The 114,004-nt window shown below is 72.1% G+C and carries 99 protein-coding genes, 2 tRNA genes and 3 pseudogenes (2 of these 104 running past the window's edge); 41 read left to right on the top strand and 63 right to left on the bottom strand.

The genetic code is table 11. From position 1 onward, the window contains the following. Positions 1–933 carry the 3' portion of a metallophosphoesterase gene (locus tag ACN268_RS28290; protein ID WP_421486028.1) on the top strand. The gene continues 702 nt to the left of window position 1, outside the view, so the window shows 933 of its 1,635 coding nt (coding positions 703–1,635); the start codon falls outside the window, past its left edge; its stop codon occupies positions 931–933. Positions 934–944: 11 nt separating this feature from the next. Here the strand turns inward: ACN268_RS28290 and ACN268_RS28285 are convergent, their stop codons facing one another. The 6 genes from ACN268_RS28285 to ligA all read right to left on the bottom strand — a co-directional run bounded on the left by ACN268_RS28285 (position 945) and on the right by ligA (position 11,797). Next, complete coding sequence (locus ACN268_RS28285) at positions 945–3,302, bottom strand: transketolase-like TK C-terminal-containing protein (protein WP_421486026.1); 2,358 nt, start codon at positions 3,300–3,302, stop codon at positions 945–947. A 154-nt stretch (positions 3,303–3,456) separates the two neighbouring features. After that, complete coding sequence (gatB, locus tag ACN268_RS28280; RefSeq protein ID WP_421486024.1) at positions 3,457–4,956, bottom strand: Asp-tRNA(Asn)/Glu-tRNA(Gln) amidotransferase subunit GatB; 1,500 nt, start codon at positions 4,954–4,956, stop codon at positions 3,457–3,459. Between the two features lie 13 nt (positions 4,957–4,969). Further along, positions 4,970–6,445, bottom strand: a complete 1,476-nt coding sequence (gene gatA, locus ACN268_RS28275) for an Asp-tRNA(Asn)/Glu-tRNA(Gln) amidotransferase subunit GatA (protein ID WP_088641697.1) — start codon at positions 6,443–6,445, stop codon at positions 4,970–4,972. A gap of 94 nt (positions 6,446–6,539) precedes the next feature. Then, positions 6,540–6,845, bottom strand: a complete 306-nt coding sequence (gene gatC, locus ACN268_RS28270) for an Asp-tRNA(Asn)/Glu-tRNA(Gln) amidotransferase subunit GatC (RefSeq protein WP_088641698.1) — start codon at positions 6,843–6,845, stop codon at positions 6,540–6,542. Between the two features lie 187 nt (positions 6,846–7,032). Next, a complete protein-coding gene (locus ACN268_RS28265) occupies positions 7,033–9,471 on the bottom strand; it encodes a putative bifunctional diguanylate cyclase/phosphodiesterase (protein WP_421486022.1) in 2,439 nt (812 codons plus the stop codon). Positions 9,472–9,658: 187 nt separating this feature from the next. After that, complete coding sequence (ligA, locus tag ACN268_RS28260; RefSeq protein ID WP_421486021.1) at positions 9,659–11,797, bottom strand: NAD-dependent DNA ligase LigA; 2,139 nt, start codon at positions 11,795–11,797, stop codon at positions 9,659–9,661. A gap of 181 nt (positions 11,798–11,978) precedes the next feature. Here ligA and ACN268_RS28255 point away from each other — a divergent pair, with 181 nt between their 5' ends. Continuing rightward, the gene (locus tag ACN268_RS28255; RefSeq protein WP_421486019.1) at positions 11,979–12,491 is read left to right on the top strand and encodes a type II toxin-antitoxin system PemK/MazF family toxin; all 513 of its coding nucleotides are present in this window, start codon (positions 11,979–11,981) and stop codon (positions 12,489–12,491) included. Positions 12,492–12,594: 103 nt separating this feature from the next. On the opposite strand, the gene ACN268_RS28250 is transcribed toward ACN268_RS28255, so the two are convergent. From ACN268_RS28250 to ACN268_RS28220, 7 genes are all read right to left on the bottom strand, one after another. Beyond that, positions 12,595–13,608, bottom strand: coding sequence for an ADP-ribosylglycohydrolase family protein (locus tag ACN268_RS28250; RefSeq protein WP_421486017.1), 1,014 nt, complete (start codon positions 13,606–13,608; stop codon positions 12,595–12,597). A 107-nt stretch (positions 13,609–13,715) separates the two neighbouring features. Beyond that, positions 13,716–14,084 (bottom strand): VOC family protein, encoded by a 369-nt coding sequence (locus ACN268_RS28245; protein ID WP_421487017.1) that lies wholly within the window; start codon positions 14,082–14,084, stop codon positions 13,716–13,718. Positions 14,085–14,120: 36 nt separating this feature from the next. Next, the gene (locus ACN268_RS28240; RefSeq protein ID WP_421486016.1) at positions 14,121–15,128 is read right to left on the bottom strand and encodes a methionine synthase; all 1,008 of its coding nucleotides are present in this window, start codon (positions 15,126–15,128) and stop codon (positions 14,121–14,123) included. 44 nt (positions 15,129–15,172) lie between these two features. Next, positions 15,173–16,246 (bottom strand): tRNA 2-thiouridine(34) synthase MnmA, encoded by a 1,074-nt coding sequence (gene mnmA / locus ACN268_RS28235; protein ID WP_421486014.1) that lies wholly within the window; start codon positions 16,244–16,246, stop codon positions 15,173–15,175. Between the two features lie 432 nt (positions 16,247–16,678). Continuing rightward, a complete protein-coding gene (locus ACN268_RS28230) occupies positions 16,679–17,854 on the bottom strand; it encodes a cysteine desulfurase family protein (protein ID WP_421486013.1) in 1,176 nt (391 codons plus the stop codon). 105 nt (positions 17,855–17,959) lie between these two features. After that, positions 17,960–18,628 (bottom strand): class F sortase, encoded by a 669-nt coding sequence (locus tag ACN268_RS28225; protein WP_421486012.1) that lies wholly within the window; start codon positions 18,626–18,628, stop codon positions 17,960–17,962. Next, positions 18,625–19,455: a DUF4397 domain-containing protein gene (locus ACN268_RS28220; protein WP_421486010.1), complete on the bottom strand. Its 831-nt coding sequence runs from the start codon at positions 19,453–19,455 to the stop codon at positions 18,625–18,627. Before ACN268_RS28220 ends, ACN268_RS28225 begins: the two co-directional genes overlap by 4 nt. 250 nt (positions 19,456–19,705) lie before the next feature. On the opposite strand from ACN268_RS28220, the gene ACN268_RS28215 reads away from it, so the two are divergent. Together ACN268_RS28215 and ACN268_RS28210 are read left to right on the top strand one after the other, a co-directional pair. Next, on the top strand, positions 19,706–20,308 hold the full coding sequence (locus tag ACN268_RS28215; RefSeq protein ID WP_421486008.1) for an RNA polymerase sigma factor: 603 nt from the start codon (positions 19,706–19,708) through the stop codon (positions 20,306–20,308). Further along, positions 20,262–21,176 carry an anti-sigma factor gene (locus ACN268_RS28210; protein WP_421486007.1) on the top strand — a complete coding sequence of 305 codons (915 nt, stop codon included), beginning with the start codon at positions 20,262–20,264 and terminating at the stop codon, positions 21,174–21,176. The genes ACN268_RS28215 and ACN268_RS28210 overlap by 47 nt, the downstream gene beginning before the upstream one ends. A 156-nt stretch (positions 21,177–21,332) precedes the next feature. On the opposite strand, the gene ACN268_RS28205 is transcribed toward ACN268_RS28210, so the two are convergent. From ACN268_RS28205 to ACN268_RS28190, 4 genes are all read right to left on the bottom strand, one after another. Continuing rightward, entirely contained in the window at positions 21,333–22,292 is a 960-nt protein-coding gene (locus ACN268_RS28205; RefSeq protein ID WP_421486005.1) for an electron transfer flavoprotein subunit alpha/FixB family protein, read from the bottom strand. Positions 22,293–22,303: 11 nt separating this feature from the next. Continuing rightward, entirely contained in the window at positions 22,304–23,083 is a 780-nt protein-coding gene (locus tag ACN268_RS28200) for an electron transfer flavoprotein subunit beta/FixA family protein (RefSeq protein ID WP_421486003.1), read from the bottom strand. A gap of 224 nt (positions 23,084–23,307) precedes the next feature. Then, positions 23,308–23,730 (bottom strand): hypothetical protein, encoded by a 423-nt coding sequence (locus ACN268_RS28195; protein ID WP_421486001.1) that lies wholly within the window; start codon positions 23,728–23,730, stop codon positions 23,308–23,310. Continuing rightward, entirely contained in the window at positions 23,727–24,524 is a 798-nt protein-coding gene (locus tag ACN268_RS28190; protein ID WP_421485999.1) for a GNAT family N-acetyltransferase, read from the bottom strand. The genes ACN268_RS28195 and ACN268_RS28190 overlap by 4 nt, the downstream gene beginning before the upstream one ends. A gap of 11 nt (positions 24,525–24,535) precedes the next feature. On the opposite strand from ACN268_RS28190, the gene ACN268_RS28185 reads away from it, so the two are divergent. The 3 genes and pseudogenes from ACN268_RS28185 to ACN268_RS28175 form a co-directional block, all read left to right on the top strand. Beyond that, a complete protein-coding gene (locus ACN268_RS28185) occupies positions 24,536–24,958 on the top strand; it encodes a YidH family protein (protein WP_421485997.1) in 423 nt (140 codons plus the stop codon). Beyond that, on the top strand, positions 24,955–25,275 hold the full coding sequence (locus ACN268_RS28180; RefSeq protein ID WP_421485995.1) for a DUF202 domain-containing protein: 321 nt from the start codon (positions 24,955–24,957) through the stop codon (positions 25,273–25,275). The genes ACN268_RS28185 and ACN268_RS28180 overlap by 4 nt, the downstream gene beginning before the upstream one ends. Before the next feature lie 27 nt (positions 25,276–25,302). Next, a pseudogene (locus tag ACN268_RS28175) lies at positions 25,303–25,665 on the top strand (PLD nuclease N-terminal domain-containing protein); the annotation flags it as partial. Between the two features lie 138 nt (positions 25,666–25,803). Here ACN268_RS28175 and ACN268_RS28170 read toward each other — a convergent pair. From ACN268_RS28170 to ACN268_RS28155, 4 genes are all read right to left on the bottom strand, one after another. Then, entirely contained in the window at positions 25,804–26,622 is an 819-nt protein-coding gene (locus ACN268_RS28170) for an ABC transporter permease (protein ID WP_421485993.1), read from the bottom strand. After that, the gene (locus ACN268_RS28165) at positions 26,619–27,587 is read right to left on the bottom strand and encodes an ATP-binding cassette domain-containing protein (RefSeq protein ID WP_421485992.1); all 969 of its coding nucleotides are present in this window, start codon (positions 27,585–27,587) and stop codon (positions 26,619–26,621) included. The genes ACN268_RS28170 and ACN268_RS28165 overlap by 4 nt, the downstream gene beginning before the upstream one ends. Before the next feature lie 144 nt (positions 27,588–27,731). After that, positions 27,732–29,354, bottom strand: a complete 1,623-nt coding sequence (locus ACN268_RS28160; RefSeq protein ID WP_421485991.1) for an acetolactate synthase — start codon at positions 29,352–29,354, stop codon at positions 27,732–27,734. A 152-nt stretch (positions 29,355–29,506) separates the two neighbouring features. Next, positions 29,507–30,280: an enoyl-CoA hydratase-related protein gene (locus ACN268_RS28155; protein WP_421485990.1), complete on the bottom strand. Its 774-nt coding sequence runs from the start codon at positions 30,278–30,280 to the stop codon at positions 29,507–29,509. A 100-nt stretch (positions 30,281–30,380) separates the two neighbouring features. Between ACN268_RS28155 and ACN268_RS28150 the strand changes: the two genes are divergently transcribed. Together ACN268_RS28150 and ACN268_RS28145 are read left to right on the top strand one after the other, a co-directional pair. Beyond that, the gene (locus tag ACN268_RS28150) at positions 30,381–30,923 is read left to right on the top strand and encodes a DUF6232 family protein (protein WP_421485988.1); all 543 of its coding nucleotides are present in this window, start codon (positions 30,381–30,383) and stop codon (positions 30,921–30,923) included. A gap of 125 nt (positions 30,924–31,048) precedes the next feature. Next, entirely contained in the window at positions 31,049–31,531 is a 483-nt protein-coding gene (locus ACN268_RS28145; RefSeq protein ID WP_421485987.1) for a DUF6232 family protein, read from the top strand. A gap of 49 nt (positions 31,532–31,580) precedes the next feature. Here the strand turns inward: ACN268_RS28145 and ACN268_RS28140 are convergent, their stop codons facing one another. Beyond that, on the bottom strand, positions 31,581–33,140 hold the full coding sequence (locus ACN268_RS28140; protein ID WP_421485986.1) for an alpha/beta fold hydrolase: 1,560 nt from the start codon (positions 33,138–33,140) through the stop codon (positions 31,581–31,583). Positions 33,141–33,348: 208 nt separating this feature from the next. Here ACN268_RS28140 and ACN268_RS28135 point away from each other — a divergent pair, with 208 nt between their 5' ends. Further along, positions 33,349–34,077, top strand: a complete 729-nt coding sequence (locus ACN268_RS28135; protein WP_421485985.1) for a hypothetical protein — start codon at positions 33,349–33,351, stop codon at positions 34,075–34,077. Between the two features lie 8 nt (positions 34,078–34,085). Here the strand turns inward: ACN268_RS28135 and ACN268_RS28130 are convergent, their stop codons facing one another. Together ACN268_RS28130 and ACN268_RS28125 are read right to left on the bottom strand one after the other, a co-directional pair. Then, positions 34,086–34,991 (bottom strand): ribokinase, encoded by a 906-nt coding sequence (locus ACN268_RS28130; protein ID WP_421487016.1) that lies wholly within the window; start codon positions 34,989–34,991, stop codon positions 34,086–34,088. Positions 34,992–35,211: 220 nt separating this feature from the next. Continuing rightward, complete coding sequence (locus tag ACN268_RS28125; protein WP_421487015.1) at positions 35,212–36,099, bottom strand: ABC transporter ATP-binding protein; 888 nt, start codon at positions 36,097–36,099, stop codon at positions 35,212–35,214. Between the two features lie 75 nt (positions 36,100–36,174). Here ACN268_RS28125 and ACN268_RS28120 point away from each other — a divergent pair, with 75 nt between their 5' ends. After that, complete coding sequence (locus ACN268_RS28120; RefSeq protein ID WP_421485984.1) at positions 36,175–37,182, top strand: ABC transporter ATP-binding protein; 1,008 nt, start codon at positions 36,175–36,177, stop codon at positions 37,180–37,182. Then, positions 37,179–38,192 carry an ABC transporter permease gene (locus ACN268_RS28115; protein WP_421485982.1) on the top strand — a complete coding sequence of 338 codons (1,014 nt, stop codon included), beginning with the start codon at positions 37,179–37,181 and terminating at the stop codon, positions 38,190–38,192. The genes ACN268_RS28120 and ACN268_RS28115 overlap by 4 nt, the downstream gene beginning before the upstream one ends. Positions 38,193–38,292: 100 nt before the next feature. Here the strand turns inward: ACN268_RS28115 and ACN268_RS28110 are convergent, their stop codons facing one another. Further along, positions 38,293–39,468: an ROK family transcriptional regulator gene (locus tag ACN268_RS28110; protein WP_088641729.1), complete on the bottom strand. Its 1,176-nt coding sequence runs from the start codon at positions 39,466–39,468 to the stop codon at positions 38,293–38,295. A gap of 199 nt (positions 39,469–39,667) precedes the next feature. On the opposite strand from ACN268_RS28110, the gene ACN268_RS28105 reads away from it, so the two are divergent. After that, a complete protein-coding gene (locus ACN268_RS28105; protein ID WP_421485980.1) occupies positions 39,668–41,128 on the top strand; it encodes a glycoside hydrolase family 3 N-terminal domain-containing protein in 1,461 nt (486 codons plus the stop codon). Positions 41,129–41,178: 50 nt separating this feature from the next. On the opposite strand, the gene ACN268_RS28100 is transcribed toward ACN268_RS28105, so the two are convergent. Both ACN268_RS28100 and ACN268_RS28095 read right to left on the bottom strand, forming a co-directional pair. Continuing rightward, entirely contained in the window at positions 41,179–41,520 is a 342-nt protein-coding gene (locus tag ACN268_RS28100) for an STAS domain-containing protein (protein WP_421485978.1), read from the bottom strand. A gap of 353 nt (positions 41,521–41,873) precedes the next feature. Continuing rightward, positions 41,874–42,536, bottom strand: coding sequence for a GNAT family N-acetyltransferase (locus tag ACN268_RS28095; RefSeq protein ID WP_421485976.1), 663 nt, complete (start codon positions 42,534–42,536; stop codon positions 41,874–41,876). Positions 42,537–42,732: 196 nt separating this feature from the next. Between ACN268_RS28095 and ACN268_RS28090 the strand changes: the two genes are divergently transcribed. Continuing rightward, positions 42,733–42,933 (top strand): DNA repair protein, encoded by a 201-nt coding sequence (locus ACN268_RS28090; RefSeq protein ID WP_204923689.1) that lies wholly within the window; start codon positions 42,733–42,735, stop codon positions 42,931–42,933. Positions 42,934–43,164: 231 nt separating this feature from the next. Next, positions 43,165–43,683: a hypothetical protein gene (locus tag ACN268_RS28085; protein WP_421485974.1), complete on the top strand. Its 519-nt coding sequence runs from the start codon at positions 43,165–43,167 to the stop codon at positions 43,681–43,683. A gap of 107 nt (positions 43,684–43,790) precedes the next feature. Here the strand turns inward: ACN268_RS28085 and ACN268_RS28080 are convergent, their stop codons facing one another. Next, complete coding sequence (locus tag ACN268_RS28080; RefSeq protein ID WP_421485972.1) at positions 43,791–44,516, bottom strand: Clp protease N-terminal domain-containing protein; 726 nt, start codon at positions 44,514–44,516, stop codon at positions 43,791–43,793. A gap of 224 nt (positions 44,517–44,740) precedes the next feature. Here ACN268_RS28080 and ACN268_RS28075 point away from each other — a divergent pair, with 224 nt between their 5' ends. The 4 genes from ACN268_RS28075 to ACN268_RS28060 all read left to right on the top strand — a co-directional run bounded on the left by ACN268_RS28075 (position 44,741) and on the right by ACN268_RS28060 (position 49,453). Further along, complete coding sequence (locus ACN268_RS28075; protein ID WP_421487014.1) at positions 44,741–45,568, top strand: DUF72 domain-containing protein; 828 nt, start codon at positions 44,741–44,743, stop codon at positions 45,566–45,568. 317 nt (positions 45,569–45,885) lie between these two features. Beyond that, entirely contained in the window at positions 45,886–46,488 is a 603-nt protein-coding gene (locus ACN268_RS28070; protein WP_421485970.1) for a DUF4956 domain-containing protein, read from the top strand. Next, on the top strand, positions 46,485–47,321 hold the full coding sequence (locus ACN268_RS28065; RefSeq protein ID WP_421485968.1) for a polyphosphate polymerase domain-containing protein: 837 nt from the start codon (positions 46,485–46,487) through the stop codon (positions 47,319–47,321). The genes ACN268_RS28070 and ACN268_RS28065 overlap by 4 nt, the downstream gene beginning before the upstream one ends. Next, positions 47,312–49,453: a CotH kinase family protein gene (locus ACN268_RS28060; protein WP_421485967.1), complete on the top strand. Its 2,142-nt coding sequence runs from the start codon at positions 47,312–47,314 to the stop codon at positions 49,451–49,453. Before ACN268_RS28065 ends, ACN268_RS28060 begins: the two co-directional genes overlap by 10 nt. Positions 49,454–49,511: 58 nt before the next feature. Here the strand turns inward: ACN268_RS28060 and ACN268_RS28055 are convergent, their stop codons facing one another. After that, a complete protein-coding gene (locus ACN268_RS28055) occupies positions 49,512–51,932 on the bottom strand; it encodes an ATP-binding protein (RefSeq protein WP_421485965.1) in 2,421 nt (806 codons plus the stop codon). Between the two features lie 348 nt (positions 51,933–52,280). Between ACN268_RS28055 and ACN268_RS28050 the strand changes: the two genes are divergently transcribed. The 6 genes from ACN268_RS28050 to ACN268_RS28025 all read left to right on the top strand — a co-directional run bounded on the left by ACN268_RS28050 (position 52,281) and on the right by ACN268_RS28025 (position 61,643). Further along, positions 52,281–53,573 (top strand): hypothetical protein, encoded by a 1,293-nt coding sequence (locus tag ACN268_RS28050; protein ID WP_421485964.1) that lies wholly within the window; start codon positions 52,281–52,283, stop codon positions 53,571–53,573. Positions 53,574–54,075: 502 nt separating this feature from the next. Further along, positions 54,076–55,404 carry an MFS transporter gene (locus ACN268_RS28045; protein ID WP_421485963.1) on the top strand — a complete coding sequence of 443 codons (1,329 nt, stop codon included), beginning with the start codon at positions 54,076–54,078 and terminating at the stop codon, positions 55,402–55,404. Further along, positions 55,401–57,218, top strand: coding sequence for a prolyl oligopeptidase family serine peptidase (locus ACN268_RS28040; RefSeq protein ID WP_421485961.1), 1,818 nt, complete (start codon positions 55,401–55,403; stop codon positions 57,216–57,218). The genes ACN268_RS28045 and ACN268_RS28040 overlap by 4 nt, the downstream gene beginning before the upstream one ends. A gap of 246 nt (positions 57,219–57,464) precedes the next feature. Further along, positions 57,465–59,447 carry a RiPP maturation radical SAM C-methyltransferase gene (locus ACN268_RS28035; protein WP_421485960.1) on the top strand — a complete coding sequence of 661 codons (1,983 nt, stop codon included), beginning with the start codon at positions 57,465–57,467 and terminating at the stop codon, positions 59,445–59,447. Positions 59,448–59,458: 11 nt separating this feature from the next. Continuing rightward, positions 59,459–60,142: a DUF5825 family protein gene (locus ACN268_RS28030; RefSeq protein ID WP_421485959.1), complete on the top strand. Its 684-nt coding sequence runs from the start codon at positions 59,459–59,461 to the stop codon at positions 60,140–60,142. A gap of 469 nt (positions 60,143–60,611) precedes the next feature. Next, entirely contained in the window at positions 60,612–61,643 is a 1,032-nt protein-coding gene (locus tag ACN268_RS28025) for a glycoside hydrolase family 11 protein (protein ID WP_421485957.1), read from the top strand. 84 nt (positions 61,644–61,727) lie between these two features. On the opposite strand, the gene ACN268_RS28020 is transcribed toward ACN268_RS28025, so the two are convergent. From ACN268_RS28020 to ACN268_RS28000, 5 genes are all read right to left on the bottom strand, one after another. Beyond that, positions 61,728–64,178, bottom strand: coding sequence for a ricin-type beta-trefoil lectin domain protein (locus ACN268_RS28020; protein ID WP_421485956.1), 2,451 nt, complete (start codon positions 64,176–64,178; stop codon positions 61,728–61,730). A 326-nt stretch (positions 64,179–64,504) separates the two neighbouring features. Beyond that, complete coding sequence (locus ACN268_RS28015) at positions 64,505–65,740, bottom strand: RCC1 domain-containing protein (protein WP_421485954.1); 1,236 nt, start codon at positions 65,738–65,740, stop codon at positions 64,505–64,507. 176 nt (positions 65,741–65,916) lie between these two features. Further along, positions 65,917–67,299 carry a lectin gene (locus tag ACN268_RS28010; protein WP_421485953.1) on the bottom strand — a complete coding sequence of 461 codons (1,383 nt, stop codon included), beginning with the start codon at positions 67,297–67,299 and terminating at the stop codon, positions 65,917–65,919. Between the two features lie 431 nt (positions 67,300–67,730). Next, entirely contained in the window at positions 67,731–70,424 is a 2,694-nt protein-coding gene (locus tag ACN268_RS28005; protein WP_421485952.1) for an RICIN domain-containing protein, read from the bottom strand. Positions 70,425–70,798: 374 nt separating this feature from the next. Continuing rightward, positions 70,799–72,457 carry a glycoside hydrolase family 44 protein gene (locus tag ACN268_RS28000; protein ID WP_421485950.1) on the bottom strand — a complete coding sequence of 553 codons (1,659 nt, stop codon included), beginning with the start codon at positions 72,455–72,457 and terminating at the stop codon, positions 70,799–70,801. Between the two features lie 192 nt (positions 72,458–72,649). On the opposite strand from ACN268_RS28000, the gene ACN268_RS27995 reads away from it, so the two are divergent. Further along, entirely contained in the window at positions 72,650–73,540 is an 891-nt protein-coding gene (locus ACN268_RS27995; RefSeq protein ID WP_421485949.1) for a hypothetical protein, read from the top strand. Here ACN268_RS27995 and ACN268_RS27990 read toward each other — a convergent pair. From ACN268_RS27990 to ACN268_RS27980, 3 genes are read right to left on the bottom strand one after another with little or no spacing between them, the layout of a single operon-like run. Beyond that, a complete protein-coding gene (locus ACN268_RS27990; RefSeq protein WP_421485947.1) occupies positions 73,530–73,823 on the bottom strand; it encodes a DUF4326 domain-containing protein in 294 nt (97 codons plus the stop codon). The two genes, ACN268_RS27995 and ACN268_RS27990, sit on opposite strands and share 11 nt — an antisense overlap. A gap of 22 nt (positions 73,824–73,845) precedes the next feature. Further along, a complete protein-coding gene (locus tag ACN268_RS27985; RefSeq protein WP_421485946.1) occupies positions 73,846–75,108 on the bottom strand; it encodes a DUF6357 family protein in 1,263 nt (420 codons plus the stop codon). After that, positions 75,105–75,758, bottom strand: coding sequence for a hypothetical protein (locus ACN268_RS27980; protein WP_421485944.1), 654 nt, complete (start codon positions 75,756–75,758; stop codon positions 75,105–75,107). The genes ACN268_RS27985 and ACN268_RS27980 overlap by 4 nt, the downstream gene beginning before the upstream one ends. Positions 75,759–76,043: 285 nt before the next feature. On the opposite strand from ACN268_RS27980, the gene ACN268_RS27975 reads away from it, so the two are divergent. Beyond that, entirely contained in the window at positions 76,044–77,297 is a 1,254-nt protein-coding gene (locus ACN268_RS27975; protein ID WP_421485943.1) for an NYN domain-containing protein, read from the top strand. Positions 77,298–77,371: 74 nt separating this feature from the next. On the opposite strand, the gene ACN268_RS27970 is transcribed toward ACN268_RS27975, so the two are convergent. The 5 genes and pseudogenes from ACN268_RS27970 to ACN268_RS27950 all read right to left on the bottom strand — a co-directional run bounded on the left by ACN268_RS27970 (position 77,372) and on the right by ACN268_RS27950 (position 81,158). Further along, complete coding sequence (locus ACN268_RS27970) at positions 77,372–78,169, bottom strand: NAD(P)H-dependent oxidoreductase (protein ID WP_421485941.1); 798 nt, start codon at positions 78,167–78,169, stop codon at positions 77,372–77,374. Continuing rightward, positions 78,166–78,747 carry a TetR/AcrR family transcriptional regulator gene (locus ACN268_RS27965; protein ID WP_421487013.1) on the bottom strand — a complete coding sequence of 194 codons (582 nt, stop codon included), beginning with the start codon at positions 78,745–78,747 and terminating at the stop codon, positions 78,166–78,168. Before ACN268_RS27965 ends, ACN268_RS27970 begins: the two co-directional genes overlap by 4 nt. A 201-nt stretch (positions 78,748–78,948) precedes the next feature. Then, positions 78,949–79,221: pseudogene (locus tag ACN268_RS27960) on the bottom strand (hypothetical protein); the annotation flags it as partial. 702 nt (positions 79,222–79,923) lie between these two features. Then, entirely contained in the window at positions 79,924–80,850 is a 927-nt protein-coding gene (locus ACN268_RS27955; protein WP_421482457.1) for an IS3 family transposase, read from the bottom strand. Further along, on the bottom strand, positions 80,847–81,158 hold the full coding sequence (locus ACN268_RS27950; protein WP_067308719.1) for a transposase: 312 nt from the start codon (positions 81,156–81,158) through the stop codon (positions 80,847–80,849). Before ACN268_RS27950 ends, ACN268_RS27955 begins: the two co-directional genes overlap by 4 nt. Before the next feature lie 749 nt (positions 81,159–81,907). Between ACN268_RS27950 and ACN268_RS27945 the strand changes: the two are divergent. Further along, positions 81,908–82,411: pseudogene (locus tag ACN268_RS27945) on the top strand (DUF6596 domain-containing protein); the annotation flags it as partial. A gap of 673 nt (positions 82,412–83,084) precedes the next feature. Here the strand turns inward: ACN268_RS27945 and ACN268_RS27940 are convergent. The 4 genes from ACN268_RS27940 to ACN268_RS27925 form a co-directional block, all read right to left on the bottom strand. Further along, positions 83,085–84,554 carry a tyrosine-type recombinase/integrase gene (locus ACN268_RS27940; protein WP_421485940.1) on the bottom strand — a complete coding sequence of 490 codons (1,470 nt, stop codon included), beginning with the start codon at positions 84,552–84,554 and terminating at the stop codon, positions 83,085–83,087. Then, positions 84,551–84,949, bottom strand: a complete 399-nt coding sequence (locus ACN268_RS27935) for a hypothetical protein (protein WP_421485939.1) — start codon at positions 84,947–84,949, stop codon at positions 84,551–84,553. Before ACN268_RS27935 ends, ACN268_RS27940 begins: the two co-directional genes overlap by 4 nt. Further along, the gene (locus ACN268_RS27930) at positions 84,946–85,845 is read right to left on the bottom strand and encodes a DUF2637 domain-containing protein (RefSeq protein ID WP_421485938.1); all 900 of its coding nucleotides are present in this window, start codon (positions 85,843–85,845) and stop codon (positions 84,946–84,948) included. The genes ACN268_RS27935 and ACN268_RS27930 overlap by 4 nt, the downstream gene beginning before the upstream one ends. Positions 85,846–86,241: 396 nt before the next feature. Next, positions 86,242–87,129, bottom strand: coding sequence for a replication-relaxation family protein (locus ACN268_RS27925; protein WP_421485937.1), 888 nt, complete (start codon positions 87,127–87,129; stop codon positions 86,242–86,244). A 1,275-nt stretch (positions 87,130–88,404) separates the two neighbouring features. Here ACN268_RS27925 and ACN268_RS27920 point away from each other — a divergent pair. The 4 genes from ACN268_RS27920 (at position 88,405) to ACN268_RS27905 (ending at position 91,422) form a co-directional block, all read left to right on the top strand. Continuing rightward, positions 88,405–89,382, top strand: coding sequence for a hypothetical protein (locus tag ACN268_RS27920; protein WP_239484627.1), 978 nt, complete (start codon positions 88,405–88,407; stop codon positions 89,380–89,382). 128 nt (positions 89,383–89,510) lie between these two features. Beyond that, positions 89,511–89,840, top strand: coding sequence for a hypothetical protein (locus tag ACN268_RS27915; protein ID WP_204956675.1), 330 nt, complete (start codon positions 89,511–89,513; stop codon positions 89,838–89,840). Positions 89,841–89,928: 88 nt separating this feature from the next. Beyond that, on the top strand, positions 89,929–90,483 hold the full coding sequence (locus ACN268_RS27910; protein WP_372445874.1) for an HAD domain-containing protein: 555 nt from the start codon (positions 89,929–89,931) through the stop codon (positions 90,481–90,483). 441 nt (positions 90,484–90,924) lie between these two features. Further along, positions 90,925–91,422: an NUDIX hydrolase gene (locus ACN268_RS27905; RefSeq protein WP_307820954.1), complete on the top strand. Its 498-nt coding sequence runs from the start codon at positions 90,925–90,927 to the stop codon at positions 91,420–91,422. 217 nt (positions 91,423–91,639) lie between these two features. On the opposite strand, the gene ACN268_RS27900 is transcribed toward ACN268_RS27905, so the two are convergent. From ACN268_RS27900 to amcA (ACN268_RS27865), 8 genes are all read right to left on the bottom strand, one after another. Continuing rightward, positions 91,640–92,347, bottom strand: coding sequence for an SDR family oxidoreductase (locus ACN268_RS27900; RefSeq protein WP_421485936.1), 708 nt, complete (start codon positions 92,345–92,347; stop codon positions 91,640–91,642). A 2-nt stretch (positions 92,348–92,349) separates the two neighbouring features. Then, positions 92,350–93,705, bottom strand: coding sequence for a transcriptional regulator (locus tag ACN268_RS27895; protein ID WP_421485935.1), 1,356 nt, complete (start codon positions 93,703–93,705; stop codon positions 92,350–92,352). 205 nt (positions 93,706–93,910) lie between these two features. Beyond that, entirely contained in the window at positions 93,911–94,561 is a 651-nt protein-coding gene (locus tag ACN268_RS27890) for a helix-turn-helix domain-containing protein (protein ID WP_421485934.1), read from the bottom strand. Positions 94,562–94,587: 26 nt separating this feature from the next. Further along, positions 94,588–95,142: a hypothetical protein gene (locus ACN268_RS27885; protein WP_204956672.1), complete on the bottom strand. Its 555-nt coding sequence runs from the start codon at positions 95,140–95,142 to the stop codon at positions 94,588–94,590. A 150-nt stretch (positions 95,143–95,292) separates the two neighbouring features. Beyond that, on the bottom strand, positions 95,293–95,955 hold the full coding sequence (locus tag ACN268_RS27880) for a pentapeptide repeat-containing protein (protein ID WP_204956671.1): 663 nt from the start codon (positions 95,953–95,955) through the stop codon (positions 95,293–95,295). A 76-nt stretch (positions 95,956–96,031) separates the two neighbouring features. Then, positions 96,032–96,217: a multiple cyclophane-containing RiPP AmcA gene (gene amcA, locus ACN268_RS27875; protein ID WP_204956670.1), complete on the bottom strand. Its 186-nt coding sequence runs from the start codon at positions 96,215–96,217 to the stop codon at positions 96,032–96,034. Further along, positions 96,214–97,350, bottom strand: a complete 1,137-nt coding sequence (gene amcB, locus ACN268_RS27870) for a cyclophane-forming radical SAM peptide maturase AmcB (protein ID WP_204957285.1) — start codon at positions 97,348–97,350, stop codon at positions 96,214–96,216. Before amcB ends, amcA (ACN268_RS27875) begins: the two co-directional genes overlap by 4 nt. 346 nt (positions 97,351–97,696) lie before the next feature. Next, on the bottom strand, positions 97,697–97,858 hold the full coding sequence (gene amcA / locus ACN268_RS27865) for a multiple cyclophane-containing RiPP AmcA (protein WP_421485933.1): 162 nt from the start codon (positions 97,856–97,858) through the stop codon (positions 97,697–97,699). A 423-nt stretch (positions 97,859–98,281) separates the two neighbouring features. Here amcA (ACN268_RS27865) and ACN268_RS27860 point away from each other — a divergent pair, with 423 nt between their 5' ends. From ACN268_RS27860 to ACN268_RS27850, 3 genes are all read left to right on the top strand, one after another. Beyond that, positions 98,282–99,619 carry a hypothetical protein gene (locus ACN268_RS27860; protein ID WP_421485931.1) on the top strand — a complete coding sequence of 446 codons (1,338 nt, stop codon included), beginning with the start codon at positions 98,282–98,284 and terminating at the stop codon, positions 99,617–99,619. Further along, complete coding sequence (locus tag ACN268_RS27855; RefSeq protein WP_421485930.1) at positions 99,616–100,161, top strand: flavoprotein; 546 nt, start codon at positions 99,616–99,618, stop codon at positions 100,159–100,161. Before ACN268_RS27860 ends, ACN268_RS27855 begins: the two co-directional genes overlap by 4 nt. A 68-nt stretch (positions 100,162–100,229) precedes the next feature. Continuing rightward, positions 100,230–100,580, top strand: coding sequence for a hypothetical protein (locus ACN268_RS27850; RefSeq protein ID WP_421485929.1), 351 nt, complete (start codon positions 100,230–100,232; stop codon positions 100,578–100,580). 177 nt (positions 100,581–100,757) lie between these two features. Here ACN268_RS27850 and ACN268_RS27845 read toward each other — a convergent pair. Beyond that, positions 100,758–100,833, bottom strand: a tRNA-Lys gene (locus ACN268_RS27845). A gap of 187 nt (positions 100,834–101,020) precedes the next feature. Between ACN268_RS27845 and ACN268_RS27840 the strand changes: the two genes are divergently transcribed. Then, entirely contained in the window at positions 101,021–102,295 is a 1,275-nt protein-coding gene (locus ACN268_RS27840; protein WP_421485928.1) for an Ig-like domain-containing protein, read from the top strand. 172 nt (positions 102,296–102,467) lie between these two features. Next, positions 102,468–103,748, top strand: coding sequence for an Ig-like domain-containing protein (locus ACN268_RS27835; protein ID WP_421485927.1), 1,281 nt, complete (start codon positions 102,468–102,470; stop codon positions 103,746–103,748). Positions 103,749–103,916: 168 nt separating this feature from the next. On the opposite strand, the gene ACN268_RS27830 is transcribed toward ACN268_RS27835, so the two are convergent. Next, a tRNA-His gene (locus tag ACN268_RS27830) sits at positions 103,917–103,989 on the bottom strand. Between the two features lie 99 nt (positions 103,990–104,088). Further along, positions 104,089–104,679 (bottom strand): oligoribonuclease, encoded by a 591-nt coding sequence (gene orn, locus ACN268_RS27825; protein WP_421485925.1) that lies wholly within the window; start codon positions 104,677–104,679, stop codon positions 104,089–104,091. A gap of 73 nt (positions 104,680–104,752) precedes the next feature. Here orn and ACN268_RS27820 point away from each other — a divergent pair, with 73 nt between their 5' ends. Then, a complete protein-coding gene (locus ACN268_RS27820; protein WP_421485924.1) occupies positions 104,753–106,033 on the top strand; it encodes a glycosyltransferase family 87 protein in 1,281 nt (426 codons plus the stop codon). Between the two features lie 209 nt (positions 106,034–106,242). Here the strand turns inward: ACN268_RS27820 and ACN268_RS27815 are convergent, their stop codons facing one another. Both ACN268_RS27815 and ACN268_RS27810 read right to left on the bottom strand, forming a co-directional pair. Then, complete coding sequence (locus ACN268_RS27815; protein WP_421485923.1) at positions 106,243–106,977, bottom strand: YcnI family protein; 735 nt, start codon at positions 106,975–106,977, stop codon at positions 106,243–106,245. A gap of 17 nt (positions 106,978–106,994) precedes the next feature. Beyond that, a complete protein-coding gene (locus ACN268_RS27810; protein WP_421485921.1) occupies positions 106,995–108,650 on the bottom strand; it encodes a copper resistance CopC/CopD family protein in 1,656 nt (551 codons plus the stop codon). A gap of 352 nt (positions 108,651–109,002) precedes the next feature. Here ACN268_RS27810 and ACN268_RS27805 point away from each other — a divergent pair, with 352 nt between their 5' ends. The 3 genes from ACN268_RS27805 to ACN268_RS27795 are packed head-to-tail and all read left to right on the top strand — an operon-like array spanning position 109,003 to position 111,327. After that, positions 109,003–109,533 (top strand): MauE/DoxX family redox-associated membrane protein, encoded by a 531-nt coding sequence (locus tag ACN268_RS27805; protein WP_421485920.1) that lies wholly within the window; start codon positions 109,003–109,005, stop codon positions 109,531–109,533. Then, positions 109,520–110,236, top strand: coding sequence for a DsbA family protein (locus ACN268_RS27800; protein WP_421485919.1), 717 nt, complete (start codon positions 109,520–109,522; stop codon positions 110,234–110,236). Before ACN268_RS27805 ends, ACN268_RS27800 begins: the two co-directional genes overlap by 14 nt. Continuing rightward, positions 110,233–111,327 carry a hypothetical protein gene (locus tag ACN268_RS27795; protein WP_421485917.1) on the top strand — a complete coding sequence of 365 codons (1,095 nt, stop codon included), beginning with the start codon at positions 110,233–110,235 and terminating at the stop codon, positions 111,325–111,327. The genes ACN268_RS27800 and ACN268_RS27795 overlap by 4 nt, the downstream gene beginning before the upstream one ends. 36 nt (positions 111,328–111,363) lie before the next feature. Here the strand turns inward: ACN268_RS27795 and ACN268_RS27790 are convergent, their stop codons facing one another. The 4 genes in view from ACN268_RS27790 to ACN268_RS27775 are tightly spaced (at most 14 nt apart) and all read right to left on the bottom strand, a layout consistent with a single transcriptional unit that may run on beyond the window. After that, positions 111,364–112,128 (bottom strand): energy-coupling factor ABC transporter ATP-binding protein, encoded by a 765-nt coding sequence (locus tag ACN268_RS27790; protein WP_421485916.1) that lies wholly within the window; start codon positions 112,126–112,128, stop codon positions 111,364–111,366. Next, complete coding sequence (gene cbiQ, locus ACN268_RS27785) at positions 112,125–112,895, bottom strand: cobalt ECF transporter T component CbiQ (protein ID WP_421485914.1); 771 nt, start codon at positions 112,893–112,895, stop codon at positions 112,125–112,127. The genes ACN268_RS27790 and cbiQ overlap by 4 nt, the downstream gene beginning before the upstream one ends. Before the next feature lie 14 nt (positions 112,896–112,909). After that, positions 112,910–113,326, bottom strand: a complete 417-nt coding sequence (locus tag ACN268_RS27780; RefSeq protein WP_421485912.1) for a PDGLE domain-containing protein — start codon at positions 113,324–113,326, stop codon at positions 112,910–112,912. Then, positions 113,323–114,004: the 3' portion of an energy-coupling factor ABC transporter permease gene (locus ACN268_RS27775; protein ID WP_145918134.1), read on the bottom strand. Its footprint extends 38 nt past the window's final position; 682 of the gene's 720 nt are visible here — the last part of the coding sequence; its start codon lies off the right edge, out of view; its stop codon occupies positions 113,323–113,325. The genes ACN268_RS27780 and ACN268_RS27775 overlap by 4 nt, the downstream gene beginning before the upstream one ends.

The raw sequence follows: 114,004 nt of genomic DNA, 5'->3' as shown, positions 1-114,004 counted from the left end.
GTCGGTAACGTCAGCCAGCTCTACACCACCGTCTCGGCGCTGCCGGTGTACGAACCGGCGCCGGGGACCACCCGGGTGCTGCACGTGTCCGACATGCACCTCAACCCGACGGGCTGGCAGCTGATCCGCACCGTGGTCGAACAGTTCGGCATCGACGTGGTGATCGACACCGGTGACCTGACCGACTGGGGCAGCGAACCCGAGGCGTCGTACGTCGGCTCGATCGGGCTGCTCAAGAAGCCGTACGTCTACATCCGGGGCAACCACGACTCACCCCGGACGGCGGCGGCGGTGGCCCGACAGCCGAACGCGGTCGTGCTGAACAACTCGACCACCACCGTCGCCGGGCTGACCATCGCCGGCATCGGCGACCCCCGGTTCACCCCGGACAAGGAGACCTCCCCGGCCGGCAGCGGGCTCACCGCGCAGGTCGCCAACCAGGTGATCGGGGCCGGCGAGACGCTCGCCACCACGATCCGCCAGTCGCCGCGACCGGTGAACATCGCGCTGGTGCACGATCCGGCCTCGGCCGGTCCGCTCTCGGGCACCTGCCCGCTGGTGCTGGCCGGGCACACCCACGCCCGGCAGATCTCGAAGCTGCCGCAGGTGGACGGCCAGCAGCCCACCCAGCTGATGGTGGAGGGCTCGACCGGTGGCGCCGGGCTGCGCGGCCTGGAGGGTGAGAAGCCGACCCCGCTGTCGATGACGGTGCTCTACTTCGACCAGCAGAAGCTGCTCCAGGCCTACGACGACATCACCGTCGGCGGCACCGGGCAGGCCCAGGTGAACCTGGAACGGCACGTGATCCGCGACCCGGCCAAGGGCGCCGACGTCCCGGTCACCCCCACCCCGACCCGGGGCGGCTCGGAGTCCCCGTCCCCCTCCGGGACCGGCCCGACCCCCACCTCGCCGACCCCCAGCCCGACCAGCTGATCCGCCTGCGGTCAGCGCAGCGACAGGGCGGCCAGGGCGGCGTTGACGATGCTGCCGGGAAGCAGGTCGTGCAGCTCGTACAGCTCGCGGACGCTGCCGGACTGGCCGAACTCGTCCACCCCCAGCGGCACCGCCGGCACCCCGAGGGCCGAGCCGAGCCAGGCCATCGCGTGCGAGGCGGCGTCGTGCACGGTCACCAGCGGGGTACGGTCCCCGAAGGCCGCCCGCAACGCCCCCGGCACGCTCGGCACGGTCGCCGTACGCACGCCCTGGCGCAGGGTGCGCTGCCAGGCCCGGTAGAGCCGGTCCAGGCTGGTCACGTCGACCACGTGCGCGGCGACGCCCTCCTCGGCCAGCTCGGCGGCGGCGGCCAGCGTCTCCGGCAGCACCGCCCCGGAGGCGGCCAGGGTCACCACCGGCGCGTCGGCCAGCTGCGGGTGCGCCTGGTGCGCGTCGACCAGCCGGTACGCCCCGGCGACGACCTGCCGGCGCAGCACCGCGTCGCCGAGGCGGGCCCGGGCCGCCTCGAACGGCCTCTGGTCCAGCGGCCGGGTGCTCAGCCGGAAGTAGTACGCCCCGTCCTCGGCCGGTGCCGCGGTGGCGGCCGGTGCCGAACCCTGCGCGATCTGACCGAGCGCGTCGCAGAGCAGCCAGTCGAGGCTGGTGGCGTAGGCCGGTTCGCAGAGGGTGACGCCGGGCAGTTCCAGGCCGACGGAGGCGGTGATGGTGGACTGGTGGGCACCGCCCTCGGGGGCCAGGGTGACCCCCGACGGGGTGCCGGCCACCACGAACCGGGAACCCGAGTAGGTGCCGTAGAGGAACGCGTCCAGCCCGCGCAGCACGAACGGGTCGTAGACGGTGCCGACCGGCAGCAGCGGCTGCCCGGAGAGGTCCCACGCCAGGCCGAGCTGGCCCAGCAGCAGGAACAGGTTCATCTCGGAGATGCCCAGCTCGATGTGCTGCCCGGCGGGGCTCTCCGTCCAGCGCAGCATCCGGTCCTGCGACCAGGACCGACGCTCCGTCGGGGCGAACACCCCGGTCCGGTTGATGAACCCGGCCAGGTTGGTGGAGGTCGCCACGTCCGGCGCGGTGGTGACCAGGTAGGGCGCCACCTGCGGGTCCCGGGCCAGATCCACCAGCACCCGGCCGAAGACCTCCTGGGTGGAGACCGGCTTGTGGGTGCGTACCCCGGTGCTCTCCGGAAGGGTGACCCCCAGCGACCGGTGCCGGGGCGCGCGGGCCAGCGCCTCGCGGCGCGCGCCGGCCCGGATGCCTGCCGGGCTCGCCGGGTCGAGCCGGTCCCACTCGGTCGCGGCGGTCAGGCCGTGCTCCGCCCGCAGCGCGTCGACCTGCGCGGTGGACAGCAACGCCGAATGGTTGCGCGGGTTGCCGGCGATCGGCAACCCCCACCCCTTGACGGTGTACGCGAAGACGACGCTGGGCCGGTCGGTCACCGCGTCGCACTGGGCGTACGCGTCGAGCATCGCCGCCAGGTCGTGCCCGCCCAGGTCGGTGACGAGCGGGGCCAGCTCCTCGTCGGTGAGGTCGGCGATGCACCCGGCGATCCCGTCCGGTGCGCCGTCCAGGAACTGTTGCCGCAGCTCCGGCCCGGTCAGCCCGAACAGCGACTGGTACTGCTCGTTGGGCATCCGGTCGATCCAGTCACGCAGTGCCGCACCGCCCGGCCGGGCGTACGCCTGCGCCAGCCGGCGGCCGTACTTGACCTCGACGACGTGCCAGCCGGCGGCCTCGAACTGCCCGCGCCACTGGTCGATCCGGATGCCGGGCACCACCCGGTCCAGCGACTGCCGGTTGAAGTCGACGAGCCACATCACGTTGCCCAGGCCGGTGGTGGCCGGGTCGGCGACCGCCTCCCAGATGTTGCCCTCGTCCAGTTCGGCGTCACCGATCAACGCGACGAACCGGGAGTGCGGGCGGGCCCCGAAGTGGGCGTCGACGTAGCGGCGGGTGACCGCGGCGAACAGCGGTGCCGCCGCGCCCAGCCCGACCGAGCCGGTGGAGAAGTCCACCGCGTCCGGGTCCTTGGTCCGCGACGGGTACGACTGCAACCCGCCCCGCGCCCGCAGCCGCGTCAGGTACGACCGGTCCAGGTTGCCCAGCAGGTACTGGATCGCGTGGAACACCGGGGAGGCGTGCGGCTTGACCGCCACCCGGTCCTCGGCGTCCAGGTGGGCGAACCACAGCGCGGTCATCGCGGTGACCAGGGAGGCGCTCGACGCCTGGTGTCCACCGACCTTCACCCCGTCGCCGGTGTCCCGGTCGTGGTTGGCCGCGTCCACGATCCGGGTGGCGAGCCACAGCACCCGTCGCTGGATCTCGTCGAGGACGTCGAGGTCGTGCTCGTTCACGGGAACTCCATCCGGGCGTCGCCGTTGACGCCCTCGCTGGGAGGGGCGGCGCGGGTCGCGCGCCTACCCCGGGGAAGGGGTGAGGGCCACCGTCGGGTCACGACGGCGGCCCTCGCCGTTGCGGGCGGGAAGCCCCGGCTTCCGTCCCGTTCGGTCAGCCCTGGACGCCGAGGCGCTCCAGGACCAGGTCACGGACGGTCTTGGCGTCGGCCTGGCCACGGGTGGCCTTCATCACCGCGCCGACCAGCGCACCGGCTGCGGCGACCTTGCCGCTGCGGATCTTGTCGGCGATGCCCGGGTTGGCGGCGATCGCCTCGTCCACGGCGGCGGTGAGCGCGCCGGTGTCGGAGACCACCTCCAGACCCCGGTTGGTCATGATCTCGGTGGGCGAACCCTCGCCGGCGACCACGCCCTCCAGCACGGTACGGGCCAGCTTGTCGTTGAGCTTGCCCGCGTCGACCAGCCCCTGCAGCTCGGCGACCTGCGCCGGGGTGGCCCCGATGTCGGCCAGCTCCGTGCCGGTCTCGTTGGCCCGGCGGGACAGCTCACCCAGCCACCACTTGCGGGCCGCCGCCGGGGTGGTGCCCGCCGCCACGGTCGCCTCGATCAGCTCGACCGCACCGGCGTTGAGCACCGACTGCATGTCGAGGTCGGACAGGCCCCACTGCTCCTGGAGCCGGCGACGGTGCAGCCGGGGCAGCTCCGGCAGGGCAGCCTTCAGCTCGGCCACCCAGGCGGTGTCCGGGGCGAGCGGCACCAGATCCGGCTCCGGGAAGTAGCGGTAGTCGGTGGCGGTCTCCTTGGACCGGCCCGGCGTGGTGTCCCCGGTGTCCTCGTGGAAGTGCCGGGTCTCCTGGGTGATCCGGCCCCCCGCGTCGAGCACCGACGCCTGGCGCAGGATCTCCGAGCGGACCGCCCGCTCCACCGACCGCAACGAGTTGACGTTCTTGGTCTCGGTGCGGGTGCCCCACTCCTGCCCCGGCAGGTTGAGGGAGGTGTTGACGTCGCAGCGCAGCGACCCCTCTTCCATCCGGACGTCGGACACACCCAACGAGCGCAGCACGTCCCGAAGCTCGGTCACGTACGCCTTGGCGACCTCGGGGGCGAGCGCACCGGTGCCGGGGACCGGCTTGGTGACGATCTCCACGAGCGGGATGCCGGCCCGGTTGTAGTCGACGAGCGACTCGGTCGCGCCATGGATGCGGCCGGTGGCCCCGCCGACGTGCAGCGTCTTGCCGGTGTCCTCCTCTAGGTGCACCCGCTCGATGCCGATGCGCACCAGCTCGCCGTCGACCTCGACGTCCAGGTAGCCGTCGGAGCACAGCGGCTCGTCGTACTGGCTGATCTGGAAGTCCTTCGGCATGTCCGGGTAGAAGTAGTTCTTCCGGGCGAACCGGCACCACTGCGCGATGGAGCAGTTCAGCGCCAGGCCGATCCGGATCGTCGCCTCGATCGCCGCCTTGTTCGCCACCGGCAGCGAGCCGGGCAGGCCCAGGCAGACCGGGCAGACCCGGGTGTTGGGCTCGCCGCCGAAGTCGGTCGGGCAACCGCAGAACATCTTGGTGTTCGTGCCCAGCTCGACGTGGGTCTCCAGGCCGATCACCGGCTCGTAACGCGCAACGACCTCGTCGTACGCGGGCAGTGTCGTCGTCATCTGAACTCCAGCCTCACAGTGCCGGTGGGGTGAACGTGCCGACCACGGACTCCAGCGCGGCGGCGACCCGGTACATCCGGTCGTCGGCCATCGTCGGGGCCATCACCTGCAGCCCGACGGGCAGCCCCTCGGACAGGCCGCACGGCACCGAGATGCCCGGCCCGCCGTACAGGTTCGTCGGGATGGTGAACAGGTCCGCCAGGTACATCTGGTACGGGTCGGCGGTGCGCGCCCCGATCGGGAACGCCACGAACGGCGTGGTGGGCGAGATCAGCGCGTCGACCTGCTCGAATGCCGAGGTGAAGTCGCGGGTGATCAGGGTACGGACCTTCTGCGCCTGCCCGTAGTAGGCGTCGTAGTAGCCCGAGGAGAGCGCGTAGGTGCCGACCATGATCCGGCGCTTGACCTCGGCGCCGAACCCGGCCTCCCGGGTCAGCGACATGACCTCCTCCAGCGACCGGTTGCCGTCGTCGCCGACCCGCAGCCCGAACCGGACCCCGTCGAACCGGGCCAGGTTGGAGGAGCACTCGCTGGGCGCGATCAGGTAGTACGCCGGCAGCGCGTACCGGAAGTGCGGGCAGGACACCTCGACGATCTCCGCGCCCAGCTTGGCCAGGGTGTCCACCGACTCGCGGAACGCGGCCATCACGCCCGGCTCCGCGCCCTCACCGGTGAACTCCCTGACGATGCCGAGCCGCACCCCGGTCAGGTCGCCCGTCGCACCGAGCTTCGCGGCGGCCACCACGTCCGGCACCGGCTGCGGGATGGAGGTGGAGTCGCGCGGGTCGTGCCCGCCGATGACCTGGTGCAGCAGCGCCGCGTCGAGCACGGTGCGGGCGCACGGGCCGGGGGTGTCCAGCGAGGAGGAGAACGCGACCAGGCCGTACCGGGAGGTGCCGCCGTAGGTGGGCTTCGCGCCGACGGTGCCGGTGACCGCGCCGGGCTGGCGGATCGAGCCGCCGGTGTCGGAGCCGATGGCCAGCGGGGCCTCGTACGCGGCCAGCGCGGCGGCGCTGCCCCCGCCCGAGCCGCCCGGGATCCGGTCGGTGTCCCACGGGTTGTGCGTCGGGCCGTACGCCGAGTACTCGGTGGAGGAACCCATCGCGAACTCGTCCATGTTGGTCTTGCCGAGCATCACCGTGCCGGCCGCGCGCAGCCGCTGCACGATCGTCGCGTCGTACGGCGGACGCCAGCCTTCGAGGATCTTCGAGCCGACGGTGGTCGGCACGCCCTTGGTGGTGAGCACGTCCTTCACCGCCACCGGCACCCCGGCCAGCGGCCCGAGCTGCTCACCGGCGGCCCGGCGCTCGTCGACGGCACGGGCGGCGGCCAGCGCCCCCTCCGTGTCGACGTGCAGGAACGCGTGCACCCGGTCGTCGACGGCGGCGATCCGGTCCAGGTGGGCCCGGGTCACCTCGACGGCGGAGGTCTCCCCCGAGGCCACCAGCCCGGCCAGGTCGGTCGCGGTCATTCTGGTCAGGTCGGTCATGCCGTCGCCTCGCTCCGCTCACCGGTGCCCCGGGCAGCCGGCGCACTGGGCTCGATGGTTCGCCTGTCACGCCCGGTGTCAACCACACGTCCGCTCACGACGCCACGTCCTCGTCCAGGATGCGCGGGACGCGGAACCGCTGCTCGGCGACGTCGGGGGCACCCGACAGCGCCTCCTGCGGGGTCAGTCCGGGCACCACCACGTCGTCGCGGAGCACGTTGGTCAGCGGCACCGAGTGGGAGGTCGGCGGGATGTCCGCCGCCGTGACCTCGCCGACCTGCGCGACCGACTGGAGGATCACGTCCAGTTGACCGGCGAAGGTGTCCAGCTCCTCCTCGGTGACGGCGAGCCGCGACAGTCGCGCGAGGTGCGCGACCTCCTCGCGGGAGATGGCGGCCATCGGTGCCCCCTTCGTGGCTGTGCTGCTGCGGGCGGGTGGGCCGGCCGCGACGTCGACGGGATGACGCGCGGTGACCGGAGCGAGTCTATTGTCCTGCGCCGGACCCGACGCCTCCGACTCCCCCCGCGTCCGGGCCGCCGGCCGGTCGGGGCCGCCCATCCACCCTCTCCGGGCGTGCCGGCGACGGTCAGCGGGCGTGCCGGCGGGGGATCTCGGCGTCCGGGCTGGGGACGGGGCTCAGCGGCCGGTACCGGGCCAGCCAGGCGGTCAACTCCTCGGCGGGCATCGGGCGGGCGTAGAACCAGCCCTGCGCGGCGTCGCAGCCGGCCGCGTACAGCAGTCGCCAGGTCCGCTCGTCCTCCACCCCCTCGGCCACCACCCGCAGGCCGAGCGCGCCGGCCAGCTCGATGGTCGACCTGACGATCGCCGCGTCGTCGGCGTCCCCGGCCATCCCCAGCACGAACGACCGGTCCACCTTCACCTCGGACAGCGGCAACCGGCGCAGGTGCTGCAACGACGAGTAGCCGGTGCCGAAGTCGTCGAGCGAGATGGCCACCCCGAGCTGGTGCAGCCGGGTGATGGTGGCCAGCACCCGCCGGGGGTCGGCCATCAGCGCCCCCTCGGTGATCTCCAGTTGCAGCCGGTCCGGGCGTACCCCGTAGCTGGCGAGCCGGTCGGCGATCCGGTCGACGATCTCCCCGGTGTGCAGGTCGCGGACGCTGACGTTGAGCGCTGCCCGCAGCGTGGTGCCGGCGGCGGACCACTTCGCCAACTGCGCCACCACGTCGTCGATCACCCGGTAGGTGAGCAGGCGCATCACGGCGCTCTGCTCGGCGACCCGGATCAGCTCCTCCGGGTCGACCATCCCCCGGCGCGGGTGCCGCCAGCGCAGCAGCGCCTCCACCCCGACCACCTCGCCGGTGGCGATGGCGATCTGCGGTTGGTAGTACATGGTGATCTCGCCGACCTCGGCCGCCGGGGCGGAGGGCGTCGGCGGGGCGGGGGGCGTCGCCGCCGGCCCGGTGTCCGGGGTCGGCGTGGCCGGCAGGCGCTCCGGGGCGGTGCCGTGGCGGCGGACCGGGTCGGCCCCGGTGAGGATGCGGTTCAGCAGCTCGTCGGGGTGCGCCGGGGCCGGCCGGGAGCGTCGCCGGGGCAGCCACCACCGGCCGGTGCCGCCGACGCCCGTGCCGGTGCGCATGCCGCTGCCGGGCCCGGGGCCCGGTCCGGCGTCGGGGCGCGGGGCACGGTCGGGTCCGTCGTCGGGGGCCAGCCGGGGTGGCAGCGCCGCGCCGTCACCGCCCCGCACGCTCTGCCCGGCCACCGGCCGGCTCTCCAGTACGCGCCGCAGGTCGGCCAGGAGCCCCAACCGCTCGGCGGAGTTGTGGTCGGACTCGGCCGTGTACACGGCGACGGTGTCGTTGCGGTGCTTCGCGTCGTACATGGCGACGTCGGCGTGGCGCATCAGGGTGGCGTAGTCCTCGCCGTGGTCGGGGAAGAGCGCGATGCCGATCGAGCCGCCAACGTCCAGCGGCAGGCCGTCCAGCGACACCGGCTCGGTCAGCGCGGCGACCACCCGGCCGGCCAGCTCGCGCGCCTCGTCGACACCGTCGAGCCCGCCGGCGACGATGGCGAACTCGTCCCCGCCGAGCCGGGCCAGCAGGTCCCGGTCGCCGACCACCCCGGCGAGCCGGGCGCCCACCTCGACCAGCAGCCGGTCGCCGACGGCGTGGCCGAGCGCGTCATTGACGTTCTTGAACCGGTCCAGGTCGATCAGCAGGAGCGCCACCCGCGCCCCCGGCTCGCCCCGGGCGACCCGCTCGGCGTGCCGGTGCACCTGCTCGGCCACCTCGGCGAGCAGCGCCTTGCGGTTGGGCAGGCCGGTCAGCGGGTCGAGGGCGGCGAGCTGGACCTGTTCGTCGGAGAGGTGGGCCATCCGGTAGACCGCGAACAGCGGCACCAGCACCAGCGGGATCAGCGCGGCGCTGGCCCGCGCGGCGGTGACCAGGACGGGGGCGAGCAGCAGCAGCGATCCGGTGGAGAGCAGCTCGAACGGCAGCCCCTGCCGGACGGCCGGCCACCACCGGCCGCCGAAGCGCAGCCGCAGCGCGGTGCTGACCAGGCCGTAGTTGACGACGAACCAGGTGACCGTCGCGCCGCCGACGGCGAGCACGTCGGTCCAGCCCAACCGGTCGCCGTCGAACAGGCCGCCCGGACCGAGCCGGAGCACGAGGTGGGCGGCGGCGAGCGCGCAGGCGTACTGGGCGGCGTTGAAGGTGGTCCGCCAGGGGGCGTTTCCCAGCCGGACGCCGGACACGGCGACCGCGACGGCCTGCACGAGCACCGCCGGGCCGAGGCCCCAGCCGAGCAGGATGGCGAAGGTGAAGCAGGTGGACGGGAAGACCGCGGAGGTCTGCCGACGGCCGGACGGCACGAAGGGGCGGGCGTCGCAGCCCACCGCGAGCACCGCCATCGTCCAGAACGCCGCCGGCAGCCCCGGCCGGTCGACGAGGTCGACAAGTGACGCGACGGAGACCAGGGCGGCCAGGCCGATCACCCCGGCGACGAGACCCAGGAACGGCCCCTCCCGCCCACCCGGGAACGAGTTGCGGGGGTCGGCGGTCTCCATCGCACCTCCCGGGCACGCCCATCAGGGTGTACGCCGGCCGTACACCTGCCACCATGAAACGCCCTGGGCGCCGGTGGACCCGCACGACAGCCGCGAATCGGGCGTAGTCGTGACTAAGTTGGTATACGGACCAAGCGTCACCTATGGGTGCAGCGGGACAGACGGTGCGGGGCCGGGTGGCCGGCGGTCAGCTCTCGTCGACCCGGGCCACCTCGCGGGCCGCCTCCGGGCCGGCGTCGAGCAGCACCCGGAAACCGTCCTCGTCGAGCACCGGCACCTTGAGCCCGGCCGCCTTGTCGGCCTTGGAACCGGGGTTGTCGCCCACCACCACGAAGCCGGTCTTCTTGGAGACCGAGCCGGTGACCTTGCCGCCCCGGGTCTGGATCGCCTCGGCCGCCTGGTCCCGGCTGAAACCGGCGAGCGTGCCGGTCACCACCACGGTGACGCCCTCCAGCGGGCGGGGCCCCTCGTCGACCGCCTCCTCGGCCATCCGGACGCCCGCCTCGGCCCACTTGCGCACCACGTCGCGGTGCCAGTCGACGGCGAACCACTCAGTGATGCTGGCGGCGATGGTCGGGCCGACCCCGTCGACCGAGGACAGTTCCTCCTCGGCGGCCGCCTCGATCGCCTCGACGGAGCGGAAGTGCCGGGCCAGGGCCTGCGCGGCGGTCGGCCCGACGTGCCGGATGGAGAGCGCCACCAGCACCCGCCACAGGTCGCGTTCCCGGGCCACGGCGAGGTTGTCGAGCAGCTTGGTGGCGTTGGTGCCGAGGCTGCCGTCCTTGTTGACGAAGAACGGCGAACGGGCGAGCTGCGCGGCGTCGAGGGCGAACAGGTCCCCCTCGTCGCTGATGATCGCGGCGTCCAGCAACGCGGCGGCACCCTTGTAGCCGAGCACCTCGATGTCGAACGCGCCCCGCCCGGCGAGGTGGAAGACCCGTTCCCGCAACTGCGCCGGGCAGCTGCGGGTGTTGGGGCAGCGGATGTCGACGTCGCTCTCCTTGGCCGGGGCGAGCGCCGTGCCGCAGGACGGGCAGTGGGTGGGCATGACGAACGGGCGGGCGTCGGCGGGTCGCAGCTCGACCACCGGGCCGAGCACCTCGGGGATCACGTCGCCGGCCTTGCGCAGCACCACCGTGTCGCCGATCAGCACCCCCTTGCGCTCGACCTCGCGGGCGTTGTGCAGGGTGGCCTGGGCGACCGTCGAACCGGCCACGTGCACCGGCTCCAGCACCGCGTACGGGGTGATCCGGCCCGTCCGCCCGACGCCGACCTCGATGTCGAGCAGCCGGGTGTTGACCTCCTCCGGCGGATACTTGAAGGCGATCGCCCACCGGGGCGCCCGGCTGGTCGAGCCGAGCCGACCCTGGATGGGCACCGGGTCGACCTTGACCACCACCCCGTCGATCTCGTGCTCGACGTCGTGCCGGTGCTCGGCGTAGTGGGCGATGTACTCCGCCACGCCGGCCAGGTCGGGCACCACCCGCCAGCGGTCACTGGTCGGCAGCCCCCACGCCCTCAGCGCCGCGTACGACTCGGACTGGGTGGCCGGCCGGAAGCCGGCGCGGGCGCCGGTGCCGTGCACCACCAGCCGCAGCGGCCGGGACGCGGTGATCCGGGGGTCCTTCTGGCGCAGGCTGCCGGCGGCGGCGTTGCGCGGGTTGGCGAACGGCGCCTTGCCCTGCTCGACCAGGCTGGCGTTGAGGTCGGCGAACCCGGCGACCGGGAAGTAGATCTCGCCCCGCACCTCCAGCAGCTCCGGGATGTCGGGGAACTCGTCGGAGGGGGTGAGCCGGGCCGGCACGCTGCGGATGCTGCGGACGTTGGCGGTGACGTCCTCGCCGGTGCGCCCGTCGCCCCGGGTCGCGGCGCGGACCAGCCGGCCCTGCTCGTAGGTCAGGTTGATGGCCAGGCCGTCGACCTTCAGCTCGCACAGGTAGGGCACCGGGCCACCGGCGTCGCGCTCGACGCGCTCGGCCCAGGCGGCCAGCTCCTCGTCGGCGAACGCGTTGTCCAGCGAGAGCATCCGCTCGGCGTGGGTGACCGGGGTGAAGTCGGTGGAGAAGGTGCCGCCGACCCGCTGCGTCGGCGAGTCGGGGGTGCGTAGCGCCGGGAACTCCGCCTCCAGCGCCTCCAGCTCCCGCAACTGCCTGTCGAACTCGGCGTCGGTGATGGTCGGCGCGTCGAGGACGTAGTAGCGGTACTGGTGTTCGGTCAGCTCCTGACTCAACGTGGCGTGCCGCTCCCGGGCCTCGGGGGTGGGCTCACCACCGGCCGCCGCCTCTTGGGCCGCGCTGACCTGCTGGGGAATCTCTTCTTCCGACACCCTGTCGCCTCCGGACACCGTGCGAACCTCCCCCGTGATCACGCTACGGGAGCACGGTAACCGGCCGGTAGGACATTCCCCTGCCTCCCCCCACCCGCCCGACGGGCGGCCGGCCCCGCGGCGTGCGACGATCGCCGCACGTCGGCGGCGGTGGCCGCCCGGGAGGGAGGCGGGGGTACCGATGCCGCAGTGGTTGCTGTGGGGGCTGCTGATCGTCCTGGCGGTGGCCGCCGGGTGGATGTGGAACGAGTGGCGACGCCGGGGCGGCCGCCCGTCGAGCGGTGGCGGGCGCACCCGGCCGGAGCGGGGCACCCCGCCCCGGGACCGGGCCCGACCGACCGCGCCGCCCCGCCCCCGCACCCCCACCGGCACCCCCCGACCCGGCGACATCTGGTGGGCGGACGTGCCGTTCCACGACGGCACCGGCTCGAAGGTCCGGCCCTGCCTGGTGGTACGCGCCGACGACCGGGGCGCGGAGGTGCTGAAGATCACCAGCCAGGACAAGAGCGACCGGGACGACCACGTGCCGATCCCCACCCGGGACTGGGACCCGGACGCCGAACACGACAGCTGGCTGGATCTCGCCGAACCGCTGCGTATCCCGGCCGACGCCTTCTCCCGCCGGGCAGGTAGCTGCGACCCGGCCCTGTGGCGGCGGGTGAAGCGCCTGCACGGGCGACGCAGCCCGGCCTGAGCAGCGCACCGGCCCGGCCGCCCCGGCATCTCCGTTCGTGCCGGGGCGGCATCCCCGTTCGTGCCGGCCGGCACCGCGACGGCGCGGCGTCCGGCCGGGCGGGTCAGTCCCAGGTCGCGCCGAGGGTGGCGAGCTGGTCGGCGTACTCGATACGGGAGGACCAGTCCGCAGGCCAGCCGGACATCCCGTGGGCCGCACCGAGGAACGCGCCGGCCAGCGCGGCGATCGAGTCGGAGTCGCCGGCGGTGCTCGCGCCCCGGCCGATCGCGGCCACCGGGTCGTCCGGGTGCCGCAGCACGCACAGCAACGCGGTCGCCAGCGCCTCCTCGGCGATCCAGCCCTCACCGGTGTGCCGGCAGGGGTCGTCACCGTCGTCGGGCCGGCGCAGCGCGGCGGCCAACCGGTCCAGCGCCGACAGGCACTCGTCCCAGCCGACGGCGCTGAACTGCGCCGGGGAGCCCGCACCGGCACGCCGCCACAGGTCGCCCAGCCAGTCGTCCCGGTAGGTGCCCCGCTGGCTGCGGGCCCGGTCGGCCAGCAGGCCGGGCAGTCGTGCCGGTGCCGCGCCGTCACGCAGCAGCCGCACCGCGTACGCGGTCAGTTCGCTGGCGGCCAGCCCGGTCGGGTGGCCGTGGGTGAGGCCGGCCTGGAGCTGGGACAACCCGGCGAGGGTGTCCGGGTCGACGTCGAGCAGCCCGACCGGGGTGACCCGCATGTTCGCCCCGCACCCCTTCGAGTCGACCACCGTCGCCTGCTGCCAGGGCAGCCCCCGGCCCAGCTCGCCGCAGGCCCGCAGGCAGGTCATCCCCGGTGCCCGGTTGTTGTCCGGGCTGGCCGCCCATTCCAGGAAGCGCCGCCGCAGCAGCGGCTCGACCGCCCCGGCGGTGTGCTCCGGCGCGTCGTGCAGCGCCCAGGCGACCGCGAGCGCCATCTGAGTGTCGTCGGTGACCAGCACCGGATCACCGACCAGCTCCCGGGGACCGGCCGGGCCGTAGCGGCGGCGGATCTCGGTGACGGAGAGGAACTCGGTCGGCTTGCCGAGCGCGTCACCGTAGGCGAGCCCGAACAGCGAACCGGAGGCACGGCGCAGCGAGGAGTCGGTCACGGACCCGATCATGCCCCGCCGGCACCACCCCGGCACGCCGGGCGGGCCGGAGTGGGAGGTCGGCCCCGCGACGGGCGGCACGTCTCCCGGCCGCCCGTCGCGGGGAGTAAGACCGGTGGTCAGTCCCAGCAGAGGCAGAACGGGTGGCCCACCGGGTCGGCGTACACCCGGAAGCCGTCCCCCTCGCCGGGCAGCCGCCGGGCACCCAGGGCGAGCGCCGCCTTCTCGGCCACCTCGATGTCGTCGACCGTGACGTCGAGGTGGACCTGCTGCGGACGCGCCGGATCGGGCCAGGCCGGGGGGACCAGGTCGGGCGCCTGCTGGAAGGCGAGCCGGGGCTGCTGCCCGACCGGGCCGCCGAGCACCACCCACTCGTTACCGTCGGAGTCCTCCTCGACCAGGGGCAGACCGAGCAGCTCCGCGTAGAAGCCGGCCAGCGCCCGGGGGTCGGGGCAGTCGATGGCCACGGTACGCAGTTGTCCAATCATGGCCGTCATCCTGCCCACCGGGTACGACGGGAAACCTCACCCCTCGTGCAGCCGCCGCCCCGCGTCCCGGCAGGCGGTGAGCACCGCGCGGGCGTACCCGGGGGTGGCTCCGGCCAGCCCGCAGGCAGGGGTGACCACCACCTGCTCGGCGAGTTGGCGGCGCGGGAAGCCGAGCCGGCCCCAGAGTCCGCGTACCCGGTCGGCGAGCTGCGCCGAGGTCGGCGCGACGCCGGCCGACGGCGGCAGGGTCGGTGCCACCCCGGCCAGCAGGCCGAGGCCGGCGTCGATCGCCTCGCCCAGCGGGTCCAGGTCGGTGAGCAGGGCGAGATCCAGCGCCGCCCCGACCGCCCCGGCGGTACGGATCAGCTCCAGCGGCACGTCCGGGGCGCAGCAGTGCACCACCGTCGGCACCCCGACCGCCGTGATCACCTCGCCGAGCAGGGTACGGGCGACGGCGGTGTCGACCGGCCGGTACGTGCCCAGGCCGCTCTCGGTACGGACCCGACCGGCGAGCGCCGCCGGCAGCGACGGCTCGTCGAGTTGGAGCAGGACCGACGCCCGGGGCAGCCGCCGGGTCACCGCCTCGACGTGCAGCCGCAACCCCTCCGCCAGGGACGCGGTCAGCTCCCGCACCGCGCCCGGGTCACGCAGCAGCCGCCCGCCGATCGGCAACTCCACCGCCGTGGCCAGCGTGAACGGCCCGGCCGCCTGCACCTTCACCGGCCCGGCGTACGCCTCGGCCTGCTCGGCGAGCTGGTCGAGGTCACGTTCCATCAGGTCCTGGGCCCGGCGCAGGTCCCGGCCGGGGCGGGGGGCGATCCGCCAGCGCGCGGCGTACAGCTCGACCGGCAGCTCCACGAGCAGCCCACCGGTACGCCCGATCAGGTCCGCACCCGGCCCCCGGGCGGGCAGCTCCGGCAGGTGGGGCAGGGCGGGCAGTTCACCCAGGACGATCCGTTGCGCCTCGGCGATGTCGGTGCCGGGCAGCGAACCGATGCCGGTCGCCGCGCCCACCGGCCAGGGCCACACCTGCTGTTGGGTCACGGCCGAAGGGTAACCGGCGACGGTCGACCCACCCGGCCGGTGGGTCAGCCGGAGATGGTGGCGGAGCCGAGCACCACGTCCCCCGCCGGGTCCGGCCGGTACGCCACCACGGCCTGACCGGCGGCCACCCCCCGCACGGGACGGCGCAGCTCGGCGGTGAGGCTGTCGTCGCCCACGGTCACGGTGGCCGGTACGACGTCGCCGTGCGCCCGCAACTGCACCTCGCAGGCGATCGGCGCGTCCGGCAGGTCGCCCCCGGTCCAGACCGGGCGGGTGGCGCGGACCAGCGAGACCTCCAGCGCCTCGGCGGGGCCGACGGTGACCGTGTTGGTCTTCGGGGTGATGGACAGCACGTACCGGGGTCGCCCGTCCGGGGCCGGCCGGTCCAGGTGCAGGCCGCGTCGCTGGCCCACCGTGTAGGCGTACGCGCCGGTGTGGCTGCCGACGACCGCGCCGGTCAGTGCGTCGACCACCGCGCCGGGCGTCTCGCCGAGCCGCCCGGCGAGGAACCCCCGGGTGTCGCCGTCGGCGATGAAGCAGATGTCGTGCGAGTCGGGCTTCTCGGCCACCGCCAGGTCACGCCGGGCCGCCTCGGCCCGGACCTCGACCTTGGTGGCGTCGCCGAGCGGGAACATCGCCCGGTCGAGCTGCGCGCGGGTGAGCACCGCCAGCACGTACGACTGGTCCTTGGCGAGGTCGACGCTACGACGCAGCAGCCCGTCGGGGCCGAGCCGGGCGTGGTGGCCGGTGACCACGGCGTCGAAGCCGAGGGCCACGGCCCGGTCCAGCACCGCCGCGAATTTGATCTTCTCGTTGCAGCGCAGGCACGGATTCGGGGTACGCCCGGCCGCGTACTCGGCGACGAAGTCGTCCACCACGTCGGCGTGGAAGCGCTCGGCCATGTCCCACACGTAGAAGGGGATGCCGATGACGTCGGCGGCCCGGCGCGCGTCCCGGGAATCCTCCAGGGTGCAGCACCCCCGGGCCCCGGTGCGGAAGGTCTGCGGGTTGCGGGACAGCGCCAGGTGCACCCCGGTCACGTCGTGCCCGGCGTCCACCGCCCGCGCCGCCGCGACGGCGGAGTCCACCCCGCCCGACATCGCCGCCAGAACCTTCACCGGCCCACGCTCCCTTCCCCCGTCGAGCCTACCCACCCCGCCCGCCTCCCCTCCCTCCCCGGCCCGCCCCCACTCCGCCCCGGCCCCGCCCCGGCGCTGCCCCCGGCTCTGCCCCGGCGCTGCCTCCGGTGATCAAGAGGTTTGCGTCATCCCAGCGCCCGTTCCTGACCTCAACCTCTTGATCACCGAGCACCACCACCGCTCAGCAGCCCGCAGGTGGGCTGGAAGGCGTGCGCGGTCGGGTGGGAGGGGTGCAGGCCGGTAGGGGCGGGTGATCAAGAGATTCGCGTCAGAATCCGGCGGGCGGGTGACGCAAACTTCTTGATCACCGGGGGCGGGGCAGGGGCGGAGCGGGTGCGGAGCCTGGATAGAGCCGGGGCGGGGCGGGGGTGGAGCCGGGGCGAAGAGGGCAGGCGGGGCGGGCGGGGGCGGTCAGCGGGGGGTGCGGAGGGCGGCGGCGCGGCGGGCGCGGTCGACGGCGGCGGGGAGGGCCGCGATCAGGGCGTCGACGTCGGCGGGGGTGCTGGTGTGGCCGAGGGTGAAGCGCAGCGAGGAGCGGGCCCGGTCGTGGTCGGCCCCCATCGCCAGCAGCACGTGGCTGGGCTGGGCCACCCCCGCCGAGCAGGCCGAGCCGGTGGAGCAGGCGATGCCCTGGGCGTCGAGCAGGAGCAGCAGGGCGTCCCCCTCACAGCCGGGGAAGGAGAAGTGCGCGTTGCCGGGCAGCCGGTCGTCGGGGTCGCCGTTGAACACCACCTCGGGCACCGCCTCCCGGACCCGCCGCACCAGGTCGTCGCGGAGCGCCGCCACCCGGGCGGCGTACTCCTGCTGGCCCTTGACCGCCGTCTCGACGGCGACCGCGAAGGCGACGATGCCGGCGGTGTCGAGGGTGCCGGAGCGGACGTCGCGTTCCTGCCCACCGCCGTGCAGCAGCGGGGTAGCGGCGACGTCCCGGGCCAGCAGCAGCGCGCCCACCCCGGTCGGGCCGCCGAGCTTGTGCCCGGTCACGGTGAGCGCGGAGACCCCGCTGGCCGCGAAATCGACGGGCACCTGGCCGACCGCCTGCACCGCGTCGGTGTGGAACGGCACGCCGTGTTCGGCCGCGACGGCGGCCAGCTCGGCCACCGGCTGCACGGTGCCGACCTCGTTGTTGGCCCACATCGCGGTCACCACGGCGACCCGGTCGGCGTGCGCGGACAGCTCGGCACGCAGTAGCGCCGGGTCGAGCTTGCCGGCGGCGTCCGTGGGCAGCCAGGCGACCTCGGCGCCCTCGTGCTCGGCCAGCCAGTCGACCGCGTCGAGGACGGCATGGTGCTCGACCGCGCTGGAGACCACCCGGACCCGGTCGGGCCGGACGGCCCGCCGGGCCCAGAAGACGCCCTTGACGGCGAGGTTGTCGCTCTCGGTGCCGCCGCCGGTGAAGATGACCTCGGAGGGGCGGGCGCCCAGCACGGCGGCCACCCGCTCGCGGGACTCCTCCACCCGACGCCGGGCACGCCGGCCCGTCGCGTGCAGCGACGACGCGTTGCCGACCTCGCGGGCGGTGGCGACGTACGCCGCCAACGCCTCGTCGAGCATCGGGGTGGTCGCCGCGTGATCCAGGTATGCCATCACCGTTCAGCGTAACGGCCAGCGCACGGCGCGTTGGATGCCGGACCACCCGTACCGAAGCGTGGATGGGACCGGGCCGGGACCGGATCGGCCCCGACCCGGTCCTCAGGCCGGTACGGCGGTGACAACGATGTTGTCCCGGTAGTGCCGGGTCTTCGGGTCGAACGGCCCGCCGCAGGTGATCAGGGTCAGCCGCGGCTTGCCGTCCCGGGCGAAGTACCGGTCCAGCGGGATCTTCGTCTTGGCGTACTCCTCGCGGGCGACGACCCGGTAGGCGCGCTGCTTCCCGTCCGCGCCGGTGGCGGTGACGGTGTCCCCCCGGTCGAGTTCGCGGAGCCGGAAGAACGCCCCCTTGCCCTGCTCCGAGCTGTCGACGTGACCGGCGATCACCACCGAGCCGGCGTCGGTCTCCAGCCCGGGGCCGAACCGGTACCAGCCGATCTGGTCCACGCTCGGCGGGACGTCGAACTCGTCGGTGCGGGTGTCGATGCCCACCGGGTTGACCGTGGCGGTGACGTCGATCGCCGAGATGCGCAGCTTCACCGGCGGCACGGTCCGTTCGGCCGTGGGCAGGTCACCGGCGGTCACCGGCACCGACGGTCCGCCACCGGTCCCGGCCGTCGGGCTCGGCGGACTGCTGCTGGCCAGCGCCGCCGCCTCGTCCGCGCCGACGTCCTCGGCCGGCTGCGAGCCGCAGGCCACGACGGTGGCGACGGTGAGCGCGGCGACGCCGGCGGCCATCGCCGCCAGCGCCCCGCGGTGTCGCACCGTCACCGGCGACCGGTCCGGGTGACGGCCACCCGCGCCCCACCGCCGACCAGCAGCAGGACGCCGGCACCGGCCAGCACGTACCACCAGGTGTCCACGCCGGTGCCGGCCTGCCCGCCGGTGCCGCTGGGCACGCCGCCCGGGGCGGAGTGCAGACCGGTGATGGTCTGGGCGACCAGGTCGAGGTTCTTGGCCTCGGCCGAGCCGATCGCGTAGACGATGGTGGCGGTGCCCTCCTTGAGGTTGAGGTCCGCCGGGCCGATCGCCACGGTCTCGGTGCCCGCCAGCACCACGTCGGCCTTGACCGTGCCCGCGTCGACGTCGGCCTTGGCCTCCTTCGGGTTGGTCAGCCCTTCGAAGACCGGCTTGCCGCCGGCCCGGACGTCGACCGCCGGTGCGGCGGCGGTGTGCCGGACGATCAGCCGGGCCTTGCCGGCGGCCAGCTTGGCGGTGTCGTTGACGAACGGGGTGATCTGCGGCTTGCCGTCCGCGCCGAGGTGCGCGGCGAGGCTGATGTTGGCGCCGCCGGGCACCTCGGCGTCGTCGACCTTGAGAATCGCGCTGCCGACCGGCTCGCCCGGCTTGGTCAGCGCGATGTCGTACTCGCCCTCGGGCAGGGTCAGCGGGCCGGCGACGTCACCGGGCTTGAAGTTGTCGAGGGTCTTCTTGCCGTTGACGTAGACGTCCACCGGGGTGTCCGGGATGCCGTGCACGACGGAGACCTTGGACGAGGCGGCGTACGCCGGGCTCGTGGTCGCGGCGCCGACGCCGGCGAAGGCCAGAGCGGCCACCGCGCCGCCTGCGGCGACCCGACGGAAGATAGCGAGCTGCATGTCTGCCTCCTGGTGATTGGTGCTGGTTCGTCAGGTCTGGCTTGCAGAACGGGTTACGCCACCCGTCGCACCGCCGGATGCAGCCCGACACCACTTTCTTTTCCTTCGCCCGGGGTGCATCCGGGGCCGTCCGCGGCGACGAATAGCTGGTGAGACGAGTGGAGGCGAACCGGACCAGGAGAGTGGGGCGGAGGCTGTGGGCGTTACAGTCGGGCATGCCCCAGGGAAGGCGACCCGCCCGGTGACAGCGGTGGGAACAGCAGGACACGAACCCGAACCACCCCCCGACGAGTTGGCCGCCCGCTTCCGGGCGGGCGACGAGAGCGCGCTGCGGGAGGCGTACGACCGGTTCGGCCGGGCCGTGCTCCACCTGGCCACCAGCACGTTGGCCAACCGCAGCGACGCGGAGGACGTGACCCAGGCGACGTTCGTCGCCGCCTGGCTGGGGCGGGAGACCTTCGACCCGACCAAGGGCTCGTTGATCGGGTGGCTGCTCGGCATCGGCCGGCGCAAGGTGATCGACCGGCTGCGCGCCTCGGCCCGGGAGGCCCGGGTGGTGGAGACCGTGCGGCAGCTACCCGAACCGGTCGGCACCGGCGGGGACCCGGACACGGTGGTCGACCGGCTGGTGGTCGCCGACGAGCTGGCCCGGCTCCCCGACGACCAACGACGGATGTTGGAGCTGGCCTTCTACGACGACCTGACACACCAACAGATCGCGACGGTGACCGGGGTGCCGCTGGGCACGGTCAAGAGTCACATCAGGCGGGGCATGGCGAGCTTGAAACGCAGATGGGAGGTGGACGGTGCAGCACCTGGACCACGACCGGCTGGTCTTTCTGGCGCTCGGTGAGAGCGAGGCGGACCACGGCGAGACCGACCACCTCGGCGGCTGCGTGACCTGCCGGCGCGAGCTGGAGTCCCTGCGGCACGTCGCCGGGCTGGGCGCGGGCACCCAGGGCCTGCACGACCTGCCCGACCCGCCGGCCCACCTCTGGGCGGGCATCCTGGCCGAACTCGACGCCGTCGCGCAGGTGCCGTCGCCGGCCGAGGCACACCGGCAGGATCTCGGGCCGGACCCGGCGCAGGCCCTTCCGGCGGCCAGGAACGGCGTCGACCCGACCTACCGGCAACCCTCGGTGGTGACCGGCGACCCGCACCCGTCGGTGGCGACCGGTGACCGGCGACCGGCGGTGACGGCCGGCGACCGGCCGGAGTCCCGGCGGCCGTCGTCGTCCCCGGGCGGCGGGGGTGCCGTCCGACCGGCGGGCCGGTCACGGCGTTGGCCACGCTGGGCGACCACTGTCGTCTCGGCGACCGCCGCCGCCGCGATCGCGGTGCTCGGCACCGTCTTCGTGCTCGGCGACCGGGGGGCGACGCCGCAACAGGACGTGCTGGCCAGCGCGCCGCTGGCCGCGTACGGGAGCACGCCGGCCGACGCCCGGGGCGACGCCCGGGTCTTCGCCGACGGACGACTGCACCTGCACGTCGCGAATCTCCCGGACGTTACGGGGTACTACGAGGTCTGGCTGATCAATCCGACGACCATGGAGATGTTCTCGGTGGGTGTGCTGCGGGGTAGCTCCGGCGACGCCCTGCTGCCCCTGCCCCCGAATGTTGATCTTGAGGCATACTCGGTGGTCGACGTCTCCGCCGAGCAGTACGACAACAAGCCCGCCCACTCCGGCGACAGCCTGCTGAGGGGCACCCTGACGGGCTGATCGGCGGGCCGGCTCAGCTCCCCGGCCCGCCGATCAGCTCCCATCGGCCGCGTCCGCGCGGACCCGGCCGGGCCGGGGACGACCGACAAGGCGGCGGGGACGACGGAGCCGCCGCCCGGCGGACCGGACGGCGGCTCGGTGCGGACCCGCGACGGGTCACTTGCGCTTGCGGATCTCCTCGGCGGCCTGCGGTACGACCTTGAACAGGTCGCCCACCACCCCGTAGTCGGCCAGCTCGAAGATCGGGGCCTCGCCGTCCTTGTTCACGGCGACGATCGTCTTCGAGGTCTGCATGCCGGCCCGGTGCTGGATCGCGCCGGAGATGCCCAGCGCGACGTAGAGCTGCGGGGAGACGGTCTTCCCGGTCTGCCCGACCTGGAACTGGTGCGGGTAGTAGCCGGAGTCGACCGCCGCCCGGGACGCCCCGACGGCGCCGCCGAGCAGGTCGGCCAACTCTTCGACCAGCTTGAAGTTGTCGGCGTTGCCGACCCCGCGACCGCCGGAGACGACGATGCCGGCCTCGGTCAGCTCCGGGCGGGAGCCCTTCTGCTCGGCGACCCGCTCGACGACCTTCGCCAGCCTGTCGGTGTCGGTGACCGACACGGTGAGCTGCTCGACGGTCGGGGTGGCCGCCGCCGGGGCCGGGGTGACCGAGTTCGGCCGCACGGTGACCAGCGGCAGCCCCTTGGTGACCTTGGACTTGACGATGGTGGAGCCGGCGAAGGCGACCTGGGTGGCGGTGCCGTCGGCGTCGAGGCCGACCACGTCGGTCAGGATGCCGTTGTCCAGCTTGACGGCCAGTCGGGCGGCGATCTCCTTGCCCTCCTGGGCCGAGGCCAGCAGGACGGCGGCCGGCTGCACCCGGTTGACCAGTTCGGCGATGACGGTCGCCTTGGGGGCCACCAGGTAGCCGTCGATCTCCTCGCTCTCGGCGGCGTAGATCTTCTCCGCGCCGTACTCGCCGAGCTTGGCGCCGAGCGCCTCGGCGGCACCGGGGCCACCGAGCACCACGGCGCTCGGGGTGCCCAGCCCACGGGCGAGGGTGAGCATTTCCAGGGTGACCTTCTTGACGCCGAATTCCCTGGTGGCTTCGACGACGACGAGTACCTCAGCCATGTTCTGACCCCTCACACGAACTTCTCGGTGGCGAGGAACTCGACCAGCTTGACGCCGCCGGAGCCCTCATCGGTGATCTTGGCGCCGCCGGAGCGCGGTGGACGCCTGGTGTGCTCGACGACGGCGCTGGTCGCGCCCTCGAAGCCCACCTCGGTCGGCGCGACGCCCAGGTCCGCCAGGGACAGCGTCTTCACCGGCTTCTTCTTGGCGGCCATGATGCCCTTGAAGGAGGGGTAGCGCGGCTCGTTGATGGTGTCCCAGACGGAGACCACGGCCGGGGTCGAGGCGGTGACCACCTCGTAGCCCTCCTCGGTCTGCCGCTCGACGGTCAGCGTGCCGCCGTCGACGGTGAGCTTGCGGGCACCGGTCAGCGCGGCGACCCCGAGCCGCTCGGCGAGCATGTGCGGCATGACCTGGACCCGGCCGTCGGTCGACTCCGCGCCGCAGAGCACCAGGTCGGCGTTGAGCTGCCCGAGGGCGGCGGCGAGCACCTTCGAGGTGGCCACGGCGCAGGACCCGTGCAGGGCGTCGTCGAGGACGTGCACGGCGGCGTCGGGGCCCATCGACAGCGCCTTGCGGATCGACTCGGTGGCCCGGTCCGGTCCCATGGTCAGGACGGTGACCTCGCCGCCGTGCGCCTCCTTGATCTTCAGCGCCTCCTCGATGGCGTACTCGTCCATCTCGTTGATCACGTTGTTCGCCGAACCGCGGTCGACGGTGTTGTCGTCAGCACGCAGGTTGCGGTCCGCGCCCGAATCAGGCACCTGCTTGACGAGTACGACGATGTTCATCGCGATTCGACAACCCTCCTGTTGGTGGTGTGCGATCTGCTCGCCCGGTTAAGGGCGGAGCTTTGCGCGTCGTTGACACCCGGTCAACCGCAGGCTGTTGTGCAGTTGCCCACGAACGCAATGTTACCTGCCAGTAGGTTACCCCTCCCGGCCACCCACGGTGACACACCTCACCGCGTCGCGGTCGGGCCCGGACCGACATCAGGCCGGCCCCGCACCGGCTGTCAGACCGGACCGGCGGGGTCGGCCAGCGCGGTCCTGATCCGGGTGATCGCGTCCTGTTCGGCCGGCGTCACCCCCCGGTGCGCGCGGGCCACCTCCGCCGCGGCGGTCAGCACCAGCTCGCGGTACGCCGACACGTCGGCCGGGGACTTCTCCCGCAGGATGTCCACCGCCCGCGCCAGCGCCGGCAGCACCACCGACTCGACGTCCAGGGCCGAGTCCCGGGGCAGCCGGGGCAGTCCACCGGTGCCGAGCGCCTCCTTCACCAGCCCGCTGGCCCCGGCGAACGCCCCGGACGCGGCGAAGCTCTCCCGGATCATCGCGAACACCCCCGGGTCGGCGTTCGACACCAGGAACACCGCGCCGAACGCGCCCGTCTTGAGAACCTGCTGCTCGTCGTCCGTCAGCCGCTGCTCCATGATCACGGAGTGTAGACGTACGGGGTGGTCGTGGTGACCGGGACGAAGCCGAGTCGCTCCAGGATGGGTCGGCTGTCCTCCGAGGCGTCCACCTGCAACAACGTCTTGCCGCGCTGGTCGGCCAGCCGGGCCCGGTAGACCACCAACGCCCGGTAGACACCCCGGCGTCGCCACTGCGCCAGCGTCGAACCGCCCCACAGACTGGCGAAGCCCGTGCCGTTGAGGTAGCGCACCCAACCGGCGCTGACCACCGTCTCCCCCGCCTCGGCCACCACCACGGTGATCGACTGCGGGTCCGCCTCGATCTCCCGCAGTAGGCCGGTGACCAGGTGGGAACGGTCCTCACCCCAGACCTCCGCCTCCATCGCGGCGATCCGCTCCAGGTCGTCACGGCCGGTGACCTCGCGCAGGCGTACCCCGTCGGGGGGCACCGGCACGGCGGCGGCCAGGGGCGCGACCGGCCCGATCAGGACGGTCTCCCGGTCCTGCGGGACGAAGCCGGCGGCGCGTAGCCGGTCCGGCAGATCGGCGGGCTCGTCGTGGGTGTTGTGCTTCCACTCCACCGACTCGCCGCGCTGCCGGAACAGCTCGACCTGGCGGGCGATCAGCGCGTCCAGCTCCGACCCGACCAGCCCGTCCAGGGTGCGGTAGGTGAGGAAACCGCCGTGGTCCAGACCCAGGATGCGCACCAGCGGGCCATCGTGTTCGACGGTCACACCGGCCGGGACCGGGTCGGGGATCTCCGGCCGGAGCTGCCGGTAGTAGCTGTCGCGCAGGGTGGAGGCATCAAGATCGGTCATCGGTCCAGGCTATGTCGGCGGTAAAGCGGATAATCGGCGTCGTGTGGCAGGCGATCAGACGGTGGTTCGACCCGTCGGACCTCGACTCCGTGGGCACCACCCCCGACTACCGCTTCTCCCTGGCCAACGAACGGACCTTCCTGGCCTGGCTGCGCACCGGGCTGGCGCTGATCGCCGGTGGGCTGGCCGCCGCCCAGTTCCTGCCGCCGTTGCCGCTGCGGCACCTGCGGGAGGCGATCGCGGTGACGCTGCTGCTGCTCGGCGGCACCGTCGCCGTCCGGGCGGTGGACCACTGGTCCCGCACCGAGCAGGCCATCCGGCTCGGGCAACGCCTGCCGGCGTCCCGGTTCCCGGCCGTGCTCGCCCTGATCGTGGCGGTCGGCGCGCTGCTGCTGGTGGTCGCCGTCCTGGCCCGCGGGGTGAACGGCAGGTGACCGGGGTGCCGTCGGACGGGACCCGCGACCCCGGCCTGCAACCCGAGCGCACCCGGCTGGCCTGGCGTCGCCTCGGGCTGGCATACACGGTGGTGGCGGTGCTGGCGGTCCGGCTGGCGCTCACCGGCGACGTCGCCGGGGCGCTACTCGCCGGGGCCATCGTGCTGGCCTGGTGGGCCACGCTGGTGGTGGGCTGGGGACGGGCCACCGGCCGCCGGCAGTCCCGCCTCGACGCACGGGCCGTCCCGCTGGTGGCCCTCGGCACGGCCGGCCTGGCGCTGCTGTGCGTGTCGCTCGTGCTGCGCGGGGTGTGGTGACGCGCACGGCTGAGCCATGATAGGTGCATGGCCCGGCTCTATGTGGTGTTGTTCCTGCTCCAGGTGGTGCTCGCCGCCTGCGCGTTGATCAGTTGCCTCTCCGCCGAGGACGGGACGGTCCGCGGGCTGCCCCGGTTCGCCTGGGTGGCGGTCATCCTGATCTTCCCGCTGGTCGGCTCGATCGCCTGGTTCCTCGCCGGCCGCCCGGTCGCCGAGGGTGACCGCCGCCGGGGCTGGCCGGCGGCCGACCGACGGCCCGTCGCGCCCGACGACGACCCCGAGTTCCTCAAGTCGATCGACGAACGCGTCCGCCGCGACGACAACGCCCTCTTCCAGCGGTGGGAGGAGGACCTGCGGGGCCGGGAGGAGGACCTGCGCCGCCGGGGCGGCCCGGCGTCCCCCGACGGCCCCGCACCCGGGGGCGGCCCCGCGTCGGCCGACCGCTCGCCGCCGCGGGAGGACGCCGCCCCCCGCGACGGTGAGCGGCCCCGCGACGGCGAGCGACCCGAACTCTGACGGCGGCCGGGGTCAGACCCGCCGGCGCAGGCCCCGCACCGCGAGCGGGGCGAAGACGGCGGCGATGGCCACCGCCCAGAGCAGCGACTGGAGCACCGGCGCGGCCACCGGCCCACCGACCAGCAGCCCCCGCAGCGCGTTCGCCAGGATGGTCACCGGGTTCACCTCGACCCAGTGCTGCAGCCAGGACGGCATGGTCTCGGTCGGCACGAAGGCGTTGCTGGTGAAGCTCAGCGGGAAGATCACCGTGAAGCCGAAGATCTGCACCTTGTCCGGTTCGCTGACCAGCACCCCGACCAGCACCGACATCCAGGCGGCGGCGAGCGAGAAGACCAGCAGCAGGGCGAACGCGCCGAGCAGGCCGAACACCCCGTTGCCGAGCCGGAAGCCGAGGATCATCCCGACGCCGAGCAGCAGGGTCAACGACCACGCCTGCTTGACCGTGTCGGCGACGATCCGGCCGGCGAGCGGGGACCAGCGGGCCACCGGCAGCGACCGGAGCCTGTCGAACACGCCCTTGGTCAGATCCTGGTTGAGGCCGAAACCGGTGGTCATCGTGGCGAAGAAGGCGTTCTGCACGATGATGCCCGGCAACGCGAAGGTCAGGTACTCCCCCGGGCTGCCGGAGATCGCCCCACCGAAGACGTACGTGAAGAGCAGCACGAACATCACCGGTTGGATGCTCAGGTCGAGCAGCTCCATCGGGTTGTGCTTGATCTGCACCAGGCTGCGCCAGGCCAACGTGCCGGTGTGCCGCAGCCCGGCGGTCGGGCCGAGCCGGCGGGCCGGCGTGGCGGGGGCCGCCGGAGCGGCGACGGTCGCGGCGGTCACGCCGGGCTCCCTTCCAGGGTCGGGGTGGTCTCGTCCTCGGCCCGGTGGCCGGTGAGGGAGAGGAACACCTCGTCGAGGCTGGACCCGCGCAGGGCCAGCTCGCCGACGTGCACCCCGGCGTCGTCGAGCCGGCGGACCACGGCGGGCAGCGCGTCCGGACCGGTGACCGGCGCGCTGACCGTCGTCTGGGCGACCTCCGGGTCGACCCCGGTCACCTCGCCGACGACGGCGAGCACGGTGGGCAGGTCGGCGGCCTCCACCGGCCGGACGGTCAGCACCTGACCGCCGGTCTTGGCCTTCAGCTCCTCCGGGGTGCCCTGGGCGATGACCCGCCCGTGGTCGACCACGGCGATCTCGTCGGCCAACTGGTCGGCCTCCTCCAGGTACTGCGTGGTCAGCAGCACGGTCACCCCCTCGGCCACCAGACTTCGGACGATGTCCCACAGGTCGTTGCGGCTGCGCGGGTCGAGGCCGGTGGTCGGCTCGTCGAGGAAGAGCACCTGCGGCCGACCGACGAGGCTGGCCGCCAGGTCGAGCCGGCGGCGCATGCCCCCCGAGTAGGTCTTGGCGGCCCGCCCGGCGGCGTCGGTGAGCTGGAACCCGGCCAGCAGCTCGGCCGCCCGGTCCCGGGCACCGCGCCGGGACAGGCCCAGCAACCGGCCGATGAGCAGCAGGTTCTCGGTGCCGGTCAGGTTCTCGTCGACCGAGGCGTACTGGCCGGTGAGGCCGATCAGCTGGCGGACCCGGTGGGCGTCGCGGCGGACGTCGTACCCGCCGACGGTGGCGTGCCCCTCGTCGGCGGTGAGCAGGGTGGCGAGCACCCGTACCGCGGTGGTCTTGCCGGCGCCGTTGGGGCCGAGCAGACCGAAGACCGTGCCGGCCGGGACCGCCAGGTCGACCCCGGCCAGGGCGGTGGTGTCGCCGAACCGGCGCACCAGCCCCTCGGCGCGGATGGCGTATGTCATCAGAACTCCCGTCGTTATCGCTGGATCGTCCAACGATGGGCGAGGGGTCTGACGTTACGTGCGTCGCCGCTGACATTCCGCCGATTTATCCGCGCGGCAGAACCCGACCGCCGCCGGGTCCGGCGGCGGTCGCGGACCGGGTGGTCAGGCCAGGTTGGACGAGCGCGGGTACGCGTCGGCCGGGTCGGTGAGCACGTTGACCAGGTACGGCACCCCGGCGTCGAACGCCCGCCCCAGGGCCGGGCCGAGGTCGGCGGCCTTCGCCACCGTCTCCCCGGCACCGCCGAGCGCCTCGACCACCTTGTCGTAGCGCAGTTCGGGCTGCAGGTCGGCGGCGACGTCGTAGCCGTACATGGCCCGCATCGGGTGCTTCTCCAGCCCCCAGATGCCGTTGTTGCCGACCACGATCACCACCGGCAGCCGCTGCCGCACCAGCGACTCCACGTCCATCAGCGAGAACCCGGCCGCGCCGTCGCCCATCAGCACGCAGACCTGCCGGTCGGGGTGGCTGACCCGGGCACCCATCGCGTAGCCCGTCCCGGTGCCCAGGCAGCCGTACGGGCCGGGGTCGAGCCAGGTGCCGGGCTGCGACGGCTCCAGGTAGCGCCCGGCGTACGAGACGAAGTCGCCGCCGTCGCCGATGGTGATCGCGTCCGGGGCGAGGGCCCGGCGCAGCTCGCCGTAGACCCGGGCGGGGCGGATCGGGTCGGTGTCGGCGGCCATCTCGGCGGCGTCGCGTGCCCGTGCCGCGTCCTCGGCGGTGCGCAGCCGCTCGATCCAGTCGGCGTGGTCGGCCCGGTCGCCGGTGTGGTCGGCGAACGCGGACAGGATAAGCCGCAGGTCACCGGCCGGACTGGCGGCGGGCTGGACGTGCCCGGCCCGCTGGGTGGGGGCGTCGACGACGTGCACCACCGCCGCGTCGCCGAAGTCGCCGAAGCTCAGCCGGAAGTCCAGCGGGGTGCCGACGACGACCACCACGTCCGCGTCGCCGAGGGCGACCCGGCGGGCCTTGGCGAAGGCGAGCGGGTGCTCCGGCGGGAGCGCGCCGCGGCCCATGCCGTTGGTGAAGACCGGCACCTGCAACGCCTCGGCGGCCTCGCGCAGCGCGGCGACGGCGTCCCCGGCGTACACGTCGGAACCGGCGATGATCACCGGGCGGGCGGCGGCGGCGATCAACCGGGCGGCCTTCGTCACCTCGTCCGGGTCGGGTTCGAGCGGCGCGACGGGCGTCGGGGCGGGCAGCTCCGCGTCGCCGACGGAGAAGATCGCCTCCAGCGGGAAGTCGAGGAAGACCGGGCCCCGGTGCGGGGTGAGCGCGGTGGTCAGCGCGGCGGATACCGCGCGGGGGATGTCGTCGGCGGTGAACACCGTCTCGGCGTGCTTGGTGACCGGGGCGACCAGCGGCAAGTGGTCCATCTCCTGGAGGCTGCCGGAACCCCAGCGGAACTGCGGGGCCCGGCCGCCCAGCACCAGCACCGGCGAGGCGTTGAAGAAGGCGCTGGTCAGGCCGGAGATGCCGTTGGTGACGCCGGGGCCGGCGGTGAGCACGGCGAGGCCGGGGCGTCGCTGGAGCTTGGCCACCGCCTCGGCGGCGAAGACGGCGGACTGTTCGTGCCGGACGTCGTAGAGCGGGAAGCCGGTGGTGTGGGCGGCGTCGTAGAGCGGGAAGACGTGCCCGCCGGAGAGGGTGAACATCTCCCGTACGCCGTACGCCCGCAGTGCCGCCAGCGCCAGCGCTCCGCCGTGGCCCTCGACCCGTTCCGTCATCGCCGCTCCCCTCGTCCATGACCGGAGTCACACGCTACTGGCCGGTATCCGGGATGTGAACAGTTCTCGGCACGGTGCCGGCGGCGGGACCACCGTCGCCGCGACGCGGGTCGCCCCGGGGCCGACGGATCGCGACCCCGGGGCGGGGCGGGTCAGCGACCCGTGAAGTCGGGCTTGCGCTTCTCGACGAAGGCGGCCATCCCCTCGCGCCGGTCGTCGGTGGCGAAGAGCCCGGCGAAGAGCTGGCTCTCCCAGGCCAACCCGGAGCCGAGGTCCATGTCCAGCCCGGCGTCGACCGCCAGCTTCGCCGCCCGCAACGCCTGCACCGGCCCGGTCAGGTACGGGCGTACCAGCGCCACGGCGGTGTCGTAGACCTCGGCGGCCGGGGCGACCCGGTCGGCCAGCCCGATCCGCAGCGCCTCCGCCGCGTCCACCATCCGGCCGGACATGATCAGATCCTTCGCGCGGGCCGGACCGACCAGCCGGGCCAGCCGCTGGGTGCCACCCGCACCGGGGATGACACCGAGCTTGATCTCCGGCTGGCCGAGCTTGGCGTCCTCGGCCACCACCCGCCAGTCGCAGGCCAGCGCCAGCTCGCAGCCGCCGCCGAGGGCGTACCCGGTGATCGCGGCGACCACCGGCTTGGGGATCCGGGCGAGCGCGCCGACGGCGCTGGACAGGTCGGCGGCCCGCTCCGCCATGTCCACGTAGGACATGTCGGCCATCTCCTTGATGTCCGCCCCGGCGGCGAAGACCTTCTCCCCGCCGTACACGATGACGGCGCGGACGCCCGGGTCGGCGGCGGCGGCCGTGGCGGCGGCCCGCAGTTCCTCCTGGACCTGCTTGTTGAGCGCGTTCATCGGTGGCCGCTCCAGCCGGATGGTGCCGATGCCGTCCCTGGTCTCCAGCCGCACGAACTCGCTCACGCTGCCCTCACTTCCTCGTCGAAGTCGCGTGCCAACCTTACGACCCGGGTCGTTGGGGTACGTAGTCTGGTGTTCGCCACCCGCGCTCGGGAGTCCAGCGATGATCACGTACTACGACGACCGGTCGGTGCAGGTCACCTCCACCGCCATCCGGGTCGACGGCCGGGCCTTCCCGCTGGCCGAGATCGGCCTGGTCTGGCACCGCCGGGGCGACCGCTCCTGGCGGGTGCTGGCCGGGCGGGGTGCGATCGGGGCCGCCCTGGCGGGCCCGCTGGTGGCTGCGGCGGTCGGCATCGCGGTGGCGGTCTGGCTGCACCGCTCCCCCACCGTCACGCTCGCCATCGTGGGAGCGTCGGTGCTGGTCGGGCTGGCCGTCGGGCCGGTCGCCGACTTCCTCTTCGACCGCCTGGACCGCTCCTACGACCGGGGCAGCCGGCAGCGTGAGCTGTGGGTCCGCTGGCAGGGGCGGCCGGTGCTGCTGCTGCGCACCGGCGACGCGCTGCGCTTCGGGCGGATCTACCGGGCGGTGCAGCGGGCGATGGAGAACGCCGCCCCGCCGCGCCGGCCCGACGGGTCACCGGCGCGGGCCACGGGGCCGACCGCGCCCGGCCCGCAGGGGCCGAGGACGGGCAGCAGGCGGTGACCGGTCCGGGCGGGTCCGCAGACTGAGCCGAGGCACAGAGGACGGGACCGTCGCGCCGCCCGCCGGGCGTGCGATCCGTCGGCCACACAGCGGCACCGGTCGCCTGCGAACGGTTAGGGTTAGTGATGACCCTCTATTACCGGGACGACACGGTGCAGGTGACCTCCGAGTCGATCCGGGCCGGTGGGCAGGTCGTACGGATCGCCGACGTCGCGTACGTCTGGCACGCACGCGGGGCCACCACCATGGCCGTCCGGTCCCGCATCCTCGGGCGCGGGGTGCTGGTGCTGCTGCTCTCGCTGCCCCCGCTGGTCGCGCTGATCTGTGTGGTCTCGCTGCTCTGGTCGGCGCAGGACCGGGGCGAGTGGAAACCGGCCCTGATCGTGCTGGCCGTCTGCGGCGTCGGGGTGCTCGTCCTGCTGCCCTTCCTGGAGCTGCCGCTCGGCTGGCTGGACCGGTCCTACGAACGCGGCAACAAGGTCAACGAGCTGTGGGTGCAGCACCTGGGGCAGGAGGTGATGCTGCTGCGTACCCCCGACGCGTTGCGGTTCGGGCAGATCTACCGCGCCGTCCAGCGCGCCGTCGAGCAGCAGGGCGAACCCCGGTGACATCCGTCCGCCCCGCCGGGGTGGTCGCCCCTGCCTCCGCGGCTGCGGGTCAACTCAGCGGCAGCGCGGTGGCGACCGGCCAGGCCACCAGGATCGCGCCCACCACCGCCGGTGCCCAGCGGGGCGCACCGGCCCGGCGCAGCACCGCCGCCCAGGCGGCCTGCCACCCGAGCAGCACCACGAACAGCGGCACCACCAGCAGCACGAAACCGGGGGCCAACCCCACCACGGCCGCCCCGCCCAGCGCCGGTACGGCGAGCGCGCCGACCGCCGCGTACCGCCAGCTCCGTCCCTGCGTGAGCAGCTCCGCGCCGGCCAGGAACACCAGGCAGCCGACCGTCACCACCGGCAGCAGCCACCACCGGACGCCCACCGGCAGCGCCCAGGTGAGGCCGAGGTGGATCGGCACGGCGACGGCGGCCACGGCGTACCCGGTCAGCAACAGGGCCGCGACCACCGGCCGCAGCGGCGTACGCCCGCCGGTGGTCGGAACGGGCCCACCTGGCGCAGCCGCTGCGACGGGGGTGGGACCGGCGGCGAACAGGCGCAGCGGCCAGTACCGGGCGGCGGCCAGCAGGAAGCCGGTGACCAGCAGGAAGCCGGTGAGGTAGCCGCCGACCGCGAGCGGCAACCGGGTGGTCGGCAGCACCGGGGCGAGCAGCACCCCGACTCCGGTGACGGCCGTCGCCACCGCCAGCACGGCGGGTGCCGGCGCGACGGGTACGGGCGCGACGGGTACGGGCGCGACGGGTCGGCCGCGACGGCCGGTCAGCAGGGTCGCCAGCGGCACGAAGCCGAGACCGAGGCCGAGCAGCAGCAACCCCGCCGGGACCAGGCGGGCGGCCGGGCGCGGTGCCGCACCACCGGCACCGCCGACCCAGGCGGCGACCTCACGGTGGGTACGGCCGGCGAAGAGCACCGAGATGTGCTCGACCCCGGGGACGACCACCATCCGTCGGCCGTCGCCCCGTCGGGCGGTCGCCTCGGCGGTGGCCCGGAAGGCGGGGAACTCCAGGCCGCCGACGATCAGCAGCAGCCGCTGCGGCCGGGCGTCGGGCAGGTCACCGCCGTCGGGCAGCGAGATCGCGACGGTGCCGGCGATGTCGGGGTGGCCGGCGGCGTACCGGGTCACCGCCCCCGCGCCCATCGAGTGTCCGACCAGGACGATCCGCGTCGGGTCGACGTCGGGCCGGCCCCGCAGGTGGGCGACGGCGACCGCCAGGTCGTGTTCCAGGCTGGCGCGGGACGCGGTGTCGTCGCGGCCCGCCCCGGGCAGCCCGGCCGGGTTGCCGCCGTGCCCGGCGAAGTCGAGCAGCAGCGCCACCGCGCCCCGCCGGGCGACCGTGTCGGCGAGCGGGCGCATCAACCGGGCCGAGCCGGCGAAGCCGTGCGCGATCACCACCCCCGGCCGGCGCACCGCGCCCGTCCCGTCGTCGGCGGCCCGTACCTCGGTCAGCGGCACCCCGTCGGCGGTGACCTGCCGGGTGGTCAGGCCGGCGTCCGCCCGCAGCAGCCCGTAGCCACCGAGGAGCAGGGCGAGCACGGCGAGGACCGTCAGCGCCGCGCGGCCCCGACCGGCCGGCGTCACGCCGGGGGGACGGAGCGACATGCGGGCACCCTACCGTCCGTCCGACCACCCCCGTCCGCCCCGATTCCCGCATTCCCCGGGGCACCGTCCCCGCGCTCTTCCCGGGCGTACGGCCGGGTCCGTTCTTCGTGCCGGCCCGGCCCGCGACCACGGCGGCCGACCTGCTCCGGCCCGCGCCCGGGACCGTCCCGGCGGGCGGCGCTGGCCGACCCGACGCACACTGGGTGACATGGCCATCCCCCTGCCCCGACCGGCCGACGTCGTCGGTCTCACCCGCTCCGCCCTCGACCAGGCGTTCGGTTCGGCCGCCTCGTTCGCCGCCGTGCCGGCCCGTGCCTTCGCCGTGCTCGACGGGGTGGAGGCGCTGCTGACCCGGATCAACGGGGTGGTGGACCGGATCGAGGGCACCCTGGACCGCACGGACCGGGTGCTCACCGACGCCGAGGAGGCGGTGCGCGAGGTGGCGGTGATCAGTGCGGCGGCGACCACGACCGTCACCAGGGCCACCGAGGTCGCCGACGCGGCGGCCGGGGTGGTGGCCGGGGCCGGGCAGGTGGCCCGGTCGGCCGGCGAGGTGGTCGCCGAGGCCGGGGCGGTGGCCGACCGGGCCGCCGGCACGGTGGCGACCGCCGAGGGCGCGGCCACCGTCGCAGCCGAGCTGATGACCGCGTACGAGCCGGCGTTGCGGCGGGGCGCGCCGATGGCGAACCGGTTCGTGGCCGAGCTGAGCCACGAGGAGCTGGCCGCGGCGATCCGGCTCGTCGACGAGCTGCCGAAGCTCAAGGAGCATCTGACCTCGGACGTGCTGCCGATCCTGGCCACCCTCGACCGGGTCGGCCCGGACCTGCACGACCTGCTCGACGTGACCCGTGACCTCAAGCTCGCCGTCGCCGGCATCCCCGGCCTGGGCATGCTGCGCCGCCGGGGTGAACGGCTCAGCGACGACCCGGCCGGCTGAGCCGCCGGTCAGTCGTCGGCGGTCGGGGTGTAGAGGGCGTCGATCTCGGCACGCTCGGGCAGCGCCACCGACGCGCCGAGCCGCCTGACGCACGCCGCACCGGCCGCCGCCGCCCAGCGCACCGCGTCGACCACCGGCCGGCCCTCGCCCCAGCCCACGGCCAGGGCACCGGTGAACGCGTCCCCGGCGGCGGTCGTGTCGACCACGTCCACCGCGACGGCGGGCACGTGCACGGCGGGGACGTCCCGCTCGACGTACCAGGCGCCCCCGCCGCCGAGGGTGAGCACCGCCCGGGGCACCAGCGCCAGCAGCGCCCCCGGGTCGTCCCGCCCCCGGCCGGTGAGCAGGTGCGCCTCGGTCTCGTTGACCACCAGCAGGTCCACCGCCGCCAGCAGCTCGGCGGGTACCTGCCGGGCCGGCGCGGCGTTGAGGATCACCCGGGTGCCGGCGGCACGGGCGGCCACCGCCGCCTCGGTCACCGTCTCGACCGGGATCTCCAGCTGGGCGACCAGCACGTCCGCCCCGCGTACGGCGGACAGCTCGGCGTCGGTGAGGGCGGTGAAGGCGGCGTTCGCGCCGGGGGTGACCAGGATGGCGTTCTCCCCGGCGGCGTTGACCATCACCAGGGCGACCCCGGAGGCCCCGTAGACCACCCGCAGGTGGGTGGCGTCCACCTGGGCGGCGGTGATCCTGGCCCGCAGGGTGACACCGAACGAGTCGGAGCCGAGCGCGCCGAGGAAGGTGCAGGCGGCACCGGCGCGGGCGGCGGCGATGGCCTGGTTGGCGCCCTTGCCGCCGGGCACCATCACGAAGTGGCTGCCGAGCACGGTCTCCCCCGGCCGGGGCAGCGTCGGGCCGGCTCCGACCACGTCCATGTTGGCGCTGCCCACCACGACGATCCGGCTCTGCCGCACTCCACCTCCCACCGACACCCCAACCTCCCCACCGCCCCCACCAGTCACCACGACGAGTCTAAATCCCCACCCCACCCACCCCACCCCACCAGCCCCACCGCCCATCCCGTCGATCATGGACTTGTGGTGGCCGCAAAAGGGACACGGGAGGTTCTTTCCCCCACCACAACTCCATGATCGACGCCGGGGTGGGGGTGGGGGGTGGGGGTGGGGGGTGGGGTTAGGCGGCGCGGGCGGTCCAGCGGTCGGCGTGGTGTTCGACCAGCAGGGGTAGGCCGAAGGTCTTGCTGAGGTTGTCGGCGGTCAGGGTGTCGGCGAGCAGGCCCTGGGCGACCACCGCGCCGTCGCGCAGCAGCAGCGCGTGGGTGAATCCGGGCGGGATCTCCTCGACGTGGTGGGTGACCAGCACCAGGGCCGGGGCGTCCGGGTCGTGGGCCAGCTCGGCGAGCCGGCCGACGAGGTCCTCGCGCCCACCCAGGTCGAGCCCGGCGGCCGGCTCGTCGAGCAGCAGCAGTTCCGGGTCGGTCATCAGGGCGCGGGCGACCTGCACCCGCTTGCGCTCGCCCTCGGAGAGGGTGCCGTACGTGCGATCGGTCAGGTGGCCGACGCCGAGCTGCCCGAGCAGGGCGTGGGCGCGGGCCTCGTCGGCCCGGTCGTAGCTCTCCCGCCAGCGGCCGACGACCGACCAGGCGGCGGTGAGCACGACGTCACCGACCCGTTCCTCGGCGGGGATGCGCTCGGCCACGGCGGCGGTGGTGAGGCCGATCCGGGTCCGCAGCTCGGTGAGGTCGGTGCGACCGATCCGCTCGCCGAGCACGTGCGCGACGCCCGTGCTCGGGTGCAGTTGACCGCAGGCGAGGTTGAGCAGGGTGGTCTTGCCGGCGCCGTTGGGGCCGAGCACCACCCAGCGTTCGTCCAGCTCGACCCGCCAGTCGACGTCGTGCAGCAGGGCGGTGCCGGATCGCCGGACGGCGACGCCGTCCAGGCTGACCACCAGATCCGCGTCCACGGTCGAGGGGGCGGCTGCGGCGGGGAACGGGTCACCAGTCACCGCTCCATCCAACCACGCAGCCCGAGACCGCCCCCCACGGGCGGGTGGCCCGGCCATAGGGTGGGGCACCGTGTCGTTGGTCACCATCCCGGGAGGACGACCCATGCCCGTACGAGACGAGGGGCGGTGCGGATGAGCGCGGTCATCGAGATCGCCGGTCTGCGCAAGACGTTCCGCACCATGCGGCGGGGCAGGCGGGTGGCGGTGGACGGCTTCGACATGGTCGTCGAGGCGGGCCAGGTGCACGGCTTCCTCGGCCCCAACGGCTCCGGCAAGACCACCACGCTGCGCGCCCTGCTGGGGCTGGTCAACGCCGACGCCGGGGAGTTGCGGGTGCTGGGTGCGCCGACCCCGGAGCAGTTGGGTCGGGTCACCGGCCGGGTGGGCGCGATCGTGGAGAGTCCGCAGTTCTTCGGCAACTTCACCGGACACCGCACGCTGCGGTTGCTGGCGGTGGCCGGTGGCGTGCCGACGTCCCGGGTGGACGAGGTCCTCGACCAGGTCGGCCTGCGGGAGCGGGGCGAGGACCGGGTGAGGAGCTACTCGCTGGGCATGAAGCAACGTCTCGCCGTCGCGTCGGCGCTGTTGAAGAGCCCGGAGCTGCTGATCCTGGACGAGCCGGCGAACGGGTTGGACCCGGCCGGCATCCGGGAGATGCGGGACCTGATGCGCACGCTCGCCGGGTCCGGGGTGACCGTGCTGGTGTCGAGCCACATCCTGGCCGAGATCCAGTTGATCTGTGACCACGTCACGATCATCGCGCGGGGCCGCCGGGTGGCGGCCGGCCGGGTGGACGACGTGCTGGCCGGGCACGACCCGCACGAGTGGCGGGTCCGGGTGGCCGAGTCGGAGCGGGGCGCGCGGCTGCTGCGGGAGGCCGGGCTGACGGTCGTCGTCGACCCCGACGACGTGCTGGTGGTCGGGGGCGCCCCGGAGCCGGAGCTGATCAGCAGCACCCTCGGTGGGCAGGGCCTGTGGGTCCGCGAGCTGACCCCGGTCCGGCCGGACCTGGAGAGCGTCTTCCTCGACCTCACCGCCGGGGCGACCCCGCCGGGGCAGCCGGACGGCGTCGACGCGGGTGACGCCGACGAACCGCTGATCGAACTGGACGGGACCGAGGGTCGGAGGGTGGACGCGTGAACCTGGTCCGTGCCGAGGTGGAGCGGTTGACCGCCCGCCGCTTCGTCCAGCTGATGGTGCTGCTGCTCGCGGTGGCGTTCGCGGTGACCACCACGACCACCCTGATCGGGTCGCACCGGCCGACGGCGCAGGAGATGTCCGCAGCCCAGGAGCAGGCCGCGCAGGCGGTGGCGGTGCTGGAGGCGGAGCACACCCGCTGCCTGCGGGTCCGAGCCGGCGAGATCCCGATCACCGAGGACGCCGGGTACGTACCGGCCGACTGCGCCGAGGTGGACCCGGCGCGGATGGAGCGGCTGCCGCTGGCCACCGACTACCTGTCGTCGGTCTTCGTCTTCTCCCACGAGGCGCGCGGGCTGCTCTACTTCCTGATCGCGTTCCTGGTGCTGTTCGGCTTCCTGGTGGGCGCGTCGTACATCGGTGCGGACCTGAACTCCGGCGGGGTGGTCAACCTGCTGTTGTGGCGGCCGGGCCGGGTGACCGTGCTCGGTACGAAGCTGGGCACCCTGGTCGGGCTGGTGGCCGCGCTCGCGGTGCTGGCGTCGGCGCTCTACCTGGGCACGTTCTGGACGATCGGGCAGACGGCGGGTGTGCCGGGCCCGCTGGACGGGCAGTTCTGGGGCGGGCTGGGGGCGATCTACGGGCGGGGTCTGGTGCTGGTGCTGCTGTCGACCGTGCTCGGCTTCGCGATCGCCACGCTGGGCCGGCACACCTCGGCGGCGCTCGGCGCGGTCGCCGCGTACGCGGTGGTCTGGGAGATGGGTGCGCGGCTGGTGTTGCAGATCCTCGACGTGGCCCGGGCGGACCTGCTGATGCTCTCCAACTACCTGGGTGCCTGGCTGTCCGGCCGGTTGGAGTTCTGGGACGACCGGGGTTGCCCGCCGGGCAGCGGCGTCTGCGACGGCGGCGTCTACGCGATCACCTGGGGGCCGGCGCTGCTGGTGCTGCTGGCGTTGACCGGCGCGGTCACCGGGTCCGCGTTCGTCGCGTTCCGCCGCCGCGACCTGGTCTAGGGCGGCCCGGCCCACCGACGCCGGTCACGGCAACATGTTGCCGTGACCGGCGTCGGTGGTGAAGTATTCCTTCATGAGGACGGGCGGGTGGGGTGGTCGGTCAGCCGACGGTCGACCCGAACACCTCGTCGCGCACGGCGTCCAGCGCGGTCCGCAGCGCGCCCCGCAGGATCGGCTCCTCGGTCAGCCCGGTGGGCACCACCCGGGGCCGCACCAGGGTGATCGCGGCCACCTCGTGCTGCACCCGTTCGGCAAGCGCCGCCCCGCCGGCCTGCCCCACCTCACCGGCGAGCACCACCAGCGGCGGGTCCAGCACCACGCAGGTGCTGGCCACCCCGAGGGCGAGCCGTCGGGCCAGCTCGTCGAGCAGCGGGCCACCGGCGGTGCCGGCGGCGATGGCGGCCCGCACCGCGCCGGCCGCGTCCGGTGCGTCGATGCCGTGTTCCCGGGCCACCGCCTGGACCGCGTCCGCGCCGGCGAGCTGCTGGAACGCCGGCTTCGCCCGGCGCGAGACGTCCCGGGGGATCGGCACCCCCGGCACCGGCAGGTAGCCGATCTCGCCGGCCGCGCCGCTGCTGCCGTGGTGCAGCCGGCCACCCAGCATGATCGCCAGACCGACCCCGGCACCCACCCAGACCAGGACGAAGTCCGCCAGCCCCTGCGCGGCCCCGGACTGCGCCTCGGCGACGGCGGCCAGGTTGACGTCGTTCTCGAAGACGACCGGCGTGTGCAGGTCCTCGCGCAACGCGGCGAGCAGGCCCCGGTGCCAGCGGGGCAGGTTGAACGCGAAGGTGATGTCGCCGGTCGCCGGGTCGACCAGACCCGGAGTGCCGAGCACCACCCGCCGTACGCTGTCCAGCTCCGCGCCGGCCCGGCTGGCCGCCTGCACCACCGCCGTGTGCACCACGCCGACCGGGTCGTCGGTGTCCCGGGTGGACTGCTCGACCTGACTGACGACCGCACCGGTGATGTCCGCGCAGGCGGCCACCACCCGTTCCGCACCCACGTCCACCCCGACCACGTACGCGCTGCCCGGCCGCACGGCGTAGAGCTGCGCGTTCGGCCCCCGCCCACCGGCCTGCTCACCGACCCGGGCGACCAGCCCCCGTTCCTCCAGCCGCTCGACCAGCTGCGAGGCGGTGACCTTGGACAGGCCGGTCAGCTCGCCGAGCCGGGCGCGGGTGAGCGGGCCGCGTTCGAGCAGGAGCTCCAGCGCCGCACGGTCGTTGAGCGCCCGCAACAGTCGGGGGGTTCCGGGCAGCCGGGTCGCACTCATGCCACGTCCTCTGGTTTTCGTAAACTCTGCTTACCGAATCGCGTTGATCAGGGATGTCCGTAGCGTATCGGCCGCCCCGTGGCGGGGAACTCGGACGACCCGGCCGCCCGTACCGACACACGTGCCGTCCACCGGCACGCGTCGACAGCCGGCCGGTGCGCCGTCGGCGCGGGTTCCGGGGGCGGGAGAGGGGGTTCAGGTGGGGATCGATCCAGGACTGCGCCGGCTGGCGCTGGGCACGCTGCTGGCCGCGTACCCGGGGCCGGTGCCGCCGGACTGGGCGGTCGCGCTGGTCGCCGAGGGGCTGGCCGGGCACACCCTGTTCGGCGGCAACGTGCACGACCCGGGCCAGCTCGCGGCGGGCACCGCCGCGTTGCGCGCCGCCCGGCCCGACGTGCTGCTCGCCATCGACGAGGAGGGTGGCGACGTGACCCGGCTGGCGCACGCCACCGGCAGCCCGTACCCGGGTAACGCGGCGCTCGGCGCGGTCGACGACACCGCGCTCACCCGGGAGGTCTACGCGGCGATCGGCGGTGAACTGGCCGCCGTCGGCGTCACCGTCGACCTGGCCCCCACGGTCGACGTGAACACCGCCGACGAGAACCCGGTGATCGGCACCCGCGCGTTCGGGGCCGACCCGGGCCGGGTGGCCGCCCACACGGCCGCCGCCGTGGCGGGTCTCCAGTCGGCGGGGGTGGCGGCCTGCGCCAAGCACTTCCCCGGCCACGGCGCGACCGTCGCCGACTCGCACCACGAACTGCCCACCGTGGACGCCGACGCGGCGCTGCTGCGGGCCCGCGACCTGCCGCCCTTCGCGGCGGCGGTCGACGCGGGCGTGCAGGCGGTCATGACGGCGCACATCCGGGTGCCGGCGCTGACCGGGGACGGCCCGGCCACCTTCAGCCGGGCCGTCCTGGTCGACCTGCTGCGCGGCGAGTACGGCTTCACCGGCGCGGTGGTCACCGACGCGTTGGAGATGAAGGGCGCGACCGTCGCCGCCGGTGGGGTCGGGCCGGCCGCCGTACGGGCCCTGGCCGCCGGGGCGGACCTGCTCTGCCTGGGCGCGAAGGTCGACGCCACGCTGGTCGAGCGGGTGGTGGCCGAGATCGTCGGGGCGCTCGGGGACGGCCGGCTGGACCGGGCCCGGGTGGAGCAGGCCGCCGGTCGCGCCGCCGCGCTCGCCGCCTGGACCGGCGCGGCCCGCCCACCCGGTCCCACCGGCCCCGTCGAGGTCGGCCTCGGGTACCGGGCCGCCCGCCGGGCGGTGCGGGTGGAGGGCGACCCGACCGGGCCGGCATGCCCGCTCGTGGTGCAGGTGTACGCCGCCGCCACCGTCGCCGAGGGCCGGGTGCCGTGGGGGCTGGGCCCGCACCTGGCCGACGTCGAACAGCTCCGGGTGGTCGCCGCCGAGGTCGACCCGGCCACGGTACGCCGGCTCGCCGGGGACCGGCCGGTCGTGCTGGTCGGGCGGCACCTGCACCGGCTGCCCGGCGGTCCCGCGCTGGTCGAGGCGCTGGCCGCGACGCATCGGGTGACGGTGGTGGAGATGGGCTGGCCGGGGCGGTGGCGGCCGGCCGGGGTACGGGCCTTCGTCACCACCTTCGGCGCGAGCCACGCCAACGGTCGCGCGGCGGCGGAGGTGCTCGGCCTGACCGGCTGACGGGCCGTCCCCCGACGGGCGGGGCACCTGCGCGGGGCGGGACGGCCCGGTCAGCGACGCCAGGGTGCCGGGTCGCCGTGGTCGTCGGGAAGGCCGAGCAGCCGGCCCACCGCGGTGATCCGCAGGACCCGGGACACCACCGGTTGCGGGTCGACCAGCCGCAGGGTGGCCCCCCGGCCGACCGCCTCGGCCGCCGCGTGCAGCAACGCGGCCACCCCCGTCGAGTCGAGGAAGGTGACGGCCGTCAGGTCGACGACGATCTCCGACAGACCGGGGTGGCACAGCGCCTCGTCGAGGTCGCGTTGCAGCCCGGGGACGGTGGCGACGTCCAGGTCACCCACCGGTGCCAGGACCACCCGCCCGTGCCCCTCGCCCGGCGTCGGCAGCTGCATGTCAGTCCACTCCTGGCCATCCGGCCGTCCCCGACCGCGCGCCGGTTCTCGCCGCGACGCCCGACCCTACCGGGGGCTCCTGACACCACCCTGCCGGGCAGCCACCGGAGCGAACGACGAGCACGTTGCGTCACCGGGCCTCGACGGCGAACTTTCCCTTAATCCCAGCTCAAGTCCATTACTGGACAGAGAGAACCCGCCGACCACCCCTTGCCGAGCCAGCATCCGAGTACGTAGCGTGACCAACACCGAGGTCGACCGGTGGACACCGGTCACGGCGGGGCCTGGGGCAGGCAGCGGACCGTGGATCCGGCCCGGGATCCACGGTCCGCGCCGCCGGCCGGGCCGCGCTCTCACGGCGGGTAGACGCCGTAGGTCGACCAGCCCCGGTCGGCGAACCCGGCGGCCTCGGCGACCCGGGCGGAACCGGTGTTCGCCGGATCGTGCCGGTAGGTGGGGACGGCGCCCTCGTCGAGCACCCGACGGGCGGCCTGCGCGACGAGCCGTCGGGCCAGCCCCCGGCCGCGCGCCGCGGGCACCGTGCCGACGGCCAGCTCGTGCCCGTACGCGTCGTGCCGTTTGATGCCGACGCCGGCGAGGTAGCCGCCGTCGGCGTCCCGCACGACGAGCACCTCGCGGTCGAACAGGTGCAGCCAGGGTGGCAGGGCGGGGTCGGTGGGGGCGGTCCAGGTGCCGACGTCGGGCAGCGGGGCCGGCGCGAGGCACCACCGGAACACGTCGTCGTTGACCACCCAGGCGGGTTGCCCGACCAACGCCGGCAGCGCCCCGTGCAGGGCGGGCCGGGGCCCGGCGGCCAACTCCCGGACGGCCGCGACCAGCCCGGACGGCACGGAGAGCACGGTGCTGCCGGCGGCCCGGACCGCGACCGCCGGGCGGACCCGGCCGTCCCAGGCCGGACGCGTCCGCCGCCACGAGCCGACCACGTGCAGGCCGGGCGGTGCCGGCCACTGCCCGAGCCAGGTCGCCAGGTGCAGGTACAGCCGCCGGTCCAGCACCGCCCGCCCCTCTCAGCCCGTGGGTCGCTTCATGATCCACGGTACGCCGGGCCGCCACGGCCGACGCCCGGTTGCCGGGAGCGCGTCACGGGTAGAGGGAACCGGACCGTGAGCTGCCTCACCGGAACCCGGTCCATCGACCGTGCGTCATATCTATTTCCATACATGGACACCTTTCTTTGGGACGGTAATGGCCATGCCTATGCAGCCGAACGAGCGGTACCAGCAGGACAGCGCACGAGTGTGGAACACGGCGGGGGGTGCCGGCCGGTTTCCGGCCCAGCCGCGCTACCGGGAGGCCCGGTGCGGTCGCGGCGTCAACGCCCGACTGTCCTGGGGCGAGCTGAACACCCTCCCCGCCGGCATCTCCTCCCGGCGCGGCCTCACCGCCCGCTGACCCGGCACGGCGCGCCCGCGACGACGGCCCCGGTCCGTCCCCCGTGGCCCCGGCGGACGCGCCCCGCAGCGGCGACGCACCACCGCACCGACCCGTCGGTGCCACCACGCGACCCCCGGCGGCTGCGCCACGCGCCGGCCGTCCCACCGGGGTGTCCGGCCGGGGCGTTCGCACACCTGTCGGGTAGCGTCTTGTGGTCGATTCCGGCCAGCGACAGGAGAACCGCAGCGCATGGGCAAGAAGACGATCCACGTCTCCGACTTCAGCGGCACGGTGCTGCGTCCCGACGACGAGGTGGTCCGGGTCGTCGTGCTGGAGCATCCCGACCTGGTGGCCGGGCCCGTGCAGTTGGACGCCACCGTGACCGAGGTGGAGGGCATCGACGACGCCGCGCTCGACGTGGCGGTGGTCGAGATCCACGACCGGCACGCCGGCGGGGAACCGCGTCGGGTGGTGCTGACCGCCAGCGAGTTCGACGCGATGGCGACCGACACCCCGATGGCGCAGTTGCTGCGTACCGCCGAGCGGGTGCGTCCGCCGAAGGCCCGCAAGAGCACCGAGAAGATCGACTACGGCACCCTCGACCACGCCGGGAAGCCGCACCGGGGGCGGGTCACCGAGGAGGAGGCCCGGCTGGTGCGCGAGCAGCTCGACGAGGTCAACAAGCGCCTCGCCGACGCCGGCATCCGGCAGATCGACCCGACCGACCCGGAGCACGCGCTGCGGTACGGCTTCCCCGCCGGCGACTGACCGGCCGGCCGGGCGCGCCCCCGGTGCCGTGCCCGGCCCCGGCCCGTCGCACCCTGGCCTGCCGCATCCCGCCCTGTCGTGCCGGACGGGCCGGTCACGTCGGGCCGTTACTTGCCGGCGAATCCGGCGAGGGCGGCGGCCAGCTGGGCCTCGGCCCGCTCCTTGGTCAGGCCGAGGCCGGACAGCACGCCCGTGCCGTCCTCCAGCTCGAGCAGGGCCAGCAGGATGTGCTCGGTGCCGACGTAGTTGTGCCCGAGCCGCAGCGCCTCCCGGAAGGTGAGTTCGAGGGCCTTCTTGCCCTGTGCGTCGTACGGGATCAGGTCGGGGACCTGGTCGGACGCGGCGGGCAGCGTCGCGGTGACCGCCTCCCGCACGGCGTCCGGGCCCAGCCCCTCGGCGACCATGGCCTTGGCGGCGAGGCCGTCGGGTTCGGCGAGCAGGCCGAGCACCAGGTGTTCCGGGCGGATCTCCGCGTTGCCGGCGCCGCGGGCCTCCTCCTGCGAGGCGATCACCACGTTGCGGGCGCGTGGGGTGAACCGGCTGAAACCGGCGTTGGGGTCGAGCGTCGCGGCGGCGTCGGCCTTCGCGGCGGAGCGCTTCTGGGCGGCCTGCTTGCTCACCCCCATGCTCTTGCCGATCTCGGTCCACGAGGCCCCGGAGCGGCGGGCCTGGTCGACGAAGTGGCCGATCAGGTGGTCGGCGAGGTCGCCGAGGTGGTCGGCGACGAGCACCGCGTCGCTGAGTTGGTCGAGCGCGTCCGGCCGGGCCTTCTTGATGGCCTGGATCAGCTCGTCGAGGCGGACAGGGTGTGGGAGCTGAGCGGGTTCCGTCATGCGTCAACCATAGGTTGACGCACCGCGATCGTCAACCGGAAGTTGACGATCGGGACTGTCGGGTGAACACCGGCACCTCCGCCATCCGTCGATCCCCCGCCGCACCCGATCCGGGCGGGCCGCCCGTGCTCCGATAGCGTGCGGCGACGGACCGGGTCGGGTCGGGTCGGGTCGGGTGACGTTGCGGGAGGATCGGGATCATGCGGTTGCACGTCGGCTGCGCGATGTGGACCCACCGGTCCTGGCAGGGGCGGCTGATCGCCCACCCGCTGCCGGCACACGAGCGACTGCGGCACTACGCCGGCTGGTGCGACGCGGTCGAGGGGAACACCACGTTCTACGCCACTCCGACCCGGGAGACCGTGGAGTCCTGGGCGCGGCAGACCGGGCCCGACTTCCGCTTCGTCCTCAAGCTGCCGAAGGTGGTGACCCACGAACGGCGGCTCGTCGACGCCGACGCGCCACTACGCGACTACTTCGACGCGATCGCCCCGCTCGGCGGCCGGGCGCACGCCCTGTGGATCCAACTGCCGGGGTCGTTCACCCCGACGGACGTCCCCGCGCTCGCCGACCTGCTGCGCCGGCTGCCCGCCACCCACCGGTACGCCGTGGAGGTCCGGCACCCCGCGTTCTTCCTGGAGCCCCGCGCGACGCGCCTGCTGGAGGGGGTGCTCGCCGAGGTGTCCGCCGAGTGGGTCCCCTTCGACACCACCGCGTTCTTCCGCACCCCGCCGACCAGCGACGCGGAGCGGGAGGCGTGGACGAAGAAGCCCCGCCTGCCGTTGCGGACGGCGGCGCTGACCGACCGGCCGATCGTCCGCTATCTCGGCCGGGACGCCGAGTCCGAGACGGTCGAGGGCTGGCAGCGCTGGGTCGAGATCACCGTCGACTGGTTGCGGGAGGGCCGTTCGCCCACCGTGTTCGTGCACACCCCGGACAACGCCGACGCACCCCTGCTCGCCCGCCGGTTCCACGACGAGGTACGGGCCCGGGTCCCCGCCCTGGCCCCGCTGCCCGAGCCGATCCCGACCGGGCCGCTCACCCTGTTCTGACCGCCCCGCACCCCCGCCGGCGGGGCCCGGGACAACGCGCGCCGATCGATACCGAAAGTTTCGAGTATTCGATCCGGATATCCCGTCGAGTGCACTTCCCGCCGAACACCCCAATGCGGCGTCCCACCTGCGTCTCACCACGTCACCCGCACAGGACATGTGATTGACGTTTCTCGATGTTATGCCTACAGTTCCGAAAGAGTAACCGAAAGTTTACCGAAAAGATGATCGGCTCCGGCTGACCGCCGTGGCTTCTCCCCGAGCTGACGCAGGCGGTGCCGGACCGGCACGCCGACGAGCCAGGAGGAACCGGAGACATGACGCAGGTCGTCCTGTTCGCGATCGACATCTGCGCGGTGGCGCTGCTCGTGTTCGGGCTCTACTTCCCCCGACACCGACGCCGCGACCTCGTCGTCGCCTACCTGGGGGTCAACGTCGGCGTCCTCGCGGTGGCCAGCGCCCTGAGCGCCAGCAACGTCGGTGCCGGGGTCGGGCTGGGGATGGCCCTGTTCGGCGTCCTGTCCATCATCCGGCTCCGCTCGACCGAACTCGACCAGCACGAGGTCGCGTACTACTTCTCGGCGCTCGCCCTGGGCCTGCTCGGCGCGCTGGGCACCCGCTCGGTCTGGCTCAACGGCGGGCTGATGGCGCTCATCGTCGCGGTGATGTTCCTCGGCGACCACCGCCGCGTGTTCCGGCACTACCGGCACCAGGTCCTGGTGCTCGACTCGGCCCTCACCGACCACGTCGCCCTCGTCGCCCACCTGGAACAGCTGCTCAACGCCCGGGTGCACGTCGCCACCGCCCAGCGGGTCGACCTGGTCAACGAGACCACCGTGGTCGACGTGCGCTACTCGGTGGCCCGTCGTACCCCGGCGTCCGCCCCCGGTTCACCGGCGGTGGCGGGAGCACGTCGATGACCGCGCCGCCGTTCACGTCGGTGCTGGCCGGCCTGCCCTGCGTCGAACTCGCCGAGCTGATCGACCGGGCCGCGCTGCAGAGCCGGGTGGACCGCAAGTACGTCGTTCCGCTGGACGAGTTGCCGGGCCTGCTCGACCGGATCGCCCCGTACGCGCGGGTGCTGGACATCGGCGGCACCCGCACCTTCCGCTACGAGTCGGTGTACTTCGACACCCCGTGCCTGGCCAGCTACCACGGCGCGGCGTACCGGCGGCGGCGGCGCTTCAAGGTGCGCACCCGCACCTATCTCGACTCGGCGGAGTGCTGGCTGGAAGTCAAGATCAGCGGAGCCCGGGGGCTTGTCACCAAACACCGGCTGCCCTACCGGACGGAAGACCGTCGTACCGTCCGGTCGGGACGGGACTTCGTCGACGAGGCACTCGACCGCGAGTCCATCCGGTCCGCCCCCGCCGGTGGTCATCTCGAACCGGTGCTGGTGACCGGCTACCGGCGCACCACGCTGCTGCTGCCGGCGACCGCGAGCCGGGTCACCATCGACACCGACCTGCACTGGCAGGACGACCACCGGACCCTGGGCCTGCCCGGGGTCGCCGTGGTCGAGACCAAGACCCGGTCGGCGGCCGGCCCGGTCGACCGGCTGCTGTGGCAGCGCGGCACCCGACCCGCCCGGATCTCGAAGTACGCCACCGGCCTGGCCGCCCTGCGACCGGACCTGCCGGACGTGCCGTGGCGGCGGACGCTGCGCCGCCACTTCCGCGACGCCACCGGGTCGGCAGCACCGGCACCGGCCCCCACCACCCCCCGAGTCACCCAGGAGACATCGTGCGTCTGACCGTTCGCCCGCCCACCCGGCGTGCCGTCGGGATCGCGGCCGTGGCCGTGCTCCTCACCGGACTCCTCGTGCCGCACACGGCACAGGCCGGACCATCCGCCGCGACCCCCGGCCCGCCCGCCGCCCGCGCCAGGGTCACCACCGGCCTGGACACCTCCGCCGCCGACGCCGTCGCCGCCGTCGGGGCGGCGGACGAGCTGGTCGGCGACATCGTCTTCTCCCGGCCGAGCGGCACCTTCCAGGGGGAGGTGACGGTCTCGCTGAGCACCGCGATCGGCGGCGCGCAGTTGCGGTACACCACCGACGGCCGGCTGCCCACCGCCCAGTCGTCGCTGTACGCGGGCACGCCGCTGCGGTTCACCCGCACCACCCAGCTACGCGTGCAGGCCTTCGTCGGCCAGACCGCCTCCGGTGCGCCGGGGACCGCCATGTACGTCGCCCAGAACGTCGCCACCGCCCACGACCTGCCGGTGGTCCTGCTCGACTCGTACGGTGCCGGCAAGCCCGGCCGCGAGTACCTCGACGCCACCGCCATGGTCTTCGAGCCGGGCGGCGGTGGCACCACCTCGCTGGCCGCGACCCCGACGGTCGCCACCCGCGCCGGATTCCACCTGCGCGGCCAGTCGTCGGCGTCGTTCGAGAAGACGCCGTACCGCGTCGAACTGCGGGGCAACGACAACGACGACGCCGACTACCCGGTGCTGGGCATGCCGGCCGACTCCGACTGGGTGCTGCGCGGGCCGTTCAGCGACAAGGCGTTGATCCGGGAGGCGCTCGTCTACGACCTCGGGCGCGAGATGGGCATGCCGGCGCCGCGGTACCGGTTCGTGGAGTTCTATCTCAACACCGACGCCGCCCCGGTGGCCGCCGGTGACTACATGGGCGTCTACATGCTGGTCGAGACGATCAAGAACGCCAAGAACCGGCTCGACCTCAAGCAGCTCGACGAGGACGACCTGACCCTGCCCAAGATCCAGGGCGGGTACATCTGGAGCTTCGAGTGGCTGGCCGCCGAGGAACCGACGCTGACCTGCACCGGTCCGGCAGCGACCTGCTGGAACTACCTGGAGGTGCGGGACCCGTCACCGTTGCAGGCGCCCCAGCGGGACTGGCTGCGGGGCTACGTGCAGGAGTTCCACGACGTGCTGCGGGCACCGAACTCCGCCGACCCGGTCACCGGCTACCGGAAGTACATCGACGTCGACTCGTTCGTGGACCAGATGGTCCTCAACGAACTCAGCCGGGAGATGGACTCCTACATCCGCAGCGCGTACTTCTACAAGGACCGGGACACCAAGATCTTCGCCGGCCCGCTGTGGGACTACGACCTCACCTTCGGCGTCGGCGGCTACTTCGGCAACGACCAGATCGCCGGCTGGCAGTACCAGCAGACCCGGCAACCGCTGGCCAACGACTGGTTCCCGCAACTCGTACGCGATCCGGCCTTCGTCAACCAGCTCCGGTCCCGCTGGCAGACGCTGCGCCGGGGCCTGCTCGCCGACACCGCCCTGCAGAGCCGGATCACCGCGCTGGCCGCACCGTTGACCAACGCCGCGCAGCGCAACTTCCAGCGCTGGCCGAACCTGACCGCGCCGATGGTCGGCCCCTTCTACACCCCGACCGCGTCCACCTGGCAGGGCCAGGTCCAGGCCATGCGGGACTGGATGCTGCGCCGGGCGGCCTGGTTGGACTCCACCGCCGGCTGGGGCGGCCCGGTCACCACCCCGCCCCCGTCGCCCACGTCACCCGCCCCGACCACCCCGCCGCCCACCACCACCGCACCGCCGACGACGACCCCGCCGCCGTCCACCACGACCCCGCCCCCGGGGGCCGCTCGCTGTACCGCGACGTACACCGTGACCAGCCAGTGGACCGGCGGGTTCCAGGGCGAGGTACGGGTCACCGCCGGCACCTCGGCGATCAGCAACTGGGCCGTGACCTGGGCGTACACCAATGGCGAGCGGGTCACCCAGGCCTGGAACGCGACAGTGACCAGCCAGGGCGCGACGGTGACCGCCCGTAACGTCGCCTACAACGGCACACTCGCCGCCGGCGCCAGCACCTCGTTCGGGTTCCTCGGCTCGTCCACCGGCGGCCCCGGCGTCCCGGTGCCGAGCTGTACGACGGGTTGACCCCGGACCACCTGGCACCGGCCGGTCCCCGCCGCCGGTGCCGGGTGGCGTCGGGTCGTCAGTCCCCGGCCGCGCTCCCGGTCATCGCCCGGGCCAGCCGCTCCCGGACCCGGGCGGCGTCCGGGTGACCGAGGTCGTCGAAGATGTCCAGCGCCCGCCGCCAGGTCCGCAGGGCACCGTGGACGTCCCCCGCCGCCTGCCGGGTCTCACCGAGCCGGGTCAGGGTGTCGGCCTCGTCGTACCGGTCACCGATGCGTCGGTACAGCGCCAGCGCCCGACCGTAGCAGCGGATCGCCCGCCGGTGCTGGCCCAGCCGGTCGTGGATGAAGCCCAGGCTGTCCCAGGTGTTCGCCTCGCCGTGCCGGTCGCCGGTCGGGCGCAGCAGCATCAGCGCCTGGGAGCAGTGCTCCAGCGCCGGCCCGTACTGGCCGAGTTGGGCGTGCGCCCAGCCGACCCCGTTGCGGGCGCTGGCCTCCCCGGCCAGGTGACCGGCGGCCCGGTAGAGCGCCAGGGCGCGCTGCCCGTGCTCCAGCGCCTCGGCGTACCGGCCGAGCCCGTCGAACATCGCACCGAACGCCCGGTGGGTGCGTGCCTGCCCGGTGTGGTCGCCCAACGCGCCGAACAGGATCAGCGCCTCCCGGTAGTGCGCGACCGCCTCGTCCAGCCGACCCAACCGGCAGAGCACCCGGGCCAGGTCACGGTGGGCGTTCGCCTGCCCGACCCGGTCCCCCGCCTGCTGCGCCCCGGCCAGGGCGGCCTGCTGGGCGGCGGCCAGGTCCAGCCAGTTCCCCCGGCGCTGGAGGAAATCCACCAGAGTCCAGGCCAGTTGCCAGGCGTGCCCGTCGAACCCGGTACGCCTCGCGTGCGAGACCGCCGCCAACAGCACCGGGTACTCGGTGGTGAACCAGGCCAGGGCCGGACCGTGGGCGGTGAGCTCCTCGGGCGTCACCCCGGGCGGGGCGGCGGCCAGCGTCACCGGGTCCCGACCTGGTTGCAACAGCAGCGCCGCCGTGTGCGCGGTGTGCAGGTAGTGGTCCAGTCCACGCCGGACCGCCGCCTGCCGCTCCTCGGCGGGGTCGAGGCTCTCGGCCAACTCGCCCGCGTACGCCCGCAGCAGGTCGTGCGCGGTGAACCGGCCGGGCGCGTGTTCGGTGACCAGGTGGGCGTGGGCCAGTTCGGCCAGCAGCCGGGTCACCTGGCTGCGGGGCAGGCCGGCCAGGCTGGCCGCCGCGGCGATCCCGATGTCCGGCCCCGGGTGCGAGCCGAGCAGCCGGAACAGTCGCGCCGCCGCCGGGGTCAGGTTCCGGTACGACCAGGAGAAGACCGACTGCACGTCCGTCCCGGTGTCCCCACCGTCGAAGGAGTCGAGCAGGCGCGGCGACTCGCGTAGCTCGTCGACGATGGTGGCCAGCGGGAACGTGGGGTGCGCCGCCCCGCGCGCGGCGAGCACGGCCAGCGCCAGCGGCAGCCGTACGCAGCGTTCGATCATCTCGTCGACCGCCTGCGGTTCGACGGTCAACCGGTCCGGGCCGAGCCGCCGGGCCAGCAGCTGCCACGCCTCGGCGGTGCTGAGCAGGTCGACGGCGATCTGCCGGGCCCCCTCGGCGGTGATCAGCCCGGCCAGCCGGTTGCGGCTGGTGACCAGGAACAGGCAGCCGGGACTGCCGGCCAGCAGCGGCCGTACCTGCTCGACGTCGCGGGCGTTGTCCAGCAGCACCAGCATCCGCCGGCCGGCGAGCAGGCTGCGGTAGAGCCCCACCTGGGCGGGCAGGTGGGTGGGGATCCGCTCGGGCGGCACCTCCAGGGCCTCCAGGAAGCCCCGTACCGCCTCGGCGGGTGTGACCACCGCGCCGGTGGCGTCGAATCCGCGCAGGTCGACGTAGAGCTGCCCGTCGGGGAAGCGGTCGGCGACCCGGTGGGCCCAGTACACCGCCAGGGTCGTCTTGCCGACACCGGCCGTACCCGACAGCGTCATCGTGGTGGTCGACTGGCCACCGCCGGGCGTGCCGTGGTCGGCGCAGCCCGCGTCGAGCTGGGCGAGCTGCGCGGCGCGGCCGACGAACCCGGGCAGCGCCGGGGGCAGTTGGCGGGGCACCGGCAGCCGGGCCGGCGTGCCACCGGCCCGGCCACCGGCGGACCGGGGCCGGACGACCGCGCGACCGGCCCGGCCGGTGGACGGGTGTTCCGGGCTGGCGAGCCGGCGACGCTCCTCGACCCGGTCCCGCGCGGTGGCCAGCGCCCCCTGCTCGGCGGGGCTCGCCCCGAGCAGCCGGATCAGGGTGTCGAAACGCTCCGGCGGGGGCAGGATGTTCCCGGCGAAGTACTCCCCGATCACCCCCCGCGACCAGCCGGTCTTCGCCGCGAGCTGGCGGTAGGTAAGCGGGGTCTCGCCCTGTTGCCGGGCCTCCCGGCGGCGGAGCTGACGCAGCAGGGCGGCCAGTTCCGCAACGGTGTGTATCCCGGTGTCCAGTGGGGACATCGTCGACGCCGAACGGACTGTCCCGGCCATCGGCTGCCGAGCGCCCGAAGGGACCCGTTGGTCGGTCATACGGCCTCCACCCCCCGGCCATCCGTCGCCCCGGATTGCCGACAGGGGGAGGGTATGACCGGCGGCGCAGCGTCGGGTAGGCGACCGCCGATGTATGACAGTTCCATGTCGGTCCGGTTTCGCCCGCCGTGGCCGCCCGGCGTCCGTCCCCCGTCCGTCCGGCGCTGTCCGGGGGTGTCCGGTGGTGTCCAGGATGCCCGGCCGGACACCCCCGGCACCTGCCAATGTCCCCAGGGCGGGTCGAGGCCCGCACCAAGAAACCCTGGGGAAGGGGTACGTATGTCTCGTCCACAACCGACCGTGCTGCGGTCGACCGGGCTGCTACGCCGGGCCGCCGCCGCGGCGTTCGGCGTCACCATGCTCGTCGCCGGGGTGGCCACCGCACCGGCCACCGCCGCGCCCGCTCCCGCCGCCGGGGGCAAGGCGACCGCCGCCGGCTCGTTCATCGACAGCACGCCGGTGCCGGGCGGCTTCGCCTCCTGGAAGGAGCTGCTCGAACTCCAGCAGCGGATGAACAACGCCGCCGCCCGGATCACCAAGATCGCGCAGCGCGACGCGAAGTCCGGTTTCGCCGGTGTGATCGCCGATCCCACCGCCCGGAAGCTGCAGGTCTTCTGGAAGGGCGAGGCACCGGCCAGCCTGGTGGCGACCAGCCGGGCCACCGTGCCGACCGAGGTGCTGCCCGCCGCGTACACCCGCCGGGAGCTGGACGTCGCGGCGGCCAAGCTGCGCCGCTCGGCCGGTGACAAGATCACCACGGTCGGGCCGCGCGCCGACGGCGCGGGCCTCCTCGTCGGCACCCAGAACGGCCTGCTCGGCGCGGCCAGCATGGCCGGCGTCCCGGTGACCGTGCAGACCGGGGTCTCCGCCTCCCCCGCCACCCGGTGGGACGACACCGCGCCGTGGTGGGGCGGCGGCGCGTGGCGCAACGCCACCACCGGTGGTGGCTGCTCGACCGGCTTCGGGGTCTTCCAGGGCGGGTCGGCGCGGATGCTCTCCGCCGCGCACTGCGGCAACATCAACAACGCCGCGACCGACCCGACCGGGCAGTCGATCGGCATCGTCGGCACCCGCAACGCCGGCACCGACACCCTGCTGCTGTCGGGCAGCTCGGGCGGCCGGGTCTTCAACAACAGCATCGACGCCAACGGCGCGGTGGTCAGCGAGTTCAGCAACCAGGTGATCGGCGCGCAGGCCAGCCAGGTCGGCAACTTCGTCTGCACCTCGGGGGCGTACTCGGGGACCCGGTGCTCGATCCAGGTCAAGGCCCGGAACCTGTGCATCAACGTGCGTGACTTCGGCACGGTCTGCGGCCAGGTCCAGGCGGAGAGCACCACCCGCACCAACGCGGTCGGCCAGGGCGACAGCGGCGGCCCGGTGGAGATCGTCAACCCGGCGAACACCCTCCAGGTCTGGGCCACCGGCACCAACACCGCCATCGACGACGGCGGCGCGGCGACCGCCTGCACCGGCTACCGGCCCACCGGCCGGGTCTGCGCGTGGCGGATGTACTACGAGGACATCATCTCCGGGATGGCCGGCGTCGGCGCCTCGGGCGTGATCCTCGGCTGACGGACCCGACCCCCGCTCGACGGGGGCGGCGGAGGAGGGTGGACCGGCGCGACCCCGTGCGCCGGTCCACCCGACGGCCGGGCCGGTACGCGTACCCCGCGTACCGGCCCGGCCGTTCGTGGTCCCCGTCGACAGGTCGAAGTGGGATTCACGGAATCGTCAACCGGTATGGCGGCATCATCTTGTGACATCGTCGTACGTCACTAATTCACGACAAATACCGGCGGAGGTGAAAACAATCGACGCCACCCGGCGGCCGGCAGCCGACACGGGTAGTGCAGATACTTTGACAGAGGTGCACAAGCTGCCCATCATCCCCACAACCGAATAACTGCCATAACTGGCCGTATTTGAATCCTTGCTTTCCGCACACGACATTGTTAGCCTCGTACGCACCCCGCTCCCATTGCGGGCCGTAATTGTCACCCGGATCACGCGAACTCGTACCGAAAGACCTCGCACACGGATTTGGGAAAATCATGGAAACTGTGCGGCCGATGTCATGACAGCCACCCCCACCGCAGCGGTGCAGCCGGGCGGGAGTTCCCACCGGGGCGGCGATTTCCACCGCTACTGGATCGCCGGAGCGATCGACCAGATCGGATCGCAGGCCACCGGCATAGTGCTCCCGCTGCTCACCCTCGCCGTGACCGGGTCACCGGCGGCGGCCGGGCTGGTGGGCGCGCTGGCCCTCACCGGTCGCCTCGTCGCCGCGCCGGTGGCGGGGGTGCTGGCCGACCGGCTGCCGCGCCAACGCATGATGGTCGTCTCGCTGCTGGTCGCCGCCGGCGCGATGACCGCGATCCTCGTCTCCGTCGCGGCCGGCGTGCCGACCCTCGGGCTGCTGGCCGCCGCCGCGTTCGTCGAGGGGGTCGCGCAGAGCGGTTACGAGGCCGCCGGTGCCGGCGCGATCCGGCGGCTGCTGCCCGCCGACGACCAGAAGGCGCTGGCCCGGCTGGAGGCCCGCAACAACGCCGCCCGGATCGTCGGCCCACTGCTCGGCGGCGCGCTCTACCAGCTCGCCCGCTGGCTGCCGTTCCTGGCGGACGTGGTGTCCTACCTGGTCGCGGCGGCTCTGGTGGCCACCATCCGCACCGACCTCACCCCCGAGCGCAGGGAGCGCACCTCGTTCCGCACCGACCTGCGGGAGGGGCTGCGGTTCGTCTGGCGGCAGCCGTTCCTGCGGTTCGTGACGATCTGGGCGGCCGGCATCAACGTCACCTTCGGCGCGCTGGTCTACTACGCCATCCTGACCGCCGGCCGGCAGGGCGCACCGGCCGCGTCGATCGGCCTGATCCTCACCATCGCCAGCGTCGGCGGCCTCGTCGGCGCGCTGGCCGCCCCGATGGTCTTCAGCCGGGTCCGGCCGGTCACCGTCATCGTGTTCGCCTCATGGGCCATGGTCGGGCTGGTCGTCGCGATGTCCCAGGCCCGGCAGACCTGGAGCTACGGCCTGCTGTTCGGGCTGGTCTTCCTGCTCAGCCCGCTGCTCGGGGTGATCTTCCAGTCCCGGGTGATCGCGTTGACTCCCGACGGACTCCAGGGTCGGGTGGCCACCGTGATGGGCACCGTCGGCGAGGTGCTCCAGACGCCCGCACCGCTGCTGGCCGGGGTGCTGGTCGCCTGGTACAGCCCCGCCACGGTCGCCCTGGTGTTCGCCACCGCGCTGGCGCTGCTGGCCACGTACACCACGCTCGTCGCGCGCCGGCTCCGCACCGGCTCCGGCGCGACGGTCGGCACCGACGACAGCGCCGCCGCCGACCCCGACGGCGAGCAGACCGCCGACGGCGACGCCGGGGCCAGCTCCGACCCCGAGGAGGCCCACCGATGAGTCGCGGCCACCGGCTGTTCTACCCGGCGCTGCCGGTCGTCGCCGAACACGCGCCGCACCGGGCCGTCTACGTCGGCGACGCCGACGGCCGCTGCGAGATCCTGGCCTGGGACCGCGCCGCCGGCACCGCCCGGCAGGTGACCGACCGCCCGGCCGGCACGGTCCGGGCGGCGCTCGACCCGGCGGGGGCCACCATCTGGTGGTTCGACGACGACCTCGGCGGCGTGGGCACCTGGCGGACCTGCGACTTCGACCGGCCCGACCGGTCGGTCGGGGCGCTGCCGTCGGTGCTGCCCGCCCGGCACGCCGGTATCGCGATGGCGGCCGACGGCACCACCGCCGTCGGCCTCTCCGACGACGGCGGGATGACCGTCTTCCTGCGTACCGGCGACGGTCGGGTCGACGAACGCGTCCACGTCGGCGGCTACGCCTACCTGGTCGACCTCGACCCGGCCGGGCGGCTGCTGGTGGTCGGCGGCGACGCCGCCACCGACCCGGCGGTCACAGTCTTCACCGCCGACGGCACCCGGGTGGCCGGCATCCCCGGCGGACCGGACCGTCGGGTGTGGGCGCTCGGCTTCGCGCCGGGCGTCGACCCGGCCCGGCTGCTGCTGGTGGTGGAGGACGAGGGGGGTTACCTCCCGGCCACCTGGACCGCCGCCGAGGGGGTGGTCCGGCACGGGTGGTGCCGCTTCGACACCGAGATCACCGCCGGCTGGTTCCCCGACGGGCAGCGGCTGCTCGTCCGGCAGGACAGGCACGCCCGCACCCTTCTGCACGAGGTGGACCTCGCCGCCCGCACCCGGACGGTGGTCGACACCCCGGCGGGCAGCGTCCTGGACGCCGCGGTCTGGCCCGACGGCGACGTCGCCTACGTGTGGACCGACTCGGTGACCCCGCCGCAACTGCGCTCCGTGCGGGGGGTGGAGCTGCCCGAACCCCCCGGTGGCCGGCCCGACCCGGGCGGACCGGACGCGGTCGCGGCACCTGCGGACTACCGCCGCGAGGAGATCCGGGTGCCCGGGCCGGGCGGCCCGGTCCCCGCCCTGGTGGCCCTCCCGGCCGACCGGGAAGGCCCCCGGCCGGCCGTCTTCCTGGTCCACGGCGGGCCGTTCCAGCACGCCCGCGACGCCTACGACCCGCTGGTCGAGATCCTGGTCAGCACCGGCTGCGCGGTGGTCCGGGTCAACTACCGGGGCTCCAGCGGGTACGGCGCGGCCTGGCGCAACGACTTCTCCGCCGGGGTCGGCCTCACCCAGTTGGAGGACCTCGCCGCGGTGCGTGCCCACCTGGTCGCCGAGGGGGTCGTCGAGGACCGGCGCACCGCCCTGTGGGGCACCTCGTGGGGCGGCTACCTGACCCTGCTCGCGCTCGGCCGGCAGCCGGAGCTGTGGCGGCTCGGGATCGCGATCAGCCCGGTGGCCGACTACGTCGCCGCGTTCGAGGCGGCCACCCCGGCGTTGCGGGCGCTGGACGTGCTGCTGTTCGGCGGCACCCCGGACGAGGTGCCGCAGCGCTACGCCCGGTCCTCGCCGGTCACCTACGTCGACCGGGTCCGGGCGCCGGTGCTGCTGGCCGTCTCCACAGGTGACGTGCGCTGCCCCCCGGCACCGGTGGAGCACTACGCGCGGCTGCTGGCCGAGCGCCGCATCCCGCACCAGGTGGTCCGGCGGCGGGCCGGACACGAGGACTTCGACGCGCAGAGCCATCTGGCTCTGATGCAGACCGTGCTGCTGTTCATGCAGCGGCACTTCGACGGCGTGCAGGACGAAGGCACCCCGGTCGCGCTCGCGATGGCGCGACCGGTGGGCTGACCCCGGCACGTGACCCGGTCCCCTCGATAACGGAAAGGAGGTGAACGACATGCGCAAGAACGTTGTCGAGAACGACCCGATCAACGGCAACCGCGACCAGCTTCGGGCCTCGAACGTCTCGGTCACGGTCACGGTCAAGGTCAGCTTCTAGTGGCCGTACGGGGTGTGGGCCATCCGCCCAGGCAGGTGGCCCGCGCCCCGTATCCCCCTCATCCGGCCCGGACATCACGAGAAAGGAGAGTTCACGTGCGGGTTCTGCTGGTCAATACGCCCTGGACTTCCATCGACGTCCCCTCGTTGGCGATTGGAATCCTCACCAACAGTGTCCGCCAGAAATTGCCGGATTCCGAGGTGGAGGCGGTCCACGCGAATCTCGACTTCGTCGACTGGGTGGTCGACCGGACGGAGTTCGGGCTGAGCGACTATTACTACTACTCGTTGTTCACCTATTTCGCCGGTTGCGGCGACTGGGTCTTCTCCTCCGCGCTGTACGACGATCCGCAATGGCGGGTGAAAGAGTTCACCGACCGCGTCCGGACCCAGATGACGGAGCGGGAACTCGCGCTCAACCTGGAGCTGCACCGGTTGGCGCCGGAGTTCGTCGCCGAGCTGGCCGACCGGATCGTCGCCCGGGAACCCGACGTGGTCGGCTTCACCTCCACGTTCCAACAGAACGCCGCCGCGCTCGCCACCGCGCGGGCGGTCAAGAAGCGGGCCCCCGGCATCCGTACGGTGATGGGCGGCGCGAACTGCGACGGCGAGCAGGGTGCCGCGATCCACCGCAACTTCGCGTTCGTCGATTTCGTGGTCCGTGGCGAGGGCGAGGCGGTGTTCCCCCGGCTGCTCGCCGCGATCGGCGCGACCCTGCCGACCGCCGATGCAGCCCTGCCGACCGCCGACGCGACCCTGCCGGCGGCCGGCGCGGTTCCGGCGGACGCGCTGACCGGCATCGAGGGCCTGTGCTGGGCCGACACCGACGGCCGTTCGGTGGCGAACCCGATGAGCAGCAAGCCGCTGCCGCCGGCCGAGATCGTCGCCCCGGACTACGGGGGCTACTTCGAACGGCTGGCCGCCTCCCGGGCCCGCAACTGGGTCGAGCCCCGGCTGGTCGTCGAGGGCGCGCGGGGCTGCTGGTGGGGCGAGAAGCACCACTGCACGTTCTGCGGCCTCAACGGTTCGTTCATGCAGTTCCGCAGCAAGCACCCGGGCAGGTTCTACGACGAGATCATCGAGCTGGTCGAGCGGCACCAGGTGCTGGACATGTTCGTCGTCGACAACATCCTCGACATGAGCTACGTGACCTCGCTGCTGCCCCGGCTCACCGAGTCCGGCTACGACCTGCGCCTGCAGTACGAGATCAAGTCGAACATGAAGGGCCCGCAGGTGCAGGCGCTGGCCGACGCCGGCCTGGTCAGCGTGCAGCCCGGCATCGAGAGCCTGAGCAGCCGGGTGCTCAAGCTGATGGACAAGGGGGTCAGCGGTTGCCTCAACATCCGGATGCTGCGCGACGCCGAGACCAGCGGGATCACCATCGCCTGGAACTACCTGTACGGGTTCCCGGGCGAGACCGACGCCGACTACCTGCCGGTCATCGAGCAGATGCCGGCCCTGCACCACCTGTGCCCGGCCGACGGCAGCACCCGGATCGCCATCGAACGGTTCAGCCCGTTCTTCGTCCGCCCCGAACTCGGGTTCACCGACCTGCGGCCGGCGGCGCAGTACCGGCTGATCTACGACCTGCCCGAGTCGGAGCTGATGGACCTGGCGTACCTGTTCGACGTCCCGCCGCAGGGCATCGACGGCGAGACGGCCGACCGGCTGGACCGGGCGGTCACGCAGTGGCAGCACGAGTACGCCCGCAGCCGGCTCACCCACCACGACCTCGGCGACGAGATCGTGCTGGTCAGCCGGCGCAAGCACTTCGACTGGCACGTGCTGCGGCTGACCGACCCGGTCGAGGTGGCCGTCTTCCGGCAGCTCGACCAGCCGCACGGCATCGCCGCGTTGAGCCGGCGGCTGTCGGTCGACGAGCCGGTCCTTACGGCGTTGCTGCGGCGCTGGCGCGATCTCGGCCTGGTCTACGAGGACGCGGGGCAGTTCATCCAGATCGCCCCGCAGGCGATGAACCAGGATCTGCTGCGCATCGACCACCTGCACCTGGAACGGGCAGCCGCGGAGGCCGGAGCCGCCGCCGAGACGGGTGAGCCGGCCGTGCTCACCGCGGTCTGAGGGGAGGGAACGTGTCCACCACCGACACCGGTCTGCGGCCCATCCTGGTCGGTCTCGCCCGGGACCACGACCCGGCAGTCCTGTCCATTCCCGGCATGACCATCGGTCCGGCCGAGCTGCGTGAGCCGGCCGCGGACGCGGTCGCCCGCTGGCGTGCCGAGGGGGTCCGCCGGGTCGACCTTCCCGACGCGGTGGACCTGACGGTCACCGGGGACGACGCGACGGCCGTCGACACGGTCCGCCGGCTGGTGCTGGTCCGGGAGCTGACCAGCCACGGCATCGCCGTGGACTGGCGGCTGCGGCTGCCCGGCGTCGAGGCCGACGAGTGGCTCCCGTACAGCCACCTGCGGGCGCCGGTCGAGCTGCTCCCCGCGCCGGGCGGCGAGGGTGACCCGGTCGCGCAGCTCGACGCCTGGGTCAGGGGTTTCTACTTCGACAAGTGCACCTTCCGTCGGGGCCCGGGGTTCGTCCAGGTGCGTGACCGCCGTTCCGGTCGGTTGAACCTGCTGACCATCGACGATCCGGCCTACCTGGCGGTGCTCGACCAGTTGCTGGACGGAGCCGCCGTCACCGGGGTCGACCTCGCCATCGCCCGGGACTTCGGCGCGGAGGGTCTGGTCACGAAGATCGGCGAGCTGCTGGTGTGGCTGCCGCACCGGCTGCGCCGCTGGCCCCTGCCGTCGATGGTGATCTGAGCGTCCGACGCCCCACCCGCCCGTCCACCGCCCGCACCCCCGGGCCGGTGGGCGGGCGGTCCCGCGTTCGACCCCGGCTGGTGGTTCCCGAAAGTTTCGGGTATACAGGGTAGGTGGCCCCCTCGCGGCCGAATTAACACATGCCCTTCGCGGCCCCATCTCGGTGACAGCCGACGTCAACCCGTCGAAATCGGTTCCGCGTCGGACCGCTGCTCAGGACGATGTTTCGGGAAGATTTCCGAAACTTGTTGACAGGCGGAGCATCGACACCCTACCGTCGCCATCGACGGCACTCGATGCTGTCGACACCACCCACCGCGACCCGTCCCCCCGGTTCTGCTGGACGACCGGCCCACCACCACATGGTGGCACCCACGCAATGACCGGCTGCCGCACCTGGCCACGGACAGTCCACCGGGTCGTACCGCGTCGCTGGCGTCCGCCAGCTGTCACGAGGAGGAACACGTACATGAGCGACACCTCAACCCGACCGCGAAGGAGCGGTCGCCTGCGGCTGCTGCTCAGCGCCGCGTGCGCCGCGGCGCTCGCCGTCACCGGCACGTTCATCGCCTCGCCCAACGCGTACGCGGAGAACGACCGGACCCTCACCTCCAACCTCACCGGCACGCACAACGGCTACTTCTTCTCGTTCTGGAAGGACAGCGGCAACGCCAGCATGACGCTGCGCGCCGACGGCCGCTACAGCAGCAGCTGGGACCGGAGCACCAACAACTGGGTCGGCGGCAAGGGCTGGGCCACCGGCACCCGGCGGACGGTCAGCTACTCGGGCAGCTACAACCCGGGCAACAACAACACCTACCTCGCCCTGTACGGCTGGACCCGCAACCCGCTCATCGAGTACTACGTGGTGGAGAACTTCGGCAACTACAACCCGAGCAGCGGCGCCACCCGGATGGGCACGGTGACCACCGACGGCGGCACCTACGACATCCTGCGCAGCCTGCGGGTCAACGCTCCGTCGATCGACGGCAACCAGACGTTCTACCAGTACTGGAGCGTCCGGCAGCAGAAGCGCAGCAGCGGCACCATCACCACCGCCAACCACTTCGACGCCTGGGCCCGCGCCGGCCTGAACCTCGGCACCAACCACAGCTACCAGATCATGGCGACCGAGGGCTACCAGAGCCAGGGCAGCTCCGACATCACCGTCCGCGAGGGCGGCAGCGGCAACCCGACCAGCGGGCCGACCGGCAACCCGACCACCCCGCCCGCCGGCGGCAACTGCACCGCGGTGCTCTCGGCCGCCGAGCAGTGGGGTGACCGGTTCAACCTGAACGTCGCGGTCAGCGGCACCAGCAACTGGGTGGTCAGTCTCGGGCTGAACGGCGGCCAGAGCATCCAGAACAGCTGGAACGCCTCGGTCAGCGGCACGAGCGGCACCGTCACCGCCAGGCCGAACGGCAACGGCAACAACTTCGGCATCACCATCATGGCGAACGGAAACTGGACCTGGCCCACGGTCAGTTGTCGAACGGCCTGACCCCGACCAGTTCCTGAGCGCACGCGACGGCGGGCGGTCCCGGTGGCACCGGGACCGCCCGCTTGCTGCGTCAGGTGTGGCTGCTCAGCCGCGTATCCACTGCTGGTTGCTGCCGCCGTTGCAGGTCCAGAGCTGGACGGCGGACCCGTTGGCGGTGGCCCCGCCGTTGATGTCCAGGCACAGCCCCGAGGCGACCCCGACGATCGTGCCGTCGGCGTTGAGCCGCCACTGCTGGTTGGTGCCGCCGGTGCAGCTCCAGATCCGGGCCCGCGTCCCCGACGCGGCGCTCGCCACGTCCAGGCACTTGTTGCCGTAGACGGTGAGCTGGTTGGTCGAGGTGAGCGACCAGCGCTGGTTGGCGCCGCCGTTGCAGTCCCAGATCTGCACCACCGCGCCGTCGGTCTGGCTGGCCCCGTTGACGTCCAGGCACCGGTTCGAGCCCGCACCCCGGATCTCACCGGTCGGGGTGCCCGGGGAGCCGACGGCGGTCACCGAGAGGTTGTCGAACTGGGCGGTGACGCCCTGGCCGGTGCCGTACCCGATCTGGCCGGCGACCCAGGTGGAGTCGGTGGCCGTGCCGACGGTGGTGCCGTCGATGGCGGCGGTCAGGGTGCTGCCGTTGAGCGTGAACGACAGGTTGTGCCACCGTCCGGTGCCCAGCGCCGAGGTGTTGCCGCTGGCCAGGGTGCGCCAGTTGCCGCTGGTGTTGTTGCTGCGGATCGACCAGGCCCCGCCGTCGGTGACCCGGAAGTAGTACCCGTTCATGTTCTGCGGGCCCTGGTGGTTGTAGGTGTTGCCGCGCCCGATGAGCTGCGCGTAGCCGGACTTCTCCAGCAGCACGTCGGAGGAGACCGTGTAGTTACGCCAGGTCAGGTCGCCCAGCAGGGTGTACGGCTCGGCCTGGCCGGAGGTCCAGTAGATCGGTGCCTGCTCGGACATCTGCCGTACGCACTGCCCGCTGCGACCGGCGGCGCACCCGGCGATCTCGAACGAGCCCTGCTGGTCCATCAGGTACCGCGCCTCGCGGCCGGTGGCGTACGAGTCGAAGGTGTCGGTGTACGGCAGCTTCAGGTTGCCCTGCGCCGGGCTGACCGCCGTGCCCTTGCCCTGCCCGTTGGTGGTGGTGATGCTGTAGACGTAGCCGGGCTGGACGGTGAGCGAGAAGCGCCCGCCGCTCGGGGTGATGTCGCTGCCGCGGACGAAGTGGTCGGCGGTGTTGTTGGAGCGTACGTTCGTCGACCAGACCCGTACCGTGCCGGTGGACAGGCCGCCGGTGACGGTGAAGTCGAGGGTCTGCGCGCCACCGGCGTCCATCGTCTCGATGATGGTGCTGTAGTCGCTGTTGTTGGTGGACTTCAGCGAGACGTAGCTGCCGTTGTTGCGGTTGCCGCCGATGTACCCGCTCGACGCGTCGAGGTAGCGCCAGCCCGGTGCGGTGAACTGGGTGGTCTGCGCCATCACCCAGGCGTTCTTGCCGATCGAGTAGGCGCCGGACCACGGCTGCTGGGCCACCGCCACGCCCGTGGTCGCCCAGGGGATGTTCGGGGTGATGGCGGCGATGACCGGCCAGTTGATGTACGCGGTCATCTTGCCGTCGAGGTAGCCCCGGTTGATGCCCCGGGCGAGCGCCTGTGCGCCCGCGTTGTAGTCGTCGGAGCCGTTCTCGCTGGCCCACAGCGACTTGCCGGTGGACACCGCGTTGTTGGAGCTGGGGCAGCTGGTCTGGGCGCTGCGGTAGCCGCAGACGTAGTGGCTGCCGAAGACCTGCACGGCGTTGCCGAAGGCCGGGTCGCGCAGCGACTCGTCGGCCGCGCCCCAGCCGAAGTCGTCCGAGGCGACGATCTTGACGTTGCTGTAGCCGCGGGCGTTGAGGGTGGAGCGCAGGTTCTTGTACCAGCTGGCGTTGTACCCCTTCTCGTTCCACCCGCCCAGGTAGTTGATGGTCAACCCGTGGGTGCCCGCGCAGTCCAGCCAGGCCACCAGGTAGTCGATCGAGTCGGTGGACCAGAAGTTGCCGTTGCCGATCCAACCGGGCGCACCCCAGGCCAGGCCGACCAGGGCGATGTTGGGGTTACGGGCCCGGGCCTGCTCCATCATCCACCACTCGTAGCCCCGGTTGCAGTTGATGCTGCCCCGGGTGTGCTCGTGGCTGGGCTCGGCGCCGGAGGTGGAGTTGGTGTCACCGCCGATCTCCACCTTCATCAGCTGCATCGCCGCGCCGTAGCCCGGCTTGAACAGGTAGTCCAGGATGTCGCTGCGCTGCGGCTCGGGGTAGTCGACGAGCAGCCGGCTGTTGCCGCCGCCGCCGCTGACCGCGCCGATGCCGTCCAGCGCCCGGCCGCCGGACCCGCCGTTGATCGTGATCGCGGTCGCCGCCTGAGCGGGCGAGGCGATCCCGGTGAGCACGGCCGCCGCCGCGACCGTCGCCCCGAGCAACGATACGGCCCACCGCCGGGGACGCCATCCGCTGTGCCATGGTCCACGCGGTGCCCCGCCGCCACCCACACCCCGTCGACGACTTGTTGAACTGAACATCTGACTCGCCTCCCCAGCCGGTCTCCGGCCCCGAAGCTCTCCGGCGCGGGACGGGACGCTGCCCGTCGACCCGCGCGGCCCTGACATCGTTGATCATCGATGATCAGACGTCACATGTTAGGCACCGTAACGCGCGCCGGTCAACGTCGCCAGTGGAGCAAAACCGCCGATCAAGCCGTCTTTCGACAACCACCACGCGCGGGGACTTTTGTAATGATCAGACGAATGTTCCGGCGGAGCCCCGCGCCGGCAGGAGGCGGGCACACCGCCGACCCGGCCGTCGCCGGATGGGCGGCGGCGCGGGTCGGCGGCGTGGCGCGTACGGATCAGCCCGGCAGGACCAACTGCGCCGGGGTCGAGCGGTGGGTGGTGGTGCCGTCACCCAACTGCCCGGACATGTTGTTGCCCCAGCACCACAGGCTCCCGTCGGTACGCACGCCGCAGCTGTGGTAGCTGACGGACAGGTTCTGCGTCCACGTGGTCAGGGTGCCGACGCGCAGCGGTGCGGACCGGTGGGTGGTGGTGCCGTCACCCAACTGCCCGAACCCGTTGTTGCCCCAGCACCACAGACTCCCGTCGGTACGCACCGCGCACGACGAGTCCACACTGGCGTCTACCTTCGTCCAGGTGGTCGCGGTGCCGACCTGGATCGGGCTGGTCTGCACGCCGGTGCCGGCGCCGACCTGGCCGTACCCGTTCTCGCCCCAGCACCACAGCGTCCCGTCGGTACGGTTCGCGCAGGTGTGCGCGTGCCCGGCCGTCACGCCCGCCCACGAGGTCGCGGTGCCGACCTGCGCCGGGGTGGCCCGGTAGCCGAGGATGCCGACGCCGAGCTGCCCGTCGGTGCTGTCGCCCCAGCACCACAGGGTGCCGCCGGAACGCACGCCGCAGCTGTGCGCGTACCCGGTGGTGACGCTCGTCCAGGTGGTCTCCGTGCCCACCTGCACCGGGCTGGTCGCCCGGGAGGGGGACGTGCCGACGCCGAGCTGCGCGTTGCGGTTCAGGCCCCAGCACCACAGGGTGCCCGTGGTCTGGACGCCACAGGTGTGGTTGGCGCCCGCGCTGACGCTGGCCCAGGTGGTGGCGGTGCCGACCTGCACCGGGGTGCTCCGGCTGGTGGTGGTGCCGTCACCGAGCTGCCCGTTGTAGTTGCCGCCCCAGCACCACAGCGTGCCGTCGGTGCGGATCGCGCAGGTGTTGCTGGTGCCGGCGTCGACCTTCGACCAGGTGGTGGCGGTGCCGACCTGCACCGGGGTGGTGCGGTTGGTGGTGGTGCCGTCACCGAGCTTGCCGCCGAAGTTGTCCCCCCAGCACCAGAGCGTCCCGTCGGTGCGGATCGCGCAGGAGTGCAGGTCACCGGTGGCGACCTGGGAGACCGTGGCGGCGGCGAGGGCCGCGTTGGACGCGCCCCGCTCCGCGACGGCCGTACCCGCGACCGCCGCACCGGCCGAGAAGCCCACCGCGAGCGCGGCGACCCCGAGCGAGACCGCTGCCGCGGTGCCGGCGGTGCGGGCCGCCCGTCGCCAGCGGGCCCACAGCCGACTGTCCTGTTGTCCGATCATGTTCTGTTCTCTCCCCAGACGAACGTCGATTTCTGCACGGCGGAGGCAGCGTCGCCCCGGCGGGTCACCTCGACCCACCTCGTACAGCAGTGACCCTATGCATAGAATCGCATCAATGCGAGGTCCCGCCGGGGCGACGTGGTACCACCGATGGCCTCCGCTGACGTCCGAACGGCTCAGGTTCGGCTCCACCGCTGGCCGGCGCTGCCGTTGCAGTCCCAGATCTGGGTACGCGTGCCGTTGGCCGTACCACTGCCCACCACGTCCAGGCAGCGGCCCGAGCCGACGGCGGTGATCGTGCCGTCGGCGTTGAACCGCCACCGCTGGTTGGCCTGGCCGTTGCAGTCCCAGATGATCACCGAGCTGCCGTTGGCGGTGGCCGCGCCGTTGACGTCCAGGCACTTGCCGCCGAAGACCCGCAGCTCCTGGGCGGCCGTCGAGGTCCAGCTCTGGTTGGCCTGCCCGTGGCAGTCCCAGATGATCGCCGCCGAGCCGTTGGTCTGCGCGCCGCCGTTGACGTCCAGGCAGCGCCCCGAGGACGAGTTGCGCAGCGCGCCCGTACCGGACGGCGGCGGGGTGGTCGGGGGCGGGGTGGTCGGGTTGCCGGTCGGCGTCACCGTCGGGGTCGGCGTCGGAGTGGTGCCGCCGAACTGGGTGAAGAACCGCCACACCTCACCCTTGGTCCAGGTCCGCACGCCACTGTCCCCGCCACCGTCGACCGGGCCCGGGGTGTGCCCGCCGTCGAACGCGGCCCACACGACCGGGTAGCCGGAGCGGCAGCCGGAGTAGGTGGTGGTGATGTGGGTCAGGCTGCCGGCGCGCGGCTCGGGCGGGCTCTGCGCCGTACACCCGTTGTTGCGCACGAAGGTGTCCCGCAGGGACCGGCCGGCCGAGACGTTGAGCACCGGGTCCCCGATGCCGTGGATGCCCATGTAGGCGATCGGCTGGCTGCCGCCGCTGCACCCGCTGAGCTGCCCGCCGGAGTAGACCGCGACGGCCCGGAAGACGTTCGCCCGGGAGCAGGCCAGCGAGTAGCTCATCCCGCCGCCGTAGCTGAAGCCCAGCGCGAACAACTGCGTCGTGTCGACGCACAGGTCGTTCTCGATCAGCCGGACCATGTCGTCGACGAAGGTGACGTCCTGGCCGCCGGGGTTGGCCCAGCCGTTGCCGTTGCCCTGCGGGGCCACGAAGATCGTGCTGTTGTTCGCCTGCTGGCGCAGCCCGTAGTAGGACCAGGCGGCCCCGTCCGACCCGCCCCCGTCGACGTCGTTGGCGGTGCCGCCGTTCCAGTGGAAGCCGAAGATCAGCCGGTACTGGTGGTTGCGGTCGTAGTTGTCGGGGATCCGGAGGATGAAGCTGCGGTTCTGGCCGCTGCTCTGGATGCTCCGCTGGCCGCTGGTCAACGTGGGTGCCTTGCCGCACCCGGCGGTCGCGGCGGCTGCCGAGACACCGGCCGCCGCGGCGGTGGTGCCGGGGTCGCCGGCGAGGGTCGTCACGCCCACGGTCACGACGAGGGCCGCCGCCGCGAGGGAACCGAGGATGGGTCTGCGCCTTGTCATGAGGGGGCTCCTGCCACTCGTCATGGACTGGTTCGGGGGTACGGGGTCCACGCCGATCCCGACGTGTCGCGCCCGACGTGCTCCCGCTGACCGCACCCGCCAAGGACGGAACACCAGGAGACGCACGATGCGCACACGACGCCGGCCGGCTCGTCGCCGCAGCTGCCAGCCGATGGTCCCGCTGCCCGGCAGGACCGACTGGTCGTCGAACCGATCGGTGGTCCATGTCGCGCCCGGACGCCACCGGCCGAGGCCCGGAGCAGTGGCACCGGACGTCGAATCGATTCGGCAAGACCCTAGGTCGAACAGTGAAATATGTCAATGCTGTGTCGGGTCGGTTGCGACTCGGGGTCGGCCGCCCGACGGCGGCGAACCGCAGGTCACGCAGCGGTTCCCCCGGGGCCGGGCCGACCCGGCCCCGGGGACGCCGGTCAGTTGCGCAGGCTCCACTGCTGGTTGGTCCCGCCGTTGCAGGACCAGAGGATGATCTTCGTGCCGTTGGCGGTCGCCGCGCCGTTCGCGTCCAGGCAGAGCCCCGACTGGGCGTTGGTCAGGGTGCCGTTGGCGTTGAGGTTCCACTGCTGGTTGGTGCCGCCGTGGCAGTCCCAGATGATGACCGTGGTGCCGTTGGTCGTACCCGCACCGTTCGCGTCCAGGCACTTGTTGCCGTACGCGGTCAACTGCTTGCCGCTGGTGTACGTCCACTGCTGCCCGGTGCCGCCCGTGCAGTCCCACAACTGCACCTGGGTGCCGTTGGTGGTGCTGGCGTTGGGCACGTCGACGCAGCGGCCGGACTGCCCGCCCACCAGCCGGCCACCCTGCTGGCCGCTGCCGGTGCCCTGCTGGCGGACCAGCGAGCTGGACTCGGCCGACCGGTTGCCCTGGGCGTCCACCACGAACAGCCGGTACTCACCCTGGTTGGTCGGCACCGCGATGGAGGTGGCGGTGCCCGCCGCCCGGGTCATCGTCGGGCCGGCGGTGAAGGTGGTCGTGCCGGCCGGGGCCAGCCAGACCGTCCTTCCCGCGTCGCCGGTGCTGCGGATCGGGATGGTCGCCGAGGCGCTGGTGACGAAGGTGCTGGCGGGCAGCACGTAGTTCGGCAGGGAGAGGTTCGCCGCCGGGATGATGTCCCGGTACGCGTCCTCCAGCCCGGAGTTGGCCGCGATGCCGTACGCCGTAGCCGGCCAGACGTAGTCGGACGACACCAGGATGTCGTTGACCGTGCTGTTCGGCAGGTTCTTGTTCGACACCTTGTTGATCGGGCCGTAGATCTGGGTGATGCTCAGGTCGTGCTTGCGCCCGAAGTCGTCGGAGTTGATCATCCAGGTGATGTTCTTGTCCACGCTCAGCACGTTGTCCCGGAACGTGATGTACGCCGACCCCTCGTCCGGGTGCAGGCCGTACTTGTGCCCGGACGGCACACCCTGCAGGTAGTTGTTGGTGATCGTCGTCCCCGGCTGGGCACCGAGGGTGTAGATGGGCGCGGTGTCGCTGAGCCGCTGCACCGTGTCGATGATGTGGTTGTAGCTGATGGTGTTGTTCCGGGCCGTCGTGGTGGGCCGGTTCGGCGCGATCGAGCCCGATGACCCGTCGAAGTTCCACCAGCCCCAGCCGAGCGTGATGCCCGACCACGGCGACTTCTCGATCCGGTTGCGCTGGATCGTCAGGGTGTCCACGAAGTACGCCGAGATGGGGCTGTGCCCGTTGAACAGCACCGCGCTGTCGTACAGGTAGTTGTTCTTGATCTCGATGTTCTTCGGCAGCCCCTCGACCTGCGGCAGCCACTTCTCCCGGTTGGTCGACGTGCCGTCGCCGATGTAGACGTGCTGGGGGTGGCCGACGGTGATCGCGGAACCCGCGATGTCGTTGGTGACGTTCCCGGTCAACTGGCTGTTCTGCACGTCGTTGACCATGTTGACGCCGTCGGCGCCGCTGTGCTGGACGCGGTTGCGGCTGAACAGGATGCCGTCGGCGTTCTCCACCTGGATCATGCCCGGGGTGACGTCGACGTTGCGGTAGTAGTAGTCGTGGAAGTTCCGCTTCGCGTACGCCTGCGCCCCGAGGTTGCCCTGCTGCGCCTGCTTGAACGACGAACCGGCGACGGTGAACAGGTTCCAGTCGGAGTGCTGCACGGTGAGCCCGGCGAACGTGATGTTGCGGGCGTGGTTGCCCGTCGAGGTGCCGGCGACCCGCAGCAGGGTGGTCACGTTGTTCGGCGCGAACACCGACGCGGTCGTCATGTTCTCGGCGCTGCTCTTGTAGTAGTAGAGCGTCCTGCTGCCCTTGTCGAAGAAGAACTCCCCGGGCGCGTCCAGGAACTCGTAGGCGTTCATCAGCTTGTGGCTGCCGCCGCTCTGGGCGTTGCCGTTGAACGCGCCCTGGGCGATGGCGGCACCCGGCTGCTGGAACAGCGCCACCCGGTTCGCGCCGTCGGAGGTCACCTGGCGTACCCCGACGATGGCGGTGGTCCAGGTGGTCGCCGTCTCGATCTCGATGTCCTCGGCGTTGCGGGCGACGGCCGGGAAGTCGTTCAGGTTGTACTTCGCGCCGTCGCACTGCGAGCCCGACTCCCAGGCCCACGCGGCCTGCCCGGCCGTGACGTTGTACGTCCCGTAGCAGCCCGCCGAACCGACCGTCTTCGTCGCCATGACGGCCCGCTTGTCGTTGACGTAGAGCGCGCGCAGCTTGTTGGCCCGGTCCAGCGGCGCCTTCCAGATGTTCCCGCTGTGCTGGGTCCACCCGGTGACCGGAACGCCGCCGTCGAGCACCGGGGTCTCGCCGGGGTAGGCGGAATAGCTGACCCGGTAGCCGTTGCTGCCGGAGTCGGCCGCACCGAACTCGATGGTGCTGCTCACCGGATACCGGCCGCCACGCAGGTAGACCTGGATGTCGCCGGCCATGTTCGCGTTAACAGTACGCACCACGTCCCGCGCGCGTTGCATCGTCCGCAACGGGGACTCGAGGGTGCCCGGGTTGCTGTCACTGCCGTCCGGCGCGACGTAGTACGTCGCCTGGACGGCGGCCGAGGCCGACAGCGGGTGCGCGATCACGGCCGGCACGGCGGCCGCGACGAGCAGCGCACCTGTCAGCAGCGACCTTCGCACGAGGGAGAGGGCTGGGTTCACGTACCTGTCCTTTCGCATGCCGCCCACAGCCATGTCCGCTGGACAACCGTCCCGGGGGTGCGACAGTGAACCCGCCGTACGAACATGGACCGACCCGGCGGGAGGCGTGCGCGCTCCCGGCGGTTCGACCGTTGGCGGGTTCCTGGGGAAGATGCCGTGACCGACGGCGGCAGGGTCCACGTGCGAGGCTCGGGGTCATTCCCTGCCACCGGGAACTCCCGTCGCCCGCGCACACGCTCCTGCCCGTGGTCACGGAATGCTGCCTGAAGCGTAGGCGTCGGAATCGGCGGAGGCAACCACCAATTGTCAACCGCCTATGCGTAATCGTGATCGACGGCACCCACCGTCGGTGCTGTCCGGGTCTCCGCGCGGCCTCAGCGCCGACGGTGCGGCACAACGAGCAGCGTCACCGAGTTCGCCGGGTACGTCGCGCTGACGCCGCCCCGGTGCACCCGGAGGTCCTCGCCCCGGACGATCGAGGTGAGGTCGGCAGGGCCGTAGCTGAACCGCTGCACCCGGTCCCCGCCGCGGAGGCCGGCGAGCGCGGTCCGGGAGGTCAGGTCCCGGTCGGTCTTGTTGACCACCATGACGGTGAGCGCCCGGTCGGACGAGCGTTGCGCGGCGTAGACCGCGAGCTGCCCCTGGTCGCTGCTGGCCGCCGACACGCTCACGTCGCCGAACCTGCCGCCGGCGCCGTCGTAGTTGCGGTACATCCGGAAGGCGTACGCCCCGGGGTCGGTCGGTTTCGGCTCGCCCCAGATGGTGGCCAGGTCCAGCCCCTCGCGCCCGAAGATGCCGAGCACGTCGGCCTGGGCGAGCGCGCCGTTGATGTCGTCCAGCGCACCCCAGTTGTATTCGGTGATGGCGACCTTCGTGCCGGGGTAGTACCGGGCGACCCACGCCTTCATCTGGCGGATGAACTGCAACGGCGGCGCGTTCACCCCGCCGGGGCCGATCCACGACTCGTCGACGTACGTCGGGTCCCACAGCGACCGGGTGGACCGCAGCCGCAGCGCGTTGGAATCCGGGTCCTTGCCACCGCTGATCTGCGGGTAGTAGTGCTGGTCGAAGTAGTCGAGGAAGCGCCTGCCGCCGTGGGCGTCGCTGAAGTCCTTCATGTTCTTCAGGTACCACTGGGAGAGGTTGAGCCCGCCGTGCGCCGCCGCGTCCGCGCCGGGCGCGCACCCGTCCAGCCCGGACGCCACCCACTCGCAGTAGCCCCAGCCGGACGGGCCGAGCACCGCCGCACGCGGGTCGGCGGCCTTGATGGCCGCGGCGGTCGCCGTGCCCTTGCCGCCCAGTTCGTCGTAGCTCACCGGCTCGGGGTGCACGTCGCGGTGGGTGGAGCTCCACAGGACCGGCTCGTTGTCGAGTTCGTAGATCGACACGCCGCCCCGGGCCGCCGGGCCGAACTGGTTCACGAGGTGCGACACCATCTCCCCCGCGAAGGACGGACCGGCCGGGATCGAGGTGTCCGTGGGCACCGCGCCGGTCAGGTTCGCGTCGGCGTGCCGGCCGTTGCCGCAGTTGGGGTCCCACTGGTCGAACGAGTCCTGCTCCGGGAAGCGGGTGGCGGGGAAGCCGCAGGCGAACGGGTGCGACGAGGGCGAGTCCTTCGCCACCCAGCCGATCAACGGCACGGCGACCACCTGTTTCGTGCCGTGCTCCCGGTTGCGCCGCACGAACGCCTCGACCGTGTTGTCCGGCCCGGCCACGATGTTCTCGAAATACCAGTCGCTGCCGGTGTTGTAGGTGTGGTTCCGGAAGTTGTAACGGCTGCTCGCGTTGCCGCCCCAGCGGGCCACCGGGGTGCCGAGTTCGGCGACGAGCGCCGGGTCCCCGCCGTTCATGCCGTAGATGTCGGGGCTGATCCGGTGCCGGGCGGCGGAGGCGTCCACGGTCAGGGTGGGCCCGTCGGCGGCAGCCGCGGCCGGGCCGACACCGGCCTGGGTCGCCAGCAGCCCCACCACGAGAGATCCGGCCACCCCGATCGCCGTTGCCGGTCGTGGCTGACGCCGTCGTCGCACACCCATCGGAGCCTCCTGTCACCGATCGGCCACCAGGCCGAACCCCCTCCACATTACGGGTCACCCCTATCAAGTCAATCGATTCCAGGAATCGACGAGCGACGATCTCAATTGACCGGACGAGCGGGGTGGCACCTCATCGATATCGATGCGAAGCTGTCCCTGTAGCTGCACGTGTCCATCCGGACACATTGGGCGATGGTGGTGGTTCCGTTGGAACAACTTCCGCTGTGGGGGCCGAGCACCGACGTGCCGCCACCCCCGAGGCCGGTCCTCACCCGGCCGGTGACGCTCCGCCTCCTGATCACCGTGAAGACGGCACCCCACCCCTCCACCAGCTACGGCGAGACGGTCTGCGTCGGCGCGCTCAGCCTGGCCCCGCCCTGGACGGGGTGGATCCGGCTCTACCCGATCCACTTCCGCGAACTCGCCGCCGACAGCAGGTTCCGCCCGTACGACATCGTCCACCTCGACGCGCTGCCGGCCCGTCGGGACCCACGCCGCGAGAGCTGGCGGCCGATCGTGGACACCATCACCACCGAGCAGCACCTCGCCGGCGGGCGGTCCCGTCGCACCCTTCTCGACCCGCTCGTCGAGGACTCCATGTGCCGACTCAACGAACGGGCCCGTGACGACCACGGCGCACGATCGATCGCCCTGGTCCGCGTCGCCGACGTCGCCAGCCTGAAGGTCGAACGACGGGACGGCTGGTCGCCGGAGGACCGCAGAAAGATCGCCAGCTACCTCAACCAGCTCGACCTGCTGGAGCCGTCCAGGCGCAGCCCTCCGGAGGCACCGCGATTCACCGGCACCTACCGCTACCGGTGCGCGGACCGCCGATGCCGAGGACACCGGCAGACCCTCTGGGACTGGGAGTTCGTCGCCCTGCAACATCGCCTGACGCAGCTCACCGACGCCGAGGCCGCAGACCGGCTCCGACACAGGTTCCTCACCCAGCTCTGCGCCGCCGACCGGGACGTGGCCTTCTACGTAGGCAACCAGGCGGCGAGGCCGCAGTCGTTCAGCATCGGCGGCGTCTACGCGCCGCGCCGGTCCGCCACCCGGTACCGGCTACGCGTCAACCGATGACCTCGGTCAACACGTCGGCATGACAGGGGTCCTCCGCCCGGCACCAACACGCCAACTGCTTCCCGGCCAGATCCCGCCGCGCCCGCTGCACCAGCTCCGGCTGCCCGGTCAGCCACTGCCGGTACAGCCGCAACGCCTCGGCCCGGCCGTGCTCACGAAGGCTGAACGGATTGGCCCACGGAGAACGCCGCAACCCGAACCCCTGCCGCCCGACGTAGACGGCACCGGCCGGCACCACCGGGTGGTAGAGGTCCCCCTGCACGCGAACCCGTGACTGCGCCACCCTCCCCCGCCTTCCCGTCGGGCTACCGGGCGTCGTCGCGCTGACGTCGCGCCCGTTCGAACTCGGCGACATCCGCCATCCAGGGACCGTACCGGTCGAGTGCGGCGCAGCCACCACGGATGAAGGTGCTCACCAGCGTCCGGTACCCGCCGATCCCGTCGACCAGGCTGTACTCGACCCGGTACTGCGGGTCCGCCCCGCCGTCACCCTGGCGCACCGTCGTGATCCGGGCGAGGGAGTCCGCGTAGAAGTGCAACTGGACCCCCTCACCGCGCTCCTCGTCCTCGATGGTGAACACCTCGTTGTCCGCGGCGGAGCGATCGGCGACGAACTGCCAGAACTCGGCGGAGGCGGACCGCGAACCGTCCCGTACCCACGTCTTCGCGCCGCCCTTGTCGTCGGTGAACGACAGGGTCGTCCTGCGCGTACCCCCGCCGGCGTCGGCGTGGTCGCCGAGAGTCCCGTCGTCATCGTCGACAGGCGTGCTCCGGGCGCGGTCCGCGGCCTCCGAGCACATCAGGAAGCTCACCGTACGCACCGCGTCGTCGGCGAGCCCCGGGTAGGCGCGACGCAGGGCCGCCTCCACCGTCGACGCCAGCCGGTCCCAGTCCCGCTTGTCGGTCGCCCGGTTCCCCCGGCGCGGGTCGAGACCGATCCGCATCCCGGCAGCCGCCTGCTCGGCGGTGGCGATCACCCGCAGGACCTCCGGCAACAGTGCGGGGTCGACGGCGTCGGGCAGCCGTCTCGGCAGGGTCGCCCCGTGCAGATACTGGCCCGTGTACCGCAGAACCTGCGCGTCGAGCGGCCCGAGGACGACGCCCCGCTCGGCGCGACGACGCTCCGCGTGGTACTCCTGAACCCGCTTCTCGTCCGCCCGCTCCGTCGCCGAGCGCAGCGCCGCACAGAGCTGACCCCGGTCGAGCAGATCGAGGTCGGCCCCATGGGCGACGAGCCGGCCCCGGTCCCACCCGATCCGTCGGAAGAGCGCGTCGACCTCCCCGGGCGGGGCGAGCAGAACCGGATCCAGGAGCGCGACGGCGGCGTTCTCGTCGAGCCGGCCCCGGGTTCCGGCCGCGTCACACAGCGGCAGAACGGCGCTCCACAGCAGCAGGTGTCGGGCCAGGTCCTCCCGGATCACCGCAAGATGGGCCGCGGCGACCGGAAACGTGAAGGTCCGGGGCTCGTGGTTGGCGTCGGCCCCGGCGGCGAGCATCAGCCTCAGCCCGCCGTCCTCGCGGATCACCCGCGGAAGCCAGCCGCCACGCGCGAAGACGACGTCGCTCACGACCACCGCGCACACTCGACCTCGAGGCGCGGATCGGTGCGCACCCACACCTCACCCCCGGTGGCCCCGGCCGGTGCGTCGACCCGTTCCAGACCGAGAAACTCGATCAGTTTCAGCACCGTGGCCCGTTCGGCCCGGTCCTCGTCGACGTCATGCGTGTGGAAGAAGACGTAGTACCGGTCGCTCGGGTCGACACAGCCGGAGTCCGCCCAGATCCGGGCGACCTCCTGGAGGGCCGCCTCTTCCGTCGTGATCGTCGCGGCGAAGGCGGCACCCCGGGTCTCCGGCGACGCGTCGAGGTCGGAGAGGTCGGAGAACCACTGACCGAAGCGGTCGAGGCCGGCGTAGCCGTTCTCGAAGAACAGCATGGCGCTCGGCAGGTAGCGGTTGGCCCGGCCGGCCCGGAAATGTTCCGCCCGGGGCTGGTCCGCTCCCCTGATCCGGGAGATCACCCCCTGACGGGGCATGAGCACCAAACTCTGCCCCGCCTCTTCGTCCCTGATGGTGTAGGTCTCGGCCTCCCGCCCCCGGAAGAACGCGGAGAAGGCCATGTACGCCTCCTGGGGGTCACCCACCGCGACCTGCTGGTCGTCGCCGTCGCCGGTGGTGAAGACAAACTGTTTCGGTCCGGGCTGGTAGGGACGGGCCATGGTTCGTCCTCCGGTTCGGTGGATACGTCCCGCCAGGGTAGTTGATCAGGGCGGACCCGCCTGCGGCCCTGGTCACAGACGTGCCGCGCGCAGACGACGAGCCCGGGACCGGACGCGGGTCGACGCGGCGACGAACCGGGGACGGCCATCGTCGGTCCGGACAGGGACACCGGAAGCCGGACGGTCCGACGGCCCCTGTGCGCCGGGTTCAGGGGGCGAGGGGTCGACGTCGGGCACGTCCTCGGCCGTCTATGGTCGAACAGCTCACATCCCCGGAGGTGGCGCATGGCCGAAGGCCAGCTCGATTCGTATCGCCGTGCGGCGCTGTTCGTCGACTTCGAGAACGTGTACATCGGTCTGCGCAACTCGAGCCCCGACGCGGCTGCGGCGTTCGCCACTGACCCGGGCCGCTGGGTGCGGTGGATGGAGCAGGATCTCGGCCCGTTCCGGGTCGACGACGACGAGGTCCCGCGGATGCTGCTACGCCGGATCTGCTACCTGGAGCCGAGCCATTCCGGCAAGTTCCGTTCATACTTCACCCGGGCCGGGTTCCGGGTCGTGGACTGCCCGTCGCTGACGAGTATGGGCAAGAACAGTGCCGACATTCACATGGTGCTCGACATCCTCGACACCCTCACCCACCCAACCCGGTTCGACGACTTCGTCGTCCTCTCGACCGATGCCGATTTCACCCCGGTGTTCATGCGGCTGCGGGAGCACGACCGGACTTCGGCAATGCTGGTGAGCGGGCCGACCGCCGCCGCGCTGCAGTCGGTGTGCGACTTCGCGATTCCGGACATCATGTTCATCGAGGAAGCCTTGGGCCTGAGCCCCTCGCAAGCCGGAGTGGAGCAGGCCCGCACCCCCGTGCCGCAACCACGCGCGACCACCGCCGTGCTGGCCAACCGCGACAGCGACAGCGTGCGAAACCGCATCGAGGCGACGGTGCGGCATCTTGTGGCACAGTCGACGACACCGGTCGACCTTGCCTCCGCAGCACACTACGTCCGCAAGGCCCTGGGACGGGAGGCGACGACAAACTGGGCCGGGGCGGGCGGGTTCAAGCAGTTCGTCACGACGATCCAGAGCGACAGCCTGGTGTTGGAGCCGCGCCACCCCGGCTGGCTGCTCGACCCGGCCAGGCACGAACTGCTCAAGCCCTCGAGCGCGCCGGAGATCGCCGAACGAGTGAGCCGAGTCGTCGGAGCACCGCTGATCGGCACGGACGCCTATCGGGCCCTGTTCCGGTCGATCGCCGACGAGGGCCGCGCCAACCCCGCCCTACCACAGGCGCAGGCGGAGGAGGTGATCCGTGAGGCGTGCGGCCGGCGGGGACACACGGTCACGAGAAGCGCGATTCACTTCGTGCTCATCGGCCTGAAGTACAGCGGGGTCGACTGGCGGGACGCCCGGCACGACGCGGCGAACCTCGCCTCGGAGTTCGCCGGTAACGTGCTGCGGCTGACGGTCAACGCCCGGATGGAGTTGTCGGAGGCGGAGCGGGCTGCGGTGTGCGCGTGGATCCAGGACGACCACTGAACGACACCTGCTACTCCCGATTCAGCGCTCAGGCTGACGTGGTGGGCAACGCCGGCGCTGCCCGTGAGCTTCTCTCAGGCGCCGTTGGCGGAGTGAATGCCGAGATCGGTACGCCCTGGCAGTAGATCCTCGCGGAGGGCCCGGGTCCCGTGGTAGTCGCCATCGCGCAGGCGTCGGAACGGCAGCGTGGGCTCGGTGTCGACGGTGCGCAGCCGCTCTCGTAGTCGCGTGGTCTCGCGTTCGACAGCGGCGGTGTCCAGACTGTCGGCGTCGTGGACGACGTGCAGGTCGACCACGTCGATGCCGACGTACCAGAGCACACCGTGGGTGACGGGGAACAGCAGGGAATCGATGTCGCCGCTGATGCCGCGCGGGCCGATCGATGCGGCGTCTTCGCCGGCGGTCACCACGATCAACGCCCGGCGTCCGGCGAGGCCGCCGTCGCCGTAGCGGCGCGGCAGCCCATCGCCATCGAGGTCACCGTACGCGAATCCACTGGTGAGTACTCGGTCGAACCAACCTTTGAGGATCGCGGGCGGCCCGTACCACCACAACGGGAACTGGATGACCAACAGCTCGGCCGCGGCCAGTTTCGCCTGCTCGTCGCGCACGTCGGCGGGCAGTTCGCCCCGGGCGTACGCCTCGCCGGCCAGTTCGGCGATGTTGCCGGGATTCGCGGCCAGCTCACCGAGGTCGCGGTCGCTGAGAACGGGGTCGAAGCCCTGCGCGTACAAATCGGACGTCTGCACCCGGTAGCGAGCGGCCAGAGCCTCGGTGCCCACCCGGAGGAGGTGAGCGTTGAAGGATTCCCGGCGGGGATGCGCGTACACCCAGAGGGCGTTGCCTGCCTCGGGGGTGTGGGTGATCGTCATCGGGTCTCCTCGCTCGTGGGGTGTCGGTTCTCGGTGGCGACCGCCGTGACGACGCGGGCAAGCGCGTCGCGGGCGCGCTCGGGGCTGATCCGGTTGTCGAGGGTGCTGCGGGCGAGGGCGTCGCCGGCGCCGACGATGGCCTGCAATCCTGCCGTGTCGATGGGGCCGGCCAGGGGCACGAGTGCCTCGCGGCACATGTCGAGGTAGGCCTCTTCGGCCTCCTGGCGTAGCCGGTTGAGGGTGGCTGAGCCAGTCAGCGCGGCGACGACGTCGGCCAGCTCTCGGCCTTCGGCAAGGCAGCAGTCGATGTAGGCCCCCGCAACCAGGTACGCCACTCTCGGCAGGTCGGGCTCGGCTTCCTCGAGCGCGGCACGCAGCGTCTCGCGCTGGCGGGCCTCGAACTCGCGGTACAGCTCGGCAAGGAGGCCGCCTCGGTCGCCGAAGTGGTCGTAGACCAGGGGTTTGGTCACTCCGGCGCGGTCGGCGAGCCGGGCGAGGGTGAACTCGCCGGTGCCGGCGTCGCGGATGAGCTCGCGGGCGACCTGCAGTAGTTGGGTGTGCCGCTGCTGCTTGGACATCCTGCGGCGCGGGCCGGCCGCCGGCAGCTCACTCACCCGAACCCCTTCCATACCATGATCGCCATAAGTTACCTCTAGTAAGTTACCATAGGTAACTTCGGATCGGAGATGGATCTTCGCTCCGGTGAACACGACGGCGGCAGCCGGCCGCGCGGTACACATCCATGCCCGGTCGGTGTGGTTGTTTCCGCTGCTCATGGCAGCAGCCTGCACATCACCGGTGAACAGCTTCGCCAGCAGGTACGCCTTGAACCGTAGGCCCGGCAACGCGACGCCCACCGCACCGGCACACCACGACGGGTCTCCGGTACAGGCGTGCTGCACCAGCAGCCGCCACACGGTGTCCCGGGCGGCGTAGCCGCAGGACGGATGCATCAGGAGCGCCGACAGCTCCGGCAGGGTGATGATCCGGCGGGGCAAGCCCAGGCCGAGACGGCGGCCATCGACCGACAGCGGATTCGGCCCCTGCCCAATCCGCTGAGAATCTTGTGCAGGCAGGCGGCATCGGGTGACCGAGGAACCCTCTTACCTGTAACCGTCCTTCGGAGCTGAGCACGATGGGACAGGAGGGCCCGAACGAGGTCCTCAAGAGGTTACCGGCGGCTCGCTCGGAGGCTGATTCGTCGCGTCAACATCGTTTGATGTGTTGAGTACGGCGCAGTCGCGGCAGGTGGGGTGTGTGGCGCGGTGTTGGCGTGCCCAGAAGCCGGCGTCGATCTCTTGTCGGCGAGGCGGAACGGCGGCAAGCTGTAGGCGACGCAGTGGGTGAAGGTTGGTGGGCAGCGCTGCGACGTCAGTGGCGTGTAGGCGCGGGTGGTGGACGATGAGTGTCCCGTCGCTCATGGTCACCAGGGCCCGGTACTGACGTAGGTCGTTCGGGCCATTCGGCTGGAACAGGGTTTCGTCGTGGCGGCTGGGGCGGAGGATGTGCCGGCCATCCGGGTGGATATGAGCGAGGAACCATTCGATGAAGTCGGTGCGTGCTGGCCCGTGTGTGGGGTCGTAGTAGTCGATCGCCCGGGCCCGGCGCACGAGGTCGGCGAGGGTGCTGGAGTCGACCGCGAAGAACGTGAGGTCCCGGGGGAGTTGCCACTGCTTCCACGTGGGCCGGGTGTCGGGTGCGGTGGCCGGCCGTGGGAGGCGCGGTGAGTTCCCCCCGCTTTGATGGAGCGGTGGTTACCTGCTGCCGGCTGGTGCAGGGGTGGCGATAGGTGGTTCGGCTGGTGCGGTCTGGCGGCTATGCCAGGCGGCCTCGTACTCGTTCGGGCTGAGGTAGCCCAGTTCGCGTTGGATGCGGCGGGTGTTGTACCAGCCGTCGATGTAGGTGAAGATCGCGTTCTCGGCCTCGTCGCGGGTCCGCCATGAGGTGCGGTAGACGAGTTCGATCTTCAGGGTTGACCAGAAGTTCTCCATCAGCGCGTTGTCGTACGAGTCGCCGACGGAGCCCATCGACGGCAGGATCCCGTTGTCCTGCAAGCGTTCCGCGAAGCGGAACGACGTATAGTTCGACCCCCTGTCCGAGTGGTGGATCAACTGGCCGTCGCGGACGTCGCGGGACCAGATGCCGTATTCGACGGCGGCGAGGATCAGGTCGGTGTCGCAGCGGTCGGAGGTCTTCCACCCGACGATCCGGCGGGAGAACACGTCGCGGACCGCGGCGAGCCAGAACACGCCCTCGCCGCAGGGGATGCGGGTGGCGTCGGCGACCCAGAGCCGGTTCGGCCCGTCGGCGGTGAACTGCCGCCCGACCAGGTCCGGCGCCGGCGTGTGCCGAGGATCCTGCTTCGTGGAGCCGGCGCGCCAGCCTCGACGCAGGAACGCCCCCTGCCAACCCTGGCCGGTCATCAGCCGCTCGACGCGTTTGCGGCCCACGTAGATGCCGTCGCGGCGCAACTGCCGGTGGACCCGGTCCGCGCCGTAGGTGCGCCCGGAGGTCTCCCAGATCTCGTGGATGTTGGAGATCAGCCCCAGGTCGACCACGTCCCGGTCGCAGGGCTGCTCGGCCTGCTTGACCCACGCGTAGTAGGTCGAGGCGCCGATGTTCAGGACCCGTAGCAGGAGCGCGACCGCGAACTGGTCACGGTGTTCGTGGATGAACCTCATGACCGTCGCCGGGTCGGGTCGAGCTCCGCCGCGAAATACGCGCTCGCGGCCTTCAGGATCTCGTTCGCCCGCCGCAGCTCGGTGACTTCCCTACGCAGCCGGCGGTTCTCTTCCGCCATCTCGCTGGTCGGCCGGTCGTGACGCTCGTCGGCGTCAGCCTCGGCCTGACGGATCCAGTTCCGTAGTGCCTCGTGATGAACGCCGAGCTGCTCGGCCAGGCGCCGGATCACGGGCTTCGGGTCCGACTCGCGGTACAAGCGCACAGCGCGCTGACGCAGTTCGTCGGGGTACTTCTTCGGTGCTGCCACGGACAACTTCCTCCCCCACGGCCATCAGACCATGGTCAAGAAGCTCCATGAAAGCGGGGGTGGCTCAGCACCGCCGCAGCAAACCTCGCCAGCCAAGGAGTACGGCGTAGGCCACCAGACGTGTGACAATAATTGTCATTCTGGGTACCCTGCGGCCTGCTGACCGTCCGGGAGGCCGTTCGCCATCCCGCAGATGATGCGGGACTCGGCTGCGGGCGGCGGAGGCGTCTCGGGCTTTCCAGAGGTCACGCCCGTGCTGTCGTGTCCGGTCAGCAGGTGCTGTCGAGTGCTCGTTGGCGTACGGTGCGGTGTCGTGCGGCTTGGCCGGCGAGGGCAACTGCCAGCAGCGCCGCGTCGGTGAGAAGGATGGCCCCGGTCGTGGCGCCGAAGGCCGCCAGAGTGGGCCCGCCGCCGCGGGTGGGTGAGTTGGTTGGCTCCGAACAGGCCGGCAGGGGTGGCGAGCAGCAGGGTTGCCCAGAGGCCGGTGTCGTCGGCGCGCAGGGCGCGGCCGAGTCCACGATCAGGACCAGTGCGAGCATCAGCCCACCCGGCCATGGCCAGGATCTCCGGGGTCGAGCGGTACGAGGTGAACCAGTTCCCGCCGTTCTTCCCGGCGGCGAACGACACGGACATGGCTGTCCCGCAACAGGCTGCGCGCGGCGGCAGACTGTGTCTGACCCAGCTGGGGTGGGTGGGTAACGCGAGGGTGGCCAGGGGCCGGGCGCGATGGTGGGAATCAGGACGAAGAGCGTGCCACCCGGACCGCGCCTGACGGCAGCCTGGTGCCCCTCGCGGAGCAGGACCGCGGCCGGTGGGACACCCGGTTGATCGCCGAGGGCGTCGAGATCCTCCAGGCGGCGCTGGCCCGCGGCCGGCTGGGCGAGTTCCAGGCCCGGGCCGCCATCGCGGAACTGCACGCCGACGCCCCCACCGCCGAGGAGACCGATTGGGTGCAGATCGTCGAGTGGTACAACGAGCTCGCCCGCCTGACCGACAGCCCGGTCGTCCGGCTCAACCGCGCGGCGGCCGTCGGTGAGGCCGACGGACCCCGCGCCGGACTGGCCGCCCTCACGGCGCTGGACGACTCACTGCCCCACCACACGGCGGTCGCGGCGTACCTGCACGAACGCGACGGCGACCTGGCCACGGCGGCACGGCTGTACGCCGAGGCGGCCCGAAAGGCCCCCAACCTCGCCGAACGCCACCACCTGACCCGCCAGGCCGCCCGACTCAACGACCGTCGGCGTCGCTGACGGGTCGCACTCGGATCCCCGCCCGCGCCGGCCGGTCGAGTGCCCCGTAGAGGGTGCGGGGCCGCAGCGCAGCCGCCCGTACTGGTTACGCCACGGATCGTAATGATGAAATCTGCCGTCGCGGCGCCGGCTCTGGCAGCCACCTGGTAAAGGCGACTGACGTCGGCGGAGTGAACCAACCAACCTCGCGGCCGGCGTTTCCACCGAATGGTCTCGGTTCCACCCGTGGCCCTGGCGGAAGAGGCCGGGCGTGGGAGGTGCGCGCGGCTGAGCGAGCGAACTCCACGGCTCGGCGGGCGTTCCTTGCTGCGGTGCAGGTGCCAACTTGGCCAACGCATTGCAGGTTGCGGCAGTTGCCGTTCTGCCCGGGTTGGTGGGCGGCGAGTACGTCGATGGCGAGGCGCCACAGCAGTGGGTCGGTCACGTCGTCGGGCACTGCGGCGAGGCGTCCGGGTCGTTCGCGGCGCAGGTGTGGCACAGGAAAGCCCTTCTTGCGAATCGCCCTGTGGGCGCGTCAATCGATGCACTGGTCGCAGGGGTTCTGCGGCCCAGCGGTGATGGCGCAACTAGCCACGCTTTTCTTTTTCCTAAGGTCAAGTCGTTGACGCAGCGGCCAGCCGACGACCCCGTCGGCTGGCCCAGCGCTGACGACGGGTACTCAGGCTTAGGCGGTTTACGCCGGCCTCGTCGTCCCACGCCGGCGTGGGACGACTGATGCGGTTGCTTCGGCGGCGGCGTGTGAGAGTTCGGGGAGGACGGCGCCGTAGAAGGTGGCGGTGAAGTGTGGGCTGGAGTGGCGTAGTCGGTTGGAGATGACTTTCATGTGGACGCCGGCGGCGAGTCCCATGGTGGCGGCGCCGTGGCGGAGGTCGTGGAGTCGGATGGGTGGGAGTCCGGCTTGGGTGGCGAGGTGGTGGAAGTGGTCGGTGACGTCGGCGGGGTGGAGCCGCTCGCCGGTGGGGGTGGTGAAGACGAGTCCGGTCTTGGTCCAGGTGGTGCCGGCGGCGAGGCGTTCGCGGTTCTGTTGGGCGCGGTGGGTGCGGAGGACGGTGGTGGTTTCGGTGTCGAGGGCGATGGTGGCTTCGCTGTCGGTGGTTTTGGGGGTGTCGATGGTGGTGGCCCAGCCTTGTTGGACGAGTTGCCAGCGGACGGTGAGGGTTTTGGCGTCGAGGTCGAGGTCGTCCCAGTGCAGTCCGCATGCTTCGCCTCGGCGGAGGCCGGTGAAGGTGATGAGGTGGTAGAGGGCGTAGAGGCGTTCGCCGGCGTCGTGGGTGTGGTCGAGGAATCGTCCGGTGTGTTCGGGGGTCCAGATCATGACGGGGCTGGGGGTTTTGCCGGTGTCGCGCCAGGTGCGGATGCGTTGGTCGGTCCAGATGGTGGGCTTTGGTGCTCGGGCGCGGGGTAGTTCGATCAGGAGGGCGGGGTTGATGTCGAGGTAGCGGTGGCGGCGCATCGCGTCGTTGAGGGCCTTGCGGAGGGTGGCGTGGATGACGTGCATCGTCCTGGGGCCGACGATCCGCTGGTTCTTGACCTGGTCACGTTTGGCCGGGTCGCGGCTGGCGCGCAGGGTGGTGATGGTGGTGTTGCGTTCGGTGATGGCTTCGTACATGGCGTCGATGTGGCCGGGGCGGAGCCGGTCGATGCGTAGGTGGCCGAGGTGGGGGATGAGGTAGAGGCGGATGTGGCCTTCGTAGGAGCGCAGGGTGCCTTTCTTGATGTTCTTGCGTCCGGCGAGCCAGTCGGTGAGGTAGTCGGCCATGGTGGGGAGTTCGGTGGGGGTGATGTCGAGGTGCAGGGTGCGGCGGACCTGGTCGGGGGTGGGTATGGGTGCGCCGGTTTTGACGGCGGTTTCGATGAGGTCGCCGGTTTTGGTGGTGGCGTGGGGGTCGGTGGGGTCGGGGACGGCGAGGGCGGCGCGGATGCGGTCGAGGATGGTGTCGGCGTCGGTTTGGGTGGGGTAGGGGCCGTGGCGCAGTGTGCGGCGGGTGCCGTCGTTGCGGGCGGGGATTTCGATTTGCCAGTGCCATTGGCCGTGGTTGCGGGACCAGCCGCCGCCGGGGCGGCGCAGGTCAGGGCAGGAGCGTCCCAGGCGGCGGCCCGTGGTGTCGCGGCAGCCGCAGCGTTTGAAGATGGAGCCTTTCACTGGTCGTCTCCGGGGTGCTCGACGTGGTGCCGCCAGCGGTGGTGGGTGTAGTCCGCTGGTGGTGGGGTCGTTGCATCCACGCTCGACACCGTCACGGGATCAAGTCGCCGGCCGTCGTGGGGGTTCGGGGTGGGGTGGTCGAGGAGGAGGAGTCGGAGGAGGCCGGTGACGGGGACGATGATGCGGGTGCCGGCGCGGATCAGTGGTGTGGGGAAGGTGTCGGTGGCGGCGAGGCGGTAGGCCTGGGACCGGCTGATCCCGAGTACCGCCGCAGCGGTGGGCAGGGTGGTGGCGGCACCGAGCGCGCGAATCCGCTCGACGGTCCACGGCACGTTGGTAGACGGGGGTGGGCTGGTCGGTTGGGTGTCATGGTTCGGGGTGGTGTGGGCGTTCATGGTGTCGGGTCTCCTGACTGCGATGGATGCGGTGCAGAGGTACGCACGGTGGTAGGTGTGGCGGGTTCTGGTGCTGTCGACGGGGTGCTGCGGTCGGCGGGTTCGGGAGTCTGCTGGCCGGTGGGTGGGGCTGGTGGTGGTTGGTCGGCTTTGAGGATCTTCAGTAGCTGGGACGCGCGGGTGTTGGACACGGTGTGGCCGGTAGCGCGCAGCGCGGTGGCCAGGGCAGCGCGGGTCAGCGGCCGGCCTTCGGCGGCGAGGTCCTCCTGGGCGCGCCTGGCGACCAGGAGCAGGACGGCGGTGTCGGTGGGGTGGGTGGACGGTCCGAGCTGCGACGGCCGACGCCGGCGGACCGGTCCCCCGGTCCAGGGGTGGTCCGGTCCGGTGTCCGGGTGGTCGTTGCTGGTGGTGTCGTGGACGGTCCGCGCGGGCAGACGCCAGTCCCCGGTCGGCAGGGCGGGCTGGGCATCGGTGCGGTCCGCCGGAAGCTGCCTTGCGGCGGCGATGGGCTGCTCCGCTGGTCGGGCGGTGGACGGGTGCGTTCCGGCTGGTGTGGGTTGGGGTGGGGTGTTGGTGTAGCCGAGGGCGATCTTGACCATGACCAGGAACCCGAGCGCCGGCACGGCCGCGGCAATCCAGCCGATCGGGGACGGCTCGGCCTCCACGACCTGCGCCGCGAGCGACATCGTCACCGCGCAGGCCAACACCGCCGCCGGGAACACCACCGAGACTCGGGCGCGTTTACGGCGGCGCAGTTCCAGGCCGGAAGCGATGGACATCAGCTCCAGCACAATCGCGTCCGCCCACGCCAACCACCCCGGCTGACCGTGAGCAGCAGCCACGTTGTGGACATGGGTGAAGCTGGCCGCACCCGCCGCCCCACCAATCGCCAACATGATCACGACCTGAACGAACCCCTCCACCGGGCTTCGTCCCGGGCCGGCGTTCGGGTCACCGGGTGCGGTCGTGGCCGACCACCTCCCCCGGCCGGACCGCCAGCACGCCCGGTCCGCCCGGTCCGCCCGTACGTGCGGACCGGATCAGGGGAGGGACGGTCCCGGTGTGCCGGACCAGGACCGGGGATGGACCGGTCCGGGGCCGGTCCGCGGACCGGCCACGCGGAGGCCGGGACGATACCTCCGCCCCCTCGCTGTCAGAGCTGTCCGGTGCTGTCACCGGTCTGTCAGCAGCCTCCGGTGAGACGCTGACAGACCAGTGACAGAACGGCTCCGAGGTCGTCACCGTCGCACACGCCGACCGCACGATGAAGAGATCCGGGGAGGTGTCGTCGGTCATGCCGCCTCCCCGGTCGGGTCACGGTCGTCGAGGACCCAGGTCGACAGGTCAGCCAGCGTGGATCGTTGTCCGTCACCGCCGGCCACCGCCCACACCGCCTCGGCGGGGCACAGGCCCGCCGTGGTGGCGTGGTCGCGGGCACCGGTAGCCACCGGCACCAGCGGCGGCATCTCGGCCCACATCCGGCGTAGGTTGCGCTCCCGGGCGGCGGAGTGCAGCCAGAACAACACCGGCCACGCCCGCCCCATCGCGGCGAACCACTCCCGGTAGCCGACAAGCTTCCCGGTCAACACCGACAACGGCTCACCACCGGTGTCGTACTCCACGAAGAACGGCACCCGGCCACCCCGCACCACCCACAGGCCATAGCCGTCCGGACGTACCCGAGGTTGGTAGGCGCGCACCAGAGCCGGATCCCCCGGCCGGGTGAACACCCCCGACCGCCGGCACGCCGCCTCCGACAACCACTCCCCCAACCGGACATCAGCGTGGGTGCGGGCGTAGCCGGCGAGATCGGTGAAGAAACCGTTCACCCCGAGGCGATGCTCCAGGGTGCGGCTGGACGTCCAACGGCGCCGCTCCACCCGGGCGTGATCACGACGGGGCGGACGCTCGTCACGACCGGCCGCGACGACCTCCGCGCCGAGCTGATCGATGACGTAGTGGTACGGGTACGAGCCGCCGTCAGCGCGCTGCGGACGAAACCGCGCCACCAACCGCAACCGGTACAACGTCCGCAACCGCCGCTGACAGAAATCCAGAGACGGAAACAAGGCATGCGCGACCTGGAACGACGTCAACACACCGTGGTCGTACAGCCAACCCAGCAGCACACGGTCACGGGCCGTCAGTTGGGACTGGACCCGAAGAACCGGATCATCCACCAGCCACCACCTCCCCTCCTGTAGGGAATGCCAGCCCAGGGGGAGAGACCCCGAAACCATGCAGGGTCTGTCGCAGGACAAGCCAACAGCGCTGACAGCCGACCTGACCAGCGATGTGAGACACGACAGGGGGTCCGTCGGGGAGTCTGGTTGAAGACTGACCTCAACACCGACACCAACCCGGACCCCGCAACGGGCACCGAAACGGGATCTGTCACCGCCACCAGCACGAAGCCGGAGCGCATAGGGAGGAGATGAACCACGAACACAACAACTCCTTGATCGAAAAAATGAGAATGCGCGACGACATTCACGACGCCGCAGGGATACGCATCCGCAGCCAGTGCGACGGACCACGGAGAAGCGCACTGTGGGTTTGCCAACCAACACCCGACCGGGCATCCGGTCGACCCGAGAGCGGATGGGGACAGCAACGACCGACACGACCACCAGAAGGGCGGTCGCGGCAGTTACGGAAGCAGGGCGGCATACCGCCGCGTCGGCAGGCGACACGGCACAGCGGGGGACATAGGCCCGGGAGCCGTCCACATCACGGCTCGGTAGGGCGTCGACTCAATCCGCCGGAGAAAGATCCTTCATCGCGAACCCCCTACCACTCAAACCAACGACGATCCGCCTACCCCGAGCCTCGAACGACCCGCGACGCTCCTCCATGGAACGTCGCCAGCCTGGCCGATTGGAGCCGGCAGACAGACCGCCACGCGGTCATGTCCGTACCAGTACGCCTCCCCCGGCAGCACCCTGTCAACCAGCGCCACCAGCAGCCGATCACGACGTCTCCGGACCCAGCCGGACGCACCGACACCCACCAACCCGCACTGGACCCCAACAGCACAAATCCACGCCCGAAACAAGCAGAAAAATCTTGACCAGCCGGGTCAGATGTCTCACATTGCGAGACAGTGCTCTCGCCGACAGACCAGCCAGAGCCACGGCGCCGCTTCCCATCAGGCCAAAACCGCATGCCGGACAGCGACAGCAAGGACCGACCCGCAGACGTGCCCCGCCCCGACAGCACCCCACCTACAGCGCGAAGGCGCGCTCAGCCGACCGACCTCGACCTGATCGGGCACCACCTACCCGACACCTCCCACACACCGATGGCGAGATCCACGAGCAGGCGAAATCACGCTCACCCACCCTCTCATGCCGAGTTGAATGCACTCGATCATGCGAAGATCGGATGCTAACCGTGTGGTGGGGTTGAAGCGGTCCCCGCCATCATCGGTGTCTTCTCGTTCAAGCGGAGAGTCGATGATGACGGTTGACTGGTGGCAGTTACGGCACGCCTACGGCCGGGCGACAGACACTCCGGAGCATCTGCGCGCCCTGGAGTGCGGCGATGCCCAGGCCCGTGAGACGGCGCTGGATCATCTCCAGGTCGCAGTGCTGCATCAGGGTTTCCCCGAGACCGCGACTGCGCCAGCCGTCCGGGCCGTGACCGCCCTGCTCGGCGAAGGCCGGGCACATCCGGACACGGTCGATGCGCTCGTAGAGTTTCTGGGTGACGCAGCCTCGTCCGTAACCTTCCTAGCGGGGAACCCGCACTTCGCCGAGGAACTCCCCGACGTCGCCAATGCCGTGGCAGCGGCATACCCAGTGGTGCTGGCGCTGTTGCAAACGGCGGCGTCCGGCCGCGCATTGTTCTATGCGGAGCAGCTCACGGCGATCGCCCAAATGGCGCCACTGGTTAACCAGCGCGAGGACCTCGCTGCCATCATCAGAGATCAGCTGCAACGCGGTCCCGGACCGCGAGCCCTCTGGGTCCGTTGCCTCGGCCAGCTAGGCGTGGATCTGCGCGACCTACTCTCCGACCCAGACCCCGCGGTCCGCCTGCGGGCCGCGCTGGTCCACGACGACGACCCACGGAGTCAACAGCTGATCCTCGCCGCGCTGGCGGAGCCGCCGCCTCCAAGTCTGCACCAGTTCGAACTCGTCCCCGCAGCGATCCGCGTCGCGCCCGACTTCGACACGATCGCAACGGCCGCTTGCGAGGTTGCCAGGCGGGACGGTTGGACCGGATTCGACGACGGATGGGGCGCCCTGGTGCGCTTTGCCTTCGCCGAGCCGCACGGCCCGCGCCGGCCATTGACCGACTCCCAGCGTGCGCTCCTTCGAGCTCTCGTCATCAACGACCAGCTATGGGATCCGAAGAACGGAAACTGCGGGCTGGTATTCAAGGAGGCCGGGCTGCCACACGACCGGGATGCCTGCCGCCAGCTTGCCCAGTGATGAACTCCCATGACCTGGACGTCCTGATCGGGCACCACGACCGCCCGAGAGGTGGTGGGGCTTTGTAACCTTGCGTAGTGACAGGAAGGCGAGCTGGGCACCCAAGCATCCGGCTGGCAGGTGCCGGCGTGATGCTGGTTGGCTTGTTCTCCGCCAAGGACAAACAGGTTGAGGCGAAACTTGACCTTCTGGCGGCTTCAGTGGAAGCACGTGGTGGACGAGTGGTTGGCCGGCAGATCCAGAGACGGGGTATCTCCCGCGGCGGTGCGAGCAAGATGACATCGCCGTTCTCCCGGCGAACCCTGCTCAGCTCGGGCAAGGCCCACGAAGTCGCCGACGCATGCCGGTCAGCCGCGGTCGCCATGGCCGTCTTCGTCAACCCGTTGACCGACCATCAGAGAACAGTTCTCAGCGATCTCTTCGGGTGCCCGGTGGTCAGCGGCGACGACCTCGCCTGAACATCCGCCCATGCCGTTCTCGCGCCGCTGAAGGTCACCGGCCACTGGCGTCAGCGGCCCCGACCGCCGATCGCGGTACGGTTCCGCAGTGCCCGCCAGCGTCAGACGACCGTTGATCTTTGTCGACATCGACGGCGTGCTGATCCCGCTACGGGCCCGACCGCACCAGGTCGGTACTCGTTGGAGCGGCACAGCGGCGGACGGTGCCGACCGCCACGGCAATCCTCTGTTGGACCGGCTCGATCCCGCCGACGGTCAACGGCTCCTCGCCCTGCCAGGTGAGCTGGCCTGGGCCAGCACCTGGATGGCCGAAGCCAACGAGGTCGTGGCACCCCGGATCGGTCTTCCCGCCCTCCCCATCATCGACTGGCCCGACGACGACGAGGAACCACCGCGTGGAGTGCACTGGAAGACCAGACCGTTGCTGCGCTGGGCGGCAGGACGCCCCTTCGTCTGGCTCGACGACGAAACCACCGACGCTGACCGGCGATGGGTCGCCGCACACCACCCACAACCGGCACTCCTGCACCACGTCGACCCACACAGCGGACTGACCCACATCGACCTCACGGCAGTACGCCGATGGCTGAACCACCACCACGACATCGGCTGCCACCGCGAGTCGAGCGGTCCAGCCAACTGACCCGACCGCCGATAAACGATCAACGTGGCGTCCAGCGCCCCAAGCGTGGAGACCTCACGTTGGTGTGCCGACCGAGGACTACGGCCCGCCGCTCAGTCGAAGACCTGGTTAACCATGACCTTGGTGTGGCGGCGTCGTCTGGCCTACCGGTTGACCGACGAGGTGGTACGCGAGACGACCGGCATCATTCCGCTCAGCGTGGCCGCGGACCGCATCGCTCATGCCGCTTTCCGGGGCGCCGGGCTGCTGTCAATGCTGGCCGCCGCCGGCCATGACGTCGACCGGTGCGGCGACGGCAAAATCGCCGAGGTATACCCGGCCCCTGTGCCGCTGGGGGCTGACGTATCGCGGTTACAAGGGGCGGGGCCAGTCGCTGCGGTTCGGGCATCCCTCCTTTGGTAACGCGCCATTCGTCAGGGGCGAGCCCGTAGGGTCTGTCGCGTGGCCGAGACACAGACCGAACCCGACCTCTCCTACATCGCCAGCGTGACGCGGGTCCGCGCTGCCGCCGGCGTGATCCTCCGGGACCAGGTCGGCCGGGTGCTGGTGGTCCACCCGACCTACAAGGACATGTGGGAGATTCCCGGCGGAGTGGTGGAGCCGGACGAGTCCCCGGCGGATGCTTGTGTACGCGAGATCCAGGAGGAATTGGGTCTTCCCGTGCCCACGGGAACGCTGCTGTGCGTCGACTGGGTACCGGCGAGCCCACCGTGGGACGGTGGGCTCATGTTCGTCTTCGACGGAGGCGTACTGACAGCGGACCAGATCACGGCGATACGACTGTGCCCGGACGAACTCGACCGGTTCGACTTCGTCGAGCCGGAACGCCTGGACGAGGTGTTGATCCCACGACTGGCTCGACGGGTTGCCGCAGCCGTCGCCGCGATCGGGCATGGCGGCGTCTACCTCGAAGATGGAGTCACCGTCTCAACCAGGTAGTCGTCGGCCGGATTGAGCCATGGACGCGGCGCTCGTGGCAGGTCGGACACAGCGAAACTCCCGAAGGCCGCCGAGCCCCGCTGGGGACACGATCTCGACAACACAGCGATCAGCAACTGCTGCCTGTTCCACCTCGACTCACTCACCAAACCTTTTGAGCGGCCGACTGGAGTAGGCGGCGCGGCGGCGGCAGCAGCCGATGCGTCACAGGTGTCTTCTACCAGTCGATTGGCTTGCCGTCGGCGAACAGGCCGCCGGTTGGCCCGTCGGGCGGCAGGGTGGCGAGCCACACGGGTGTTTCGGCACCTTCCTTCGGCGTCCGGTCGGTCTCTCCGTACGCCAATCTGGTGTTCATGCGTCCCGGTGAGCATGCGTTGACAAGGATGCCGGTGCCGTCCAGTTCGGCCGCGAGGACCCGGGTCAGCGCGTTCAGGGCCGCCTTGGACACGCGGTAGGAGACGTTGGTGTCGCCCATGGTGGCGAGTGAGGCGAGGTGGCTGCTGACGTTGACGATGCGGCCGTAGCCGTTCTTCTTCATCTCCGGCACGGCGGCGGCGCAGCAGCGCCACGCGCCCAGGAGGTTGGTGTCCAGGGCGCTGCGGACCCGCTCGAAGTCGGGGCTCGCCGCTGTCTGGCCGCGGTCGATGGCGATACCGGCGTTGTTCACCAGGACGTCCAGCCGGCCGTGGCGCTTTGCGGTGTCGGCGAAGGCACGCGCCACGCTGGCCGGGTCGTTGACGTCGAGTTGGTGTGCGCTGGCGGATAGTCCGTCCCTCGTCAGGTCGGACACCACGTGGTCGACGGAGTACTCGTTTCGGCCAGCGAGCACCACGTGCAGGCCTTGCTCGGCAAGGTTGCGGGCGATGGCTGCGCCGAGTCCACGGTTGGCGCCGGTCACTACGGCGACCTGGATGTCGTCAGCCATGGTCAGACCCCCAGGGTGGCGAGCTGGTCGTCGAGGGCGCGAGCGCGCGGGTCGGCTTTGGTGAACGGGAGTCGTTGCCGTGCTCGAACGACGCGGCGCATGTTCCGTTCTGATGGGGCCTCGCGGATCAGTGGTATCGCCTCCGCGACGAGCGATGCCGCGTGGTCGGCGTCTCCGAGTTGCGTCTGCGCCGACGCACGGCGAATTACGTACGTGGCCCGGTCGCGCACCTTGGTGGGTGGAACCAACCGCAGCGTTCGGCTGAAGTACCTGTCGGCTTCTTGCGATCGGCCCAGATCCAGGTAGCAAGTCCCGACCTGGGCGTTGAACTCGGATTCGTCGAAGTACCCAAGATAGGCGGCCTCCGGGTCGGTCGACTTTATGCGATCGAACTCGACGTCGGCCTGTTTGATGAGGCGTTCGCATGCCGTGCTGTCGCCGATCGCTGCGTGAGCCCTGGCTTCCCGTAGCGCCAGCATCGCGGCGGCGCGTGGGGTCACCCCTCTGGCACCCTCGTGGGCGCTACGCGCCAGCTCCAGTGCCTCTCGGGGGCGGCCGAAGTCGCAGCACTGCAGGCTCATCGATTTGAGGATGTTGGCTCCCAGGAGTCGGTCGGCGGCGGCGTGTGCGGCGTGTAGTGCGGCGAGCCAGTAGCGCTGCGCCGCTGCGTGCAGGCCAGCGTCGAACGACGCCCAGCCGGCCATCCGGCCGAGTTCTGCCGCCAAGGCGTACAGTCGCTGACCTACCACAGCCGTGTAGGTGGATCGGTCGAGGACATCCACCACCATGCCGAGTTCGGCGTGGATGAGGGCCCGGGCTTGGTCACCGCCTCGGGTCGCCTCCAGGAAGCGTAGTCGCGGAAGACCCTCTTCCATACGTTCGACCAGGTCAGCGGTCACCTGGCCGCCTCGCAGGACGGCAACGAGTTCTCGGGGTTCGATGGTCAGCCACGCTTCGGCGATGCCGACCAGGGGCACGCCTGTGATCTTCATGAAGGCACGGCGGTCCACGTGTGCGTACTCCAATGCGTTGACGAGTGTCTGCAGTCCGCCCGACTGGGTCCATCCGAAGGAGGTCGGGATCGGGTCACCGGCGGGAAGCCACTGCGGCCATGGTGCCTCCCGTACGCGCTCCTGCGGAATGTCGAGTACCGCGGCGAGAGCGAGCTGGCTTTCGAGATCGGGGACCACTCCCCAGTGCTCCCAACGCCACGCCTTCTCTCGCCGGGCGGCCATATTCCGGCTGTGCTTCGCGATCGCACTGACCACGTCCTGGTATGTCCACCCTCGTGCAGCGCGCACGACGCTGAGCGGGTGAATGAGCCGATCCCGATCGGATGCCGGTAGCTGCGACGCCATCGCTGCCTCCTCAATGCCCAAGGATGCGACCTACAGCTCTCTGGTCAAGGCGTGGTCGCGGCCGTATCGAACGTGAGCGAAAGTCGTATTCAGATACCTGGATCTCGCTTTGCTCATGCCACCGACCGGGGGCGGTGGGGAAGCCTTGCCGTCTCACGCGGCGTGGCGGTCGTGCCGCGCAGCCTTCACCGCTTTTCCGGCTGGCTTACGCGTGGTGGTTCGGGGTGTCGAGGATCAGCAGGAACCGGGCTTTGACGTTGCTGTCGGCGATCATGAGCGTCTCGTCCAGGGCGGCTTGTGTGGCCATCGTCGGTGGTGGTGTGCGCGTGTGGTGCTGTTCCCAGCCGGAGGCCGTCTCAGGCGCCACCCCGAGGTGACGGGCGAAGTCGTGGACGGTCATCCGGAGCGCCTCGCGTAACGCGCGGGTCTCCTGTCCGGTCCACCGGCCGACGACCACCGTCCCGCACCCGCAGTCACCCGTCGCCGCGTGAGTGGTCCGGGTGGCGGTCCGGCCGGCGCGTCGGTGGCGTTCCTCGTCCCGCGCCTGCGCCCGCTGGGTGTTGAAGTCCCGTACCAGTGCGGCCATCTGGTCGAACGCCGCGAGCAGCGCCCCTTGTGCGTCGACCGCCCGGTCGGCGTCCTGCCAGAACCGGCGGACGCTGGTGTCCCGGCCGATCTCGGCGTTGGCGACCGAACTGCGGGAGTAACAGATGCTGCTGGCGAGCTGCATCTGCGTCAGCCCTTGCTCGGCACGCCACGCGGCCAACCGGCGGCCGAGGTCCCTGCGCGCCTCGGCCACCTGCTGCTGACTGATCAGCCCCGGAAAGCGCAGAGCCGACGAACTCCGGCCATCCATGGCCGGCTGCGAAACCCGCACATTCGTCATCGGTGCCGCCGCTCCGAAAGCCGGGACACCTGGCAGAGGCTTGTCGTAGTCGAGGGCACACTCGGGCGAGCCGCGAGGCGGTCCCGCCCGACATCCGACGGTTCGATCATCACTTCGACGGGTCCCGCGAGGACCGCGACAGCGCCGGTCGCGTCGTCGTGACGGACCAGCGCCGTGACAGTCTCGGCGTGGACGTTCACGGTCACCCGCACCGCCGCCGCTCGGGGCATGATGACCGGACCAGCCGCGATCACTACCGAAACCGGGCGGCCCGGGTCGACACCGGGGGGTGAGGTCCAGTTAGCTTCTGGTCCTGGTTTCTCCGGGCTCGCTTCAGGATCCTTGGCGTGTCCCTGGATGATGAAGAAGCCGAGATCAGCGTTGGTCGTCATACCGAGGACTTCCCGCAACGCCGTGCGGTACGGCTCGAACGGCCACCGGTGCTCCCCTCGTTCGAGCTTGCCGATGTAGCGGGCGTCAACGACGCTGCGGCATCCCGCGTGCGCGTGGGTGTGGGCGTTGACCGCGTCAGCCAACTCCTGTCGGGACATCGGCCGCCCCGAGCCGGACGGAGACGGCAGCGCCAGCCGAGCCGCGCGAAGCAGGTTGTTCGGCCCTGGGTGATAGGCCACGACGTTGTTCTCCCGATGTGTTCGTGTGCTGTGCAGCGGGCGACCGGCAGGGCATGAAGACCGGCGATGTCACCGCTTGCGCACGGTCAGGTGGAGATCCTGAACGGCCAGGTGGGTGAGGTCGGGTAGCTGGTCCTCGTCGAGGGTGACCCCGTGGAGATTGCCGAGACCGGTCTTCAGGTCGTGTAGGCCGTTGCCTCGCAGGTCCACGCCATGGAGGTGGCAGGAGTCGAGTTCCAGGCGGGCCAGTTGGCAGCACCGCAGGACGATGTTGGGTAGGCGGCAGGACGACCAGGTGGCATCGGTGAAAAGGCAGTCCACGAAGGCCACGGCTCCGGCTGCGGTGACACGGGTGAGGGACGCGTAGTCGAAGCGGCATCCCTCGAACAGCACGTCCTTCAACCGAACATCAGTCAGCCGGGTGCCGGTGAACCGGGAACCCGTGACGGCGCAGCGCTCCATGCTGACGCCGGACAGAGTGGTGCCGGAAAAGTCGGCACGGGTGATCTCGCAGCCGAAGAGGGACCCGCCCTCCCAACCACTCTCACTCACATCGACGCCGACGAGCCGGCTACCACGGACAGTAACGCCGTCCAGGGTGCCGCCACGCCAGGAGACGTTCTCGATGGTGGCGTCGCTGAGGTCGTCGGTCGGGTCGCTGATGGGGTCGAGATCGTCAGGGTCCAGCTCCGGGAGCAGTATCCGCAGCTCGCCGACTGTCGTGGTCCGCATGTGGTCCTTTACCTGATTCCGAGGGTGGTGCGAGACGGGCCGGCCGTCGCACCACCCGAGTGTCGGGAGTTCACTGTCAGCGCTTCTTCTTGTCCCAGTTGTCCCAGCCCGGACGGCTGTCAAATTTGCCACGGTTGTCCCAGGTGGGCCGGTTGTCGAACTTCGCGGCGTCGATCGACGCTACCGCCTGGGACGGTGTGACACCGAGACTGTCGAGGTGGTGCGGCGGAGCGTTGACGAGTGCGGCGAGGGCGTCGTTCATGCTGGTCCTCCGGTCGGGGTGAGGTGGTCCGCGGTGGCACGGACGAGGGCCTGTCGGGTGGTACGGCAGAAGTTGGTCTCGCGGACGGTGAAGGTGCCGTGTTCGAAGTAGCGGTTGCCGGCCTGTCCGCCACGGCAGAAGTCGTAGAACCCGCACCGGTCGGCGCAGTCGTTGAGCGCGGTGACGAACTCGGTCACGTAACGCAGACCGCCGGCCCGGCCGATCATCGCGGTGATCGGTTCCTCGACCACGTTGCCGGCAATGAAGTCCCCGTACTCGGAATCGGTGATGCCGAGCAGTTCCGGTGACAGGAGCACGACCTGGCCGTCCCAGGACACCGTGGGAATCGGTTCATGGGGTGTGTGGTCAACGTGTCCGGCGCGAACGGCGGTCAGGTAATCGGCCAGCCGGTCCAGGTCACGGATACGCAGCCCGCTACCGGCGGTTCGGCGTTGCACGAGCTGCCGCCAGAACCGGTACGCGGAGCCCTCCGACACGGGCAGCCGGGCTGCGCCTTCCTGCTCCTCGATGTTGAAGCCCACCGACTGGCACCCGGGCAGGTCGGTGAAGAAGTCGAGGAGGTCGTCGGCGTGGTCGATGGTCTCCGGGGTAACGACGCAGATCACCGTGTACTCCAGGCCCGCGTCAGCGAGCATCTGAACGCCGCGCATCGTCCGATCGACCGTCTGCCTACCGGCGCGGTCGACCCGGTTGCGGTTCAGGGTGCCAGGGCCGTCCACGCTGACACCGATCTCGAATCGGTAAGCGGTGAACAGGTCACTCCACCGCTGGTCGATCAGGGTGGCGTTGGTCTGGATCTCGTGACGCACCCGGCCCGTTCGCCGTAGCGGCTCGAAGGCGGTGAGCAGGTTTCGGAAGTGGCCGATCGGCGTGGCGGTGGGCTCGCCTCCGTGCCAGACGACGCTGACGGGATGCTCGCTGCCCTGCTGCTCGATCGAGATGGCACATGCCCGCGCCACCTCCACGGTCATGAGACGGCGGGACCGGCGGTCAGGCAGGTAGCAGTAGGCGCAGTCGAGGTTGCAGAAGCTCGTCGGCTGCACCACCAGGGTGTGAAACACCTCCGCGATCGCCGGTCGCCCCACAGCGGTAATCAGACCGATGCCGCTCACGATCACGCCTCCTTCGAAGACACTGGTGTGCTGGTCGTCGCCCCGGGAGAGCCGGCGCGTCGCCTGGCCCAGTCGACGAAGCGGTCGAACAGGTCCTCGCAGTTGCTCGTCCCGCTGGCGTCCGGCTGGCTCAGGTCGTCGATGGCCTCGTGCAGACATCCGGCCAGATAAAGGAACAGGCCGATCCGATTGCCCGCGTACTCCGTCAGGAGCGCGCTCCTGGCCCCGTCGCAGGGCCATGGATGGCCGCAGGCGCGGCAGCCCCAGTGCGGACGCGACGGCACATGCTCATGGCCCATCGGGCTGCGACAGCCCGCCGTAGTCGCTGGAGGGCTTTGGTCGACGCTCACCGGGGGAGCTCCCGTTGGGTCCGCTGCGCGAAGAACCGACGCCACACGTGGGTCAACAGCGGCGGATCCGCCGTCCTCGCCGGCATGGGTTCTGTCGACGCCGGTGGGCCGGGCCGCTCCTGCTGACCGCTCGCGAAGCGGGAGACGTACACGGTCATGCCCGCTCCCCCGTCACGACACGTCCTTCCCAGCGGTGGGTCCACCGGGGCCCGGTGGACCCACCGCTGCCGGCCGGCGGCTCGGCAGCGAGGTGACCGCCATCCGCCCACGCAGCCCTTCTGGCGGTACGCGACCGAGGAGTCACCAGTGCTGCCGGCGGATTTGCCGGTGACGACAGTTGCGGAGGCGTCGGGTCGCGTTCCGGCCTGTCACCGCTCGGCACATCCATCCGAAGCTCCCTGCTCTGAGACTGCCGCTGACCTACCGGCGCGCCCTGGGAAGGCGGCCCGGTACACCCACCCTCGCCCGGGGCAGGGCATGCGCGGAATGTCCTGTCGGTGCACCGCCGGTGCACCTGTGGTAACCCCATGTGCCGCTACGATCACCAGGCAGGAGACGGTCCCTGTCGGGGAGGACGTGCGATGACTCCGATCACGACCTGGACCGGCCGGGACGCCACCGCCCTACGCCAGGCGGCGCGGATGAGCGTCACCGCCTTCGCCGAGCACCTGGGCGCGGCCCGCCGGACGGTGGCCAAGTGGAGCAGCCAGGGCGACAACGTCATCCCCCGCGCCGACATGCAAGCCGCGCTGGACACCGTGCTGACCCGAGCCACACCCGACGTCCGCGAACGCTTCGCAGCCCTGCGGGCGACGGGCACCAACGGTGCAGCCGCGAGCACCACGCCACCGCACACCGACCCGGATGCCGATACTGGTGAGGACAGCCACCACAGCCCGGACTCGGATGGTGACGTGCAACGGCGAGACTTCCTGCGCAGCGCTGCGGTCAGCGTCGCCGCCGCCCCCGGCGTCGGGCCGGTGCTCGACGCGCTCGTCTCGCCCCGGCAACAGCCCGCCACGGTGCTGTCCGTGCAGCAGCTCTCCGGCAAGGTGGCCGCCGTCAAACGCGACTACCAGGCATGCCGATACGAACGGGTCCTCGACCGGCTCGGCACGCTGTTACCCGCTCTCGAACCCGCCAGGGCGGACGCGGAGGGCACGCAGCAACGGCAGGTCGACGTCCTGGCCGCCGAGCTGTACCACGTCGTCGGTAGCGTCCTGCTCAAGCTGGGCGACCGTGCAATGGCCCTGGTCGCCGCAGAGCGGAGCACCCGCGCCGCCGCGACGAGCCAGGACCCGGTGGCCGTCGCCGCGAGCGCACGGATCATGACCCACGCCCTGATGAGCAACAACCACGACGAGCAAGCCGTGACCCTCGCCGCAGACGCCGCCGGCGTACTCGACCGGGATACGGGCCTCGCGTCGACCGACGCGGTCGCCGTGTACGGCGCCCTCGTCCTACGCGGTGCCGTCGCCGCAGCCCGCCGCGACGACCGGGACACCGCACACACCATGCTCGACGAGGCCACCCGCGCCGCGACCCGACTCGGCTACGACGGCAACGACCGCTGGACCGGCTTCGGCGCCACCAACGTCCTGCTGCACCGGGTCAACATCGCCCTCACCCTCGGCAACGCCGGCACCGCCATCACCATCGCCCGCACCATCCCCCTCGGCAAGGTGACCCTCGCCGAACGCAAAGCCGCCCTCTACGTCGACGTGGCCCGCGCCTACACCCAATGGGGACGCCACGAACAGGGCCTCAACGCCCTCCGCACCGCGTACGAGATCGCACCCGAAGAGATCCGCTGCCGCCCGGCGGTCCACCGCCTCGCCAACGACCTCGCCCACCTCGCCACCGGCCCGGTACGCGCCGCAGTCGTCGACTTCACCCAGACCGCCGGGATCCCCCGGTGACCGGACGCCACCTCCAGATCGTCGTCTGCGCCGCCGGTCCCGCCCCCGACGTCACCACCCTGGTCAACACCGCACACCAACGGTCCTGGACCACGGCGGTCACCGCCACACCCCACGCGGTGGACTTCATCGACATACCAGCCATCGAAGAACTGACCGGGGCACCCGTGCGATCTGACTACCGGGCATCCCCGGGCGTCCGCCGCTCGCTACCCACCGCCGACGCACTGGTCATCGCACCCGCGACCTACAACTCGATCAACAAGATCGCCCTCGGCCTCGCCGACAACTACGCCATGACCACCATCGCCGAACTCATCGGACGACACGTACCCACCGTCATCGTCCCCTTCGTCAACACCGCCCTCGCCACCCGACACCCCTACCGCCGCGCCGTGACCAACCTCCGCGACGAAGGCATACACATCCTCCTCGGACCCGACCACGACTGGGAACCACACCCACCCGGCACCGGCAACGACCGCCGGCTCACCTTCCCCTGGACCAAGGCATTCGAGATCGCAGCCCGGCATGCCGCCTGACCGCTTCGACCTGGGCACGTCCGGGACCGACGCCAGCCCTCCCGCGCAGAGCGTGTGATAGTCGGGGCGTGACCTTCCCACTGGAAACACTGTCCGACGCCGTGCTGGCCCGAGCCCAGACGTGGACGCGGCTGGGCATGACAGGGCACACCCGACCGATCGAGCCGAACCACGGCAACCCGATCGTCATCAGTGAGTTCGAGTCCCCGTCATGGCTCGCCGCGATAACGATCTGGAGCACCGGCGAGGCCGAACTAGAGACAGTCCGCGTGGCCGACGAACGGATCGTCAACAAGCACTACGACCTGACCACCCCCGACGACCTCGAACTACTACTCGACGAACTCGTCGCCCTCCTCATCGACGACTGCATCCCCGCAGCAGCAGTCGTTGCCCACCACCCACCGGCACCAGTCTGAAACCAGCAATCGAAGACACCCGCCGGCCGGAGCGCCAGGTGCACCGATGTAGGCCCCGGTCCACGCGGGCACGGAATGGTCCAACGGCTCCCGAGCACCCACCGAGACACCGAACCACCGGCAGCAACGCCAAAAGGCTCCGACCCAGGGTGAAACCCCAGGTCAGAGCCTTCTTGGTGGTGCGCCGCCAGGGACTCGAACCCCGAACCCGCGGATTAAGAGTCCGCTGCTCTGCCAGTTGAGCTAGCGGCGCTCGTTGGCAACGGAGAGAACACTAGCACGGGCCATGAGCGGGGTTCCAATCCGATACCCGGCTCCACCCTTCGGGCGAGCTTATCGGGCAAAAGTGAACACATCACCCCGACAACACACGTCCGGCATCGAGCTGGTGGCCGGCATGGGGCACGATGTCCGCCAGGCACGCGAGAACAGAGGTGGGGATGGGCAGGTTCACGCGGGGCGGGGCGATGGCGGGTGCCCTTGTCCTGGCGGCGTCGCTGGCTCTGGCCGGTTGCGGCGGCGACCAGAAGAAGGAAGCCGAGTTCGTCGGCGGCACCGTGGCTACGCCGAGCGCCGGGGGGGCGACTCCGACGCAGTCCGGGGGCGCGTCGCCGTCCGCGCCGACGGCGGCCGACCTGACGGTCAGTCCGGCGAACGGGGCGAAGGGCAGACCGGTCAGCACCGAGATCAGCGCCGACCTCCCGGCCGGCGGAAAGGTCTCCTCGGTCACCCTCACCACAGGTGACGGCAAGCAGGTCGGCGGGAAGATGCGTCTGGACGGCAGCTCCTGGGTGCCGTCGTCGGCCCTGAAGTACAACACCAAATACAAGGCCACGGTGACCGGCACCGGCGCCGACGGCCAACCCCTGCAGGGGGTGAGCACGTTCACCACGATGGCCAAGCCGAACTCGATGATCGGCTCCGGCCTGTACCTCTTCGACGACCGGACGTACGGCGTGGCCATGCCGGTGGTGGCCGAGTTCAGCCCGGGCATCCCGAAGAAGGACCGGGCGGCCGTCCAGAAGCGGATGTTCGTCAGGACCGATCCACCGCAGCCGGGGGCCTGGCACTGGGTCGCCAACGGCACGCAGGCGTACTACCGGGCGCCTGAGTACTGGCAGCCGGGTACGACGTTGAGCGTCCGGATCGCGCTGGCCGGTATTCCGCTGAGCAACGGCCGGTACGGCAACGTGGACCGGTCGGCCACCGCCAAGATCGGGCGGGCCTTCGAGATGAAGGTGGACAACGCCACCAAGCAGATGGAGGTCTTCCAGGGTGGCCAGCTGATCAAGACGCTGCCGGTCAGCCTGGGCAAGAAGAGCACCCCGTCGTCCAGCGGCACCATGGTGGTGATGGAGAAGAAGGAGAAGACCGTCTTCGACACCATGGACGAGCCGGACCCGGCCAACCAGTACCGCACCGAGATCGATTTCGCTCAGCGGCTGACCTGGGGCGGCGAGTACATCCACGCGGCACCGTGGTCCGAGGGGGTGCAGGGCCGGCGGAACGTGTCGCACGGCTGCGTCAACGTGTCGATGGCGATGGGCAAGTGGCTCTTCTCCCAGACGAAGGTGGGTGACCCGATCACGGTCAAGGGCACCCCGCGCAAGCTCGAACAGGGCAACGGGTGGACGGCCTGGAGCCTGACCTGGGCGGATTTCGTCAAGGGCAGCGCGGTGCCGGTGCCGCAGGGTGGTTCGGGCCCACTGGTCTGACCTCCGGTCCGGGTCGGCGTGCCGCGCCGACCCGGACCGGCACGGGCCGATGACCCAGCGTGGTCGCGCTCTGCTCGGCGGCGTGTTTCAGTTCACCCTTCGCAACCGACGGGCGTGCCGCCGCGTCTGTGAGGGACGATGGGACATCGGGGACCACGACTGTGAGGGAATCATGCGAGTTGTCCAGGACCACCTGACCGGGCGTACCGGTCGCCGCCGGGTGCTCGCGGCGGGGGTCCTCGCCGCGGCGCTGGCCCTCACCTCCGCCTGCACCGGCTCGGGCGGCGACAAGCCGTCGAGCTGGCAGGGCGGCGGCGAGGAGGCCGCGCCGAAGGCCAGCGCGACGATCACCGAGCCGAAGGCCGACGCCACCGACGTCCCGGCCTCCACCGGCATCGTCTTCACCGCCAAGGACGCGAAGGACACCACCGTCACGCTCACCGACGCCGCCGGCAAGGCCGTCGAGGGCAAGCTCGCCGCGGACGGCGCGAGCTGGCTGCCCGACGGCACGCTGGAGTACGGGGAGAAGTACACCGCCACCGTCACGGCGACCGGTGAGGACGGTAAGCCGGCCACGGCCACCAGCGCCTTCACGGTGATGGCCAAGCCGGACAAGCAGGTGCGGGTGACCAGCTTCCTCGGCGACAACCAGGTGGTCGGCGTGGGCATGCCGCTGATCGTGAAGTTCGGTCGGGCCGTCCCGGAGGACTACCGCGACGACGTGCAGCGCCGGATGACGGTCACCAGCACTCCGGCCCAGGAGGGCGTCTGGCACTGGGTCAGCCCCACCGAGGTCCGCTACCGGCCCAAGGAGTTCTGGCAGTCGGGCACCACGATCTCGTACCGGGTGCGGGCCGGTGGGCTGCCGATGGGCGGCGGCTGGTACGGCCGCTCCGACCTGACCGTGGACGTCAAGGTCGGCCCGTCGGTGGTGATGCAGGTCGACAACAAGACCAAGCGGATGACCGTCACCAAGGACGGCAAGGTCGTCAAGACCATCCCGGTCAGCCTGGGCAAGAAGAGCACCCCCTCGTCCAGCGGCACGATGGTGGTGATCGAGAAGCTGCGCAAGACGGTCTTCGACACCATGGAGGAGCTGGGCCCCGAGGAGGGCTACCGCACCAAGATCGACTATGCCCAGCGGCTCACCTGGGGTGGCGAGTTCATCCACGCCGCCCCCTGGTCGGAGGGGCAGCAGGGCACCACGAACGTCTCGCACGGCTGCGTCAACGTGTCGATGAAGGACGGTGCCTGGCTGTTCGCCAACACCAAGATCGGTGACCCGATCACCGTCAAGGGCACCGAGCGCAAGCTCCAGAACGGCAACGGCTGGACCGACTGGAACATGAGCTGGGACCAGTACGTCAAGGGCAGCGCCCTGCCGTACGAGCCGGACGCCGGGCAGCCGGACGCCGGGAACACGCCGACGCCGAGCGCCGAGCCGACGCCCTGATCCCTGCGGCGCACCGTACGGGTCGGCCCCCGCCTGAAGGTGGGGGCCGACCCGTCTTCGACGGCACCCCGACCCCCGGGCGGCTCAGGCCCGGAAACAACTCGGGCCCGGAAACGACTCAGGCCCCCTCGTGTGAGGGGGCCTGCGGTGGAGAACATCCACTAACCGGGTGACTGATGGGAATTGAACCCACGACAACCGGGACCACAACCCGGTGCTCTGCCAACTGAGCTACAGCCACCATGCCGTCCGCGCCGGTTTCCCGGGCGGGTGCGGATTAATAATAGCCACACCCGGGCGGGGCCCGTCCAGCGGGTTCCGCCCTTCGGCGGGCACCGGCCTAGAGCTGCGCCGCGATCGCCTTCGCCGTCTCGACGTCCGGGCCGGGCAGCGGCACGAACAGGGTGCGCCGGTAGTACTCCAGTTCGCGGATGCTCTCCCGGATGTCGGCCAGGGCCCGGTGCGCCAGCCCCTTGCGGGGCTGGCCGAAGTACACCCGGGGGTACCAGCGCCGGCACAGCTCCTTGATCGACGACACGTCGATCATGCGGTAGTGCAGGTGGGCGTCGAGCCGGGTCATGTCCCGGGCGATGAAGCCCCGGTCGGTGGCGATCGAGTTGCCGCACAGCGGCGCGGTGCGCGGGTCCTTCACGTGGCTGGTGACGTACTCCAGGACCATGTCCTCGGCCTCGGCGAGGGTGACCGTGGAACGGCGCACCTCCTCGGTGAGCCCGGATTTGGCGTGCATGGTGCGGACGATCTCCGGCATCGCCTCCAGGGCCGCCTCGTCGGCGTGGATGACCACGTCCACGCCCTCCCCCAGCACGTTGAGGTCGGGGTCGGTGACCAGTGCCGCCACCTCGATCAGCTTGTCGCTGCCGAGGTCGAGCCCGGTCATCTCACAGTCGATCCAGACGAGAAGGTCAGCCACCGCAACAGACTACGCGCAGCCCAGGTACCCGCGCCTCGGCACTGTCGCGGGGTGGGACCGCTAGGGTTTCCCCGTGCCCGCCGAATCCGTCGCGTCCCCCGTCACCACCCCGGAGGACCAGCGAAGTCGTACGGCCCGCCGGGTCGTCACGGTGCTGGCGCTGGCGGCCGTGCTGCCGGCGCTCTACCTGCCGGGCCTGGTGCACGACTTCTTCGACCTGAAGATCTACATGCGGGCGATGGACTGGTGGGCGTCCGGGCACCCGCTCTACGACTATGTGCAGCCCGACCGGGTTCAGGGTGAGTTGTATTTCACCTACCCGCCGTTCAGCGCCCTGCTGCTGCGGCCGTTCGGGGTGCTGCCGCTGGGCCTGACCATCGTCATCTTCACGGCGCTGACCTGCGTCGCCGTCGTGGTCACCACCCGGTGGCTGGTGCTGCCGGTGATCGAGCGGCACGGTCTGCACCGGACGTACGCGCTCACCGTGGCGGTGCTGCTGGTCTTCGCGGTGGAGAGCACCCGGGAGACGATCACCTTCGGTCAGATCAACATGCTGCTGGTGGTGCTGATCCTGGCCGACCTGCTCTTCGCCGTACCGCAGGCACGGCGCTGGGCCGGGGTGGGTGTCGGGCTGGCCACGGCCCTCAAGCTCTTCCCGGGCATCTTCATCGTCTACCTGCTGGTGACCCGGCGGTGGCGGGCGGCGGTGGCGGCGAGTGTCACGGCTGCGGCGGCGACGCTGCTGGCCGCCGCGGTGGCCCCCCGCGACTCGTGGCGGTTCTGGACCCACGAGCTGTGGGCCACCGACCGGGTGGGGCGCACCGACTACACCGGAAACCAGTCGCTGTTCGGGCTGCTCAGCCGGATCGACGCGCCGCAGGAGCCGAACCGGCTGCTCTGGCTGGTGCTGGTCGTGGCGATCCTGGGGTACGGGTTGTGGCGGGCGGCCCGCGCCGCCGGGGCCGGTGACTGGCTGACCGGCCTCACCCTCACCGGGCTGGTCGGCGGTCTGGTCAGCCCGATCACCTGGACCCACCACATCTACTGGTTCATCCCGGCGGTGGTGGTGCTGGTGGACGCCGCGCTCGACGCCGACCCGCAGACCCCGGCGGGGGCGCGCCGTCGGCGGCGGCTGCTCACCCTCGCCACCGGTACCGGCCTGGTGATCGTCTACGGGGTGGTGTCGTTCTACGACTGGGGGGTGGCCCCGGCCCGTACGGACAACCCGTGGGAGTTCCTGCTGCGCAACGAGTACGTGCTGCTGGCGCTGCTGCTGCTCGTGCTGCTGCCGGTCCGCCGGGAGCGCAGGCGGGAACGGGAGCCCGTGCCGACCGCCGACCGGCAGCACCAATAGGACAGATATTCCCTTATTCGACCTTTGGCGCTAATCTGGGGTCAGTCGGTCACGACCCACAGCCCACCGATCCCCCGGTGAGACGGCCCTCCGCGTCGGCAGCGCGGAGGGCCGTCACCGCGTCCGGGCCCGTCGGGCACCGCGTCGGGGGGGCGGCGACGCGACCGGCCCGCCGGACGGGTCCGACGGGCCGGTGCGGGTGGTACGGGTCAGGACTTCGGCGTCGGCTCCCGCCGGGTCCGGGCGAAGGCCAGCCCGCCGAGGGCCAGCCCGCCGAGCCCGGCCAGCAGACCGGCGACGCCCAGCACGACCGCCGTCGACCCGGCGTCGTCGTCATCGTCGTCGTCCTTCGCGGCCGGCGCACCCGCCGCTGCCGGGGCCGCCGAGGGGGACGCGGCAGCCGCCGTCAGGGTCAGCACCGGCGCCGGGTTCTCCGGCTCCTCCGCACCCGGCGTGGGCTCCTCGATCCAGCGCGACACGTTGCCGTCGGAGTAGGTCTGGAGCGTCTTGAAGACCATCTTGTCCACCTGCGGCAGCGGACCGAGCGAGATCGGGAACTCCTGGAACTCGCCAGGCTTGACACCCCCACCGGCGGCGGCCGTCCAGGTGAGCTTCGACACCGCCTCGGTGAGCTGGCTGCCGTGCACCTCGATCGGCGGGTCCACCTTGCGCTTCTCCACCGCGACCGTCCACCCCGGCACCGGCATCGTGGAGACCGAGCCGACCGGGGCGTTCTCCGGCAGGTTCACCTCGATCTTGACGGTGGAGGCGGTGTCGCTCTCGTTGGGCACCCGGACGGCGAAGCGGCCGTAGCTGCCCTGGGTCGCCTCCTTCGGGTTGACCGTGACGTGCGCCGCGGCCGGCCCGGCGAAGCCGAGCACCGTGGCGGTGACGGCGGCGAGGGTGAGCGCGGCGGCGGATGCGGAGCGCCGGAGACGGATCATCGGGGACGGGCCCTTCCTTACTTGATCGGCACGGTGGCGGTCACCGTGGCCTGGTCGATGTCGGACGTACGGACTGTGAAACGCAGTTGCCACTCACCCGCCGACGGGAAGCTGAACTCCCCGGTCGCGTGGTTGTCGGTGAGCTTGAGCAGTGGGATGTCGATCGCCTCGACCCCGGCCGAGGGCAGCGCGGCGGTGGCCTTCCACTCCACCACCGGCTGCGGCCGGTTGTCAGGCGTGTAGGCGTACAGGTGCATCGAGTTGTTGCCCCGCTCGGCCGGGTCCAGCTCCACCTGCAGCGAGTAGATCGGGCTGGTCAGCGTGGTCGAGTAGTAGCCGGCGTCCGCGCCCGGACCGCCGTCGACGGCGGTCCGGGCCGGCGGGGTCTGCACCAGGGTCGCCGTCACCCCCAGGATCACCGCGGTGATCGCCAGCTCCACCCAGACCGCGCGCCGCACCGGCACCGGCCGGGCCGCCGCGGTCCGCCGCCGCACCAACTGCCGCGAGTACGCGGCCACGGCCACCACCAGCGCGAACAGCCCGATCTTGGCGAGCAGCAGCCGGCCGTACGTGGTGCCGGTGAGGGCCTGGAGGGTGCCCACCTCGATCAGCCCCTGCACGACGCCGGCCAGCAGCAGCGCCGCCACCGCCAGCGCCGCCCAGCGGGACCAGATCGGCAGGATCGCCCCCAGCTCCCGCTCGTCGGCCCGGCGCAGCAGGAACCCGGCCAGCATCACCAGGCCACCCAGCCAGACCGCCATGCTGCCCAGGTGCACCGCGTCGACGAGCACCGACACCGCCGGCGCCGGGGAGGCCGCCGGGTGCCCGGCCAGCGGCCAGGTGAACAGCCCGGCCACCCCGAGCCCGGTGAGGATGATCCCGTCGGTACGCCCCACCGGCCCCCGGGTCAGCGGCCGGAGCAGGAACACCGCCGCCACGAGCAGGCCCAGCCGGATCAGGTGGGCGGTGCCGTACCCGCTGCCCAGCACCTCGGACAGGCCCTCCCCGGTGACGTCGAACAACCCCCCGCCGGCGGTGTACGGCACCTGCAACCACACCTCGGCCACCGTCGCGACGGCCAGCAGCCCCACGCCGGACCAGAGCAGCCGGGCCGGGCCCCGCCGGGACAGCCGCAGCGGCCAGAGCGCGGCCAGCACCAGCGCCGGGCCCACCACCAGCAGCAGGCCCGCGTACCCCAGGTACTTGGTCACCTTCACGCCCGCGCCGACCACCGGGTCGGCGCGGCTGTCCGAGCCGGAGTCGGTCGGCGGCGTCGACGGTGCCCCCACCGAGTAGGTGAACGCCCCGGACACCGGGTGGCTGTCGGCGGAGATCACCCGGTAGCTGACCAGGTAGGTGCCCTGCGGCCCGGCCGGGTCCACCCCGATCGTCACCACCGACCCCTCGAACCGGGGCTCGCCCCGGTCGGCGCGGGAGCCGTCCGGGGCGATGACGCGTACCTTGTCGGGCACCTTGCGGACCGACTCGCTGAACGTCAGCACCACCTCTGACGGGGCGCTCGGCACCACGGACGAGGCCACCGGGCTGCTACTGGAGAGCACGGCGTGGGCGCTCGCCGGCCCGGCCGGGGCGAGCAGCAGGGCGACGAGGGTGACCAGCAGGCCGGCGGCGGCCCCCAGCCGGGCCAGCCGGCGACGATCGACTGCGTTCATCCCGCCATGCTCGCTGACCGCAGGCCGGTACGCCCACCCGGCCACCCCGCGCCGGCAGGGGGTAGCCACGGCGGCCGGAGCGCCTGCCGCAGGTGGTGGGACGTCATGAGCAGGTAGTCGTACGGCGGCGGGGAAAAGTTCCCGGCGTGAGCGGGACCATGGAAAGGGCCGAACGACCCTGCCCGCCCCCGCCACGCCGCGTAGCCTGGCTTGTCGTGATCCCCGCTCACCGCGACCCCTCCGCCACCGGCCGTAGCGGCCCGCCGCCCGGCCCCGAGCGGCCCCCGGTGCCCCGACCGGCGACCCGGCGACCGGTCACCCCGGGGAACCCACGGGCCCGGCGGGACGACCAATGAGCGTGACCACCGCGCGTACCCCGGCCGGCCGCTGGCCGCTCGTCCGCCCCTGGCTCGGCGTCGCCGCCCGGCTCGGCCTGGCCGCCGTCTGGCTGTACGCCGGCGGGACGAAGGTCGGTGACCTCGCCGCCTCCGGCCGGGCCGTCAACGCGTACCAGGTGATGCCCTACGAGGTGGCGACGGCGATCGGGGCCGCGCTGCCGTTCGTGGAACTGGCGTTGGGCCTGCTCCTGCTCGCCGGGCTGGCGACCCGGCTGAGCGCCGGGATCTCCGCCGCGCTGCTGGTGGTCTTCATCGCCGGCATCGCCTCGGCCTGGGCCCGTGGCCTGGCCATCGACTGCGGGTGCTTCGGCAGCGGCGGGCAGCTCGCCGCCGGCCAGTCCCCGAGCTACCTCCCGGAGATCCTCCGGGACCTGGGATTCCTGGCCCTGGCCGGATTCCTGCTGATCTGGCCCCGCACCCCGTTCTCGGTGGACGGCTGGCTCGCGGGCGACCCATCCGTGGAGGACGACGATGAGCAGTCGTAAGGGACGCAACGAGGCCGCGCGGGTGGTCCGCGAACAGCTCGCCCGGGAGAAGCGCCGCAAGCGGACCCTCTGGACCTCCGTCGGGGCGGTGGTGGTGCTGGTGATCGCCGGCCTGATCGGGTGGAGCGTCTACTCCAGCCAGAAGTCGGACACCTTCACCGCCCCGCCCGGTACGAACGACGCCGGCACCGGTGTCGTGCTCGGCACCGGGCCGGTCACCATCGACCTCTACGAGGACTACCTCTGCCCGGCCTGCAAGCAGTTCCAGCAGACCAGCGGGGAGACCATCAACCAGCTGGTCAGCTCCGGCAAGGCCAAGGTGGTCTTCCACCCGGTCGCCTACCTCAACCGGTTCTCCACCACCGAATACTCCACCCGGTCCTCGGCCGCGTCCGGCTGCGCCGCGAAGGGCGGCAAGTTCAAGGAGTTCACCGACGCGCTGTTCGCCCAGCAGCCGCCGGAGGGCAGCGCCGGGCTGAGCAACGACCAGTTGATCGACATCGGCGCGGGCGTCGGGCTGAACAAGGACGACTTCGGCTCCTGCGTCAGGGACGGGGCGTACACGGCGTGGACCGAACACGTCACCGACGACGCCAGCAAGGCCGGGGTCACCGGCACCCCGACCATCACGGTGAACGGCACCGCCGTGTCCGACCGCAGCCCGGCCGGCATCACCGCGGCCGTGGAGGCGGCCGGCAAGTGACCCCGGCACCCCTGCGGCGGGCCGTCCTGCTGGTCACCGCCGTACTGTTCGGCCTCCTCGGCACCACCGCACCGGCGTACGCGCACGGGGCGGACGCCCCCGACGGCACCGACTACCGCACCACGGTGACCGGGATCACCCCGACCCGGCCGGGGTTGACCGCGCGGGCCGTCGAGGCGGGCGCCCGGCTGGAACTGGTCAACCACTCCGACCGGGACGTCGAGGTGATCGGCTACTCCGGGGAGCCGTACCTGCGGGTCGGGCCGGGCGGGGTGTACGAGAACGTCCGCTCCCCCGCCACGTACCTCAACCGCACCCTCGCCGGGGACACCGCGCTGCCCGCCACCGCCGACCCGGCCGCCGCCCCGCAGTGGCGTCGGATCGGCGACGACAGGCGGGTCCGCTGGCACGACCAGCGGGCCCTGTGGCGGGAGTCCGGGGTGCCCGCCCCGGTGGCCGCCGACCCGGGCCGCGAACACCGGGTCCGGGAGTGGACCGTCGCGCTGCGCGTCGGCGACGAGCCTGCGGAGCTGCGCGGCACCCTCGACTGGGTGCCGCCGCCGGACCCGTACCCCTGGTGGGTGGCCGTCACCCTCGGCGCGCTGCTGGTCGGCGCGGCGGGGCTGCTGCCGGCCGGCACCGGCGCGGGGACCCGGGCGCTGCGCGGCGTCGGCGCAGTGCTCGCCCTCGGCGGGGCCGCCGCCGTCACCCTCGTGCTCGGCCGCGAGCTGGACGCCGGGGCGCAGGGCGTCGGCGGGGTGCTGCTCGGGCTGGCCGCCGGGCAGCTCTGGCCGCTGCTGACCGCGCTGGGTGCGGTGGCCGCCGGGGGGTGGGCGCTGGCCCGCCGGCCCGCCGCCGACTTCGTGCTCGCGCTGGCCGGGGCGTGCCTGGCCCTCTTCGTCGGCGTCGCCAACCTGACCGTGCTGTCCCGCGCCGTCGCCCCGGTGCCCTGGTCGGGCGGCGTCGCACGGGTGCTGCTGACCGGGGTGCTGGTCGCCGGGGTGGGGGCGGTCGCCGCCGGCCTGCTCCGGCTGCACGCCGCCGCCCGCGCCGCCGCGCCCCGGCCCGCCGCCGAGCCGGCCCGGACCTGATCCCCTGCCGGACGCGATCCGGAGTCCCCGGCCTGGTCAGCCGATCGGCCGGGGGTGGAAGCCGTAGGGCAGTTCGAGGCGGTGACGGGAGAGCAGCTCGGCGTCGGCGAGCAGGTCGACGGTGGGGGCGTCGGCGACGATCCGGCCGGCGTCCAGGATGACCGCCCGCTCGCACAGCTCCGCCGCGTAGGGCAGGTCGTGGGTGACCATCAGCAGGGTCACCGGCAGGGCGCGTAGGATCCCGGCCAGCTCCCGGCGGGCCGCCGGGTCCAGGTTGGACGACGGCTCGTCGAGCACCAGGATCTCCGGGCGCATCGCCAGCACGGTGGCCACCGCCACCCGACGCCGCTGCCCGAACGACAGGTGGTGCGGGGCACGGTCCCGGTGCTCGACCATCCCCACCGCGGTCAGCGCCTCGTCCACCCGGGCGGCCAGCTCGGCACCCCGCAACCCCAGGTTGGCCGGGCCGAACGCCACGTCCTCGGCGACCGTGGGCAGGAAGAGCTGGTCGTCGGGGTCCTGGAAGACGACACCCACCCGGCGGCGGATCTCGGCCAGGGTGTCCCGGTCCCGGGACACCGTCAGCCCGCCCACGCTCACCGACCCCCCGGTCGGGGTGAGGATGCCGTTGAGGTGCAGCACCAGCGTGGTCTTGCCCGCGCCGTTCGGGCCGAGCAGGGCCACCCGCCCGCCGCGCGGCACGGCCAGGTCCACCCCGGCCAGGGCGACGTGACCGTCCGGGTACGCGTACCGGAGGTCACGGACGTCCAGGGAGACAGCGTTGGGCACGTCCCCGATCATGTCAGGACGACGGCGGTGGCGGCGATCGCCACCGCCGCCAGCGGCACGGTCGCCGCCGCCACCCACTGCCCGGCGGTCGCCGACCCGGCCCCCTGCCAGACCGCCGGCATCCGCCCGGTGTACCCCCGGGAGAGCATCGCGAGGTAGACCCGCTCACCGCGTTCGAAGGCCCGCAGGAACAACGCGCCCACCCCGGCGGCGAAGCCCCGCAACTGCCACAGGAACCGCGGGTCGTCACCCCGGGAGATCCGGGCCACCCGCATCCGGCGGGCCTCGCCGACCAGCACGTCGAGGTAGCGCAGCATGAACGTGGCGATCTGGGTGATGATCTGCGGGCAGCGCAGCCGGTCCAGGCCGACGATCAGGTCCCGGGTGGTGGTCGTCGCGGCCAGCAGCAGCGACGCGAGCACCCCCAGGGTGCCCTTGGCGACGATGTTCCACGCCCCGTGCAGGCCGTCCACCGACAGGCTCAACCCGACGAACTCGGTGCGCGGACCCGCCCCGAGGAACGGCAGGGCGACCGCGAACAGCACGAACGGCACCTCGATCGTGGCGCGCAGCAGCAGCCAGCGCGGGCCGACCCGGGCCAGCGCGGCGACGACGGCGACCAGCAGGGCGTACCCGCCGAAGGCCCAGAACGCCTCGCGCGGGGTGGCCACCACCGCCACGGTGAACAGCACCATCGCGGCGATCTTCACCTCGGGCGCCAGCCGGTGCACCCGGGAGGGGGTGTCCCGGTAGAGCACGTGCGCGTGTCCGGCACCCACGTCGTACCGCCCGGTCAGCCGGCGGTGCCGGCGGACTGCCGGTCGCCGGTGTGCCGCCCGTCGGCCGGGGGCTGCCCGCCGCCGGGGGCGTCGGCCGGGCCACGACGGCGCAGCAGCCAGAACACGCCACCGCCGACGGCGAAGGTGAGCAGCACGCCGGCCACCCCGGACAGGCCGGTGGAGAGGAAGCCGTTGTCCACGCCCCGGATGCCGTAGTCGGCCAACGGGCTGTCGGCCAGCTCGTGGTCCTTCGCCTGCTGGGCCGGGCAGGAGCCGCCGGTGATCTCGTCGTCGGCGTTCACCGTGCAGCCCCTGAGCAGCGACGAGTCCAGACCGTCGGGGTGCGACGAGGCGTAGTTGCTGACCACCCCGGCCAGCACCAGGGCGACCAGCAGGCCGACCGCCACGAAACCCCAGGACCGCTTCCTCACCGGGCACCTCCGACAGCCGGGACGGGGGCCGGCGCGGTCGCCGGCTTGAGCGCGCGCAACGCGTACACCAGGTCGGGTCGGACCTTGGCCACGGTGGCGACCGTGGTCGCGGTGATCAGCCCCTCGCCGATGCCGATCAGCAGGTGGACGCCGGCCATCGTGCCGGCCAGGCCGGTCAGGTTGCCGCCCAGGTCGGTGGTGCCGCCCAGCCAGTACTGCACGACGAAGCCCTGGGACGCGACGACCACGCTGACCAGCGCCGAGACGAAGGCGGTCACGGCCAGGCCGGTGGGGGTGCGCGGCAGCACCCGCAGCAGGCCGGCGATCAGCAGGTACGCCGCGGCGGTGCCGAGCAGCGCCATGTTGGTGATGTTCAGGCCGAGCATCGCGACGCCGCCGTCGCCGAAGACCAGGGCCTGCACGATCAGCACCACCGAGACGCAGAGCGCGCCGACCCAGGGGCCGACCAGCAGGGCGGCGAGCGCGCCGCCGAGCAGGTGACCGGAGACCCCGGCCGTGAAGATCGGGAAGTTGAGCATCTGCACGGCGAAGATGAACGCGGCGACCAGGCCGGCCATCGGCGCGAGCCGGTCGTCCAGGTCACGTCGGCCGCGCAGCACGCAGAAGGTCAGGGCGGCCAGCGCGACGGCGGCGAAGATCCCCGCGACCGGACCGTTG

The sequence above is a fragment of the Micromonospora sp. WMMD735 genome (assembly GCF_049178995.1).
Classification (GTDB): Bacteria; Actinomycetota; Actinomycetes; order Mycobacteriales; family Micromonosporaceae; genus Micromonospora; species Micromonospora wenchangensis.
The sequence above is the reverse complement of the archived record's forward strand: the minus strand, read 5'-3'. Positions and strand labels throughout refer to the sequence as shown.

Excerpts from the sequence above, each read along its gene's own strand:
- gatB (WP_421486024.1), bottom strand. The coding sequence starts at position 4,956 with ATGACGACGACACTGCCCGCGTACGACGAGGTCGTTGCGCGTTACGAG.
- gatA (WP_088641697.1), bottom strand. The coding sequence starts at position 6,445 with ATGACCGACCTGACCAGAATGACCGCGACCGACCTGGCCGGGCTGGTG.
- gatC (WP_088641698.1), bottom strand. The coding sequence starts at position 6,845 with ATGGCCGCCATCTCCCGCGAGGAGGTCGCGCACCTCGCGCGACTGTCG.
- ACN268_RS28265 (WP_421486022.1), bottom strand. The coding sequence starts at position 9,471 with ATGGAGACCGCCGACCCCCGCAACTCGTTCCCGGGTGGGCGGGAGGGG.
- ACN268_RS28255 (WP_421486019.1), top strand. The coding sequence starts at position 11,979 with ATGCCGCAGTGGTTGCTGTGGGGGCTGCTGATCGTCCTGGCGGTGGCC.
- ACN268_RS28250 (WP_421486017.1), bottom strand. The coding sequence starts at position 13,608 with ATGATCGGGTCCGTGACCGACTCCTCGCTGCGCCGTGCCTCCGGTTCG.
- ACN268_RS28245 (WP_421487017.1), bottom strand. The coding sequence starts at position 14,084 with ATGATTGGACAACTGCGTACCGTGGCCATCGACTGCCCCGACCCCCGG.
- ACN268_RS28230 (WP_421486013.1), bottom strand. The coding sequence starts at position 17,854 with ATGGCATACCTGGATCACGCGGCGACCACCCCGATGCTCGACGAGGCG.
- ACN268_RS28220 (WP_421486010.1), bottom strand. The coding sequence starts at position 19,455 with ATGCAGCTCGCTATCTTCCGTCGGGTCGCCGCAGGCGGCGCGGTGGCC.
- ACN268_RS28205 (WP_421486005.1), bottom strand. The coding sequence starts at position 22,292 with ATGGCTGAGGTACTCGTCGTCGTCGAAGCCACCAGGGAATTCGGCGTC.
- ACN268_RS28200 (WP_421486003.1), bottom strand. The coding sequence starts at position 23,083 with ATGAACATCGTCGTACTCGTCAAGCAGGTGCCTGATTCGGGCGCGGAC.
- ACN268_RS28190 (WP_421485999.1), bottom strand. The coding sequence starts at position 24,524 with ATGACCGATCTTGATGCCTCCACCCTGCGCGACAGCTACTACCGGCAG.
- ACN268_RS28185 (WP_421485997.1), top strand. The coding sequence starts at position 24,536 with ATGTCGGCGGTAAAGCGGATAATCGGCGTCGTGTGGCAGGCGATCAGA.
- ACN268_RS28165 (WP_421485992.1), bottom strand. The coding sequence starts at position 27,587 with ATGACATACGCCATCCGCGCCGAGGGGCTGGTGCGCCGGTTCGGCGAC.
- ACN268_RS28160 (WP_421485991.1), bottom strand. The coding sequence starts at position 29,354 with ATGACGGAACGGGTCGAGGGCCACGGCGGAGCGCTGGCGCTGGCGGCA.
- ACN268_RS28150 (WP_421485988.1), top strand. The coding sequence starts at position 30,381 with ATGATCACGTACTACGACGACCGGTCGGTGCAGGTCACCTCCACCGCC.
- ACN268_RS28145 (WP_421485987.1), top strand. The coding sequence starts at position 31,049 with ATGACCCTCTATTACCGGGACGACACGGTGCAGGTGACCTCCGAGTCG.
- ACN268_RS28140 (WP_421485986.1), bottom strand. The coding sequence starts at position 33,140 with ATGTCGCTCCGTCCCCCCGGCGTGACGCCGGCCGGTCGGGGCCGCGCG.
- ACN268_RS28135 (WP_421485985.1), top strand. The coding sequence starts at position 33,349 with ATGGCCATCCCCCTGCCCCGACCGGCCGACGTCGTCGGTCTCACCCGC.
- ACN268_RS28125 (WP_421487015.1), bottom strand. The coding sequence starts at position 36,099 with ATGGCCGGGCCACCCGCCCGTGGGGGGCGGTCTCGGGCTGCGTGGTTG.
- ACN268_RS28120 (WP_421485984.1), top strand. The coding sequence starts at position 36,175 with ATGAGCGCGGTCATCGAGATCGCCGGTCTGCGCAAGACGTTCCGCACC.
- ACN268_RS28110 (WP_088641729.1), bottom strand. The coding sequence starts at position 39,468 with ATGAGTGCGACCCGGCTGCCCGGAACCCCCCGACTGTTGCGGGCGCTC.
- ACN268_RS28100 (WP_421485978.1), bottom strand. The coding sequence starts at position 41,520 with ATGCAGCTGCCGACGCCGGGCGAGGGGCACGGGCGGGTGGTCCTGGCA.
- ACN268_RS28090 (WP_204923689.1), top strand. The coding sequence starts at position 42,733 with ATGCCTATGCAGCCGAACGAGCGGTACCAGCAGGACAGCGCACGAGTG.
- ACN268_RS28085 (WP_421485974.1), top strand. The coding sequence starts at position 43,165 with ATGGGCAAGAAGACGATCCACGTCTCCGACTTCAGCGGCACGGTGCTG.
- ACN268_RS28080 (WP_421485972.1), bottom strand. The coding sequence starts at position 44,516 with ATGACGGAACCCGCTCAGCTCCCACACCCTGTCCGCCTCGACGAGCTG.
- ACN268_RS28075 (WP_421487014.1), top strand. The coding sequence starts at position 44,741 with ATGTGGACCCACCGGTCCTGGCAGGGGCGGCTGATCGCCCACCCGCTG.
- ACN268_RS28070 (WP_421485970.1), top strand. The coding sequence starts at position 45,886 with ATGACGCAGGTCGTCCTGTTCGCGATCGACATCTGCGCGGTGGCGCTG.
- ACN268_RS28065 (WP_421485968.1), top strand. The coding sequence starts at position 46,485 with ATGACCGCGCCGCCGTTCACGTCGGTGCTGGCCGGCCTGCCCTGCGTC.
- ACN268_RS28055 (WP_421485965.1), bottom strand. The coding sequence starts at position 51,932 with ATGTCCCCACTGGACACCGGGATACACACCGTTGCGGAACTGGCCGCC.
- ACN268_RS28050 (WP_421485964.1), top strand. The coding sequence starts at position 52,281 with ATGTCTCGTCCACAACCGACCGTGCTGCGGTCGACCGGGCTGCTACGC.
- ACN268_RS28045 (WP_421485963.1), top strand. The coding sequence starts at position 54,076 with ATGACAGCCACCCCCACCGCAGCGGTGCAGCCGGGCGGGAGTTCCCAC.
- ACN268_RS28040 (WP_421485961.1), top strand. The coding sequence starts at position 55,401 with ATGAGTCGCGGCCACCGGCTGTTCTACCCGGCGCTGCCGGTCGTCGCC.
- ACN268_RS28025 (WP_421485957.1), top strand. The coding sequence starts at position 60,612 with ATGAGCGACACCTCAACCCGACCGCGAAGGAGCGGTCGCCTGCGGCTG.
- ACN268_RS28020 (WP_421485956.1), bottom strand. The coding sequence starts at position 64,178 with ATGTTCAGTTCAACAAGTCGTCGACGGGGTGTGGGTGGCGGCGGGGCA.
- ACN268_RS28015 (WP_421485954.1), bottom strand. The coding sequence starts at position 65,740 with ATGATCGGACAACAGGACAGTCGGCTGTGGGCCCGCTGGCGACGGGCG.
- ACN268_RS28010 (WP_421485953.1), bottom strand. The coding sequence starts at position 67,299 with ATGACAAGGCGCAGACCCATCCTCGGTTCCCTCGCGGCGGCGGCCCTC.
- ACN268_RS28000 (WP_421485950.1), bottom strand. The coding sequence starts at position 72,457 with ATGGGTGTGCGACGACGGCGTCAGCCACGACCGGCAACGGCGATCGGG.
- ACN268_RS27995 (WP_421485949.1), top strand. The coding sequence starts at position 72,650 with ATGGTGGTGGTTCCGTTGGAACAACTTCCGCTGTGGGGGCCGAGCACC.
- ACN268_RS27980 (WP_421485944.1), bottom strand. The coding sequence starts at position 75,758 with ATGGCCCGTCCCTACCAGCCCGGACCGAAACAGTTTGTCTTCACCACC.
- ACN268_RS27975 (WP_421485943.1), top strand. The coding sequence starts at position 76,044 with ATGGCCGAAGGCCAGCTCGATTCGTATCGCCGTGCGGCGCTGTTCGTC.
- ACN268_RS27970 (WP_421485941.1), bottom strand. The coding sequence starts at position 78,169 with ATGACGATCACCCACACCCCCGAGGCAGGCAACGCCCTCTGGGTGTAC.
- ACN268_RS27965 (WP_421487013.1), bottom strand. The coding sequence starts at position 78,747 with ATGTCCAAGCAGCAGCGGCACACCCAACTACTGCAGGTCGCCCGCGAG.
- ACN268_RS27955 (WP_421482457.1), bottom strand. The coding sequence starts at position 80,850 with ATGAGGTTCATCCACGAACACCGTGACCAGTTCGCGGTCGCGCTCCTG.
- ACN268_RS27935 (WP_421485939.1), bottom strand. The coding sequence starts at position 84,949 with ATGAACGCCCACACCACCCCGAACCATGACACCCAACCGACCAGCCCA.
- ACN268_RS27930 (WP_421485938.1), bottom strand. The coding sequence starts at position 85,845 with ATGTTGGCGATTGGTGGGGCGGCGGGTGCGGCCAGCTTCACCCATGTC.
- ACN268_RS27920 (WP_239484627.1), top strand. The coding sequence starts at position 88,405 with ATGATGACGGTTGACTGGTGGCAGTTACGGCACGCCTACGGCCGGGCG.
- ACN268_RS27900 (WP_421485936.1), bottom strand. The coding sequence starts at position 92,347 with ATGGCTGACGACATCCAGGTCGCCGTAGTGACCGGCGCCAACCGTGGA.
- ACN268_RS27895 (WP_421485935.1), bottom strand. The coding sequence starts at position 93,705 with ATGGCGTCGCAGCTACCGGCATCCGATCGGGATCGGCTCATTCACCCG.
- ACN268_RS27890 (WP_421485934.1), bottom strand. The coding sequence starts at position 94,561 with ATGGATGGCCGGAGTTCGTCGGCTCTGCGCTTTCCGGGGCTGATCAGT.
- ACN268_RS27885 (WP_204956672.1), bottom strand. The coding sequence starts at position 95,142 with ATGTCCCGACAGGAGTTGGCTGACGCGGTCAACGCCCACACCCACGCG.
- ACN268_RS27880 (WP_204956671.1), bottom strand. The coding sequence starts at position 95,955 with ATGCGGACCACGACAGTCGGCGAGCTGCGGATACTGCTCCCGGAGCTG.
- amcA (WP_204956670.1), bottom strand. The coding sequence starts at position 96,217 with ATGAACGACGCCCTCGCCGCACTCGTCAACGCTCCGCCGCACCACCTC.
- amcA (WP_421485933.1), bottom strand. The coding sequence starts at position 97,858 with ATGACCGTGTACGTCTCCCGCTTCGCGAGCGGTCAGCAGGAGCGGCCC.
- ACN268_RS27860 (WP_421485931.1), top strand. The coding sequence starts at position 98,282 with ATGACTCCGATCACGACCTGGACCGGCCGGGACGCCACCGCCCTACGC.
- ACN268_RS27840 (WP_421485928.1), top strand. The coding sequence starts at position 101,021 with ATGGGCAGGTTCACGCGGGGCGGGGCGATGGCGGGTGCCCTTGTCCTG.
- ACN268_RS27835 (WP_421485927.1), top strand. The coding sequence starts at position 102,468 with ATGCGAGTTGTCCAGGACCACCTGACCGGGCGTACCGGTCGCCGCCGG.
- ACN268_RS27815 (WP_421485923.1), bottom strand. The coding sequence starts at position 106,977 with ATGATCCGTCTCCGGCGCTCCGCATCCGCCGCCGCGCTCACCCTCGCC.
- ACN268_RS27810 (WP_421485921.1), bottom strand. The coding sequence starts at position 108,650 with ATGAACGCAGTCGATCGTCGCCGGCTGGCCCGGCTGGGGGCCGCCGCC.
- ACN268_RS27805 (WP_421485920.1), top strand. The coding sequence starts at position 109,003 with ATGAGCGTGACCACCGCGCGTACCCCGGCCGGCCGCTGGCCGCTCGTC.
- ACN268_RS27800 (WP_421485919.1), top strand. The coding sequence starts at position 109,520 with ATGAGCAGTCGTAAGGGACGCAACGAGGCCGCGCGGGTGGTCCGCGAA.
- ACN268_RS27790 (WP_421485916.1), bottom strand. The coding sequence starts at position 112,128 with ATGATCGGGGACGTGCCCAACGCTGTCTCCCTGGACGTCCGTGACCTC.